This window comes from Actinacidiphila oryziradicis, assembly GCF_005047355.1.
Lineage (GTDB): Bacteria > Actinomycetota > Actinomycetes > Streptomycetales > Streptomycetaceae > Actinacidiphila > Actinacidiphila oryziradicis.
In genome coordinates, this window is record NZ_SUMC01000022.1 from 56,439 (window position 1) to 145,155 (window position 88,717).

Below are 88,717 nucleotides of genomic sequence, written 5' to 3' on the forward strand. Positions count from 1 at the left end.
TCGCCGGGGCTGGCGCTCGGCACCGAGCAGGGCGTCGTCAAACGCGTGGTGCCCGACTACCCGGCCAACAAGGACGACCTGGAGGTCATCGGCCTCAAGGACGGTGACCGCCTGGTGGGGGCGGTCGAGCTCCGTACCGGCGAGGAGGATTTGGTCTTCATCACCGACGACGCGCAGCTGCTGCGCTACCAGTCTTCGCAGGTTCGGCCCCAGGGCCGCCCGGCCGGCGGCATGGCCGGCATCAAGCTGACGGAGGGCGCCAAGGTCATCTCCTTCACGGCGGTCGACCCGGCGGTGGACGCGGTCGTCGTGACCATCACCAACACCGAGGACACCCTGGACGGTGCGGTCCAGGGCACAGCCAAGCTGACACCCTTCGACCAGTACCCTCGCAAGGGCCGGGCGACCGGCGGCGTCCGCTGCCAGCGCTTCCTGCGGGGCGAGACGGCGCTGGTGCTCGCCTGGGCCGGCCCGACTCCCGCGCGGGCGGCCACCGCGAGCGGCACGCCCGCCGACCTGCCGCCGAAGGACCCGCGCCGGGACGGCTCCGGCGTCGCCCTGCCGAAGGTGGTCACGGTGGTCGCGGGGCCGGTGTGACGTCTGGGACGGTTAGGCTCCCCTATGTGAACACCTGCACCACCCTCTCCTCGGCCCTCGCCGAGCCGGTGGCCGCCACCGCGGCCACCGCCCGGACCTGGCTGCTGCTGGAGCAGCCGGGGCCCTGGGGTGCGAAAGCGCTGACCGCGAGCCACCTCGCCCCCGAGACCGGTCACGCGCTGGAGCGCGCGGCCGAGGGCACCGGGGTGCGGGTGGCGCTGATCCGGCGGCCGGGACGCCATGCGGACTTCCGCCAGCCCCGGCAACGACGGGTGTTCCTGGCGCACACCCTGCCGGGGCGGTCATGGGTCCGGACCACGCGGCTCAACGATCCCGCGGATCTGCTCGGCCTGGACTTCACCGCACTGGGCCGGGGCGATCACCTGGGGTTCGGGCAGTCCTACGAGGAGGAGCCGCTGGCTCTCGTCTGCACCAACGGCAGGCGGGACCGGTGCTGTGCCGTGTACGGGCGGCCGCTCGCCGCCGAGCTGGCCGCCTGGGAGGTCACCCATCTGGGCGGCCACCGCTTCTCGCCGACGATGCTGGTGCTGCCGTACGGGTACGCCTACGGGCGGCTGGACGCGCACCGTGTGAAAGAGGTGCTCACCGCGGCCGCCGAAGGCCGGGTCGTCCAGGACGGCTGCCGGGGCCGTTCCGCCTGGGACCGGCCCGGGCAGGCAGCGGAACTGGCGGTGCGGTCCCTGACCGGCGAGGAGCGGGCCGAGGTCCTGACGGTGCGGGGCACGCGGGTGCTCCACGCGGACGGCCGGGCCTGGGACGTGGACGTCGTACCGGCCGCCTCGCAGCCGCCCCGGCCGGAAAGCTGCGGCGCGGCCCTCGGCACACCCGCCCGGATGGAGGTCACAGGGATCCGGACGGTCGCGGCCGAGAGCCGCTAGGAGGAGCGTCAGCTCGCGTTCTTGACGAACTCGGTGGTCTTGATCGACTCTGCGTAGAGCGCCTTGCCGCGCTGGCCGTCGGGTCCGTCGTCATGCCGCCTGGATGGAGCCCTGCTGGAGAGCGGAGATGAAGGTCCGGCCCGCGCCGACCGCTACCGGCGTGCACTCGCTCGTCCTCACCCCTGCGTTGACCGCCAGATACGTCGTCAGGAAGTCGGCGGACGACCCGAGACCCGTCACGCCGAGCTTCTTGCCCTTGAAGTCCTTCGCGGTCTCGATGTCGGCGGCCGCCTTGTTGGATACGACCTGGACCTCGCCGGGTGCCTGTGCCGGCTGCACGACGGACTCCACCTGCTTGGGACATCACCGGAGACGAGCGAGGCGGTGGCCTGGACACCCGCCGGCTCGGTGAGGAGCTGAACGTTGACGCCCTCCTGCTTGAAACAGCCGAGCTTCTGGGTGAGCACCCCGGCTGCGGCAGAGTCATCGCCACAGGCGGTGAGGGTGGTGCGGGCGAGTGCGCCCGCGATGGCCGCCGGGACTCTCGCGCTGCCGCGCAGGTTCGTCATGTCCTTGTGAAGAGATTTACGAGGAGGGTTCAGCGGCCGGGGCCGGGCTCGGCCGGCCTCCAGCGGAAGAGCCGGTTCTCCAGGAAGGTCAGAAGGTCAGCAGCCCCTCCGCGAGCAGGGCCACGACGGAGAGGATGACCGTGGCCGCGTACACACCGGCGGCGTTGAAGGTGCCCTGCGAGGCCGCGACCAGCAGCCCGAGGTCCTTGGTGGCGCCGATGTACTCGCCGACGATGGCGCCGGTCGCCGCCCGGGCCCACACCGCCGCCCAGGCGCTCGCCACCCCGGAGCGGATGCGGGCCGACCTCGTCCTGCTCGACCGCTATCCGCCGGACGTGACGGACCTGACGCTGGTGCGCCGCATGCGGCAGCTCGGCCATCACGCGGACGTGATCATGGTGACGGCAGTAGGTCAGGGCCGCCTGGCCAGCTCGTACGATAACGCCCGCGCGGCAGCGCAGACGACGGGCGCGATCCGGTCCAGCCGCAGTCCGCGGGTGGCGCCGGTCACGGATATCGCGGCGACGGGCAGAGCCCGGGTGCCTGTCCGGGGGCCATAGACCGGGGCGGCCACGGCGGAGACGCCGGCTTCGGCTTCCTCCCAGTTGACGGCGAAGCCGCGGGCGCGGGTGCGCACCAGGTCCTGCTGCAACAGGCCCGGCAGCACGATCGTGCGCGGGGTGTGGCGCTGCAGGCCTTTGCTGATGACGGCGGAGAGGCCGCGGCCGGCGCCGTAGGCGAGCAGGGCCTTTCCGGTGGCCGTGCAGTACGCGGGGAGCCGGCCCCCCGCGTGGGAGGAGATCCGCATGGAGCGGTGTCCGCTGAGCTTCTCCAGGAAGAGGGCGTCGGTGCCCTCGGCGACGGCCAGGTGCACGTTTTCGTGGGTCGCCTCGTACATCTCCTCCAGATACGGCAGGGCCGCCTCGCACAGCCGCCGGTACGGCACCCGTTGGCCCAGCTCGAAGAGGCCGAGGCCGAGCCGGTAGCCGCCTTCGCCACGCTCGACCAGACCGGCCTCGGTCAGTTCGGCGAGCAGCCGGTGGACGGTGGACTTGGGCAGCCCGGTGCGGGCGGCGAGGGCGCCGAGGCCGACCTCGTCCTCGCCCTCGTCGAAGGCGTGCAGCAGCGCCGCCCCGCGCGCCAGCATGGACTGGCCATCGCTCATGTGCGCATCGTCCGGCTTCATCGGTGGCCCCGCAAGGGGACTTCGACAAGCAGGGGTCCCTCCAGCGCGGCGACGGTGGCGACCGCCTCGCCCAGCTCTTCGGTGTCCCGCACCCGCCCGGCCGGTACGCCGAAGAACTGTGCCGCCAGCCGCCAGTCGAGTTCTCCCAAGTCCAGGCCCACATAGCGGCCCTGGCTTGCGGAGCGGCCGCCGCGCGCGTCCAGGGTGTCCTTGAGCGTGCGGTACTCACCGTTGGCGGCAACGACGAAGAGGACAGGCACCTGGTAGCGGGCGGCGGACCACAGGCCCTGCAGGCCGAACATCGCGGAACCGTCACCCAGGACCGCGACCACGGGCCGGTCGGGCGCGCCGAGCCGGTGGCCGACAGCGGCACCGATGCCCCATCCGAGCCCGCCACCGACGGTATGGACATACCCTCCCGGCCGGTCGCGGCGGAGCACCCGGCGTAACTGCACCCCCGTCGTGATCGCCTCCTCAACGAGCACCGCGTCGTCGGGCAGGGAGGTGGCCAGCGCGTGGGCGGCGGCCAGCGGGTCGAGCGGCGCCCTGCCGCGGGCTGCGAGGGCTTCGAGTTCCAGCTTGCTCCACTCGGCGGTGTGGCTCTCGGTGGCGGATTCGGTACGGCGCCGGGCGAGTCGCGCGGGCACTTGCTGCCCTATGTGCCCGGCGAGCGCGGCCAGTGACGGCTCCAGCGCCCCGGCCAGTCCGAGATCGACGGGAAAGTTTCGGCCCGGCTCGGCGGGGTCGGTGTCCAGCTGAACGACGGTCAGGTGCTCCGGCACCGGCGGGCCGGGGCTCTAGTGGTGCGGGGCGAAGGCGCGGCAGCCGGCGATGAGCAGGGCGTCGTGGCCCAGAAGGGCCTTGTGTATCCCCGCGTTGACGGGTGGCAGCGGTCCGGCGTAGAGGGGATGGCTGCCGGGGAAGTCCAGACAGTCGTTCATCGGCTGGTGGTACGTCACCGCGCCGAGCGCCTCCGCGACCCGCACCAGTGCGCCGACCGCGCCGTCCCGGCCCACTCCGTCCCCGGCGATGATCGCTGGACGGTCGGCCGCCGCGAGCAGCGCCGCCGCCCGGTCGAGGCCGGCCGCAGCGCCTGGCGGCACCATAGGAGACCGTGCGGGCACCTCCACGGGCGTGTCGTCGTCCAGGACGTCCATCGGTACGCAGACGAACACCGGGCCCTGTGGCGGGCGCTGGGCGAGCGCGAACGCCCGGCGCAGCACCACCGGCAGGTCCTGCGGGCGGTGGACCTCCTGGGCGTGCTTGGCCGCGCCCGAGGCGAGGGCGACCAGGTCGCCGGAGAGCATCGGGTCCTGCAGCAGGTGCCGTTGGTCCTGCTGCCCGGCGACGACCACCAGGGGCGTACGGGACCGGCGGGCGTTGAGCATGCCGATGAGGCCGTTGGCGGTGCCGGCGGCGACATGCAGGTTGACGAATGCCGGGCGGCCGGTGGCGCGGGCGTAGCCGTCTGCCATGGCGACGACGGCGGCCTCCTGCACCCCGAGGACATACTCGGGGGCCTCGCGGCCGGCGAGCGCTTCGGTGAAGGGGAGTTCGGTGGTGCCCGGATTGCCGAACACCCGGTCGACCCCTTCGTCGTCGAGGATGTCCAGCAGGGCCTGCAGTGCGGTCGTGGTCATGACCGGGCGCTTCCTCGTCTCGGTGAGTTCATACGCTCATGCCGCCGTCGACCGCTACGGCGGCTCCAGTGGTGAAACTGGCCTCGTCGCTTGCCAGATGCAGCACCGTGCGCGCGATCTCCTCGGGCGTGGCATGCCGCCCGAGCGGAATCATCGCGTTGAAGGCCTTGGCCGCGTACTCAGGGGCCTGGCCGGTCGCGGCCGTCTCCATACGGCGCATGAACGGCGTGTCGGTGGGGCCGGGATGGATGGTGTTGACCCGGATGCCACGGGCGGCGGCCTCACGCGCGGCCACCCGCATCAACCCGACCTGGGCGTGCTTGGCCGCGGCGTAGGCGCTGATACCCGGGTCGGCGGTGAGCCCCGCCACGCTGGAGTTGATGATCACCGACGCGCCTGGACCCGGGAAGGTGTGTTTCAGTACCAGGAAGGCGCCGGTCACATGGACGTCCAGGACCTCGCGGAAGAGATCCTCCGGGTAGTCCTCGATCGCGGCGACGGCCCCGGTGATCCCGGCGTTGCTGAAAACGATGTCGAGCCGCCCGAAACGGGCCAGTCCCTCCTCAACGGCCCGGGCCACCTGTTCCCCGGCCGTGACATCGGCGGCCGACCCATGGCAGCGCTCGGCACCGACCGACTCGACCACCGCACGCAGCGCCGCCTTGTCGAGCCCCACCAGGTGTACCTGGGCCCCCTCTGCCGCGAAGAGCCGTGCGGTGGCGAGCCCGATGCCGCTCTCCCCGCCCGTGATCAGAGCGACCTTCCGGTCGAGGCGTCCCATCAGGTGATCTCCCTTGGTGTCCCTCACGTGCCTGTGGTGCCGGCGAAGCCGGCGTTCATAGCGACGCTCAGGCCGCGCTCCGTCAACTCCGGGCCCGACAGCTCCCGTACGATCCGCCCCCGTTGGAAGACCAGCACCCGGTCGCACAGCTCCACCAGCTCGGCCAGGTCGGTCGAGGCCACCAGCACTGCCTTCCCGGCCTCCTTCAGCTCCCGCACGATTCCGTGCATTTCGGCCCGCGCGCCAATGTCCACACCCCGGGTCGGGTCATCGAGGACGACCACCTGTGGATCGATGTCGAGCCATTTCGCGAAGACGACCTTCTGTTGGTTGCCACCGGACAGCGACCGAACGGGCGTCAGCGCGTGGCCGTGCAGCCGCAGGCGTTCGGCGTGCGCGGTGGCGCGGGCGATGTGCCGACCGCGGTGCAGCCAGAGCGGGCCCTCGCCGCGGGCGAGCCAGGAGACGGCCGAGGTGTTCTCCCAGACCGTACGGTCCAGCATCAGCCCGTAGCGTTTGCGATCGCTGGGGACGAAGGCCACCCCGGCCCTGACCGCCCGGCGCACGTCGCGCGGCGGAGGGTCGCCGCCAGGCAGGACCACGAGACCGGAGGTGGGCCGGGCGCGCCCGCACACCACTTCCAGAGCGGCAAGGTGCCCGGCACCCTGGAGCCCGGCGAAGCCGGTGATCTCTCCGGGAGCCGCCTCGAAGCTCACATCGTGCAGCCGTCGCCCGACGCTGACCTTGGTGAAGGCCAGCCGCCGTGCCGTGGGCGGTCCCTGCCCCGCACCAGGATCCGGTTTTCGCAACTCCCCGGGCGTGTCGCCGAGCATGGCCTCGACCAGCACGTCCAGCGGCACCTGGGCGACCGGGGTGCCGTCCATGACGTTCCGGCCGTCCCGCAGGACACTGATCCGGTCCGCGAGCTGCCGAACCTCTTCCAGGAAGTGGGAGATGTAGAGCACTGCCAGGCCTTGGCCCACCAGCCTGCGGACGACGGCGAAGAGCCGTTCGACGGCGTCGACGGGAAGCGCCGAGGTGGGCTCGTCGAGGACCAGGACGCGCGGGTGCTCCAGCAGTGCCCGGCTGATCTCGACCAGTTGCTGGTCGGCGAGGTCCAGGCGGCCGAGCGGGGCGCGCCAGGAGATGCCCGACAGCCCCAGCTCGCCAAGGACCGTACGGGCCTTCTCCCGGGCTCGGGCCGGGCTGGTCAGCCCTGCCCGGCGCGGCGGGCCGTACGGGAACAGGTTCTCGAGCACGGACAGGTCCGGGAAGAGGCTGAGCTCCTGGGCGACGACGGCGATGCCTACCTCGGCGGCCTTGCGCGCCCCGGCGAAGGGGACCGGCACGCCCTCCAGCTCCACGACGCCCGCGTCCGGCCGTTCGATGCCGAGCAACACCTTGACCAGGGTTGACTTGCCGGCGCCGTTCTCCCCGGCCAGGGCATGCACTTCACCGGCGGCCAGCGCGATACCCGCCCCGTCGAGGGCCAGGACGCCGCCGTAGGCCTTGGTCAGGCCGCGGGCGGCGAGTACGGGCGCCATATCAGCGCTCGTCCTTCAGCGGCTGGAGATGGTCCGACTGGTTGGCCAGCAGTTCGTCGATCTGCTTCTTGGACCAGTGGTAGGCGGCATCGGTGCTCTTCTGCCGCGCGATCACCTCGTCGACATTGCTCTTGTCGACGACGAGGCTCGGCATCCTGAACCAGCCCGTGGGCAGCCTCTTCCCGTTTTTGACGGCGTCGATGAGGACGGCGGTGGCGATGTAGCCCTTGAGAAAGTGCTCGGGGTCGACGGTGCAGAAGTTGGCACCGCTCTTGACGTACTCAAGGGTCTTGACATCCACATCCGCGGCGGCCACCAGATATGTCCCTTTCTCCCTCTCCTTGATCTTGCCGAGGTTGTAGCTGTCGGCGTCGCCGGCACCGAGGAAGGCGAGTGCCTTGGGGTTGGCGTGCACCTGGGAGAGCCAGGCCCCGTAGTTCTGGGCCGGGTCGCTGTATGTCTGGAAGGGGCCGAGCACCTTGATGCCGGGGGCCTTGGCCGCGAAGGTCTCCTTGATGCCCTTGGCGCGGCTGTCGAGTACGGGAGTGCCGGGATTGGGCACGCCGACCACGACCGTGCCGATCGGATTGGCCGGCAGTCGCTTCAGGGCCTCCTGCGCGAGTTGGGCGCCCATCTCGTAGTTGTCGTTGCCGACATAGAAGGTGACCTCGCTGCCGTCGAGCGGCGCGGTGTCCAGCGCGACAACGGGGATGCCCTGGCCCACCGCGGTCGCGGCGGGGCGTACGAAGATCGGCGGATCGAGGTTCTCCAGGACGATGCCGTCCTTCGCCCTGGTCGTCAGGTTCTGGAACAGCTGCGCCTCGGCCGGGCCGTCGGTGTTGGGCGGACCGACCGCCTTGAAGTCCACCCCGCCCGCGTGCTCGGCGGCGGATTGGGCCCCGTTCACCATCTCCGAGGCGAAATTGAGGGTGATGTTCGCGACGGCGATTCCCATGTGCAGGGTGCCGCCCTTGCCGTTGCCCGATGAATTGCCGGAGCAGGCGGCGAGCAGCACGGCAGGAGCGGCGGCGCCGGCGACCAGGACGGAGCGGCGGGTGGGATTGGAGCGGTGAGGGTGCGCCATCGGAGCCCTCCGGGCAGGGGATTCGGGTTATCGGGAGTTCGGGTCGTGCTGGCCGCGGATGCGGCGCAGCGCGCTGTCGGCAGCGACGGCGGTCAGGATCACCGATCCGGTCGCGAACGTCGTCCAGTTGATGGGTACGTTGAAGAACACCAGGGCGGAGGCGACGGCCGAGAGGATCAGTGCGCCGATCACCGCCCCGGGGACCGAGCCGCGGCCGCCCGCCAGCGGGGTGCCGCCGATGATGGCTGCGGCGATGGCGCTCAGTTCATAGCCCTGACCGATGGTCGGGTCGCCGGAGATGAAGAAGGCCAGCGCGAGCACCGACGCCAGGCCGGCCATCGACGCGGAAAGCGCCATCGCCTTGATCCGCGTCCATACGATCGGCAGGCCGGTGAAGAGCGCAGCGTCGGGGTTGGAGCCGACGGCCCGGACCTGCGCGCCGAACCTGGTGCGGGTGAGCAGCACGGCCAGACCGGCGGTCGCGGCGAGCAGCACCCACACGGCAACCGGCAGGCTGCCGGCGTCTGCTCCGACGATCCGGAAGAAGGCGTGCTGCTGCGGCATGCCACTGATCTGTTTACCGTCGGCGAGGGCGAGGCCGATGCCGCGGAAGAGCATGGCGGTGGCGAGGGTGACGATGAAGGTGGGCAACCCGACATAGGTGGCGACAATGGCGTTGCCCGCGCCGAGCGCGGCCGACAGCGCGAGCACGGCGGCGGCGGCCGCCCACGGCGACCAGCCGTCCCGGATACACACCGCGCCCACGGTGACCCCGAGCGCGTACACCCCGCCGACCGACAGGTCCACCTCGCGCATGGCCAGGGCGAAGACCATGCCGGCGGCCATCAGGCCGACGTAGGCGGCGTTGTGCGCGGTGCTGGTGAGATTGGAACGGGTGAGAAAGTCGGGGTGCGCGATCCCTACCGCCAGCACCAGCAGCACCAGGACGGCGGCCACGCCGGTCTCGTCCCGCAGCAACTGCCCTGCGCTCCAGTGACGCACCCCTGACCCGTCGGCCCGGGGACGCGGGACGAGGAGGCGCAGCCGGTCCCAGGAAGGCACTGGCGAAGGCATGGTCGGCGGCTCCTGACGGCTCGTACGCGCAGCGGCGGCCCGCACTGCGCGCTCAGGCCGTTTGCCGCCCAGCCTGGGACCTGCGCCGGGCGGTGGCAACGCAGCCGTTCCGCCTCACGGAACGGCCGCCTCACACCGCCCCGGCGCCGGTCAGCGCCCGCACCTCCGCTTCGGCGTGCCGGCCCTCGTCGGCGGGTACGGGCGAGAGCACGGTGCCTAGCCAGCCGGCCAGGAAGCCCATCGGGATGGAGACCAGGCCTGGGTTCTGGAGGGGAAAGACCTGGAAGTCGACACCGGGGACGACCGACCCGGGGCTGCCGGAGACAACGGGTGACAGGACGACCAGGAGGACGGAAGGGACCAGCCCGCCGTAGACCGCCCAGAGCGCCCCTCGCGTGGTGAACCGCCGCCAGAACAGGGTGTAGAGCAGCGCCGGGAGGTTGGCGGACGCGGCGACCGCGAAGGCCAGCCCGACCAGGAAGGCGACATTCTGGCCCTGGGCGAACAGGCTCAGTGTGATCGACAGCGCCCCGATCCCAATTGCGGCGATGCGCGCCACCTTCACTTCCTCGTGCTCCTCGCGCTCGCCGGGCTCGTTGTGTGCCTCGCGCTTCGCGTGCCGGCTGTTCTTGCCGTTTCTGGTGTTCCTACGGCTCCGGCGCAGGGTGGCGTACAGGTCGTGCGCGACCGACGCCGACGAGGCGAGCGTGATCCCGGCGACCACCGCCAGGATCGTGGCGAACGCGACGGCACCCACTACGGCGAACAAAACCGTTCCTTCGGTGGAACCGGCGCCACCGCCCAGGTTCAGGGCGAGTAGCGGCACCGCCGTGTTCCCGGCCCTGTTCGACGCCCGTACCGCGTCCGAGCCCACCAGCGCCGCCGCACCGAAACCCAGGGTGATCGTCATCAGGTAGAACGAACCGATCAGCCCGATCGCCCACACGACCGACCGACGCGCCGAACGCGCCGTCGGCACCGTGTAGAAGCGGGACAGGATGTGCGGCAGTCCCGCCGTTCCCAGTACCAAAGCGAGCCCGAGGCTCATGAAGTCCAGCCGCGAGGTCCAGTCGACGCCGTATTGCAGGCCCGGCGCCAGAAACGCCTTCCCTTGTCCGCTGCCGTCCGCCGCCGAGCGCAGCAGCCCGCCCAGATCACCGTGGAACCGGACCACGAGCAGCACGACAAGCGCGATCGAACCACCCATCAGCAGCACGGCCTTCACGATCTGGATCCACGTCGTCGCCCGCATCCCGCCGAACACCACGTAGAAGACCATCAGGCCGCCCACGCCGATCACCGTCCAGGTGCGGGCCGCCGCGCTCTGCCCGCCGAGCAGCAACGACACCAGGCTCCCGGCGCCGACCATCTGCGCCACCAGATAGATCACCGACACCACCACCGAGGACGCGCCCGCGGCGATCCGTACCCGGCGCTCCCTCATACGGGCGGAGAGCACATCGGCGAGGGTGAAGCGGCCTACGTTGCGCACCAGCTCGGCAACGAGCATAAGGACGACCAGAAAACCCACCAGGAATCCGACGCAATACAGCATCCCGTCGTATCCGACCATTGCGATCAGGCCCGAAACACCAAGGAAGGAGCCCGCCGAGATGTAGTCCCCGGCGATCGCGAAACCGTTCTCCATGGGTGAGAAGAGCCTGCCGCCCGCGAAGAACTCGACAGACGAACTCCGCCGCCGCCCGGCCCAGGCCGTGATCCCCAGGGTGACCGACACGAAACTCGTGAACAGGACCAGCGCCAGTCCCTGGTGGTCCCCGCTCATCGGACACGCTCCTGGCCCGTGCGAGTGGCCAGGGACCAGCGCAGATCGAGCGCGGCCCGGTCCCTGCGCAACCGCGCGTGCCGCGCGTACGCCCAAGCCAGCAGAAACGTTGTGGCAAACTGCGCGAGCCCCGCCGTCATCGCCACATTCAGCTCGCCCGCCACCCGACGCGCCATCAGCCCCGGTGCTGTCATCGCCAGCACGACATAGAGCAGATACCAGAGAAGAAACCCGGCCGTCGCGGGAAAAGCGAATCCGCGGTACCGGCCCCGCACTTCCTGGAAGGCCGCGCTGCGCTGTACCTCCAGGTAAACCGCCGAGCGGCCGTCGCCGGTGCGCTCGGCCTGCTCCCCCGTGGGCGGTACCGGGGCCGGCTCCCACTGCGCCGCCGCCAGGACGTCATACCAGGGGTCGTCCATCCGGAGCGCTCCCGGCTCGCCGCCGCCGTGCTCTTTCACCCGTAACTCTCCTCGCTCCACGGCCTGGCTGGCCGTGTGCCCAGCATGGACAGAACGGGAAGATCCGGGACCATCAAGCAGAAACCTTCACTCCATCAGGTGACGACCTCCCGGAATACGCAGCGACGGAGCACCCAACAGACTTCACCTCGCGTCAGGCGTCGATCCGCGAACGGTCCAGGGTCGCCGCCGAGTTGCTGATGAACTCCTTGCGCGGTGCCACCTCGTTGCCCATCAGCAGGTCGAAGGCCTGCTCAGCGGCCTCCAACTGGCTGATGTTGATGCGGCGCAGTGTGCGGTGGCGCGGATCCATAGTGGTCTCAGCGAGCTGATCGGCGTCCATCTCGCCAAGGCCCTTATAGCGCTGGATGCTGTCCTTGTAACGCACATTTTTGCGTTGCAGATCCATCAGCGTCTGCCGCAGCTCGCCGTCCGAGTAGGTGTAGATGTACTTGTCCTGCCCCTTCCGGGGGTTGGACAATTCGATCCGGTGCAGCGGCGGTACTGCTGAGAAGACCCGTCCCTGCTCCACCATCGGACGCATATACCGCTGGAACAGGGTGAGCAGAAGGCATCGGATATGAGCGCCGTCCACATCAGCATCCGCAAGGAAGATGACCTTCCCGTACCGAGCCTGATCGATATCGAAAGTCCGGCCCGACCCTGCTCCTATGACCTGGATGATCGCGCCGCACTCGGCATTCTTCAGCATGTCGGACACTGACGACTTCTGGACATTCAGGATCTTGCCACGGATCGGCAGCAGCGCCTGGAACTCGGAATTCCGTGCGAGCTTCGCCGTGCCGAGCGCCGAGTCGCCCTCGACAATGAAGAGTTCGCTGCGGTCCACGTCATCACTGCGGCAGTCCGCGAGCTTCGCCGGCAGGGACGATGACTCCAGCGCGGTCTTCCGGCGTTGGGCGTCCTTGTGCTGACGCGCCGCGATGCGGGTGCGCGCCGCCGCGACGGCCTTCTCGAGGACCGCCCGGGCCTGCTGCTTGTCGTCGCGCTTGGTTGACGTCAGGAAGGCCTTGAGCTCCTTGGAGACGACATTGGCGACGATCCGGTTGGCAGCGGAGGTGCCGAGCACCTCCTTCGTCTGCCCCTCGAACTGCGGCTCGGCCAGGCGCACCGTCACAACCGCGGTGAGGCCCTCCAGAGCATCGTCCTTGACGATGTCGTCCTCCGCCACGCGCAGCAGCTTGGCGGCCCGCAGGGCCTCGTTGACGGTCTTGGCGATCGCACCCTCGAAGCCACGGACGTGGGTGCCGCCCTTGGGGGTGGCGATGATGTTGACGAACGACCGCAGGATGGTGTCATAGCCGGTGCCCCAGCGCAGGGCGATGTCGACGCCGAGTTCGCGGGTGACCTCGGTGGCGGTCATGTGGCCGCGGTCGTCGAGGACAGGGACGGTCTCTTTGAAGGTGCCGGTGCCCGTCAGCCGGAGGATGTCGCAGATCGGCTTGTCCTGGGCGAGGTAGTCGCAGAACTCGCTGATGCCGCCGTCGAAGTGGAAGGTCTCCTCGGACGGCCCCTCGCTCTCGATGCCGCGACTGTCCCGTACGACGATGGTGAGCCCGGGCACGAGGAAGGCGGTCTGGCGGGCGCGCTGGTAGAGCGTCTCCAGGGTGAGCTTGGCGTCCTTGAGGAAGATCTGGCGGTCGGCCCAGTACCGTACGCGGGTGCCGGTACGGGTCCTGGCAACCTTCTTGGTCTTGCGAAGGCCGCTGGCGGGCTCGAAAGCACCCTCGGGGCCGGGACCGGCGAAGGTTCCGGGGACGCCGCGGCGGAAACTGATGGCATGGGTGTGGCCGCTGCGGTCGACCTCGACGTCGAGACGGGCGGAGAGGGCGTTGACCACCGAGGCGCCGACGCCGTGGAGGCCGCCGGAAGCCGCGTAGGAGCCGCCGCCGAACTTGCCGCCGGCGTGGAGCTTGGTCATCACGACCTCGACGCCGGAGAGGCCGGTCTTGGGCTCGACATCCACCGGGATGCCGCGGCCGTTGTCGCGGACCTCGACCGAGCCGTCCTCGTGGAGGATGACCTCGATGTAGTTGCCGTGTCCGCCGAGGGCCTCGTCGACAGAGTTGTCGATGATCTCCCAGACGCAGTGCAAAAGGCCGCGGCTGTCGGTGGAGCCGATGTACATGCCAGGGCGCTTACGGACTGCTTCGAGGCCCTCGAGGACGAGCAGGTGCCGCGCAGTGTAGTTGGAGCCGTCGCGATCCGCACCGGTCAGCAGCGCAGTGGACGGCACAGATGTTTCGGCGGTCACGCGGACGTCTCCTCGATGAAGTTCTTCAGCCGTATCGGTGAGAGGGTACCGAGGCTCGGCGGGGCGGTTGCGCCGCGACCCGGTTTCGGGACTCCATTCTAGCCTCCACTCGATCAAGCGTTCGATCCCTCGTTCGAGTGATACACATGTCACGTTCCCAATCACGCATGAACCATTTAGGCTCCGGGCACGTCCTCTTCAACAACCGGCAAGCCAGCCGGAGGGGACCGAACCGGACAGAGCGACCCAAAAGCGACAAGCAACGACAACTAGAGCGCCAGAGGCTTATTCGCCGCCAATCGGTATCATTCGACCCTCTCGAAGTGAGTTTTCGAGAAAAAGCCACGAGCGGGAACGTTTTCGGCCTGGTTGGATGTTGACCCTGGTACGACAGCTCGTCGAGCTAGAGAAGAGGCGACGTGACTACTGTTCTGACCCCCGCGAGCCCGCTGACCGCTGCGGACCGCTGCGACCGTTGCGGCGCCCAGGCATATCTGCGCGTCGTCCTGATCAGCGGCGGCGAACTGCTCTTCTGCGCCCACCATGGGCGTAAGTTCGAGCCCGAACTGAAGAAGATCGCTGCGGAAATACAGGACGAGACCGGACGGCTGACCGATACCCCGACGATGGCGGTCGAGGACTAGCGCTGACGCATCGCATCTCCGACCAGCTCGGGTCGGCGGGCGGCACTCCCCCGTGGGAGGTGCCGCCCGTTGGCCTGTCCGGACGCCTCAAGGAGTGACGGTCAGGAGTGCTGGCCGATCAGTGCTGCCACCGCCGAGATCCGGGTGTAGACACCAGGGCGGCCTGCTTCGGCGCACCCGGCACCCCAGGAGACGATCCCGATCAGCCTTCCCCCCGCCACCAGCGGCCCACCGCTGTCCCCCTGGCAGGCATCGCGCCCACCGACGGTCTCGCCGGCGCAGAGCATGTCCGAGCGCTGGTATTTGCCGTCCGCACTGCCGGGGTAGGCGCTCTCGCAGACCTCGTCGGACAGAATGGTCACCGATGCGGACCGCAGAACGGACGAGTAGCTCCCGTATCCCGTGGTGTCCCCCCAGCCGTACACCCGGGCCACCGCACCCGGGCGATAGCCGTTCGTGTCACGGGGGCCCGCCATGACGATCCCCGCGCCCCGTGCGAGAGGCCTGTCAAGTGTGACAACCGCCACATCCCCGCCATTGGTCAGGGGGTTGTACGCCGGATTGGCCCAAACCGAACGAATCGGGATCTCCGCTCCCACCCCTCCGCGCAGGTCGGTACGGCCGGTAATCACCCGCAGGTCGGGCACGTCCCGCCAGTCAGCGCCCAGCGCCTGTCGGCCCAGGCAGTGCGCAGCGGTGACCACAGTGGTGGGGCTGATGGCCGTGCCACCGCAGAACTGCCCGGAACGCGCTTCGCCGAACCGGTCGCGGCTGGCCAGCGCGACCAGCCAGGGGACCTGTGCCACGTCGGCGGGAGTGCCTCCCACGACGACACGGTCGGCGGTGGCCGGGGCCGCGAACGGCACCGTCAACGCGGACAGCAGCAGCGCCAGCGCGACCGGCAGCGCGCGGAGTGAGGAAATCATGCACTCTCCCTCTCCTGACCCTCCGAAATCCCCTGGGTACCCAGCGTGATCCATCGCGGCCAGGTGCGCATCCCGAGAGCTCAGCAGAAGTGGACGGGCCCGCGACCACCGGTGGCGGTCACGGGCCCGTAGAGCACTCGGAGGGCTTGCTCAGTCCAGGCTCAGTCCAGGTAGTCCCGGAGGACCTGCGAGCGGGACGGGTGGCGCAGCTTGGACATGGTCTTGGACTCGATCTGCCGGATCCGCTCACGGGTGACCCCGTAGACCTTGCCGATCTCATCCAGTGTCTTCGGCTGGCCGTCGGTGAGACCGAAGCGCATGGAGACCACGCCCGCCTCACGCTCGGAGAGCGTGTCGAGCACAGAGTGCAGCTGTTCCTGCAGAAGGGTGAAGCTGACGGCGTCGGCGGGAACCACGGCCTCGGAGTCCTCGATGAGGTCACCGAACTCGCTGTCGCCGTCCTCGCCGAGGGGGGTGTGCAGGGAAATGGGCTCACGGCCGTACTTCTGGACCTCGATGACCTTCTCGGGGGTCATGTCGAGTTCCTTGGCCAGCTCCTCCGGGGTGGGCTCGCGGCCCAGGTCCTGGAGCATCTGACGCTGGACACGCGCGAGCTTGTTGATGACCTCGACCATATGCACCGGGATACGGATGGTGCGGGCCTGGTCGGCCATGGCTCGGGTGATCGCCTGGCGGATCCACCAGGTCGCGTACGTGGAGAACTTGAAGCCCTTGGTGTAGTCGAACTTCTCGACCGCACGGATGAGGCCCAAGTTGCCCTCCTGGATGAGGTCCAGGAAGAGCATCCCGCGGCCGGTGTAACGCTTGGCGAGGGAGACCACGAGGCGGAGGTTGGCCTCCAACAGGTGGTTCTTGGCCCAGCGGCCGTCCTCGGCGATGATCTCCAGCTCGCGCTTGAGCTTGGGCGCGAGCTTGTCGGCGGCGGCGAGCTTGTCCTCCGCGAAGAGGCCGGCCTCGATCCGCTTGGCGAGTTCGACCTCCTGCTCGGCGTTGAGGAGCGGGACCTTGCCGATCTGCTTGAGATAGTCCTTGACGGGGTCGGCGGTCGCACCTGCCGCGGCTACCTGCTGGGCAGGAGCGTCGTCCTCGTCATCGTCGGAGAGGACAAAGCTCTCCGCCTCGGGCTGGTCGGGGCCTTCCTCACCCTTCCCGGGTGCGGCGTCATCGGCAAGCTCTTCGCCCTCGACGACTTCGTCGTCCTTCTTCGCCTTGGCGGTGGTTTTCTTGGCGACCGCCTTCTTGGCGACGGTTTTCTTGGCGACCGCCTTCTTGGCGACGGTCTTCTCGGGTGCCGCGGCTTCGCCGGCCGCGCCTACCACCCCTTCGGCCGCGACAGCTGTCACGGGGGCCACGGCAGTCTTGGCCGCGACGGTCTTTTTGACCGGGGCAGCCTTCGTGGCAACGGTCTTGGTGGCAGTACGTTTCGCCGGGCTCTTGGCTGCGACGCTCTTACGGGTGCGCTTCGGCGCCTCAGCGGCACTAACCATCAGCGTCACACCCTCCTCGTCGAGGACCTGGTTGAGGCTGCGCAGAACGTTCTTCCACTGGGTTGCCGGAATCTGGTCCGCTTCGAAGGCGCGGCGCACATCGTCGCCGGCGATCTGCCCCTGAGCCTTACCCCGCTCGATGAGCGCCATCAGAGACTCGGACTCTGCGATCTCGGGCGGGAGCGTACGGGATGTGCTGGCCGACACGAACAACCTCTCGGAACGATGGGAACGACTCGGGTGGAACCGCACAGGAACACAGCGTCATGTGGGTCGCGGGTATTCCGTCTGCGGCTGCCACCTCTTACCTCATCGCGCTGCTCGGCAGAGCGTTACGCCCGATCCGCGTGGCCCGAGTCACACCCCGGATCATTGCCAACCGTCTGATAGCGGGGCAGGTACCCGCAAACACCCTGGGCGGTTCGTGGGCAGTTCCGCCGCCGGCCCGGGGCGGGGCCGGCGGCGGCCGTGCCGCACGGTCAGTGCTCGCGTGGGGCGGGCACCACATGGCCGGGATCTCCGGGGCTCCCGGCGTCGGGGTGGACGGCGAGCAGCTGACGCATGGCAGTCTCGGCGGCTGCGCCGTCTCCGGCCGCGAGGGCTTCGACAACGCGGCAGTGGAGAGCCACCGAGTGGTCGCCGGGGCGCTCACAGGCGGTGACGGGGCCACCGGAGACCTGGAGGGCGGCGGAGACGATGCCCGAAAGGTGCTCGAGCATGCGGTTGCCGGCGAGCTGCAGGAGCAGGGCGTGGAACTCCGCGTCCGCGCGGGCGAAGGTGAGGGAGTCTCCCTGGGTGGCGGCGTGGCTCATGATCTCGGTCATGTCGGCGAGGCGCTGCTGGATCTCCTCGCGGACGTGACCGGCGGCGAGACGTGCAGCGAGCGGCTCGATGGTCCAGCGGAGCTCGAACAGCTCGCGGCGCTGGTCGTCGCGCTGCGGGCCGAAGGCCCGCCACTCGATGATGTCGGGATCGAGCAGATTCCAGTCGCTGACCGGGCGGACCCGGGTGCCGACGTTGGGGCGAGCACTGACCAGGCCCTTGGCTTCGAGCACGCGGAGGGATTCCCGTACGACCGTGCGGGAGACCTCGAAGCGCTGGCCGATCTCCTCGGGGACGAGCGGGCGGTCGGCGCCGAGATCGCCGGACACGATCATCTGGCCGAGCTGCTGGACGAGTTGGCCGTGCAGTCCACGGCCCCGGCTGCCACCGGCACGGCGGCCGACGCGGGCCAGGTCGGATTCGACGCCGTCCCAGGAGGATCCGCCGGGACGGTCGGTGGCGGGGGCATCGGCGTAGGGGTAGCGGTCGAGCTCGCCCGGGCCGACGATGCCCGTGTCGGCGGAGCGAGCGGCGGTCATCATGGTGTGCGCAAGGGTACTCACGCATCCTTTGTCGGCGATGGCGCCCGACGCCTTGAGGGCTTTGCTGAAAAGCACACGAAAGGGTGAGCGCTCATCACCTGATAATTGACGCTTTATCGGAGGGAAATGGGACTTCTTGCAGGACCCACAAATGGTTCGGTTTATCTGACCGGTAGTTGACGGTCGTCAGCCGTCACGCCTGCGCAAAACCATTGCCAGATACGCGCACAGGAGGGCTGCGAGCGACAACGCCAGGGACTGGCGGACCGGTTCGTCCGCCGGATGCGCGGAACCGAGCGCCGGAGCCACCAGCAGGGGCACGGCGAGTACGGCCGCCATACCGAGGGCGGTGGTGCGGAACACGGCGGCGGCCAGCAGCCCGGCCCAGGCGCAGCCGACCGCCAGCGCGGCCCAACCAGCGGCCTGGGCGGCCGTGTCGGCGGCCGGGGGGAGAGGGTGGGGTCCCTGGGCGAAGAGGTAGATCGCGGCTCCGAGAGCGGCGGCTGTGGCCGCCAGCAGGAGGGCGGCTGCGGCGCTCACGGTGAGTTTGGCGGTGAGCAGGCGAAGTTGGCGGCGGGCCGGGGTGCGGGTGGGGGTGAGTGCGGGATAGCGGAATTCCTGTCCGTAGGCGAGTGCCCCGAGGAGTCCCGCTCCCAGTGCGGCGGGAGGCAGGGGCAGTAGGTGCGGCCAGCCGGTGACGAGTCGCAGCGGCGCGTGGTGCCCGGCATGGAGCAGCGCCAGGGTGCAGACGACGGAGGCGAGCAGCGATGCGGTGGCGATGAGCCAGGGGGTGCGTACGCCGCTGAATCTGCGGAGTTCGTAGCGGAACGGCCGGGCCGGACCGGCCGGGGGGACGGCGTCGCGGGCCGGGTGCTGGCGGCCGTCGGCCCGGGCCAGCGGGGCGGTGGGACCGGTGTCGGCGGTTTCCTCGGCCAGGCGGTGGAGCAGAATGCCGTTGCGGTAGGCGGTTTCGCCGATGCGGGCGGAGGTGGTGCCGTAGACGGCGATGCGGTTGCCGCTGCTGGTCGCGACCTCGGCGCCGTCGTCGGCGAGCAGGGCGGCGAGGCGCTGGGCGTGCGGGGACTGTACGGCGACGTACGGGCGGAGCCGGGTGCGGGCGAATTCGTCTGCGGGCTGGTCGGCGGTGATCCGGCCGTGGTCGAGGGTAACGATGCGGTCGGCGAGGCGGGTCATCGCCTGCGGGTCGGTGCCGGTGACGACGACGGTGCCGCCCCGCGCGGCGTAGGACTTGAGCAGTCCGTGCAGCCAGGCCGTGTCGCGCGGGGAGAGGTCGCGGGCGGGGTCGTCGAGCAGGAGAGCGCGTGGCTCGCCGAGGAGGGCGGTGGCAAGGCCGAGCCGGCGGTCCATGCCGAGCGAGAGGGCGCCGAGGCGGTGGTCGGCAACACCGGTGAGGCCGACGGCTTCGAGCGCCTGTTCAGCCCGGACGGCCGGAACTCCGGTGGCGGCGGCGAGCATACGGAGATGGCTGCGGGCGGTGCGGCCGGGATGGCCGGGTACGTCACCGAGGAGTGCGCCGGCCTGGCGGGCCGGGTGGGGGTGGCGGTGCAGGGGGCTACCGTCGAAGAGGGTGACGCCGCGGCCCGGTTCGAGTTCGAGCATGAGGCGCAAAAGCGTGGTGGTGGCCGGTGCACTGTCGCCGAGCAGGCCGGTGACCTGCCCGGGGCGGGCTTCGAAGGTGGCGTCGTCGACGAGGGGCGGTAGATCGCCGCGGGGCGTGCTGGTCAGTCCGATGGCCTGGATCACCCTCGCACGATAACGCCCAGAATGCCGTAAATAGGGCTTCTGGTTAGATTTCTGGCCGCAGCATGGGCGGATTGAGCAGTGCCGCGCCGCCGGCCCGGAACAGCTGGGCGGGGCGGCCGCCCTGACGGGTCGTGGTGCCGCCGGTGGGGACGAGGAAGCCGGGGGTGCCGGTCACCTTGCGGTGGAAGTTGCGGGGGTCCAGGGCGACGCCCCAGACGGCTTCGTAGACCCGGCGCAGCTCGCCGACGGTGAATTCGGGCGGACAGAAGGCGGTGGCGAGTGAGGAGTACTCGATCTTGGATCTGGCGCGTTCGACACCGTCGGCGAGGATGCGGTCGTGGTCGAAGGCGAGTGAGCTGCCGTCGCCGGGGCCGCGCTCGGGCCCGCCGTCGTGGAGGAGCTCACCGACCGGGGCCCAGCGGGCGCTGCGGGCGTCGCCGCCGGCCCGGGGGGCGGGCAGGTCGGGGGCGAGGACGAGGTGCGCGACGCTGACGACCCGCATCCGCGGATCGCGGTGCGGGTCGCCGTAGGTGGCCAGCTGTTCCAGATGGGCGCCGTTCTGGGCATGCAGCCCGGTCTCCTCGGCGAGTTCCCTGGCCGCCGCCTGGGTCAGATCCTCGTCAGCGCGGACAAAACCGCCGGGCAGCGCCCACCGGCCCTGATAGGGCGGCTCGCCGCGGCGCACGGCGAGCGCGCACAGGGCGTGGTGCCGCACCGTGAGCACAACCAGGTCGACGGTGACGGCGAAGGGCGGGAAGGCCGACGGGTCGTAGGGCGACATGACGCGATCTTAGAGGGCCCGGCGACAGGTGGGGTGGGTGAAATGTGGGGGCACCTACCAGCGGTAGCTGCGGGAGGAGCCGCGGCGACCGTCGACAGCCGGGGAGGCAGACCGGCCGTGCGGCGGCCGGACACGGCCCGGGGGTCACGCGCCGAGCTGCAGGCCGGGAGCTGCTTCCTCGATCATGGCCATCCCGAGTCTGGTGATGCGTACGGAGAACGGCTCCTCGGCGACGCGCAGCCCGGTGAACTGCACCGCCCCCATGGGCGCGCTGGTCATCGGACGGGCGACGACCATGCGTTCGGGGGCGTCCGGGCGCACTCCGGCGAGCGCTGCCAGCAGATGGACCGCGCCGGCGGCGGCCACAGCGGCCGGCCGGCCGGCGGTGGGGTGCGGGGCGGGGGTGCGGTCGGCGCCACGCTGCTCACCGGCGTACATCTCGGGAAGCCGGTAGCCGAAGGCCTCGGCGGCGTCCAGTACGCCGTGCATCAGTGCCGAGGCCACCTTCTCGTATCCGGCGGCGGCCAGGCCGGATACGGCGAGCGCGGTCTCGTGGACGCGCACGGTGCCGCCGCGGTGACCGAAGGGGTTGTGGCCGGGGGCCCTGGTGGAAAGGGTGCGCAGGCCCCAGCCGGAATCGAGGTCCGGGGCGCCCAGCAGCCGGGCGAGCTGCTCGGTCTGCGCCTTGTCGAGCAGCCCGGCGGCGAGATGGCCGCCGCCGAGCAGGCCGGTGTCCAGCAGGTGCGCGGCGGCGGAGCCGAGGTGCGGCAGGGGTCTGCGCCCGGGGCCGAGGGCAGCTGCGGGGCGGCCGCCCCAGCGGTCCTCGAGCCAGAAGTCCGCTGTGAAGCGCCGCCGCAGCTCCGCCGCGCGCTCCCGCCAGCCGTCGGCGCCCGGGCGGCCGTAGGCGTCGAGGAGCTCGGCACCGTGCAGCGCGGCACGATGGGCGTGGGCCTGTACTTCGCAGCGTGGGGGTCCGCCGGGGGCCGGATCAGGCAAATACCCGTCATCGGCAGCGATGACGGTCGCGTACAGCCAGTGCAGGCAGCGCTCGGCGGCGGGGAGCAGCGGCTCCGCTTCCCGCTCGGGCAGGCCCCACAGGCGGGCTTCGGCCAGCACAGTGACGAACAGCAGGGTGGCTTCAACCCCGGAGCAGGTGGGCGGGAGGTGGGGTCCCGCGTGCCGCAGGAGCCCTGGGATACGGCCGGTGCCCGGATCCTGGCGGCGGGCGAGCGTGCGAAGCGTGCCGGCGGCGAGCCGGGTGCCGAGCGGCAGCAGCATGCGGGCGGCCCACAGGGCGTCGGCGGGTGCGAGGCCGAGGCGCCACGGGACGCCCGCCGCGACGTGAACGTCCGACGGCCGGCCCGGGTCGCACAGCAGCAGTGAGCGCAGGTCGTCGAGACTGGTGCGCAGCAGGGTCCCGACCCTTGCGTCATCGCAGACGATCTCGGCAGTGGACCAGGGCACCGGGGCGTGCTCGGGACGCTGGCCCGGGATCCTGGTCACCGCCTTCTGCCCTGTGGCCTCCAGCCCGACGCTGAGTTCGATGGTGCGGCTGGCTCCGGGCGGTACCACCAGCTCCCACCGCAGCACGCCGGCTGAGGCGATGGCGCTGTCCGGCGCGGGGCTGGCGGTGACCCGCGCGCAGGCCTCGGCACCGGACCAGCGCAGCCCGGAGTCACAGACACCGGCCGGCAGATCGGGCCCGGGCCGTCCGGCGGCGACGGCGGTCAGCTCGGCGAGATCTGTGCCCAGGGCCAACTCGACCGGAATCCGCACCCCCCGGGGGCCGGTGTTGCGCAGCGTGATCCGTTCCGTGCCCACTGCGGAACGCAGCCGTTCAACGGTGACGGCCGGGTCGGGGCCGAGGTCGGCGGCGGTGCGCGCCACGGCGACAAAGCGAGCCCGGCCGGCGCTGAGGAGCCCACCCTGTACGGGGATGGGGGCGGCCCCCGCGAGTCTCAGTTGACAGCGGGCCAGCACCCGTCGGCCATCCTGGTAGAAACCGTCCAGGCCACGGCCGAGCAGCTGCCCGTGACTGTCCGAGACCGCTAGGGCCGGGGCCGCCACACAGATCACCGCTTCGTGCACCGGCTGCGGACCCGGGACGGGCCGGGGCGGCGGGGTGGTCGGCTGCGGACTCATGCCAGGTGAACGCCCACACGGGCGCCCGGGTCACGGGCCGGTCGGCGTCCCGCCGCCCGGCGCACTAGCGTTTGCCGGGGAATTCACCCGTATCAGGAGGACAGAAGTCACCATGGCCGTGTACCACCAGCCCGGGACCGTCATCACCGATCACTCCTTCCAGGTGCCGTTGGACCACGCAGATCCTGGCGGCGAGCAGATCGAGATCTATGCCCGGGAGGTGGTGGCGGCCGGGCGGGAGCGGGAGCCGCTGCCCTGGCTGCTGTTTCTGCAGGGCGGCCCTGGCAGCCCTTCGCCCCGGCCGCTGGGCCGCGACAGCTGGCTGACCCGGGCGCTGGACGACTACCGGGTGCTGCTGCTCGACCAGCGCGGCACCGGACGGTCCTCACCCGTGACCCGGCAGACCCTGCCGCTGCGCGGGGACGCCGCCGCGCAGGCGGAGTACCTGGCGCGTTTCCGGGCGGATTCGATCGTGCGGGACTGCGAGCTGATCCGCCGCGAGCGGCTCGGTGACGACATCCGGTGGAGCCTGCTCGGACAGAGCTACGGGGGTTTCTGCACTCTCACCTATCTGTCGTTCGCTCCCGAGGGGGTGCGGGAGGCGTTTGTCACCGGCGGGCTGCCCGGGTTGCGCAGCACCGCCGAGGATGTCTACCGGGCGGCGTACCCGCGGGTGGAGCGGAAGGTCGCCGAGCACTACGCGCGTTATCCCGGGGATGCCGCGACGGTCCGGGCGGTGGTCCGGCATCTGCGCGAGCACGAGGTGAGGCTGCCGGGCGGCGGTCTGCTCACCCCGGCGGCCTTCCAGTCGCTGGGCATGATGCTGGGCACGAGCACCGGTTCCCACACCCTGCACTACCTGCTGGAGGACGCCTTTCTGCCCGGAGTGGACGGTCCTTCGGGACCGGTGCTGTCGGACTCCTTTCTGACCGAGGCGCAGAGCCGGCTCTCCCTCGCCGGCAATCCGCTGTTCGCGGTGCTCCATGAGTCGATCTACAGCCAGCGCTCGGTTTCGCCCCGGTGCACCGGCTGGGCGGCGGAACGGGTGCGAGGTGAGTTCCCGCAGTTCGACGCGGACAAGGCCCTGGAGAGTGACGGGCCGGTGCTGTTCACAGGCGAGATGACCTACCCATGGATGTTCACGGCCGACCCCGCGCTTGCTCCGCTCTGGGAGGCCTCGCGGCTCCTGGCGCTGCGCGAGGACTGGCCCGATCTCTACGACCCCGAGCAGCTGGCCCACAACGAGGTGCCGGTGGCTGCCGCCATCTACCACGACGACATGTATGTCGACGCGGTTGGCTCCCTGACGACCGCACGGTCGGTGCGGTCCCTGCGCACCTGGGTCACCGACGAGTACGAGCACGACGGGCTCCGGGTGAGCGGCGGCCAGGTCCTCGACCGGCTGATCCGGCTGGTCCGCGGCGAGCTGTGACCGCCTTGGCGACCCGCTGCCTCCGTTCCTGGCGCAGGCAGTGGCGCAGCGGTTCGGGATCGAGCCCGTTGTTGACCGCGGCATGGAGCAACCGGGCGAAGGTGTAGTCCGGGTCGAGGTCCAGGGCACGGCCGAAGGCGACGCGGGCGGCCGTTTCGTCACCGGAGGACCAGGCGATCCAGCCGGCCAGCGTGAGCGGGGCGGCGGCATGGTCCTCGTAGGGCTTGACGCACCTCCGGGCCAGGGCCCGCCACAGCCGCAGCGCCGGCTCGGTGTGCGGGGGCTCCATCCATTCGGCGGCGCGGTCCCGGGTGATGCGGTCCTGCAGGCCCAGGACGATCGACGCGGCCTCCTCGTCGCCGAGCAGGGCGTCGTCGATACGGTCCGCACCGGCTCCGTCGTCGTCCGGCGGGGCCGCGCGGAACCTGCGCAGGGCTTCCTCGACGAGGGTCAGGGTGGTGCGCCGGACGCTCTCGCAGTCGGCTCCGTCGAGCATCCGGGGCACGAGTTCGGCGGCGGCAGTGTCCAGGGCGCGAACCTGGGCAGTGGCACCGGGACCGGTCGGCGGGGCCAGCCGGGCTTCCATCTCCCGCAGCGAGCCGCGCACCTGGATGCCCGCGTAGGCCGCCGCGGCGGCCATGACCGAGTCTCCCGAATCGGAGACCTCGGCCCCTTCCGGCGGGCAGCAGCCCGTGCCCGGGCAGCAGTACGACCACCAGCGGCCACCGGTGACACACAGCGCCTCCACGACGGGCACGTCCAGTGCACCGCACGCAGTACGCAGCGCCTGGGCCAGCGGTCGCACGCGTTCCATCGCCCGGGCGGGGCTCTCACCCTCGGCTCGTTCCGGGCAAAGGAATACGACGATGGAGTCGGGGCGGTCGCCGCGCTGCTCACTGCCTCGGATCAGGCAGTCGGCAAGCTGGGCAGCGGCCTCGGGCCACTCGGCGGGGTCGTCGGGAATACCGAGGCGCAGCCGCCCGCCGAAGCGGCTGTGCTCGCCGTGCAGTGCGACGAGGACAATCGAATGACTCGGATAAAAGCCCATCAAAAAGGGCAGAGCGTCGGCCAGTTCAGCCGGGCTGCGCAGGGTGACCTTGGGGTCGTCGGACGGGCGGGGCGGTTCGATGTGCTGTGTCATGCCCCGACGGTCCCGCAGCGAGTCGATCTCCGCCAGACCCCTCAGCCAGCCTGTGGATAAATTGCGCATACCATCATACAAGTTATGGGTAAGTTATCCACAGGGCCGCCGACGGCGTTCGCGCGATGTCGGTGCCATCGCGTTACATGGGGGCATGACTGACACGACCACCACCGAACTCCGCACCGCGGCCGATTCGGTCCTCGCCCGCCTCGTCGGTGACCCCACCGGCACCACGCGGCTGCGCGAGGACCAGTGGCGGGCGGTCGAGGCGCTGGTGGCCCACGGCCGCCGGGCGCTGGTCGTGCAGCGCACCGGCTGGGGGAAATCGGCGGTGTATTTCGTGGCCACCGCGCTGCTGCGGAAGCGCGGCAGCGGACCCACCGTGATCGTCTCCCCGCTTCTGGCCTTGATGCGCAACCAGATAGACGCCGCCGACCGGGCCGGCATCCGGGCCCGCACCATCAACTCCGCCAACACCGAGGAATGGGACACCGTCCAGGCCGAAGTCGCAGCCGGGGAGGTGGACGTACTGCTGGTGAGCCCGGAGCGGCTGAACAACCCGGACTTCCGGGACCAGGTACTGCCCAAGCTCGCCGCCACCACCGGACTGCTGGTCGTCGACGAGGCACACTGCATCTCGGACTGGGGCCATGACTTCCGGCCTGACTACCGCCGGCTGCGGACCATGCTCGCCGACCTGCCGCCGGGCGTGCCGGTGCTCGCCACCACCGCGACCGCGAACACGCGGGTGACCGCCGATGTCGCCGAGCAGTTGGGCACCGGGGACGGCGCCGACGCGCTGGTGCTGCGCGGGCCGCTGGAACGCGAGAGCCTGGCACTCGGGGTGCTGCGGCTGCCGGATGCCGCACACCGGCTGGCCTGGCTCGCCGACCATCTCGGGGAGCTGCCGGGCTCCGGCATCATCTACACCCTGACCGTGGCCGCGGCCGAGGAAGTCACAGCGTTCCTCCGACAGCGCGGATACCCGGTTGCCTCGTACTCGGGAAGGACCGAGGACGCGGACCGGCGGTCCGCGGAGGCAGACCTGCTGGCCAATCGGGTCAAAGCACTGGTCGCCACCTCCGCCCTCGGCATGGGCTTCGACAAGCCCGACCTGGGGTTCGTCATCCACCTCGGCTCTCCGTCGTCACCTATCGCCTATTACCAGCAAGTCGGGCGGGCCGGCCGCGGCGTGGACCACGCCGAGGTACTTCTGCTGCCGGGCCGCGAGGACGAGGCGATCTGGAAATACTTCGCCTCGCTCGCCTTCCCTCCAGAGGACCAGGTGCGGCGGACCCTGGAGGTGCTGGCCGCGTCCGACCGGCCCGTGTCGATCCCGGCTCTGGAGGCGCGAGTGGACCTGCGCCGCTCCCGGCTGGAGACCATGCTCAAAGTGCTGGATGTGGACGGCGCCGTGCACCGTGTGCGCGGCGGCTGGACCGCCACCGAGCAGCCGTGGAAGTACGACACCGAACGGTACGCCTGGGTCGCCCGCCAGCGTGAGGCGGAGCAGAAGGCGATGCGTGACTACGCGACGACGACGCTCTGCCGGATGGAGTTCCTGCGCCGCCAGCTGGACGACGACCAGGCCGCGCCCTGCGGCCGATGTGACAACTGCGCGGGGGCCCGTTTCACCGAGGCCCTCTCCCCCACCGCACTGGAGTCCGCACGTGTCGCGCTGGGCCGCCCCGGGGTCGAGGTGGATCCGCGCCGGATGTGGCCGTCGGGCATGGCGGCGGCCGGCGTCGGGCTCAAGGGCCGTATCCCGGCGGGGGAGCAGGCAGAGACCGGACGGGCGCTCGGCAGGATGTCGGACATCGGCTGGGGCAACCGGCTGCGGCCGCTGTTCGCGGACGGCGCCCCGGACACGCCGGTGCCGGCCGACGCCGCCGAAGCTGTGGTCCGGGTGCTCGCCGACTGGGCCAAGGGCCCAGGCGGTTGGGCGAGCGGAACACCGGAGGCACCGGCCCGGCCCGTCGGCGTCGTCACCATCGCTTCCCGCACCCGTCCGCGGCTCATCGACTCGCTGGGCTCCGGGATCGCCGAGGTGGGCCGGATGCCGCTGCTCGGTCAGCTCGTCTACGCCGACGGCGACGGGCCTGGCCGTATACCCCGCAGCAACAGTGCCCAGCGGCTCCGGGCGCTGCACGAGGCGTTCACCGTTTCGCCGGAGCTGGCCGCCGCACTGGCCGCCGCACCCGGGTCAGTGCTGCTGGTAGACGATTTCTCCGAGACCGGCTGGACCTTGGCAGTCGCCGCGCGGCTCCTGCGCCGATCCGGTGTTACGGCAGTGCTTCCGTTGGTACTGGGCTTGCAGGGCTGACGGGAGGTCAGAAAGTCACCGCCGCACAGAATCTATGCGGCAGACAGGTAAATAAGCAGTCGAGTCGACAAATTGACCGTTGCCGCTCGTCAGCACGAGAGGAAGAATTAAGCAGGATCCCCGACTGGCTCATTGAGCCCCTCTGACCGGCGTGCGCCCGCGTGCCCGGTGGCTGGGGGGCTCGCCCCCGGCCTCACCGGGGGACCCCGCCCGGCCACCGGCCGGGGAAAGTATCCACGAAGGGAGGACCGTGGCCATTGGCTTCGCTCCGGAGACCACCGCCGGCACCTCCTCCCGTCTGACCCGAACGCTGGAGCCTGCCGAGTGGAGCGCTGCGGGGATTCCGCTGCTCAGCAATCCTCGCGAGATCGTCAAGGACCTGCACGCCAGACATCTGCCCTCGCCCTCCACCGCCGTGGTCGCGGTGTTCAGCCCCGACGGGCGGCTGACCGCGAGCGCCTCGTTCACCCAGCGGCCCGGCCTCACCGACGGCTGGGAGCGCCGTAACGCGATCCTCGCCCACCTGCGCCGCGTCACCCCCCACGACCTGCGGCGGCGCACGCCGGTCCGTATCGCCGTGCTGCTCGTGTGCCGCGAAGGCGGACCGGGCTGGACAGAGGAGGACGGCGCCTGGATGTGGGGCCTACGTGACGCATGCGGCCTGCACGGGCTGCGCTGCGGCGCCTACATAACGCTGAACCGGGACGGCTGGCACATAGTCGGCGAGAACCGCGGCGGCCGGAGCCCGCACTCGGCGTCATGGGCACAGCAGCCCAACAGCGCAGTGACCCTGCGGCCCAACAGGGCACCGGAGGCACTGCGCCGCGCCACGGCCCGTTGATCCGGGATCCGGCCCTTCCCGTCGGTCAGGCGTTCGCGCCGAGCAGCCCGTTGAACCGCTGCGGGTCACCGCACACGATCAGCAGCGCGCCGGCCCGTGCCACCGCCGCTGACAGCGCCGACGCGGTGGGCTCCCCCGTATCACCGTTGACGGCGACGATCACGACCGGCCGCCCGCCGGCACGCTGGGCGTCAATACCGGAGTAGAAGACATCGTCACCGGCATCGTGTTGCGCCCAGTAGGATGCCTCGCCGAAGGACAGTTCATGTGCGGCCCACGGGTGCTGCTCGCCGGTGGTGAGCACCAGGATCTCACCAGGTGGGCGACCGGTTTCCAGCAAGAGGTCGACCGCCTCGTCCGCGGCGCCTATCGCACCCTCGGCAGAGGCCGGGACGAGCTGGATCTGCGTAGTCGCAGTGGCCACCGCCTCACCTTCATGGGGCGAGCGTTGCTGCGCAGCGGTGGCCGGCCCGCGAGCCGGCCCGGGACGGCCGGGCCGGACAGTCACGTGAGATGCTCCGCGCGGCGGCGCGGGGCGCGGCGGGCCAGGCCGGGGGCCGGGGCCGGGTACAGGACGGGGGGTCGACGCGGGGCGGCCAGCGGCCGGAGTGCGGGGACCCGGGACACTCTCGTGAATCTGAGGCTCCTCGGGGATGAGAGGCATGGGGTGATGTCTATCAAATGCACCTTGCGGGCGCAGCGGCGGGTAGGTCACAACTCGGGTCAGAATTCGAGGCCGAGCTGCTCCCCTCCGCCATCGGGGATCCGTACCTTCTTCAGATGCTGCCAGCGCGGCAGCGCATCGAGGTACGACCACGACAACCGGTGATGCGGGGTCGGTCCCAGCTCCTCCAGTGCCGCGCGGTGCACCGGCGAAGGGTACCCGGCGTTGTCGGCGAAACAGAACCGGGCGTGGCCGGCACCGATTTCCGCCATCATCCCGTCCCTGTGCACCTTGGCGATCACTGACGCCGCCGCCACAGCCACGCACGACTGGTCACCCTTGATGACCGTACGCACCCGCCACGGACCGCCGAGATAGTCGTGCTTGCCGTCGAGGATCACCGCGTCGGGCCGCACCGGCAGCGCCTCCAGTGCCCGCACCGCGGCGAGCCGAAGCGAAGCGGTCATCCCGAGCCGGTCGATCTCCTCCGGTGAGGCATGCCCGAGGGCATAGGAAGTTACCCAGCCGACCAGTACCCGGGCCAGCGCCGTACGGCGTTTGACGCTGATCAGCTTGGAGTCGGTAAGGCCCTCGGGCGGCCGACGCAGCCCGGTTACCGCGGCGCACACGGTGACCGGGCCGGCCCAGGCACCTCGCCCGACCTCGTCAACGCCTACGACGGTCCTGGCACCGAGGGTGGCCCTCAAAGAGCGCTCGACGCTGTGGGTGGGTGGCTCGTACGGCATGGCAGTGCCAAGCCTACGCTCCGCTGTTCAGGCACCGTTGACCAGGTCGGTGTACCGGCCCTCAGGTCCGCAGCAGCGGCAGCATCACCTGGTCCACCACTTCGATCAGATCCCGCTCGCCGATGTCGCGCCCGCCGAGCTTCGCCCGGTACATCATCAGCGCCGGGACCACATCGGCGACGATGTCGCCGGTCGCGTCGGCCCGCACCTCCCCGCGCGCGATGCCCCTCTGTACGACTTCGAGGATGAGCCGCTTGCCGGGCTCGATCACACCCCGCACGATCAGACCGATGAATGACTCGGCGGCCGAGTGGTCACATTCGTCCAGCACAGAACGGATGGCGAGGCCGCCCTGCGAGTACATCGCCTCACGCATCCGCTGGACCAGGAAGAGCAGGTCCTCGCGGAGGCTCCCGAGGTCGGGCACATCACCGACATCGGGCAGGACGCAGTAAAGCGCGTCAACGACCAGCGCATGCTTGGACGGCCAGCGGCGGTAGACCGCCGCCTTCCCCGTCTGAGCGCGCGCGGCGATGCCCTCCATGGTCAGCCCGCCCCAGCCGACCGTGCTCAGCTGATCCAGTGCCGCTTCGAGGATCGCCCGCTCCAGCACGGGGCCGCGACGGCGGGGCACAGTGGACTTGCCCGCTGCGACGGCTTCCTGCGAGCTGGCCATGGGCGTCCTCCCTTTGCTCCGGACGGCAGATGCCCCGGGCGGCAATCCTAGTGAACGCTTGCGTTCCGTACTTGCCACTCACTAATGTCATACAGAGGGAACGGGCTCGTTCACTAAGTCGCCCTTGGGGGGCCCTCCGTGACAACTTCTCAGTTAAGCACTCCACACGCACCGGGCGCCGCGCGGCGGGCCGGACGTCCTGGTATCGCGCTCGCGGTCATCGCCGCCTGCCAGCTCATGGTCGTACTCGACGCCACGATTGTGAACATCGCGCTCCCGCACATCCAGGACGCGCTCTCCTTCTCCACCACCGACCTGTCCTGGGTGCTCAACGCCTACACCCTCACCTTCGGCGGCCTGCTGCTGCTCGGCGGGCGGGCCGGGGACATCCTCGGCAGGCGGCGGGTCTTCGTCTTCGGCGTCCTGCTGTTCTCCCTCGCCTCACTGCTCGGCGGCTTCGCACAGGAGCCATGGCAGCTGCTGGCCGCCCGCTCCCTGCAGGGCGTCGGTGGTGCGATCTGCTCGCCCACCTCGCTGGCCCTGGTGACCAGCTCGTTCCCCGAGGGCCCGGAGCGCAACCGCGCCTTCGGCGTGTTCGCCGCCGTCTCGGCCGGCGGCGGCGCGATCGGGCTGGTTGCGGGCGGAATGCTCACCGAGTGGCTCAACTGGCGGTGGGTGTTCTTTGTCAACGTGCCCATCGGGCTGCTCATCGCCTTCCTCACGCCCGTGTTCATCAATGACTCCGAGCGCCATCCCGGACGCCTCGACATCGTCGGCGCGATCACCTCGACCGGCGGTATGGCCTCACTCGTGTACGGATTCATCCGGGCCGCCGACAAGGGCTGGCGGGACGGCCTCACGCTCGGCGCGTTCGGCGCGGCAGTTGTCCTGCTCACCGCGTTCGTGCTGGTCGAACGCCGGACCCGGGACCCGATCACACCATTGAAGATGTTCGCGGACCGCAATCGGTCGGGCACCTATGTGATCATGCTGAGCCTCGCCGCGGCAATGTTCGGGATGTTCTTCTTCATCGTGCTGTTCGTGCAGAATGTGCTCGGCTACAGCCCCATCCAAGCAGGCCTGGCATTCCTGCCGGTCACTGTGGCGATCGTGACCGGCGCGGGCCTGTCAACCCGCTTCCTGCCAGTGCTCGGCCCGAAACCGTTCCTAGTCACCGGCGCACTGCTGACCGGCACCGGCCTGACCTGGCAGACCCAGCTCGACCCGGGCAGCGGCTACGCGGACGGGGTGCTCGGCCCCATGCTGCTGTTCGGCTTCGGCATGGGCCTGAACTTCGTCACCCTCACCCTCACAGCGGTCTCCGGGATCGCGCAGAGTGAGGCGGGAGCCGCATCCGGCCTGCTCAACGCGACGCAGCAGGTTGGCGGTTCACTGGGCCTGTCGATCCTGGTCACTGTCTTCGGCACGGCCAGCCGTAATGAATTCTCCGACCAGCTCCCGGATTTCCTCGCCAAGGCGACCCCGGAGCAGAAGGCTGCCTTCGCCAAGACGCATGAACTGCCCGCGCGCTGGGGAAACCAGGTGCTTGCCCAGGGCATCTCCACCGCGTTCATCGCGGCGGTCGGACTGGTCGCACTGGCGCTGGTCACCGCGGTGTTCGTGATCCGGGTGCGCAAGAGTGATCTAGAGTCCCTCAACGGTACCGCAGGCACGCCTGCGGCCTGATCACACCGGCGCCGCCGCCCGGCCCGAGGGAAGGCCGGAACGGCGCGCCCGTACAACCAGTGGTCGCGGTCAGTACTTCACGGCATCCGCGGGAAGGTTCCGCAGATACGCCAGGTCGATCTTCGTGTTCTCGTGGGCGGGTCGCCTGCCGCCATGAGTCAGTACGATGACGAAGCCGAGCCACAGCTCCGCCCCGGCCACCAAGATCCGCAGCCGGGTCAGCCCGTATGCGTCCACATACAGCACCGTCCGGCGGAGCGCCGACCGGATGAGCAAGATCGCCTGGCGGCGTGGCCGACAACGTATGCCCTGGGGCTCGGGCCTGTCGGGCCGTGCCCTTTCCCGTGAATTCAGCCGGCCGGAACCCACTCCGGGAGCGACTCCGCCCGCTCCAGCCATTCCAGCGGCGGCGCACCGTCCGGCCGGGCCGCAACAATGCCGCCGACTATGGCGCATGTGGTGTCCACGTCACCGCCCGCCCGGGCCGTGTCCCAGAAGGCTTGCCGGTAGTCGCCCAGATTCCGGGCAGCCGCCCACAGCGGGAAGGGCACCGTGTCGTGCGCGCTGGTGCGCCGCCCGCAACCGAGCACGGCGGCGACGGTCGGCACATCGGCGTAACCAAGCATGTCGCGTACACGCCGCACCCCGGCCTGCACGGCGCTGCGCGGCAGAAGGCTGATGACAGCGCCCAGCAGGTCCGACGGAGTCCCGGGCCCGCCCTCCGGGTCAGCGACCAGCGCCGCCGCCGCGGCAACCCCCATGGCGCCGGCAACGGCCTCGCGGTGCTGGTGCGTGGTGTAAGCGGAGAACTCCGCCTGGTGCGCCGCCTGCTCGGCGTCTCCCGCGTACCACGCTCCGAGAGGGGCAACCCGCATCGCGGCGCCATTTCCCCACGACCCCTGCCCGTTGAAAACCTCGGCGGAGAGCGTGCGCCAGTCGCCGCCTTCCTGGCAGATCAATCGCAGCATCCGGTCGACGACGGGCCCGTAGGTCCCGGTCGCAGTCATGGTGCTCGGCGAAGGACCCGACGAGCGCGTCCTGGTCGACGCGGCCGTGTTCGGCGAGCACGGCCAGTACGGAGCAGGCCATCTCGGTGTCGTCCGTCCACCGCCAGGGCCCGGGCGGCAGTCCACCGTCCTGCAGGGCCGGATGGTTCACCGGCACGAAGAACTGGGAGCCGAGAGCATCGCCCAGGGCCAGGCCACGCAGGCTTGCGAGCGCACGGCGGTACCGGCGGGGGTCAAGAGAGTCAGCGGTCATCGCGTCAAAACTCTGACATCACGTATCGTCAGGGTCAATCACGGTGTGTGCAACCTCACCCGTGATATCTGGCGAGCCCGGATTCGGCCAGCCGCCAGCGCTCGAAAGGCCGGTCCAGCCGGTACCTGCCGCTGGGTCCTATCAGCAGCGTGCGGGTCTCCGCGTTGCCCGGGTTGGACAGGCACTCGAACTCATCGACCGTCCAGTGGAACCACCGCATGCAGAAGAGCCGCATTGTCAGTCCGTGCGTCACCAGCAGGACATTCGGTGGGAAATCCGGAGCATCGAACGCCCGGTAGAGCGTCTCCAGGAACGCCCCTACCCGGTCGTAGACGTCAGCCCCGGACTCGCCCTGGGCGAAGCGGTAGAAAAAGTGACCGTAGGCGTCGCGCGCCTTCCGCTGACGTTGCACGTCCTCGGCGTCCTGGTAATTCCCCCAGTCCTGCTCCCTGAGCCGCGGCTCCTCCTTGGCCCGGGTGCGGTCGGGGTCGAGGCCCAGCCCGTGGAACGTCTGATGCGTGCGACGGTACGGCGAAACGAATGCCTGCACCCGCTCGTTCCCGAACAACTCCCGTATCTGCTCCCCTGCCTCTCTGACCTGCCGCTGCCCGGTCGCGGTGAGCGCCAGAGCATGATCGGGGACCCGTTCATAGATCGCGTCGTCGACATTTCCCTGGGACTCTCCATGCCGGATGAGCACAATGCGGCGAGGTTTTGCCATGACCTCACCCTAATTGGGACGCTCACGCGCGTCCGCGCCGGTACCGGCGCGAACGCCGGCGACGGCCCCTGCGACGACGCAGGACAGGCGTCGCGACTCACACCGTCCAGGCCTGCACGACATCCACAACGTCGCCTGCCACGGACAGGACATCCGCCTCAAGCTCGGCGCGCTCGGACAGCCGCACCACCGAACCGTCCCGGTACTTGCCGCGCTCCGTCGTTGTATCCCACATGGACAGCACCAGGAAGTCCGCTTCCGGCCCCTCCGCGAACACCCCGCGCAGCATCCCCGGAGAACCGGCCATCGCCGGATTCCACACCTTCTCCTGCATCAAAGCGAAATGCTCCACCCGGTCCGGCCGCACCTTGCAGTGGGCCACCCGCAACAGATCGCTGTCCGAGAACTGCCCGCGGAAACCAACCTTCACATCCAACCGGCGCTCGAACAGCTTCACGCCGAGGTTCTCGTACGTGGCTGTCTGCGCCGACGCCAGCCGGTCGTGCACTCCCGACATAAAAGCGTTGTAGTACGACCTGCTCTCCCAGAACGCGAAGAGATGAGCCACCCCGGGCTGCCCCCGGCTCCATCCGCCGCCCTGCCCGCGGAACCCCGGCTCGCCCAACAGCCCCGCCCACTTCCGCTGTCCCCGCTCGAACCCCGCCCGGTCAACGACGCCACAGCGAATCCACTTCACCAGCACCGCGCCATCCTATGTCCGGTCGGCGCCCCTTTCCGCCCCGCCCAACTCCTGAACTCGTCCTACGGACACAGAAGTACGATCCGGCCCCCGGTCCAGCTCCCGCAAGCCCGGGACCCCGGCCGGCGGCAGCAGCAGCGTCCCGGCAGACGCGGTACTTCACCAGGTGGCACAGGGCGGCGAGCGTGGCAACATGGTTAACAAACGTGAAGCTCCCGGCAGTTACGGTCATGATCTTGTGGTGAGACCTGTTCCGCCAGGGGCTTGACGTCTGTCCGCGGTCTGGTTCCGACCGGGCAGCCCGCTGGCGGACTGGCAGAACATGGACGCATTCCACATCAGCCCTATTCCAAGGAAGGGAAGTCTGGTGAACAGTCCCAACAAGGGAATCGGAAAAGTCCAGGTGACGCTCAAGTGGGACCCCAGCCCCGTTGGCACGCCGGCCAATGATCTCGACATCATCGCCGCGACCTACCCCGCGGGCGACCCGTACGGGAAGCCCGCGTATCTCGTGCACTTCGACAGCCGATCGCCTGACGGCACCATCACCCTCAACAGGGACAGCCGGACCGGTCAAGGCCTCGGCTCCGACGAGGTAATGACGTTGGAGTTCGATCGGTTGGCGACCGCGTACACCCGCGTGATTGTGGGTGTAGCCATTCAGCAACGCGACGGGCGGAAGACGTTCGGTGAAATAGAGAACACCGGCGTCCGGATAGTTGAGGGGTACTCGGAGCTGGCGGAGGACGACTTCAGCGGCGTATCGGAATCCACAGCAGCCACTGTCGCCGAGTTCAGTCGGGATGATTCGGGTGAATGGGTATTCCGCAAGATGATCCGTGGATTCGATGCCGACCCGAGTTCTTTTGCCACGACAATGGGGAGAAAGCCCGCCTAGCGCGGGGCAAAACCACCGAGGGGCGGCAAGGCGAACAGCCTCACCGCCCCTCGTGACCGCGACTCCGCTCGGACTCAGCTGGACTTGACCATCCGGGGGGTGTCCCCCCACAGATCCTGACCCCAGCCGGATCGTGCGCGTCCCTCTCCCCCGCGTCTGCCAGCGGCACGACGACCACGCCAGCATGCCTGATCGCAACGAAGATGTCCCCTCGCGGCCCTCCCTGGCCGCGGTTGGATGTGCGCTGGCGTCCGATCCGACCGCTGGGGGCGCGGTGGCCGAGCCTGTCCGTGTACGCAGACTGACCGATCAGGAGGGGCTGAAGCTGCAGCAGATCGCGGTCAGCCAGAAGCTGTCTCCGTATCCCGACGGAACAGCGCCGTCCACAGGAATGCCTCACCGAACAGCCCCGACTCGGGCGGCTCGTCACGCATCCGGCGCAGCTCGACCTCTATCAGGTCCGAGAAGATCCAGCGCAGCGACTCCGGGGTGTAGGCGAGGCCGCCCTGCAACTGGAATTCTCGATAGAGATCCGCGTCGGAGAGTTCCGAGCCCATCGCGCCGACGGCGAAGCAGGTGAGCGCGAGGTGGCCGCCGGGGGCCAGGACGCGGTCGAGGAGGGCCAGATAGCTGACGCGGCGATGCGGGGGCAGGTGATGAAAGCATCCTGAGTCGACGACCAGGTCGTAGGGGCCGGTTAGCTCCGTGTCCGTGAGCTGGAATGCGTCGCCGCAGACGAAGCGGACATCGACCCCGGCCTCGCTCGCCCGGTCCTCGGCCCAGGCGAGAGCGACCGGGGCGAGGTCGACTGCGTCCACCTCGAACCCCTGCGACGCGAGAAACAGGGCGTTTCGTCCCGGACCAGAACCGAGATCCAGGGCCCGGCCCGGGGTGATCAACCCTCGGCCGAGGTAGGCGGCCAGGCTCTCGTCGGGCTTCGCCGCGAAGAACGGGACTTGCCTCGACCGGTCGGCGTAGAAGCGGTCCCAGTAGGCCGCACCGTCGCCAGTGGTCCACGGGCCGTCCCGACGGGCGAACAACCCATCCAAGAGCGTCAGAACATCTTCGACGGTGCGTATGGTCCGGTCCATCCGGCCCCCCTTCGACAGAGCGCGAGCCTAGTGTCGAAAGCAATGAAAGGCCAGGTCAGAGCCTATATCAAGATCAAACGGAAGCGTCGTTGGACACCCCGGAAGGGGGGGTAGATAGGGGGACGCCCCGCCTCCAGCCCCTGCAGACCTTCCCGCCCCCGCGAGGGGCCGTGAAAGAGGTCTTCACGGCCGGGCTGGGCTGACTTTTTCAGGGGATTTCTAAGGCGCATCGTCCAGGAGCGGATCCGTCATACCACCGGGCAGCGGACGCAGGTGGCGGACCTTCTCCGTCTTCTCCCTGATGATCGCGTCGTACTCGTCCCTGAGCTTCCAGTGCAGTTCCCGGGCGTATGAGGCAACGTGGTCCCGCTCCAGCTCAGCCTTCTGCCGGAGCTCACGCTCCTTCTGGATGATGCGGTTCGCCTCCTGAAGCTGGCGAGCCAGGTCGGTCACGGACGCCCCGCTGGCCGTGCGGTCGAGCTGCGCCTGAACCAACGTCGGCAAGAGGGTGGTCACATGCTCCAGCAGTTCTGCGTGGTCGCGGTAGGTTGCCGAGCGAGCGGCCGGCGCCGTAGCCGTGACCAACTTCTTGTTCACCGGCCTGTCAGAGGCTGTGAGGACGGCTGCGGCGAGCACGAGCCGAAGGGCGACTGGGACTCCTTCCTGGACGAGCAGTTCGCTGCTGAACGCCTCGCCGCCTTTGATGCGAGAGGCCGCCCGCATGAGGGCCTCGATGCCGTCGTCGCTCATGCGGCACCTTCCAGGGCCTCGCGGACGTAAGCGTTGACGTGCTCGATGACGATGTCGTAGACGTCGTCATCGCTCAGGTCCTTGAACTCTTCGCGGATGTGGGGATTGCCCTCGTCCATCTTCGCGGCTGCCCGTTGCGATGACTCGCTGCCGATGGCGAGTTGCTGGCGGCGCATGAGTTCGTAGCGTGCTCGATCCACCCTGGTCATGACGGAGTTTCGGCATCTCCCGGGGAAGCAGAGCCGGAAGTTCGGCTTCCCCTCGCCGTCACACATGGCACCCTCGGCCTGCCACATGCACAGGGTCAAGGGTCCCTGGGTGACGTTGCGGTTCTTCTTGCCGAGGGACTTCAGACGGGCCGGGGTCAAGGGGGCGGGGTTGCTCAGGGGGGCTCCTGCGGCCGCGACCGCGGCGTCGAACCTGGGCAGGCCGTTGCCAGTGAGCGTGTCACGCTGGGCCGCAACCCATCGCATGCGGCGACCGACGTCCTCCTGGACGACCTCGGCGACCTCCTCCGGTTCAAGCGGACTAATGATCTTGTAGATGTCGCCGATGTAGCCGCGGGTGACAGCTGCTGTGTCCCACTGTCCGAACGCGGCGGCCAGGGCCTGGCCATGTTCCCGCACCGCATAGGCCTGGCCTGCAGTGATGCGAACCTGGCGCATGTTGACCTTCAGGTCGGCGAGACTGTGCCGGATCACCGCGCGGTTGTGGAGTTCCGCACCGGCCCCCCTCATCAGCTTGACGAACCACTGATCGAGGTAGAGACCCTCGCGGGCGTCAATGCGGGCCTTCTTGCCCAGCGGGGTCGCCAGGCGCTGGTCGAACAGGTAGCGCAGGCCGGTGAGGCTGTGGATCTCGGGCTCGTAGCCCAGCGCTCGTTGGAGGCGCCCCATCAACGCGATGACGTGCTGAATCCGGCTGTTGACGACGACCGTTGTCGGCACGGGCATGTGCCGGTTCTTGGTCTTGTGGGCAGTGAGAGTGCGCTTGATGTAGCTGGTTCCGTCGGGTCGCTGGACCTCCTCGGCGGAGACGCAGTTCGGGGTGAGGATGGCGAGCTGGCTGTCGCGAAGCATCAAGGTGGCCGACAGGTAGTACATGCAGGCGTAGACGATGCGCCGCTGCCAGATGTCGAGTTCACTGCCGGCGGCAATCAGGCGGACCGTCCAGGGCTTCTCACCTCCGTCCAGGGTGGGAACGGCAGTGATCGGCAGCGGGCAGGGGCTGCAGGACTCGTCGAGGACGACTCGGCCTCGCAGCTGAGACTGGACCCAGCGGCCTGCGTCGAAGGCCTCGTCGGCGTCGTAGACGCCATGCAGGCGGGCGAGCGGAGCGTGGGCGAGTGTCAGCTCGCCGTTGAGGTTGCGCGAGCCGGGCACCCTGCCGCCGGTGTGGTGTGCGATCTCAAGAACCTGTCCGAGCATCCGCTGTCGCAACTCGGACTGAGACACAGGGGCTTCGGTCGCGGTGTTGGCCGCCCACCACTCCACGTGCGCGATCACGTCCTCGGCGACATGGTCGATCAGCCAGGCGGTGAAGCCGAGCAGGTGCCCGACGTGCTCGTGCGGGTGGACCTGGTTCCGCTTGCCGCGCCCGGTGAACAGCTCGTTGATCTCACGCCCGCCGAAGGGCAGGTCGTGTCCGAGCAGCCCGTTTCGCCCGGTGATCTGCGTGGCCTGCCACAGCGCTGCCAACTGCTGGGCCCTGCCTCGGCCGACCAGCGGCGAAAGCGTGGTGCCCGTCTGCTTGTCCTCGACGCTGGCAGGCTGGACGAGGAGGAACGGCAGGCGCTCCCAGTCGTCGGCGTCGAAACGCACCAGGCGGTGCGCGTCCACGGTCTGCAGAGCGTAGGTGAGGGCCTTGAGGTTCCCCTGAGCGGTGACCGGCTTGATGGGCTCTTGGATCTGCGGCCAGTTGTCGGCCATCGGGTTGCCGGGCGAGCGTTCGGCGGCCAGCGCGGGGTTCATCTGCAACAGGACCAGTTCCTTCGCCGCATCGCGCCACCGTTGGGAGAACTTCGCGAAGGGGAACCGGGTGGCCGTGCCGGCTTTGTCTTGCCAGTCCGGGTGACCGGCGAGGTCCCACGTGTCCTGGCCGACCCTGACGTCGTGCAGGAGGTATTCGCCACCCGGGATGAGGTCATTGACCCGCTCCGTGGCGGCGAACAGGGGCTGTGCCGGCTCGGGTACGTCGGGGCCCGGGAACGCGAGGATCTCAGCCATGCCTCAGCTCCATGTACAGGCCCGTCACGGTGAGGATGTGCGGGCGCAGATCGGTGGTACGGCGGACGTTCGCTACGACGCGGGAAGGAAACTCCTTGAGGCTTCCTTCAGCGTAGAAGCGCAGGTGGGAGGCCTCGCCGTCCTCCCACTCGGTGGGATCGTTGCGTTCGACGATCTTGGTGAACTCGACCGCGGCGAGCAGGCCGGGGATGTGGTCGGCGGTGCGGTAGCCGTTGGGGCAGGTGAAGCACGCGACGATTCCGAGGGCGCATCGGCGTTCCGGCGTCTGCGGATCGTTGCCCTTGCTCGTGCAGACGCTGACCTCGAGGTCCATGAGCTGCTCGGGGGCGACCGCGGCGAGCTCGGCGGCCGGTCCTTCGGTGGCGTCGGCCAGAGGTTTGAAGCGGGCGACGGCCTCGTCGTGGAAGTCGTTCTGCGCGGCAGCAGCGAGCTTGTTGAGCAGGTAGTCGGGCAGGACGTGGGATGTGTAGTGGACCTTCGTGCGCTCGGAGTGCCCGTGGACGTCTCCCTTGAGTCCCTCGCCCAGGGCACGGGCCTGGGCGACGAGTCTGAGCGCGCCGAACCGCAGGGGCACGTCCGCGCGGGGGCCGGCGGAATCGTCCCAGTGTGCGTCGAATTCGGGTGATCCTCGCCAGGCGCTCTGCGGACGCTGGCTGTCGAGGACCTTCGCGGCCGCGGGGTCGGCGGTGTGCTCGACGTAGAGCCGGCTGGCAACCGTGGCAGGTGTCCCGTCCGGGTTGGTGAGGTGCCGCCGGTGGTGGCGGGAGAAGCGGGTGAGTCCGGCGAGGGCCTCGGTGATCCCTCCGGGCGTGTAGATCGACGACAGGCGCGTGGCCCTGGTGTCCTGGCTGTGGTTCCTGTCCTTGACCGCGTGCTCCAGCGCCTCATCGCTGCCCACGCGGATCAGACTCTCGACGTTCTTCTCCAGGAGCACGGAGTAGTTGTAGCCGCTGTTCTCGCCCAGGCAGTGCAAGACGAGTGCGGCGGTGAGGGCAACGTTGTCGGGATACAGGGCTCGGCCGATCTCCTGCATGTCGTGGCCGACAACTCGCGAAGTCCGCGCGTGTTTGACGTAGCCGAACTTCTCCGGGTGGGTGACGGCCCAGGCCACTTGCTCCTCGTAGCTGGCACCGAAGAACGGCTCCCACGCGTCGGTGCCACACTGATCGGGGTGGGTGTTACGGGCCCAGGCGATGACCTCTTGTACAGGTATGCGCAGCCAGGCCCTGCCGTCGACGTCGAAGCCGATGGAATGGAAGAGCTCACGCTGGGCGGTGAACCGGGCCGTGTAGACAGCGCGGGCGGCCGCCTCGATCGCCGCTGCGGTCTCGTCTTCGTAGACGAATGGATCGGTTTCCTCTACTCGGAACCTGGTGTTCTTCAGCGCTGTCGCCAGGGCCTTGCCATTGGGATGGTTCTCGCGGACCACGCGCGCCAGCAGCCAGCATGCGGACCGCTTCGCGTTGCTCAAAAGCGGGTCGTACAGCGAGCGGAGCGTTGGCACGTCCAGCAGCGGGTCGTCGAAGGAGTCGTATCCCTGCCCGGCCAACTCCGACAGCATGATGCGACCGTAGGACACCGACTTCAGCAGCGTTGTCGCCGACTCCCAGCCGGAGTCACGGTCACCGTTGTCTCCGACTTTGACGGAGTTTGCCATTGCCCGCAGGAGTTGTCGCGCCGCCGCCATCGCTGGCGCGTTGAGCCGGAGTGTTTCCGGCTCGTATGCGCCGGCGTGGCGGAAGGTGATGGTCAGGTCGTCCTGGTCGATGCCGACGATTTCCTGGATTTCGTAGGTTCCGCTGCGGTGGCCTCGGGTGGGGTGGGCCATTCAGTTGCCTCCGAGGAACTGTTCGGCGGGGATCGCGAGGAACCGGTGTGCGGACTGGTTGTAGAGGCGGGTTGAGGATTCGCTGGCGTGGCCGAGGGAGAACTTGACGAGTTCCACGGCTGCGGCGATGTTGTCGGCGATCCAGTTCTCGCGCCGGTGCTCGGGAACGGAGTTCGCGATGACGCCTCTGTAGATGCAGACGGTGAGATGGACGGCGTAGGTGTGTCGGCAGTCGTGGAGCCGGAATCCGCCGGGGAAGTCGGCTGTGATGTGGGCGCGGACGAAGTCGCGGGCGCCTTCGATGATGTGCTGGAGGCTCCGGTAGGCGAGGGGCTCGCCGGTGAACTCGTTGAGGAAGACGATCGGACTGGAGCCGTCTGGTTCCACCAGTCGGCGCCGGATCTTGTGGTCGCAGTCGGCCCACAGGCGGGTCCGCACGCCGCCGAGGTGGTCCGGGTCCTCGTAGCGGACCCGTTTCTGGTCGGCCTCCAGGATGCGCAGAGGCCGTTCTGGCATGTAGGTGGTGCGTGCGGTGATCTCCGCGCGGGCGTTGTCGACGTAGTCCCAGACGGCCTGGAGACGGTGTGTGAACACCAGGGCGTCGCCTTTGGTGATCTGGTCGGCGACGCGCATGGTGCTGATCGGGAGGGGGCTGATCCGTGGCAGTTCGTGGGTGGTGATGTTCGCGAGGTTGTGCCGGCGCTGGCCCGTTGCCAGGGCCAGCGAGATGAGGGCGTGGTCCCGGTCAGCGCCGAGGTAGGGCTGCTGGTGGCCGCTGAGGTCGACGCGGAGGGCTCCCATGAGGAGGTAGTCGGCGTACTCCGGGGTCAAAGGGATCCCCGCGGAGCCGGTGTTGCGCCGGCGGGGCGTGTAGCCAGCGATGGTCGTGCCGCTCCACTGGCCGTCTTTGCTGACCTTGATGATCTCGAACGGCGGCGTGTGCTGGTAGCGGCGCTGTAGGTACTCATAGAGGCGCTTGATGGCGGAGGAGGCGTTGCGCCAGCCCTCACTGGTCAGCATGTGGGCGTCCTGGCCGTACTGGCGGCGGCGGTAGTAGGCGTTGAAGTCCTCTTCGGTGGCGGCCAGGACGGGGTCCCGGTGGTCTTCGAAGGGGTGGAGTCCGCGGTGGTTGACGAGGAAGTCCACCCATCCGACAAGGTCGGAGGCGATCCGGCTAGCGGTGCCGAGTTCAGGCTTGGCCAGGCAGTGGTGGCGCAGGAAGTTGCTCGTCAGTCCGTGAGTGCGGCCGTCGATCGTGATGAATGGTGCCAGTACGCGGTCGGCGTGACCGAGGGGCAGGGGCGGCTCTCCGAGCGCGTCGGCCACGACCTGGTCGTCGTAGGCGACGGGGCGCTGCACGCGCACGTCCACCCCCATGCCGTCCTCCCCAACGCAGCGTGTCCCCCCGGAGTCGATCACTCCGGGGGGACACGCTACTTGGTCACATGCGACTCATGCCACCTGTGTCACAACTTCCCTCGAAACCTCAGGCAGGGGACACATTGAGGATGGTCATTTTCAGCTGCAGCCGCTCGTGGAACCGCAGCCCTCGCAGATGTAGCAGCTGCCGGCCCGCTGCATCTTGGTACCACAGGAGAAGCAGAGCGGAGCATCAGCGTTGATACCGAGCTGGATCTCGATGAGTTCCGCCGATGTGTGCGCCTGCTTGGGCGCCGGGACCGCGGCCGGCGGCGCGGGGGCGACGGCCAGCGGCGGCTTCGGGGCCTCCGGCTGGCGAGGAGCGGACTGGGCGAGACCCTCGACATCCATCTCGACCTCCTCGACGGACTGCTCGTACGAGCCGGTGTCGAGATGACGCTGACGCTCCGGTGCGGAGTGGATACCGAGGGCGGAGCGAGTCTCGAACGGCAGAAAGTCGAGCGCCAGACGGCGGAAGATGTAGTCGACGATCGACTGGGCCATCCGCACATCCGGGTCGTCGGTCAGCCCGGCCGGCTCGAAGCGCATGTTGGTGAACTTCGAGACATAGGTCTCCAGCGGGACGCCGTACTGCATACCGACCGAGACGGCGATGGAGAAGGCGTCCATCATGCCCGCCAGGGTTGAGCCCTGCTTGGACATCTTGAGGAAGACCTCACCGAGGCCGTCGTCCGGGTAGGAATTGGCGGTCATATAACCCTCGGCGCCGCCGACCGTGAAGGAGGTGGTGATACCGGGGCGGCCCTTCGGGAGGCGCTTGCGGACGGGACGGTATTCGACAACCTTCTCGACAACCGCCGGGGCCACGGCCTCGGCAGGCTTCTCTTCCTTCTTCTTCGCGGAAAGCGGCTGGCCGACCTTGGAATTCTCGCGGTAAATGGCGAGCGCCTTTACCCCCATCTTCCAAGCCTCGAAGTAGATTTCCTCGACGTCCTCGACCACGGCGCTCGCGGGCATGTTCACGGTCTTGGAGAGCGCCCCGGACACCCACGGCTGGATGGCGGCCATCATACGGACGTGACCCATCGGGGAGATCGAACGCTCGCCCATCGCGCAGTCGAACACCTCATAGTGCTCGGCCTTCAGACCAGGGGCGTCGATCACATGGCCGTGGTCGGCGATGTGCGCGACGATCGCCTCGACCTGCTCCGGCTGGTAGCCAAGCCGCTTCAGCGCCTGCGGCACGGTGTTGTTGACGATCTGCATCGAGCCGCCGCCGACCAGCTTCTTGAATTTCACAAGAGCCAGGTCGGGCTCAAGGCCGGTGGTGTCGCACGACATCGCCAGGCCGATGGTCCCGGTGGGTGCGATGACACTCGCCTGTGCGTTCCGGAAGCCGTTCTTCTCGCCCAGGCGGACAACGTCCTGCCAGGCTTCCGTGGCAGCCGCCCACACCGGGGTGTCGAGGTCGTCCGTGCGCGGGGCGACCGCGTTGGCGTCGGCATGCTGCTTCATGACGCGCTTGTGGGCGTCCGCGTTGCGGGCGTAGCCGTCGTACGGGCCGACGATCGCTGCGAGCTCCGCCGAGCGCCGGTACGACGTGCTGGTCATCAGGGACGTGATGGCACCGGCCAGCGCACGGCCGCCGTCGGAGTCGTAGGCGTGGCCCGTGGCCATGAGCAGCGCACCGAGGTTGGCGTAGCCGATGCCCAGCTGACGGAAGGCCCGGGTGGTCTCGCCGATCTTCTGGGTGGGGAAGTCGGCGAAGCAGATGGAGATGTCCATCGCGGTGATGACGAGCTCGACGACCTTGGCGAAGCGCTCGGCGTCGAAACGCTGGTGGCCCTGGCCGTCGTCGTCGAGGAACTTCATCAGGTTGAGGGAGGCGAGGTTGCAGGACGAGTTGTCCAGGTGCATGTACTCGCTGCAGGGGTTGGACGCGTTGATGCGGCCGGACTCGGGGCAGGTGTGCCAGCGGTTGATCGTGTCGTCGTACTGGATGCCCGGGTCTGCGCAGGCCCAGGCTGCCTCGGCCATCTTGCGGAAGAGCTCCTTGGCCTCGACCTCCTCGATGACCTCGCCGGTCATCCGGGCCCTGAGCCCGAACTTCGAGCCGGACTCGACGGCCTTCATGAACTCGTCGTTCACGCGAACGCTGTTGTTGGCGTTCTGGTACTGGACGGAGGTGATGTCATCGCCGCCGAGGTCCATGTCGAAGCCCGCGTCGCGCAGGGCGCGGATCTTCTCCTCTTCCTTCACCTTGGTCTCGATGAAGGCCTCGATGTCCGGGTGGTCGACGTCGAGGACGACCATCTTGGCGGCGCGGCGGGTGGCGCCGCCCGACTTGATGGTGCCGGCGGAGGCGTCGGCGCCACGCATGAAGGAAACCGGACCGGAAGCGTTGCCACCGGAGGAGAGCAGCTCCTTGGAGGAACGGATACGGGAGAGGTTGAGGCCGGCACCGGAGCCGCCCTTGAAGATCATGCCCTCTTCCTTGTACCAGTCGAGGATGGACTCCATGGAGTCGTCGACGGAGAGGATGAAGCAGGCGGAGACCTGCTGGGGCTGGGCGGTGCCGACGTTGAACCAGACCGGGGAGTTGAAGCTGAAGATCTGGTGGAGCAGGGCGTAGGTGAGCTCGTGGTCAAAGATCTCGGCGTCGGCGGGAGAGGCGAAGTAGCCGTGCTTCTCGCCGGCGGCGCGGTAGCTCTGGACGACACGGTCGATCAGCTGCTTGAGGCCGGTCTCGCGCTGGGGAGTGTCGACGGCACCGCGGAAGTACTTGCTGGTGACGATGTTGACCGCGTTGACCGTCCAGAAGTCGGGGAACTCCACGCCGCGCTGCTCGAAGTTGATCGAGCCGTCGCGCCAGTTGGTCATGACGACGTCACGGCGTTCCCAGACCACCTCGTCGTAGGGGTGGACGCCTGGGGTGGTGTGAACGCGCTCGATGCGCAGGCCGCCGCCCTTGCCGGCTGCCGCCGCTGCCTTGCCGCCGCCCTTGGCGCGAGAGCTTCGTGCCGGGCCGCTCGTCGTCTCTGTCATGTGCCGCCTCCCATTACAGGCAAAACGCCCAGAAGTGCCACGGTTCTTCCCGCCGCACAGCGTTGTCTGGCGCCGGGGCGCTCGTGTCGCTCCGGCAAATCTGTGGTTGTGCTGCCGCTCAGTCGGCGGCGTGGGCGGGCGCGAGGACGTCACTGTCCCCGTCGGGCCCGCGGGTGTCGTTGGGTGGGCGCTGCTCCCGCAGCTCCACGATGGCGGCCTCGAAGTCCTCGAGCGAGTCAAAGGCCCGGTAGACCGAGGCGAAGCGCAGGTAGGCGACAAGGTCGAGATCCTGCAGAGGTCCGAGTATGGCCAGGCCCACGTCATGGGTGGAGAGCTCGGCGGCGCCGGTGGCGCGGACCGCTTCCTCGACGCGCTGCCCGAGCTGGGCGAGCGCGTCCTCGGTGACGGGCCGGCCCTGGCAGGCCTTGCGCACTCCGGCGATGACTTTGTTACGACTGAAGGGCTCGGTGACGCCACTGCGCTTGATCACCATCAGCGAGGCCGTTTCCACGGTCGTGAAGCGGCGGCCGCAGTCGGGACACTGACGGCGGCGGCGAATCGAAGTGCCGTCGTCGGTGGTGCGACTGTCGACCACGCGGCTGTCGGGGTGCCTGCAGAAGGGGCAGTGCATGTTCCCTCTCCCCTCTTTCCCGTTCCACCTGCGGATGACCGCACGACTGTGAGGCTCGAGGGGCCGCTGGGGCCCTCGAAGCAGACACCAGCATAGGGCATGTCCCCGGGTGTTCGCCTCCCGGGACCACTAGTTGTGGGCCACAGGATGCATCCAACCACTAGATGTGGTGGAACGCGGCCCACCTCATCCACCGCGTGTCGTGGCGTTCGAGCGGACGGGAGCCTACGCGACGCAGCGCATCGGCGCGCATCCGGGATGGGCCGCCACGGCGGTGCGACACTCCGTACGGAGCGGGTCGCCCAGCGCGATGCCGTCATTTCGGACAGCATTCAGATTCGAATGCATATTCGATCTATACACCCAATACCTTGATTACGTCAGCCAATCTGTGTAAATTCACTCGAACGTGTGTTTGGCGCAACCTTTCGAAAGCAACTACCGTTGTCCTACTAGGGAGAACATCTCGAGAGGGGCCGCCGACCGTGACCACCACCGCAGACAGCGCCACATTGACCGCCCAGGACCACTCCCAGGACCGGCTACGCCCGATGGATGCGATGAACGACGACATGCCCAAACCCGCCCGCGCCCTTCCCGGCCGACCTCCGGGGATCCGTGCGGACAGCTCCGGACTCACCGACCGCCAGCGGCGAGTCATTGAAGTGATCCGGGATTCCGTCCAGCGCCGGGGATACCCGCCGTCCATGCGGGAGATCGGCCAGGCCGTCGGCCTGTCCAGCACATCCTCGGTCGCCCACCAGCTGATGGCCCTGGAGCGCAAGGGGTTCCTGCGCCGTGATCCGCACCGGCCCCGGGCCTACGAGGTGCGTGGTTCGGACTCGGGGCAGTCGCAGCCGACCGACACCACAGGCAAGCCCTCGGCGTCCTATGTACCGCTCGTCGGCCGGATCGCGGCGGGCGGCCCGATTCTGGCCGAGGAGTCGGTCGAGGATGTGTTCCCGCTCCCACGGCAGCTGGTCGGCGACGGCGAGCTCTTCGTGCTGAAGGTGGTCGGCGACTCAATGACCGAGGCCGCCATCGTCGACGGCGACTGGGTCACCGTCCGGCGCCAGCCAGTCGCGGAGAACGGCGACATCGTCGCCGCGATGCTCGACGGAGAAGCCACGGTCAAGCGCTTCAAGCGGGAGGACGGCCATGTGTGGCTGCTCCCCCACAACTCCGCGTACCAGCCCATTCCCGGTGACGAGGCGACCATCCTCGGCAAGGTGGTGGCAGTGCTCCGCCGGATCTGACACACCGGATCTGACACACCGGGCCTGTGCCCGACCGGGCCCCGGTGCCTCCGCGCCACACGGTGAAGCGGAGGCACCGGGGCCTCGTTGCGTCCGGGCTAGACAGGCTCGGGCTCGGATCTGGCCGAGGCGTTGGTCTCTGCCTGAGCCTCTACCTCGGATCCGGAATCGGATCCGGGCCCGGACTCGGGGCCGGCCTTGGCCACCGCATCGATGGCGGCCAAGGAGCGGCGTACCTGATTGCGATCGGTGGTGTACCAGAGGTCCGGCATGGAGGACTTCAGGAAGCTGCCATAACGGGCCGTGGCGAGCCTCGGGTCGAGGACGGCCACCACGCCGCGGTCGCCGGTGGCTCGGATAAGGCGGCCTGCGCCCTGGGCCATCAGCAACGCGGCATGAGTGGCGGCCACAGCCATGAATCCGTTGCCGCCACGGGCCTCGACGTCCTTCTGGCGGGCTGTCACCAGCGGGTCGTCGGGACGCGGGAAAGGGATCCGGTCCATGACCACCAGCTGGCAGCTCGGCCCGGGCACATCGACGCCCTGCCAGAGCGAGAGGGTGCCGAAGAGGCAGGTGCCGGGATCATCGGCGAAGCGGCGGATCAGCTCGCCGAGGGTCTCCTCGCCCTGGAGCAGGATCGGGTGGTCCATTCTGCCGCGCAGCGCCTCGGCCGCGGCTTGGGCGCCCCGCATCGAGGAGAAGAGGCCGAGGGTGCGGCCACCGGCGGCCTCGATCAGCTCGGTGAGCTCGTCAAGCATGTCCTCGCGGCCACTGTCCCGGCCCGGCTGGGAGAGGTGTCTGGCGACATAGAGGATGCCCTGTTTGCGGTAGTCAAAGGGCGAGCCGACGTCGATGCCCTTCCAGACCGCGATGTCCTCACCCTCGGTGCCCTCCGGGGCCAGGCCGATCGAGGCGGCGACTCCGTTGAAGTCCCCGCCGAGTTTGAGGGTGGCCGATGTCAGGACGACGGAGCGCTCGGTGAAGAGCTTCTCCCGAAGCAGCCCGGAGACGCTGAGTGGTGCGACGCGCAGGGAGGCGCCGAAACGATCGTGGCGTTCGCACCAGACAACGTCGTACTCGGAGCCCTCGACGATGCGTTCGGCGACGGAGTGGATGCTCTCGACGGAGGCGAGGGCCTGCTTGCGTACGGCGTCCTCGTCCTGGACGGAGCGGTCCCGGGTCTCGCCGAGCGAGGTGATCACAAGGCGGCAGGCGTCGCGGAGCGCGGCCAGCGTATAGCCGAGGTCCTCGGGGATCTCCTCCAGGCGGCCGGGGAGGGCCAGCTCCATGAGCCGCTCGAAGCCCTCGGAAGCGCTCATCAGCGCGTCGGCGGCCTTCTCGTTGGCGAGCTTGGCGGCACGCTTGACGGCCCGGTTGACGCTGCCGGGGGTGAGTTCGCCGGTGGCGACGCCGGTGACCCGGGAGACCAGCTCATGGGCCTCGTCGACGATCAGCACCTCGTGGCTGGGGAGGACGGGGGCGCCCTCGATGGCGTCGATGGCGAGCAGTGCGTGGTTGGTGACGACGACGTCGGCGAGCTTGGCGCGCTCTCGGGAGGCCTCGGCGAAGCACTCGGCACCGTAGGCGCATTTCGTGGCGCCCAGACACTCCCGGGAGGTGACGGAGACCTGGGACCAAGCGCGGTCGGAGACGCCGGGGCTGAGTCCGTCGCGGTCGCCGGTCTCGGTCTCGTCGGCCCAGTCTCGCAGCCGGAGCAGGTCCTTGCCGAGCTTGCTCGTGGGGGCAGCGGCTTCGAAGGGGTCGAAGAGCCCGTCCTCCTCGTCCTGCGGGACGCCCTCATGGAGCCGGTGCAGGCAGAGGTAGTTCGAGCGGCCCTTGAGCATCGCGTACTGGGGCTCGCGGCGCAGTAGCGGGTGCAGCGCCGCGACAGTGCGCGGGAGATCGCGCTCGACGAGCTGGCGTTGGAGGGCGAGGGTCGCTGTGGCGACAACGACGCGCTCTCCATGGGCGAGCGCCGGCACCAGATAGCCGAGGGACTTTCCGGTGCCGGTGCCGGCCTGGACCAGCAGATGCGAGCCGTCGTCCACGGCGGCTTCGACGGCTGCGGCCATGGCGGCCTGGCCGGGGCGCTCCACACCGCCGACGGCGGTTACAGCGGCGTGGAGGAGGTCGGTGAGGCTAGGCGGCGAGGTGGCAGTCATAGGACCCCAAGCCTAAGGGGCGGCACTGACAGTGTGCTCACGAAGCGTGGAGGGGGTTCGCTACGGTGCCGTGTACGGCGGCGTGCGGACGCCGGGGGTGGTCGCGGTAGCCGTCGAGGTGGAGGCGGTTCCGGTTGAGGCAGAGGCGGGCGATCCGCGGGGTGAGCAGGTCGAAGGCGGCGAAGCGATCCTTGAGGCGGGGGAAGCGGCCGTGGTGCCGGAGGATCTCGCCTCGCAGGAGGGCCCAGAAGTCGTCTTCGGGGAGGCCGAGCTGCTCCTCGCAGAGCGGCGCCAGGTACCGGAAGACACCGATGAAGAGGCCGGAGTGGATGAACTGGGTGAGGAAGGCGGGGTCTTCGGTGAGCAGGACGGCCCGGACCTCGGCCGGCATGGTGTTGTGCTCGGGGAGTGGCACGGAGCTGGTGTTGACGTCATCGACGAAGTCCTTGATGGCGAGCCGGACAGGTACGTCGTGGTCGTCGAAGACGACGATGGCGTTCTCGCCGTGCGGGGAGAAAACAGTGCCGTACTGGTAGAGGAAGTGCAGCAACGGGGGGAGCAGGGCAGCGAAAAGGTGACGCAGCCAGACGCTGGGCGCGAGGCCGGACCGGTGGACCAGCTCGGCGGTGAAGGATCGTCCCTGCGGGTCGGTGTGGAGGAGGGCGGCAAGGGTGCGGGCGCGTTCGCCGGGGGCGAGCTGCGGGTCGAGGGGTTCGCGCCAGATGCAGCCGAGGAGTTCTTTGTACTGGTACGGGACGCCTGGCAGGCGGTCGTAGAGGGGGTGTTCGACAGTGACGGAGGCGACTTCGCCGAGCAGGATGACGCGGGTTTCGTCGCGGAGGAAGGGGTCGGTGTCTCTGAGGCCGTGCACCCATGCGGTGACGGCCGGCGCGGCGATGGTGCGTTCGGTGGGGAGCCCGCGCCAGACGAGGGTGTTGAGGATGGAGAGAGGCAGCTTGACGGTGTGACCAGTGGGCTTGGTGGTGTTGACGAAGGTGCGGATGGACTGCTGGGGCAGCCGTAGATCGTGGTCAGTGGGCAGGGGGATGATGGTCTGGTCGGCCAGCTGTGGGGCGAACAGGGGGGCAATGGTCTCGTCCCACTGCCAGGGATGGACGGGGAGCCAGAGGTAGTCCGCGGGGTCGCGTCCGTGGTCGCTGATGGTGCGGGCGAAGATTTCGCGGTCTTGGGGGGCGAGTTCTTCCGTATAGAGCCGGTCGGGGGTGTTTAACGCGGCGGTGCCCCGGTATTGGGCGAGATCGTGGTGGACGGCGATCCAGGGCAGGCGGGCGGGGGTACGGGCTTCGGGGGCCCAGCGGCCGGCGTCGGCGGCGGAGAAGCCCAGGCGGCCTTTGTTCGCGACGAGCCAGGGGTGGCCGGTCTGGTGGCCTTCGATGTCGGCGTAGTCGAGGTCGGCGAGCTCGGCGGCGCTGATCGCCGTGGCGTCGAGCCGGAGGTCTGCGGAGAGGGTGGCGAGGAGTTCGCGGATCAGGTGGCCGGTGGTGTCGCCGGTGAGGCCGAGGACGGTGTCATGGCCGTGGGCGAGGAAGTGGAGGGGGTCCCCGCCCGGGGTGATGGTGTCGGGGTCGATGCGCCAGCTGCCGTAGCTGCCGCGGCGGGCGCGGAAGCGGTAGGTAACCACGTCGGTGAGGGGGAGGCGATATGCGTCCGGGCCGGCCGCGGGGTCCGGCTGGGGTGCGATGACCTCTTCGTAGGCGTACTCGGCGATCATTTTGGCGAGCAGCCGGCGGGCAGCGTGCTGCCAGCGGTGGGACTGCGGCGTGGACAAGAACGGTGCTCCTTCTACGGGGCCTACAGGAGATGGCGCAGTGCGCGGTCGCGGATCATGAGGGCGGCTCGCTTGCCGGGGAGCTCGACTTCGGCGGCGAACCGGTAGCCGCCGGCCAGGAAGGCCGCGATGGAGGGGGTGTTGCGCAGGTCGGGTTCGGCGATGACGCGACCGCAGGCGGGGCGCTGGGACAGGACCTGGCCGGCGACGGCACGCAGGAGGATGCCGCCCAGGCCGCGGGCTCGGTCGGCGACACCGCCGATGAGGAGGTGGAGGCCGGTGTCATGGGGACGGGCGGGGTAGTAGCGGGCGACGGGGTCGAGGTCGGCCCGGTAGATCTCCCAGTAGCTCATCGGAACGGAGCCGAGGACGCCCAGGCAGGGGACGCTGCGGCCGTCACCGTCGAGCTGTTCGCGCAGATGGGCCTCGGTGACCGACGGGGCGCCCGCGAGATCCCAGAATTCGGCGACAGCCGGGTCGTTCATCCAGCGTGCGATGAGCGGGAGATCACGTTCGATCCGTACGGGTACGAGCGTGAAGACACCGGCCGGGGTGGCGGCCCGGCCCCAGCCGGCGATGCCGTCGAGCAGGTCGTCCACGGGCACCGGGCCGCTGCCTCCGGCGGCCGGCTCATCGACGACGAGGGGGAGCGCTTCGGGGGGAAGCTCCAGGTCGAGGGTGTCTTCGCTGCTGGAGTCGGTACTGGAGTCGCTGCTGGAGTCGGCAGTCGGCATGGCGGCTACCTCCTCTCCTGGAGTCACGCTGCGGTCACGGCGAGGGGGTTGGGGATGGTGACGTACTGGGACTGGGTGTCGACGGGTCCGATGAGTTCGTCCATGCCCTGGAGCCTGGTGAGGAGGTTGGCCTTGCAGCGCAGGACGGGGGTCTCCAGAAGCCGTGCGGGGAGGGCGGAGCGTGAAGTGATGGCGGCCCGGGCCAGGAATCGGCGGAAGGCGGCGAGCAGGACGCGTTCGTCGGCGAGTCGCTGAGAGCCGAAGGCGCCGATGAGCCCCAGGACGTTGTTGATGCCCACGTAGTACGCGAGGCGTTCGTCGACGACCGCGTCGGTGACAAAGGTGTCGCTTGCGACGCCGATGCCGGGCAGCCTGCGCTCCAGGGCGCCGCGGTGGGACTCGCGGAAGTAGTAGCCCTGGTTGTCGCGGTAGCGGCCGCCGGCCGGCCAGCCCTCGGCGTCCAGCAGGACGAGGGTGTTCTGCTGGTGTGCTTCGAGAGCGACACCGGCCTCGCCGTCGAGCCAGAGGATGGGCAGGATGACGGCATCGAGGTAGCGCAGGAACCACTCGGCGGCCACGGCTGCCGCAGGGCGCGCGGTGCGGGCGGCGAGGCGGGTGACGAGCCGGTCCAGCCGGGAGCGCAGCTCGGTGCCGGGCGCGCCGGGCCAGGGGCGCGGGGAGGTGAGTCCGGCGACGCAGTTGACGTCGTCCGAGGGCCCGAAGGGGTTGTGGCGCAGCACGACATCGAGGCCGGGTACGGAGCGGACCGCGAGCCACGCGGGATCGCGGACGATGTCGAAGACTGGAGTGCCCCCGGACCGGGGAAAGGCCGCTTGCCACTGCTCGGCGAGGCCGCTGCGCAGCAGCCGGTGGGCCTCGACGCCCCGGTGGAGCTCCTTGCGGAGGTTCTCACGGCGCGAATTGGTGATCCGCAACGCCAGCGAGAGCTTGAGCATCGCGGATGCACCCGGCCGGTAGACGGTGCGCACGGAGGACGTGGGGTGCCAGTCGTCGCCGGCGGGGCCGAGGTCCCGCAGGATGCCCACGTCCAGGAGAGCCGCCACCTGTGGGCGGAGCCGGACGTCATTCGCCTGCCAGGGGTGCAGTGGGAGAGCCGCGTGTCCCTCCGGGAGGCGGAGGCCCAGTCCGGGTCCTGCCAGCCGGGCGAGGAGCAGGTCGGCGGGGACGGTCCGGCCGCGTTCGGTCCAGGCCGAGTCCATGGCGAGTGCGGAGCGGTCGACGGCGAACCAGTGCAGCGGGAAAGCGCCGCGCAGCTCGGGCGAGTAGACGTCGGCCTCCGCCTCGGAGAGCCCTTCACGGCCCTTGGGAGTGGGGTGCAGCGGGTGGCCGAGGAGGAGCGACTGTTCGGCATCGAGGAAGGGGTGGGTGTGCGGCGGGGCCTCGGGCCTGGCACGGCGGTCGGCGATGAAGGTCGCGGTACGTCGTACGGAGTCGGCGACCCGCGCCACGAGGTCGGGTCCGTCCGGGCCGGGATGCCTGGCTTCGGGGGGGCCGTAGGCGGCACCCGGTGTGGTTGTCGCGCTCGCCGCCGCCTCCAGGGCGATCAGTGCGGCGACGGTGACCGCGTCCGCGGGGTGGCCCGAGGGCTCGAGCACAGCCGCGCCGAAGCGGTGGTGGCCGACGGCCGACCAGTGGCGTACGGGTACCCGCAGCGTGGTTCCGGCGGCCGGGAAGAGCACGTACAGCATGCCGTCCTCAGGTGGCCCGAGGCTTGTCTCGCGCACCCAGCACCGCAGCAGGCTCTCGACTCCCGCGGCATCGGCTGCCGCGTAGGCGTCGGAGTGCTCCAGCGGATCGTCGCTGCCGTACCGCTCGCCCGCGGGCCGCGGTTGCGGCAGCGCGGGAGCCACCCTGACGGTGGCTGCGACGAGGGTGGTGGCATCCACTACGCGGCTTGCGGTCATACCGTTGCTCCGTGAGGGCGTGGGGGCCAGTGCCCCGGTGGTCGGGGGGTCGGGACAGCGCGGGCCCGATCGCTGCGGCCCCGGTTGCGGCTGCCCCGGCGGGTACGCGGCGAAGTCATGCGGCGCCTCCGGCCGGAGCGACCGCGGTGCCCGGCGGCCCGGAACGCCCGGCCGCGGCGATGGAGTCGGCGAGGCGGTCGAGTACGGCTTCGACCTGCTGGTCGGTGACGGTGAGCGGGGGCAGCAACCGGACGGTGCTGCCGTGCCTGCCGCCGAGCTCGACGATGAGGCCGCGGCGGAGTGCTTCCCGCTGGACGGCGGCGGCCAGTCCCGGGGCGGCAGGCAGCGAGCCGTAGTCGTCGGGCTCGGCGGCGGGGTCGACGAGTTCGATGCCGATCATCAGGCCGCGGCCGCGTACGTCGCCGATGCAGGGGTGACGGCCCATGAGCCCGCACAGTCCGGCGAGGAGCCGGGCACCGAGGGTGGCGGCACGCCCGGCGAGATCGTTTTCGCGCACATATGTGAGCGTCGCGGTGCCCGCGGCCATGGCGAGCTGATTGCCGCGGAAGGTGCCGGCGTGTGCGCCGGGCTGCCAGCAGTCGAGTTCCTCGCGGTACACGATGACGGCGAGCGGAAGACTGCCGCCGATGGCCTTGGAGAGCACCATCACATCGGGGACGATGCCGCTGGACTCGATCGCCCAGAAGGTGCCGGTGCGGCCCACGCCGGTCTGCACCTCGTCGGCGATGAGCGGGATGCCGCGATCGGCGGTGATGCGGCGCATCCGGCACAGCCAGGCGTTGGGGGCCGGGATCACACCGCCCTCGCCCTGTACGGGTTCGAGGATCATGCCGGCGGGCGGCTGCACGCCGCCCTTGGGGTCGTCCAGCAGGTGCGCGGTGAGCCGGGCGGAGAGTTCCGCGCCGGCCGCGCCGCCGGTGCCGAAGGGGCAGCGGTAGTTGTACGGGTAGGGCAGCCGCACCACCCGGCCGTCCGTGACCCCGGCCGCGCCCTGTACCGAGGTGTCGCCGGTGGCGGCGAGGGCGGCGGCGGTCATGCCGTGATAGGCGCCGGAGAAGGCGAGAAGTCCGGAGCGCCCGGTGGCGGTCCGGACGAGTTTGATGGCCGCCTCGACCGCGTCGGTGCCGGCCGGCCCGCAGAACTGGATCCGTCCGCGGTCGGCGAGTTCGGGCGGCAGCGTCTCGAACAGGGCAGTGGTGAAGGCGTCCTTGACGGGGGTGGCGAGGTCGAGGACGTGCAACGGTGCCCCGGAGTCGAGGACCCGCCGGATGGCTTCCAGGACGACGGGGTGGTTGTGGCCGAGCGCCAACGTCCCAGCGCCGGACAGGCAGTCGAGGTAGCGTCGGCCGTCGGCGCCCTCGATCGTCATGCCCCGGGCCCTGACGGGGACGATGGGCAGCGAGCGGGCGTAGGTCCGGGCGGCGGACTCACGCTGCGACTGGCGCCGCAGGATGGCGTCTCCCTCGGTGAACCTCTCGGCGGCCGCATCCGTGAGTACTTCAGTGAACTCGTCTTCCGGTACGGCCAGTCGCTCCGGCACGCTCGATGTGGCGGCCACGTGCTCACTCCTCGGTGTCGGCGTCCCCCGTCCGTACCAACGACTCGGTTCGCGCCCGATCACGGTCCGGCCGAAGATCTTTCACAGCGGAACCACAGACCCACCCGAAGCCGTCCAACTATTCACCGGTGTAGTGGGATTTCGCCCATCAGCCGGGAATGAGCGGCATTAGACCTCCAGGGGGATTGACACCCATGCCATTCATAAGCCGGCCGGCCATCGCGGCGGCGGCGGTCGCGGCCATGATCGCGGTGACCGGTACCGCCTGCGCGCCGTCCGACAACACCGCCGGCGCCGGAGCAGCCGCGTCGGCCACCGTGTCGGGCGGTGCCAACCTGGCGCTGCCAACCTCGCTGCCCACCAGCCTCGCCGACCTCGACAAGTGGAAGAACGCGCTGAAGAACGGCGGTTGGAAGGACTGGGACAAGAGCAAATGGCTGCGTGACGCGGCCGACTTCATCAATCCGGTGATCGATGGGCTGTGGAACCCGAGCCGGATGCAGAGCGCGGACCAGAGCGACAAGCAGGTCGCCAGCGACGTCGCCAGCGACGCGGGGCAGACCGACCCGGAGCCGGCACCGGTCCAGGCGGCGGGCGCGAAGACCCCGTACAGCCAGAACGCCGCAGGAGTCGGCAAGATCTTCTTCGACACTCCGCAGGGCTCCGCGGTCTGCTCGGGCACTGTGGTGGAGGACCCGGCGCACCCCGGTAAGTCCAACCTGGTGTGGACGGCGGGCCATTGTGTGCACGCGGGCAAGAGCGGCGGCTGGTTCCGCAACATCGTCTTCGTACCGGCGTACAACGACAACGGCCTGCCAGCCGCGCAACTGCAGAACGCGACGCGGGATGTGGTCGCGCCCAAGGGCGTGTGGTGGGCCGACGGGGCGCAGACGTCCGCGCAGTGGATCGCCCAGGGCGCGGAGAGCGGCGGCAGCGGGTCCCCGTTCGACTTCGCGGTGATCCATGTGAAGCCGGAGTCAGGCACCAAGTCGCTGCAGGAGACTGTCGGCACCGCGTCGCCGGTCTGGTTCGACGCGCCCTCCGCGACACAGATCAATGCGATATCGGCCTTCGGCTACCCGGCCGCGTCGCCGTTCGACGGCCAGAGCATGTTCAGCTGCACGGACAAGCCGGGCCGCCTGTCGCTGGACGCGAGTGAGCCGACGGAGTACCGGATCGGCTGCACGATGACAGGGGGGTCGTCGGGCGGTGGGTGGTTCGCCACCATGCCGGACGGCAATCTGGGGCTGGTGAGCAATACCTCGATCGGGCCGGCCACCCCGACCTGGCTCGCGGGCCCGCATCTGGGCAGCGTGGCCAAGGGCGTCTATGACTCGGTGAGCCAGAACTTCAGCTGAGCCACGCTCAACAAAGGTAAGGACCCGCCTCCTTGAGGCGGGTCCTTACCTACGCAACCTGCGTACCCGGGGTCAGCGCTGTGCGACGAGCGCGTACGGTTCCAGTTCGGCCGCCAGCTCGTCGTGCACGCGCGCCTTGAGCAGCGTGCCCTCGGCGAGGTGCTCCTCGGAGAGCACTTCGCCGTCGGCGTGCGCCCGGGCGACGAGCTTGCCGAGTGTGTACGGCACGAGCGCCTCGATCTCGACGGCGGGCCTCGGCAGCTCGTCGTCGATCAGCGTGAGGAGCTCCTCGATGCCCAGGCCGCTGCGCGCGGACACCGCGATGGCGTGCTTCTCGTTCCGCAGCAGCCGCTGGAGTACCACCGGGTCGGCGGCGTCGGCCTTGTTGACCACGACGATCTCGGGCACGTCCACCGCGCCCACGTCACGGAACACTTCGCGTACGGCCGCCAGCTGCTCCTCCGGGACCGGATGCGAGCCGTCGACCACATGCAGGATGAGATCGGCGTCGGCGACCTCCTCCATGGTGGAACGGAAGGCCTCGACCAGGTGGTGGGGCAGGTGCCGGACGAATCCGACGGTGTCAGCGAGGGTGCAGAGCCGCCCGCTGGGGGTCTCGGCCCGGCGTACGGTCGGGTCGAGGGTGGCGAACAGGGAGTTCTCCACCAGGACGCCCGCACCGGTGAGCCGGTTGAGCAGCGAGGACTTCCCGGCGTTGGTGTATCCGGCGATCGCGACCGAGGGCACCTTGTGGCGCTTGCGCTCCTGGCGCTGAAGGTCGCGGCTGGTCTTCATCTCCGCGATCTCCCGGCGCATCTTCGCCATTTTCTCGCGAATACGCCGCCGGTCGGTCTCGATCTTGGTCTCACCGGGACCACGGGTGGCCATACCGCCGCCGGACGAGCCGGAACCGCCACCACCCATCTGCCGGGACAGGGACTGGCCCCAGCCTCGCAGCCGCGGCAGCATGTACTGCATCTGCGCGAGCGAGACCTGCGCCTTGCCCTCACGGCTCTTGGCGTGCTGGGCGAAGATGTCCAGGATCAGTGCGGTGCGGTCCACCACCTTGACCTTGACGACATCCTCGAGGTGGATCAGCTGGCCCGGGCTGAGCTCACCGTCGCAGACGACGGTGTCGGCGCCGGACTCCAGCACGATGTCGCGCAGCTCCCTGGCCTTGCCGGATCCGATGTACGTAGCCGGGTCGGGCTTGTCACGGCGCTGGATGACTCCGTCGAGGACAAGCGCCCCGGCGGTTTCGGCGAGGGCGGCGAGCTCCGCGAGGGAGTTCTCCGCGTCGTCCACGCTGCCGTCCGTCCAGACCCCGACAAGGACCACCCGCTCCAGCCGGAGCTGGCGGTACTCGACCTCGGTGACGTCCTCGAGCTCGGTGGACAGCCCCGCGACCCGGCGTAGGGACGCGCGCTCGGAGCGGTCGAACTGATCGCCGTCACGCTCCTCGTCGATCTCTTGGCTCCAGGCGACGTCCTCCTCCATCAGGGCGTCGGCCCGAAGGCTCTCGGGGAGGCGCTGGCGCTTGCTTGAAGAGGAGGAAGAGGAGGTCATTAGGTCCTTTCTGCAGCTTGATATATGGAACAACGCGAGACGGACCCGGAGAATTCCCCCGCCCGGTCGCGCCGCCGTAGGCACCAGGGTCGCACGCCCGTCGCAGGGCGTCACCTGTGTTTCGTCGCGGGCTTCGCCTTCGCCGCCACGCTCTTCCAGTCCGGGTGACCCGGCATCGGCGGAGTGGCGGCCCCGTACAGCCAGCCTCGCAGGAAGCCGGACAGGTCGCGTCCGGCGGTCTCGGAGGCGAGGGCGATGAAGTCCGCCGTGGAGGCGTTGCCGTCGCGGTAGCGGGCCACCCAGGCGCGTTCGAGGCGCTGGAAGGGCCCGGCGCCGATCTCCTGGCGGAGCGCGTAGAGAGCGAGCGCGCCGCCGGCGTAGACATTGCTGCGGAAGATCCCGAGCTTGGCATTGGCGGGGTCGGGCGGCAGCGGGTTCGCCGGCGGCCCGCCCTCCCGGCGGACCCGGTTGTCACCCTGATAGGCGCCGCGCATCAGGTTGGCCAGCTTGTCATCCACAGTGGCCCCGTCCAGCTTGGCGCCGTACTTCTCGACCGCGTAGAGAACCTGGTACCAGGTGGCATGGCCCTCATTGAGCCAGAGGTCGGACCAGGTGGCGGGGCTGACGCTGTCGCCGAACCACTGGTGGGCGAGTTCGTGGACCATCACCGGGGCGGCGGCGGGCTCGGGGGCGAGCAGGACCCGGCGTTCGAAGAGGGAGAGGGTCTGGGTCTCCAGCTCGAAGCCGGTGTTGGTGTTGGCGCTGAGGATGCCATACGTCTCGAAAGGATACGGGCCGACCTGCCGCTCCATCCACTCGATCTGGCCGGAAGTCATCGCGAGCCGTCTGTCCAGCAACGCGCGGTCGGCGGCGCCGACGACGTCGCGGAGCGGCAGGCCGTGCGGTCCGGTGCGGTGGATGACGGCGGAGCGGCCGATGGAGACCTGGGCAAGTTCGGTGGCCATGAGCTGGCTGGTGCGGTAGGTCCAGGTCGTCGTCGCGGCGTGCTCGTCCGTTCGGGCGGATTCGGGGAGGCCGTTGGCGACGACGGTGAGGTCCTTGGGCGCGGTGACGTGGAAGGTGAAGCGCGCCTTGTCGGAGGGGTGGTCATTGCAGGGGAAGACGCGGTGGGCGGCGTCCGCCTGGTTGGCCATGGCGAGGCCGTCGGGGGTACGGACCCAGCCTCCGTCGGTGCCGGCCGTCGGGTCACTGGTGTGGGCGACGGTGACCTTGAGGCGGCTGCCCTCGGGGACCGGCGCCTCGGGGGTGATGACGAGCTCTTCGTGCTCGGTGGCGTACCGGGCGGGGTGGCCGTTGACCTGCACGGACCGGACGTTGCCGCGTGCGAAGTCGAGGTCGAAACGCCGCAGTGTGTCGGTGGCGCGGGCGTCGATGCTGGTCACCGCATCGAGCGGCTTGTCGTTGCCGTGATAGTCGAAGGCGATGTCGTAGTTGAGGACGTCATAGCCGGGGTTCCCCAGTTGCGGGAAGAGCCGGTCGCCCACGCCGACCGGACTGCCGTCACCGGGGAGCCCGGCCGAGGTGAGGGTGAGTACGGCGGCGGCCGCCGCAATGGCTCCACGGCGAGGCGTAAGAGGCCGCCCGGAGCGGCGAGGGGGACCAGGTAGCCGGCCTAGGGCCGGGCTGATGACAACGCGGCCGGGTGAGCCCGCCGACGGGTCGGCTGATGTCACGGTTCGGCACGCGACGCCGCCCCATCTTTTCGCGCGGCCTCTGAGTCGGATCATGAGATACGGCTACCAGGCCGGGGCCCTTCGGCAGGTGCGCCACGGCACCGGGCCACCCGATCGGGTGGTTGCGCGGCCCCCCGCCGCGTACCTGTACGAAGGGCATTCCGAGCGGGCAGGTGGGAGAACCCGGTCGGCCTACGCCTGAACGGCAGCGACCCGCTGGGCCCGGTACACGTCGTACACGCCCGGGACTGCGCCCATCGCGCGCATAAGGGCGGGGAGAGCGTCGGCGGCGGGGAGCTCGACCGTGTAGGTGTGGCGGACGCGGTGCTCCTGCGGAGGTTCGACGGCGGCGGAGAGGATGCCGACCCCCTGGGCGGCGATGACCTCGGTGAGGTCGGCGAGAAGGCGGGGGCGACCCAGGGCCTCGGCCAAAAGAGTGGCGCGGTAGCCGGATCCGCTGCCGGTGCGCCACCGTACGGGGACGGAGGCGCGGCCGGAACCGGTCATGCGGGCGGCGGTCGGACACTCGGTGCGGTGGACGGCGACGGTGCCGCCACGGATGACGAAGCCGGTGATGTCGTCGGGTGGTACGGGGGTGCAACAGCGGGCGAGCCGTACGGCGGCACCGGGCGGGTCGGTCTCGGCGACGGGGTCGGCCGCCGGGGCCAGGACGGCCGCCGCGGTACGCAGGGCGGGGGTCGCGGGCTCGTCCTCGGCGGCGGAAGCGGGGTGCGCGTCGAGCCAGCGGGTGATGGCGATCCGCGCGCCGGGGGTGCGGGCATGCTCCAGCCACTCCGGGGAGGGACCCGATGTGTCCGTCTCGCTGCCGGCCATGAGGAGCTGCAGGGTGTCACCGTCGCGCAGCGCGGTGCCGAGCGGGGCGAGCCGGCCGTTCACCCGGGCGCCGACACAGGCGTGTGCGCCCTCGCCGTGCAGTGAGTACGCGGCGTCGACGCAGCTGCCGCCGTCCGGGAGGCCTACGACGCCGCCGTCGGCGGAAAAGACGGTGATCTCGCGGTCCTGGGCGAGCTCGTCCCGTAGAGCGCTCCAGAAGGTGTCCGGGTCGGGCGCGCCGCGCTGCCACTCCAGGAGGCGGGAGAGCCAGCCGGGCTGGGTGGGGTCGACGCGTTCGCCGTCCTCCGCGTCCGGGGTCTCGGCGACGGCGTAGGGGTTGCCGAGGGCGATGACACCGGCCTCGGCGCTGAGGTGCATCCGGCGGGTGCGGATGAGGACCTCGGCGATCCGGCCGCCGCGGTCGGCGACGGCGGTGTGCAGCGACTGGTACAGGTTGAATTTCGGTGCCGCGATGAAGTCCTTGAACTCGGCGATCACCGGTGTGAAGCAGGTGTGCAGCTCACCGAGGACGGCGTAGCAGTCGGCGTCCTCGCCGACCAGCACGAGCAGCCGTCCATAGTCGCAGCCGCCCAGCTCCGCGTCGCCGCGTTTGAGCCTGAACCGGTGCACGGAGACGACATGGCGGGGACGGATCTGAACCTCGGCGGCGATCCCGGCGTCGCGCAGCACAGTGCGTACGTCCTCGGCGACGGCGGCCAACGGGTCGGGGCCGGTGGCGTGTTCGAGGATCGCCTCGCGGCTCCTGTCGTACTCCTCGGGGTGCAGGATGGCGAAGACCAGGTCCTCCAGCTCGGTCTTGAGTGCCTGCACGCCAAGCCGTTCGGCGAGCGGAATCAGGACGTCGCGCGTGACCTTGGCGATCCGGGCCTGCTTCTCGGGGCGCATGACGCCGAGGGTGCGCATATTATGCAGCCGGTCGGCGAGCTTGATCGACATGACGCGTACGTCATTGCCGGTGGCGACGAGCATCTTGCGGAAGGTCTCGGGCTCGGCCGCGGCCCCGTAGTCGACCTTCTCCAGCTTGGTGACGCCGTCGACCAGATAGCGGACCTCCTCGCCGAACTCCGCGCCGACCTGCTCCAGCGTCACTTCGGTGTCCTCGACGGTGTCGTGGAGCAGCGACGCCGTCAACGTCGTCGTCTCCGCACCGAGTTCGGCGAGGATGAGGGTGACGGCGAGCGGATGTGTGATGTACGGCTCACCGCTCTTGCGCATCTGACCGCGGTGCGAGGACTCCGCCAGTACGTAGGCACGGCGCAGGGTATCGATGTCGGCGCCCGGATGGCGGGCGCGGTGCACCTTGGCCAGGTGCTCGATGGCGTCCGGGAAACGGCCTCGGCCGCTGGGCCCGAGGAGTGCGGCCCGACCCAGTCTGCGCAGGTCAGCGGCGCGCGGCAGGCGCTTGCGGCCGTCGGCGGCGCGTGTGGTTTCCACCGCATTGTCTGCGCTCATGGGGCACCTCCGGCAGCATCGACCGGCGGCGAACCATTACCTGCGCCGGTGCTTGATGCTACCGAGCCCACCACGTGCGGCTGTCCAGCTCTCGCCGAGCGTGATCGTCATCACCCGTTCGAGGGAACATATGCGTTGACCATCCCCTGCGGGGAGGGTGGATCGTGCGCTATTGGGTGGGGTTCTGGTCCTCCGGAGAAATCGCCGGAAAGGCTTGATCGAGTACCCGGAGATGGCTGGATTCACCCTGGCGCGGCGCCCGGGATCGCCCTATTCCTTGTCCAGCCAGGCCGGGTCGACCAGGCCCTCGGCCACGATCACCGCGGGGCCGGTCATCTCCACCGTCCCGTCGACGCGTTCGGTGATGACGAGCTGTCCGCCCGGCATGTCCACGGTGTACGTGGCCGGGCTGCCGGTCACGGCCGGGTCGATGCCATCACGACGGGCGGCGGCGACCATGACGGCACAGGCGCCGGTGCCGCAGGCGCGGGTCTCGCCGGAGCCGCGCTCATGGACGCGCACGGCCACGTGACGCGGGCCGCGGTCGACCACGAACTCGACGTTGACGCCATGCGGGTAGGCGCCTTCGGGCGCGGTGGCCGGGGCGGCGAGCAAGCTCCCGGCGTGCTCGAGATCGGCGACGAAGGCGACGGCGTGCGGGTTGCCCATGCTGACGTTGCGAGCCCGCCACGCCCGGGCGCCGACGGAAACCGTCACCTCCCCTCCGGGGAGGTGGGCGCGGCCCATGTCGACGGTGATGTCGCCGGGGGTGCCGTCCGCGGCGTCCTTGGCGATATGCACCCGGCGGATTCCGGCCCGGGTGGCGACGGCAAGGTCTCCGCTTCCGGCGAGCCCGGCGCGCAGCAGGTAGCGGGCGAAGACCCGGATGCCGTTGCCGCACATCTCGGCGATGCTGCCATCGCCATTGCGGTAGTCCATGAACCACTCGGCCTCGCCGGCCATCGCCGCCGCTTCCGGGTGCAACGCGGACCGTACGACGCGCAGCAAGCCGTCGCCACCGATACCGGCCCGCCGATCGCACAATCGCGCGACGGTGGCCGGAGGCAGCTCGACGCGTCCGTCCGGGTCAGGGACGATCACGAAGTCGTTCTCGGCGCCGTGACCCTTGAGGAAGGGCAGGCCGCGCTGCTCGGTGGGCGATGCGGTGGTCACACACCGATTCTACGGTCCCGCAGGCCCCGCTACCTGAGCCGCGCCACCCGCCAGAAGGCGAGCAGCGCCAGTAGCACGGTAACCGCGATGTAGAGGGCGACGAACCGCCAGTCGGGGCGCTGGCCGGAGCCCCGGGGGGGCAGTCCGGGCCAGGTGTAGCCGACCCGGCGGGCGGCCATGATGCCCCAGCCGGCTGAGCAGCAGCAGAGCAGCAGCCCCAGCATGGCGATGACCGGGCCGCCGTCGCCGAACTCGAAGGCCAGCGGGAAGGCGAACATCAGCGAGCCGACGGTGGCCAGGGCGACAATCGGTGCGATCTGCCAGATCCGCAGGCGGCGCTGCGGTCGCAGCTCGAGGAACGACTGCTCTTCCTCGGCGTCCTCATCCAGCGGCCCGTCGACAACCAGGCTGTCGGGCTGGTCATCGGCACGGCCGCGGCCATGGTCACGAGGGCCGGCTTCCATCGCCACGCGCCCTCCCAGACATCCGACACCATAGCTCGATGCTCGATGATGGCACGCCGTTGGCAGCGTCAAGCGCTGCTGAGACGTCCCGATGCCATCACGTGATCAGGCTGTGACCGCATCTTCGAGCAACCCCAGAGCCTGTTCGGTGAGTTCCCGGCCGCGCGCCGTGAGCCAGTGCACGCGCTGGTCGCGGCGGAACCACGAGTCCTGGCGGCGCGCGAAGCGTTTGGTGGCGCGTACGGTCTCAGCACGCGCCTCCGCCTCCCCGTACTCCCCCGCCAACGCGGCGAGCACCTGCTGGTAGCCCAGCGCCCGCGAAGCGGTGCGGCCGTCGCGCAGTCCGACCGCCTCCAGGGCACGTACCTCTCCGACCAGCCCCGCCTCCCACATACGGTCGACACGCAGCGCGATCCGCTCATCGAGCTCGGGGCGGGGGACGTCAACACCTATCTGCACGGTGTCATAGACCGCGCCCTTCGGCTGCGCGTCAGGCAGATTGGCGGTGAAGGGCCGCCCCGTGATCTCCACGACCTCCAGGGCACGGACGATCCGGCGGCCATTGCTCGGCAGGATCGCCCGGGCGGCCTCGGGGTCCACGGCGGCGAGCCGGGCGTGCAGCGGTCCCGACCCGTGCGAGTCGAGCTCCGTCTCCAGCCGGGCCCGTACGTCCGGGTCGGTGCCCGGGAAGTCCAGGGCGTCGATCGCGGCGCGCACGTAGAGCCCCGACCCCCCGACGAGTACCGGCGGGCGCCCTTCGGCATGCAGCCTGTCGATCTCCGCGCGGGCGAGCCGCTGGTACTCGGCGACACTGGCGGCCTCGGTGACATCCCAGATGTCGAGCAGGTGGTGCGGGACGCCCTGCCGCTCGCAGGACGACAATTTGGCGGTGCCGATGTCCATGCCCCGGTAGAGCTGCATGGAGTCGGCGTTGACCACCTCGCCGTTCAGGGCCTGGGCAAGCGCGACGCCCAGGTCGGACTTGCCGGCCGCAGTGGGGCCGACGACGGCGATGACAGTTTTTTTCACGTGCACAGTCTCCCAAACCCGGAGGTGCCCCTCGATCGGGCGACGTGGCATGGCCCGGACCGGATCGTTCGTCCGAATCGCCCGCAGCGGGTCCTCAGGACCAGGCCGCCACGAAGTAGCCGACCCCGTACGGAGCCTCCTCGTACAGCAGCCGACCACCGAGTCCCGCGCCCTCCGCCGCCCCCGCGAGGACCTGCCAGGGGGCGCGGCCCCCGGCCTGCAGTTCGGCGGCGAGCCGGTCGTCCAGCCCTGCCAGGGCCGCGGTGTCGGCGTCCGCCAGCGCCGCCGTGACGGCCGCGTCGAAGCTCTCCGCCCGCTCGTCGAGATAGCCGGGCGCCTTGACCGTGCGGCAGGCGCTGCCGTCGCCCATGACCAGCAGCACAACGCGGTCGGCGAGTTCGGCCAGACCGCGGCCGAGGCCGAGCATGCGGTCCGCGGGCGCGTCCGCCGGTACGGCGCACGCGTGGAGCGGCGCGGCCACCTGTGTGCGGCCCAGCAGCCAGGCCGCCACCGTAAGCGACGACACCAGCGGCGGCCCGGCCACGCCGCCCGTGCCCAGAAGTACGTCCAGCGGCACGCCGTACTCGCGCAGCGAACCCGCCCCGCCGCCCTCCCACATCCGGGCCTGCGCCCCGGCTCCCACGACGACCAGCAGGTCCGGCCGGGACGCCGCGAGTACGCCGATGGCATCGGCGCAGGCGGCTCGCAGCGGGTCCAGCTCCGGCGCGGCACCGACCGCCACCTCGGGAACGATAAGCGGGGGGCACGGGCAGACGGCAGCGGCGACCAGCATGATCGCAGCCTATCGCTGCGCCGAGCGGCGGCGGTGCCCAGCGGCCGGGGGCTACGAGGACGCGTATCCGGGCGGGACCTCGTCATACGGTCCGCCGGCCGACAACGGCGTGGCCTGCGCCGCCGCGCTCGGGTCCTTGCTGTCCCAAACGAGCTCGGCTGCGGTGAAGCGGCAGTGGTAGGTACTGGTCATACCCCTGTTGATCATCAGATAGCCGTCCCCGTCCCGGTACAGCCAGCTGCGCCGGACGCTGAGCGGATGCCTCGGCTTGTAGTACACGGCATGTCGGCGCAGCTCCTCCATGGCTTCCTCGTGCGTCCCCTCGAAATGCCCGAGCATCTCCGCTTCCCAGCGTCTATTGTCCCCGCTGCCTTCCGTCTCCTCGACGAACAGCCCCCACGTGGCCATGCTGATCCCTCTCCCCAACCTTCCTGAATGGTCAGTCGCAGCCACAGCCCGAGGCTGCCGCCGCCACCGGAGCCGGCGCGCCGATCGTCGGCAGGCCCAGCATCACGCCGGCAGGCTTCACCGCAGGCGCGGCGTTACGCGACTCCCAGGCGTCACCCGCACGGGTGCGCCGTACGGCGAGTGCGGGCTTCTCGGCGAGGAGGTGGTGCGGGGCAGCATAGGTGATCTCCACCGTCACCACGTCTCCCGGCCGGACCGGCTCCCCGGGCTTCTCGAAGTGCACCAGGCGGTTGTCGGGGGCGCGGCCGGACAGCCGGTGGGTCGCGTCATCCTTGCGGCCCTCCCCCTCGGCGACAAGCAGCTCCACGACACGCCCGACCTGCTTCTTGTTCTCCTCCCAGGAGATCTGCTCCTGGAGGGCGACCAGCCGCTCGTAACGCGCCTGTACGACCGCCTTGGGGATCTGCCCGCCCATGTCGGCGGCCGGGGTGCCCGGCCGCTTGGAGTACTGGAAGGTGAATGCCTGCGCGAAGCGGGCCTCGCGCACCACATGCATGGTCTGCTCGAAGTCGCTCTCGGTCTCCCCGGGGAAACCCACGATGATGTCGGTGGAAATGGCGGCGTCGGGCATGGCCGCGCGCACCTTCGCGATGATCCCGAGGTAGCGGTCCTGCCGGTAGGAGCGGCGCATCGCCTTCAGCACCGCGTCCGAGCCGGATTGCAACGGCATGTGCAGTTGCGGCATCGCATTGGGCGTCTCGGCCATCGCCGCGATCACATCGTCGGTGAAGTCGCGCGGATGCGGGGAGGTGAAGCGCACCCGCTCAAGGCCCTCGATCTTCCCGCAGGCCCGCAGCAGCTTGCTGAACGCCTCGCGGTCGCCGATGTCCGACCCGTACGCATTGACATTCTGCCCGAGCAGCGTGATCTCGCTGACGCCCTCGGCGACCAGCGCCTCGATCTCCGCCAGGATGTCGCCGGGCCGCCGGTCCTTCTCCTTGCCACGCAGCGCGGGCACGATGCAGAAAGTGCAGGTGTTGTTGCAGCCGACCGAGACCGACACCCATGCCGCGTACGCCGACTCGCGCCGGGTCGGCAGCGTTGAGGGGAACGCCTCCAGTGACTCGGCGATCTCGACCTGCGCCTCTTCCGCGATCCGGGCCCGCTCCAGCAGCACGGGCAGGCTGCCGATGTTGTGGGTGCCGAAGACGACATCCACCCAGGGAGCCCGCTTGACGATCGTGTCGCGGTCCTTCTGGGCCAGGCAGCCGCCGACGGCGATCTGCATGCCGGGCCGCTCCGCCTTCTTCGGGGCGAGCTGGCCCAGATTCCCGTAGAGCCGGTTGTCTGCGTTCTCCCGCACCGCACAGGTGTTGAAGACGACGACATCCGCCCCGTCGACCCCCTTGGGCGCGCGGACATAGCCGGCGTCCTCCAGGAGGCCGGACAGCCGCTCGGAGTCGTGGACATTCATCTGGCACCCGTAGGTGCGGATCTCGTAGCTTCGATTAAGGGCGTCCTGCGCGGTCATGCACCTAGGGTAGGCGGTAGCCTGGGTATCTCCCGACCCTGGAGCCTCTCCGGGCCCGGAGCCATCAGGATCTGGGTCTCGCCCTGGCTCGAGGCTCCGCCCTGACCCGACTTGGGACGATAGGCCACGACCGTGAACACGCCGTCTATGAGCAGTCGCCGACGTTCCGGCCAGTCGGACCGCTCCCAGAGTTGGGCGTAGGTCTCGCCAGTCCCGACCATGCGCCACTCGTCAGCACGCTGCGGAAGTGCCGCCAGCCGCCTCCTGCGTTCCCGCAACTTGGCCATGCGCGACAAGTAGGCCCGTTCGTCCTCGTCGTCCCAGTCGTCCGCGGCGTCCTTCTCGTTGGTGAGCCGCTGAACGGCATCTCGGACCTGGGCAAGCTCCGCCGTGTGATCTTCACCGGGGATGAGCACTTTCCGCTCCACCTCCAGCTCTCCAAGGATCGTCGGCCAACAGACGTAGGCCGACACCAGGGCTTCCAGGTAATCAGCCTTGATCGCCGCTGCGTCGCACTGCTTCTTGTTGGACCGCTCGCACCGGTAGTAGCGGTACCTCTTGGGTCCGGACTTCAGTTTCTGCGTGACCTGCCACAGGTGGTACTTGGCGCCGCAGTCGCACCAGGCGACATCCAGGAGCGGGGCCGCGCCCTCAGTGCGGGTACGAGTCTTCTTCTCCATGACCGACTGGAGCCGCGCCCACTCCGAGTCGTTGACCAGCGCGGGACCTACTCTGACCGGCATCCCGTCGTCGCCGTGGACGGTCTCTCCGTCGTGAGACATGTGACCCCGGACCGTGGGGGACGTGAGGATGTTCCGGATCGTCTCGGGACACCATTGTGCCCGCTTGTTCCGGGCCGGCTTCCCGCGTTGTGCCCTGCGGTAGTCCGAGGGCGCCAGGATGTCGCGCTTCTCGAAGTCGAGGCAGACGCTGTTCATCGAGTGATCCCGGAGAATCCGGGTCACGATCTCCCGAGCGTTCTCGTACGCAGGCTGCGCTCAACCAGCAGATACCGCCGGAAGTCCTCCAGCACCACCTCTGCTGGACCCGTCGGCGGCCACCGGCCGCCCCGGCATCTACGGCGATTACCTGGCCGACGCGCAGGGCGAGGACGTCGTCGCCGGCATCCGCAACACCGTCACCCTGCAGGAGCTGGAACAGCTCGACCCGCTCTCGTACACCCAACTGCGCGACTACCTGCGCATTCTGGAGAACCACTACCGCGACCTGTGCGACATCGAATTCACCATCGAGCGCGGCAAGCTGTGGATGCTGCAGACCCGGGTCGGTAAGCGCACCGCCGAGGCCGCCTTCGCGATCGCGTCCGAACTGGTCGACGAAGAGCTGATCACCCCGGCCGAGGCCCTGGGACGGGTGAGCGGCGACGGACTCGCCCGGCTGATGTTCCCCCGCTTCGACACCGCCGCGGTCGGCGCGGCGCTGGCCCACGGCATCCCCGCCTCACCCGGCGCCGCCGTCGGCGCGGCGGTCTTCGACTCCGCCGAAGCGGTGCGCCGGGCGGCCACCGGGGAGAAGGTGGTGCTGGTGCGGCAGGAAACCACCCCCGACGATCTGCCGGGCATGGTCGCCGCCCAGGCTGTCCTCACCAGCCGCGGCGGCAAGACCAGCCACGCCGCGGTGGTCGCCCGCGGGATGGGCAAGGTCTGCGTGTGCGGCGCCGAGGAACTCACCGTCGACACCCGGGCCCGGCGCTTCACCGCCGACGGCATGACGGTGACCGAGGGCACGGTGATCTCCGTCGACGGCTCGGCCGGCGCCGTCTATCTCGGCGCGGCCCCACTGATCGACTCCGTCGTGATGCGGTACTTCGAAACCGGCGGGCAGCCCTCCGGCGACCGCTCGCAGACGGTGGTCGGCGCGGTGCACCGGATCATGGAGCAGGCCGACACCGTACGGCGGCTGGGAGTGCGGGCGAACGCCGTCACCCCCGAGGACGCCGCCCGCGCCCGCCGCTTCGGAGCCGAGGGCATCGGCCTCTGCCGCACCGAGCACATGTTCCTCGGCGACCGGCGCCGGCTGGTCGAGGCGATGATCCTGGCCCGGACCGACGCCGACCGCGACCGGGCCCTGGACGCACTACTCCCCCTCCAGCGGCAGGACTTCGTCGGCATCCTGCAGGCAATGGACGGGCTGCCGGTCACCATCCGCCTGCTCGACCCGCCCCTGCACGAGTTCCTTCCGGACCGCACCGAACTGGCCGTACGCCTCGCGGCGGCCGAGGCAGGCGGTAGCACTCCTGACGCGCACGACGCCGAACTGCTGGAGGCCGTCAACCGCATGCACGAGGAAAACCCGATGCTCGGCCTGCGCGGCGTGCGCCTGGGCCTGGTGGTGCCGGGCCTGACCGCCATGCAGGTACGGGCCATCGCCGAGGCCGTCGTGGAGCGCAAGCGGGCCGGCGGCGACCCGAAGGCGGAGATCATGGTCCCGCTGATCGACACCGTGGAGGAACTGCGGATCGTACGCGCCGAGGTGGAGCAGGTGCTCGCCAACGTCTCCGCAGTTGCGGGCATCCCCGTCGAGTGCCCCGTCGGCACGATGATCGAGCTGCCCAGGGCCGCCCTCACGGCGGGCCGGATCGCGCAGGAGGCCGAGTTCTTCTCCTTCGGCACCAACGATCTGACCCAGACCACCTGGGGCTTCTCCCGCGACGACGTCGAGGCGGCGTTCTTCTCCGCCTACCTCGACAAAGGCATCTTCAAGGTGTCCCCGTTCGAGACAATCGACCGCGAAGGCGTGGGCCGGCTGGTGAAGATCGCCGTCGCCGAGGGCCGGGCCGCCAGGCCCGGCCTGAAGATCGGAGTCTGCGGAGAGCACGGCGGCGACCCCGCCTCGGTGCACTTCTTCCACGACGCCGGTCTCGACTACGTCTCCTGCTCGCCGTTCCGCGTGCCGGTCGCCCGCCTGGAAGCGGGCCGGGCCGCCCTCCCCCAGACCCAGGCCGACCAGAGCGAGAGAACATCCGGCGCTCATTGACGTTCTCACTTCAAGTGGCGCGTGCACGGAATTGCGGTGGGACTTCCTAGGCCCTCCATCGTGATCGACCTACGGCCGGTCACCTGCATCGACGCCAGCGGACCGGCCCTGTAGGCGCACCCGGCTCCCTGCTGCCCCGCTCCGAAGTCCCACGGGGTCACCGTTCGGCCCATGGTCGCGGGAAGGTCGGCCCCTGCCCCCTCGTCCGCGCCGACGGCAAGCTGGAGAGAGAAAAACGGGACAGGAGCGGCGAACCGGCTGCTCGGGCCCGTGAACTCAGGCGGAGGGGAAGGGTTTCCCGTGAAGACCCGCAAGATCGGTGATGTGATGACCCGCGAGGTCATCGAAGCGCACCGGGAGACGCCGTCCAAGGACGTAGCCCAGTTGCTGGACCGGTATCGCATCAGCGGCCTGCCGGTGGTGGACCCCGACGACAAGGTCCTGGGAGTCGTCTCCGAGACCGACCTGATGCGCCGACAGGCGGATCAGGCCGAGGGCTACCAAGGACGCAGATTCCGGCTGCCGGCGCTGAGCCGCTCGGCGCGCGCCAAGGCCGCCAAGGCCCGCGCCGTGACCGCAGGGCAGCTGATGTCGACCCCCGCGATCACCGTGCACCCGGAACAGCGTGTCGTGGATGCCGCGCGCATCATGGAGCGCCATCACATCGAACGGCTTCCCGTGGTAGACGAAGAGGACCGCCTGATCGGCATCGCCACCCGCCGCGACCTGCTGCGGGTCTTCCTTCGGACGGATGAGGAGATCCGCACGGAGGTGATCGACGAGGTGCTGACCCGCGCCATGTGCCTGCCGCCCGGCACCGTGATCGTCACGGTCCACGACGGTATGGCCACGCTGGAAGGGCAGGTGGAACGGAGCAGCGACATCCCGATCACCGTCACACTGGCCTGGCAGGTGGACGGGGTCATAGGGGTGGTGAGCCGCCTGACCTTCCGTACCGACGACTCGCACCCGCCGAAGGAGCCGACCCTGCACATGATCAACGGCGAATGGCTTCCCCGACTGTGACCTCCTGCTCCTCCCGGAGGCAGGGCTGATGGTCCCTGCTTCGGGGCTCATCGGCCCTGTCCGTGCGGCGGTGCGCGTCCCTAGCGTGAGCCGTGGACGCCGCCGTCGGTGTCAGCCACTGCCCGTGAAGAGAGCGCACTCAGATGACAGGGATGACGAAGGACACACCGACGCCCGTCGCGGACGGTGCGGGATCCGGCGCCGCGCCCGCCGTGCCCTGCGGGGCCGGTGCCCCGGTTCAGAGCCTCGCGCCGGGCGAGGTGTTCGGCGCGCTGGGCGGCTCCCCCCGGGGCCTGTCCGGGCAGGAGGCGCGCGCCGGGCAGGTGCACCACGGCCCGAACGAGCTGCCCGCCCCGAAGAAGAAGGGCTTGTGGCGGCGGTTCGCGGCGCAGTTCACGGACCTGTTCGCGGTCGTACTGCTCATCGCCTCCGGCCTCACTTTTCTGGCCTACGGCCTGCAGCACCCGCGCGAGACGGGCAATCTGCAGCTGGCGCTGGCGATCCTGGCCGTAGTGCTGATCAACGCGGTCATCGGCTTCGCCCAGGAGTACTCCGCTGAGCGCACCGCCGAATCGTTGCAGGCGATGGTGCCGCACACCTGTCGGGTGCTGCGGGACGGGGAGCGGCAGGAGCTGCCGTCCCGTGACCTCGTGCCCGGCGATCTCGTGGTGCTCGACGCCGGGGACGCGGTGCCGGCGGACTGCCGGCTCGTGGAGGCGCACGGCATTTCGGTGAACAACGCGGCGCTGACTGGGGAGAGTGCCGCCGTCGGCCGGATCGCCGACGCGACGTCGGCAGATACCCGGCTGGAGGCCCGCAATTGCGTGTTCATGGGCACCACGGTCCTCACCGGCACCGGGAAGGCCGTGGTGTTCGCCACCGGTGCGGATACCGAGTTCGGCCGGATCTTCCGGCTGGCGGACTCCGCGCCGCAGCAGAAGACCCCGTTGCAGCGCCAGGTCGCCTCGATGGCCCGGCGGGTGGCGGTGCTGGCCCTGGTGATCGGGGCCGTGGTGCTCGCGGTGCGGCTCCCTACCGGACAGCCGCTGATCACCTCGTTCGTCTTCGCCCTCGGTGTGATGGTCGCCATGGTCCCCGAAGGGCTTCCCGCGACGCTGTCGGTGTCACTGGCGATCGGCGTACGGCGTATGGCACGGCGGCACGCCCTGGTCAAGCGGCTGCTGGCGGTGGAAGCGCTCGGGTCCACCACCGTCATCTGCACCGACAAAACGGGGACGCTCACCCAGGCCGAGATGACCGTCACCCGGCTGTGGGCGGGTGGCGAACCGCACAGCGTCTCCGGGGTGGGGTACGCCCCCGTGGGCGAGGTCACCGAGGGCGGATCCGTAGCGGAGCTGCTACGGGTGGCGGGACTGTGCGGCAACGCCCGGCTGTTGCCCCCGTCGGAGCCGGACGGCTGGCGGGTGCTCGGCGACACCACCGAGGGCGCGATCATGGTCGCCGCCGCGAAGGCCGGGCTGGACCTCGCGGCGGAGGAGGCGGCCACGCCGCGTACGGCGGAGTTCCCCTTCGACCCGGTCCTGAAGCTGATGAGCACCGTGCACCGCCCGGCGACTGGCACGTCTACGCCAAGGGCGCTCCGCAGGAGCTGCTGGCCCGCTGCACCCATATCGAGTGGAACGGCGAGCGCCGCCCGCTGACCGATGAACTGCGGGCCTCGGTCACCGCCGCTAACGACGACATGGCCTCGCAGGGGCTGCGGGTCCTGGCCGCCGCCTGGCGCTGGGCGCCGGAGCGGCCGCGCTCGCGGGAGGAGGCCGAGGCCGGGCTCACCCTGCTGGGGCTGACCGGCATGCTCGACCCGCCCCGGCCGGAGGTCGCCGACGCGGTACGTACCTGCCGGCGGGCCGGGATCCGGATCGTCATGGTGACCGGCGACCACCCGCTGACCGCAGAAGCCATCGCCCGCCGGGTAGGCATCGTCCGGCAGCCACACCCCGTCGTGGTGACCGGGTCGCAACTCGACGGCATGGACGACGCCGCGCTGGACGCGGTACTGGCCGACCCGTCGGAGCTGCTGATGTGCCGGGTCAGCCCCGAGCACAAGATGCGGGTGGTGGCCGCCTTCCAGCGACGCGGCGAGGTCGTCGCGGTCACCGGCGACGGCGCCAACGACGCGCCCGCGCTGAAGCACGCCGACATCGGCGTGTCGATGGGCGCCACCGGCACCGATGTCGCCCGGGAGGCGTCGGTGATGGTGCTGCTCGACGACTCCTTCGCCTCCATCGCCGCCGCCGTGGAACTGGGCAGATCCGTCTACGCCAACATCCGCAAGTTCCTGGCGCCGCCACCCCCCTCATCTCCCTCATCGAGGAAGCCACCAGCACCACCGACACCGTCGCCCTGCTACGGCTGAGCAAAGCGGGCGTCAACGTCATCGAAACCACCATCACCGAGCAGTCCCATGCCGTCGGCCGCACGCTGGCCGACATCCCCGTCCCGGCCGGCACCGTCGTCGCCGCCGTCATCCGCGACGGCGAACCCGCCGCACCGACCCCCGGGCTCCGGCTCCAGCCCGGCGACGAACTCCTCCTTGTCTCCCACACCGCCACGGAGAAGGACGTGCAGACGGCCTTCCAATGACGTCGCCGGGACCGGCTCCGCTACGGGTGCGGCGCCGTCGGCCGGACGGTTCAGGGCCGACCGGCCCTGAGGTGGGGACTGTTGGACCGGTCCGTCGGCCGGGGCGGCGGCCGCATCATGGCGGGCGCAACGCCGTACCGCGTGCACCGTTCCCGGCGGTACGGCCGGCTGCGCGGCAGGCGTCAAGGGAGGAGTTCGTCATGACGGATACCGGATCATTACTGGCCAAGACGGTAGGCCCTGAGCATGTTCTGACGGGGAATCGCATTCCGGCGGAGTACGGCCACGATGAATCGCTGGCCGCCACCGCGCGGCCACCGGGGTATCTGGTGCGTCCGGCGACGGCCGCCGAGGTGTCGGGGGTACTGGGGGTCGCCGCCGCGCAGCGGATCCCGGTGACGGCCCGGGGCTCGGGGACCGGGCTGTCCGGGGCCTGCGTGCCCCGGACGGGTGGGATCGTCGTGTCGTTCGAACGGGATCCTCAACCCCGGCGTTCTCTTCGGCTGAGCCCCGACATCAGTGAAAGGCGGAACCACCGTGAACGGTGCCCGTGCCGTTGCCCGCACTCTCCTGGATGCCGGGGTCGAGGTGTGCTTCGCCAACCCCGGCACGTCCGAACTGCACTTCGTCGCCGCTCTCGACGACGAACCCGCCATGCGGGCCGTCCCCTGCCTCTTCGAAGGCGTGGCCACCGGCGCGGCCGACGGCTACGGCCGGATGACCGGCCGCCCCGCCGCCACCCTGCTGCACCTCGGCCCCGGGCTCGGCAACGGCCTGGCCAACCTCCACAACGCCCGCCGCGCCACCACCCCGTTGGTGAACCTGGTGGGCGACCACGCGACCTTCCACAAGCAGTACGACGCCCCGCTGGAGTCCGACATCGACGCCCTGGCCCGCACCGTGTCCGGCTGGGTTCGCCGCTGCACCGACGCCTCCACCGCCGCCACCGATACGGCGGAGGCGGTGGCCGCCGCTATCAGTGCCCCCGGGCAGGTGGCCACGGTGATCCTGCCCGCCGACGTGTCCTGGTCCGGCGGTGCCCGACCCGCGCCACCGGTGCCGCCCCGGCCGCCCGCGACCGTACCGGACACGACCGTGGGCGCGGTGGCCGAAGCCCTGCGGAGCGGCGAGCCGACCGCGATCCTGCTCGGCGGAGTCGCGACACGCGAACCGTCGCTGCGGGCGGTGGGGCGGATCGCCGCCGCCACCGGCGCCCGGCTGCTGTGCGAGACCTTCCCGGCCCGCCTGGAACGCGGGGCGGGCCTGCCGGCCGTGGAACGGCTGGGCTACCTCGCCGAGGGGGCGATGGCGCAGCTCGACGGCGTACGGCACCTGGTGCTGGCGGGCGCCCGCGCCCCGGTGTCGTTCTTCGCTCACCCCGGCCTGCCCAGCTTGCTCGTGCCCGACGGCTGCCAGGTCCACGTCCTCGCCACGACCGCCGACGACATTCCCGGGGCCCTCGGCCAGCTGGCCGATATGGTCGCCCCGCACGACCGGCCCGTCCTCCCGGCCGCCGCGCGCCCCGTACCGCCCACCGGCGCGTTGACCGCCGAGACAGCCGCCGCGGCCATCGGCGCGCTGCTGCCCGAGGGGGCGATCGTGGTGGACGAGGCCAACACCTCCGGCCTCTGGCTGCCCGGGGCCACCGCAGGCGGGCCGCGCCACGACTGGCTGACCCTCACCGGCGGCGCCATCGGCCAAGGCCTGCCGCTCGCCGCCGGGGCCGCGATCGCCTGCCCGAACCGCCCCGTGCTGTGCCTGGAAGCTGACGGGAGCGCGATGTACACCATCTCCGCGCTGTGGACCCACGCCCGCGAAGGACTGGACATCACCACCGTGGTCTTCGCCAACCGCTCGTACGCGATCCTGAACATGGAGTTCCAACGCCTCGGAGCACCGGCGGGCGGCCCGGCCCGGCGCGACCTGCTCGACCTGTCCCGGCCCGGCCTCGACTTCACCGCGATCGCCCGCGGCATGGGCGTACCGGCCTCCCGCGCCACCACCGCCGAGGACCTCACCACCCAGCTGGCGAAGGCCCTCGCCGAGCCAGGACCACATCTCATCGAAGCAGTTGTGCCCGCGCTCTTCTGAGGACACCGGCAGTGGCGTGGTCGTGCTGCCCGGTGAGCCCGGTGCCCGCCGCGCCGTTACTGCTGGACCTCGCGTTGCTGCCGGAGTTCCGCTTCACGCGGCTGGAGACCACCGTCGTCGCCGCAGGACACCGCATCCCCGCCGGGAGCCATGCCGCGACAGTGCGTACGGCCGGACGGCGCCTGCGACGAGAAGGTGTCCCCCCGTACCGTGACCCCACCCGCCGCAGGCGCCGTCCGGGTGCGGGACCGGGCCTCTATGAGCGGACCCTCGTCCACGGCATGGCGATCCCGTCCAGTACAGCTCCCCGCTCGATCGCTGTGCGCGGCCAAGCGGTAACGGTCGACCTGTCGGGCCGGGTGAGGTGACGGTGGCGGCAGCCTCTCCACGCAGCCTCGCCCAGGTCGTCTTCACCGCAACCGGTTCGTGGGCATTGACAGGGTGCAGTTCGAACTCCCGGCTCCCGTGCGCCGGCTGCCTGCTACGACTCACCCGAGGACGGCAGCGAAGTCGCCGTCGACACCGCTGTACATCACTGGGTGACTTCGGATGTGCTGTCGCTGTCGTCGTAGACGTACTCAAGCTCGTTGTGCACGGAGACGACGCCGTCGACCGAGCGGCACAACCGCACCGCGATGGGAACCAGGCTCTTCTGCCCGACCCTGCCGCGCAGCGTCACCACTCCGTCCCGCACGCCCGCTTGGACCGCGTCCGGGGTGATGGACAGGGTCCGGCCGAGCACCTCGTACTGGATCTCCTCGCGGATCGCCGTGTCGTGGCGAAGGAAGATCCGGAGCAGGTCGCAGCGGCTGGCGATGCCGACGAGCCGGCCGACCTCGTCGACCACGGGCAGCCTCTTCACCTTCTGGTGGTCCATCAGCCGGGCCGCCTCGATGACGTTCCACTCCGGCCGGGCGGTGATGACGGGGGACCTCATCAGTTCCCCCGCGGTCTCGGCCTCGGACCGGGCCCACTCCCGCGAGTGCATCGGCCGGGCCTGGCCGCGGCCCTCCGGATCGGGCAGACTCGCCGCCTTGTGGAGCAGATCCGCCTCGGAGACGATGCCAATGGGGCGGTTCTGCTCGTCGACGACCGGAACGGCGGTGATGTCGTTCCGGCTGAACAGCTTCGCGATCTCCTTCACGGGGGCGTCGGGGCGGACCTTGATCACGTCCCTGGTCATTACGTCGTGGATGCTGCGGTGCTGCATGGTCTCTACTCCTCCTCGGAAAACATGTCCGTCACCGCAACACTCTCCGTCGGCGGCGAGGTCCGGCGACAGGGCCGTTCGGCCCTGGGTCGGGGCTTGTCGGCCGTGTCGGCATGCCCCGGGCCGGGCGATCGTGGTGTGTACTCCAGCCATTCGGGGCAGGCCTGACCTGCTCTCAGGAGTGGGAGTCGTGGCCGGAGTGGACGTCGTGGTCGCGATAGACGCCGACAAAGGCGGCAAGTGCCAGGAACCCGACCGCCATCATGATCAGGCCGATGAGTTGGCGATTGGCTCCTTCCCACTGCCAGTCCACCGCGAAAGCGAGGATCGCGCCCAGGCCGATCGACGTGACGGCGCCGACTCCCAGCAAGCTTACGAACATGTCACCGCGCCCCAGGAGATTGCCACGGGCACTCGGCGCGCCCGTATCCACTCTCACCTTCGGTGAGTCGTCGCCCCTGCGGCCATGGGCTCTCAGGCCCTGAAGACAGTGCCGACCGGTCCAGTGGCGCGGCAGGCACGGGGGAACCGGCCAGCCCCGGTACGGGGACGGTCGGCCCTGGCCGCGGCAGCGTCCGACGGGCCACGGTGGAAGCACAACGATCCGGGAGGCCGACATGTCCGAATTCACCGACGCACGGCCGATCGTGGTGGGAGTGAACGGATCACTCGGGTCACTCACCGCGCTGCGGTGGGCCGCGTCCGAAGCACACCTGCTGCGGGTGCCGCTCGTCGTGGTCCATGCCTGGGAGCCGACGGCCGGCCTGCTCGCGCCGTACGCCCCCGCCGCGACGCGCCGGACCCCGGCGGAGGACCGGGACCGCGCGAAGCGGGTGCTGCACACGGCCCTGTCCGCCGTGCTGGGACCGCTTGCGCAGCCTGCGGTACGGGCCGTGCTGGCCGAGGGCCCGCCGGCGGCGGTGCTGCTGCGGCACGCCGACGATGCCCTGTTGCTGGCGCTGGGACGGCATGCTCCCGCGGACGGCGTGCCCCCAGCCTGGGCCCGGTGGCCCGCGACTGCGTGGGCCATGCCTTCTGCCCGGTGGTCACCGTGCCGGAGCCCGCCGTGACCGCGCGGCGAGAACTCCTGCCGCCGGCACACCTGGAGGTCACCGGCGCCGGCCGGGTGAGAACCGGAGGCCATTCGGCCCGGCTCAGCCCGTGATGCGCAGGTTGGATCCAGCAGGGGCCCTTCGACCAGTGGCGGCCCGATGGGGCCCATCGTGCCCGGGTTCGGCCGACCCGCCCGCGCCGGGCACGGAACAGGGCCCAAACGGGTCCGGTAGTCCCGGCGCGGGGGCTGACCGGCCCCTCCCTCCTGAGCGGTGCGCGTGCGACGGTCGTTGAGGACTACTGGTGCGCGGCAATCGGGAAAATCGGGAAGAGGAGTCAGCCATGGGTGCGAAGGCGAGGTTCTGGCGGTGGCGGCACAATCCGCTCAGGCGCCGCTCGGATGTCGCCGAAGCGTGGGTCGTTCTCACGACGGCCGTGTTGATGGCGGTGGGTGTACCCCTGGCCGGAGCGCTCAGCGCGGCCGGCGTCGGCCACGCCCTGCTCAGCCAGCGCCAGAACCGGCACCGTACCTCCGCCGTCCTGACCGAGGACGCCGAGCACGTGGTGTCCGGCGCCTACGTCCTCGCCCGGGCGACGGTGCGGTGGACGGCGTCCAACGGCACGGTCCGTACGGCAAAGACGCAGGTCACATCGGGCAGCAAGGCTGGGACCAAGACCGTGATCTGGACCGACGGTCAGGGCCGGCTCACCGACGAGCCGCCCACGTCCGGGCAGGCCTACGCACAGTCCGTACTGGCCGGGGCGCTCGCCGCGGGCAGCGTCACCGTACTGCTGCTGGGCGGCCGCGAGGTCCTACGGCTGCGACTGGACCGCGACCGCACGGCGGAGTGGGAGCGCGAGTGGGCCCAAATAGGGCCAGAATGGAGCAAAAGGCGCGCCTGAGCGGAATGTCCTGGGGCTCGGCCGGGGTGCTGTCGCCGCGCAGGCTGCTCATCAGCCGGGCGGTGGTGGCCGGGTCGAGCATCGACTGCCCGGCGGCCACGGTGCGTACGGCGGCGACCAGGTCGGAGCCCTTGATCTGCTTCAGTACGTAGCCTGCGGCCCCGGCCATGATCGCGTCCAGCAGCGCGTCGTCGTCGTCGAAGGACGTGAGCATCAGGCACGTCAGTTCGGGCATACGCGAGCGCAACTCACGGCAGACCGTGATCCCGTCCCCGTCCGGCAGCCGCACATCCAGCACCGCCACATCCGGCCGCAACGCCGGACCCCGTGCAAGGTGCCTGGTCGGCCGTCCCGGCCTCGCCGACCACCTCGATGTCGGGCTCGGCGTCGAGCAGGTCGTGCACCCCACGCCGGACCACCTCGTGGTCGTCGAGCAGGAACACCCTGATCGGTGCCCGCGGTGAGAATTCCCGTGCCTCGGTCATGTCCGTCCTTCGCGCTGTCGTGAACCCGGCCCTGGATTCGATCGTGGACCGCCCGGCCGGTGCAACACCAGGGCCGAACGGCCCCATACCCGGCTCCGGCCAGGGACGCCCTCCTTGGCGACGCGCGGTGGCTGCTACAGGCCTGGCGTCTCGCAGGCGGCGGCGCATTGGGAGGGCGGTCCCGGTGTCGACGAGGGAAGCGGCAGGGCCGGTGGGATCCCGCAGCTTGTGGACGTGTGCACCGGGCGGGGCCGGGACACGCACCAGGCGGAGCAGGAGTGTTCAGAATTGCGGGCCCACCACGGGCGGCCCGAAACGCATCGATGCCGGGCCGGTGAGCTCGCACTCGACATCCACGACGCCCTCGACCGCGCGGGCCAGCCGGGGTGCCACCGGGACCAGGGAGGTGTCGTGGATCCGGCCGGTCAGCGTGACCACGCCCTCCTTAACCCGGGCCAGGACGGGCGACGGGTCGCCGGGGAAGAGCCGGACGAGCACCTCGCCGCGTATCTCCTGCGCGATGTCCTCGTCCGGCCGCAGGAAGACCTTGGGCAGGTCGCTGCGGCTGACGACTCCGACGAGCATCCCCTCGGCATCGATGACGGGCAGCCGTTTGATGTGCTTGGTCGCCATGGCGCGGGCGGCCTGGGCGAGGGTGGCGTCGGCGCGGACGGAAAGGGCCGGGGTCGTCATCAGCTGCCCGGCGGTCAGCGCCCCCGCCTTGGCCAGGTCGTCCAGACGGCGTAGCTGCTCGAAGCGGCTGGGGTCGCTGTCGCGGAACTCCTCCTTGGGCAGCAGGTCGGCCTCGGAGACCACGCCGATGACACGGCCTTCACCTTCCAGGACCGGAAGCGCGCTGCCCCATGGTCTGAACGATCTCCTTGAACGGGGCGTCACGGCCGACGGAGACGACGGTGTGCGTCATCACATCGCTCACGATGTACGGGGTTCCATGCATGTTGCCTCCTCAGTCGCTCACAGCCGTGGACCGCTGCCGTACGGCCCGTACAGGTCCAGCAACCGGGTGCGGGCACTCTGGAGCCGGCTCGCGACGATCTCGCCGACGCTGCGGAACATTGCCCGCCCCAGTACCGGGTCGGCCTCGCACAGCGCCCGGACCAACGTGGCGTCGAACTCCATCGCGCGCACCTGGACGTGAGCCTCGGCCCCCAGATGCCAGGAGTACGGCGGGAACAGCCACGACCAGCCGAGCAGATCGCCGGGGCCGAGAGTTCCGACGGCGGCCGCGCGGCGGCCGGGAACGTGCAGGTCGAGGGTGACCGAGCCGCTCTGGATGATCCAGAACCGGTCAGCCCGGCTGCCCTCCTCGAAGACGCGGGTCCCGGCCGGGAAGGACACCTCGCGGGCGAGTTTCATCAGCCGCTCGCGGCTGTCGGGCGGTAGTGCACCGAGCGAGTTTGTCGTAGTGGTCATGGTGACGATCCTCGGTCGCGATCCGGAATGGAACTGTCACGACCATCGTTGCTCGGGCCGCCTGCCCCCGGCAGGGGCCGAGCGGCCCTCGTGGCGCACCCGATCGGCCCCGGCCGTCCTCACTCTCACTGCGGCGGCAGCCGCCGTACGTCACCACGAGGGTCCGTTGCGGCCAGTCGCAGAGTGAACCAGACCGCCTTGCCCTTGCCGGTGGGCCGGGTGCCCCAGCTGGCGGCAAAGGTCGTCCACGAGCTGCAGGCCGCGCCCGGACTCATCACCGTGGTCGGCGGCCCGGCGCTGCGGGATGTGTGTGCTGTGGTCGGTGACCTCGATGGTGATGTCCTGCACGGTGCGGTGCAGGCGAAGGCCGAGCGGCCCCTGGGCGTGCCGTACGGCTTACAGTCCCCATCTCCCTCGGCTTCCGGTTCCACGATCCGGCGGTGCGGGGGTGGCCCGCAGGGGCTGGCCGGGGCCGTGCAGGGGGGCCGTTCGGCCTTGATCGGTTCTCCGACCGGCATGGGAAGACCCCCAGCGGCAAAGGCCGTGAACGCTACCGCCAGGTTGCTTGGCACTGGGTTCGCCGCTCTTGAGCGGCACCCTTGAGGACGACCGCATTCATCAGTTCCGGGCCGCCGCCGTCAACCGGCGCTTTGGGCCACCGGGAAAGGTTGGGACAGTCCCTTCATCGTCATCGCGGAGGTGGCGGGAAGGCTGTCGCGCACCTCGAAGGCCCGGCTGAGGTGCGTGAGGCGCAGGATCCGCAGGACTCGGGGGTCGTCAACGACCAGGCGCAGCGAACCACCGCGGCTCAGGGCGCGGCGCCGGGCCCGGCACAGGGCCGCGAGGCCGCCGCAGTCGATGAAGGTCACGGACCGCAGGTCCACGACCAGCTGGGGTCGTCCGGCGCGTCTTCGGCACATACCGCAAGACCCACAACGACGGGGTCTTCGACGCCTACACCCCGGCCATGCGGGCCGCCCGCAAGGCGGGAATCATCACCGGCCTGCCCGACGCCTACGGCCGGGGCCGGATCATCGGCGACTACCGTCGCGTCGCGCTGTATGGCACCGCCCGACTCATCGAGGCCAAGCACGCCGAACGCGCACTGCTGGACGCACAGCCCTCCACCGCCGACGTGATCCGCGACCGCGAGGAACTGGCCGAACAAATACGCGCACTCGGCGAGTTGGAGCAGATGGCGTCCTCCTACGGCTGCGACGTCACCCGTCCCGCCGGCACCGCCCACGAGGCCGTCCAGTGGCTCTACCTCGGCTATCTGGCCGCGGTGAAGGAGCAGAACGGCGCCGCGATGTCGCTGGGCCGCACCTCCACCTTCCTGGACATCTACCTCGCTCGTGATCTGGCCGAGGGCCTGATCGATGAGACCCGGGCCCAGGAGCTGATCGACGACTTCGTGATCAAGTTGAGGATCGTACGGTTCCTGCGCACCCCCGAGTACGACGCGCTGTTCTCCGGCGACCCGACCTGGGTGACGGAGTCCATCGGCGGCCTCGGGGACGACGGGCGGCCGCTGGTCACCCGCACGTCCTTCCGCTTCCTCCAGACCCTCTACAACCTCGGCCCCGCCCCCGAGCCCAACCTCACCGTGCTCTGGTCTCCCCGGCTGCCCGACGGCTTCAAGCGGTTCTGCGCCCAACTCTCCATCGACACCAGCTCCATCCAGTACGAGTCCGACGAGCTGCTACGCCCCGTCACCGGCGACGACACCGCGATCGCCTGCTGCGTCTCGGCGATGGCGGTCGGCAAGCAGATGCAGTTCTTCGGCGCGCGGGTGAACCTCGCCAAGGCCCTGCTGTACGCCATCAACGGCGGCCGGGACGAGCAGACAGGCGACCAGATCGCCCCCGCGGCCCCGCCGCTCTCCGGCGACTACCTCGACTTCGCCGAGCTGTCGGCCGCGTACGACCGGATGCTGGACTGGCTCGCGGCGACGTACGTCAACGCTCTCAACGTCATCCACTACATGCACGACAAGTACGCCTACGAGCGCATCGAGATGGCCCTGCACGACCACCCCGTCCACCGCACGATGGCCTGCGGCATCGCCGGCCTGTCGGTGGCCGCCGACAGCCTGTCCGCAGTCAAGCACGCCCGGGTGAAGGTGATCCGGGACGCCACTGGCCTGGCCGTGGACTACGCCGTCGAGGGCGAGTACCCGGCCTACGGCAACAACGACGACCGCGCGGACGCCATCGCCGTCGACCTGGTCAGGTCCTTCATGGCCAAGGTGCGCCGCCACCCCACCTACCGGGACGCCGAGCACACCCAGTCGGTGCTCACCATCACCTCCAACGTGGTCTACGGCAAGCACACCGGCAACACCCCCGACGGCCGCCGCACCGGCACCCCCTTCGCCCCCGGTGCCAACCCGATGAACGGCCGCGATCGGCACGGCATGGCCGCCTCCGCGCTGTCGGTCGCCAAGATCCCCTACGACCAGGCCCGCGACGGCATCTCCCTGACCTCCACCGTCACCCCAGAGGGCCTGGGCCACGACCCTGCCGAGCGGGCGGGCAATCTCGTCGGCATCCTCGACGCCTACACCGCTTCCGGCGGCTTCCACATGAACGTCAACGTCCTGGACCGGACCACCCTGAAGGACGCCATGGAGCACCCCGAGAAGTACCCGGACCTGACCATCCGGGTCTCCGGATACGCCGTCAACTTCGTCCGCCTCACCCGCGAGCAGCAGCTCGACGTGATCAGCCGCACCTTCCACGGTGCGCTGTGAGCACCACCGGCCGCGTGCACTCCTGGGACCTGTCCACCGGAGTGGACGGTCCCGGGACCCGCTTCGTACTCTTCACCAGCGGCTGCCCACTGCGCTGCCTGTACTGCGCCAACCCCGACACCTGGCACATGCGCGACGGCAAGCAGCGCACCGTCGACGAGGTGATGGACGAGATCGGGAAATACCGCTCCTTCATCACCGCCGCCGGCGGCGGTGTGACCCTCACCGGCGGCGAACCACTGCTCCAACCCGCCTTCACCGCCGAGATCCTCCACCGCTGCAAGCAGCTAGGCCTGCACACCGCCCTGGACACCTCCGGCTTCCTCGGCGCCCGCGCCACCGACGCCCTGCTCGCCGACACCGACCTCGTCCTGCTGGACATCAAGTCCTTCGACATCGCCGCCTACCGCCGGCTCACCGGCGGTGAACTGGCCCCCACCCTCAGCTTTGCCACCCGCCTGGACCAGCTCGGCATCCCGGTATGGCTCCGCTACGTCCTGGTCCCCGGCTGGACCGACGACGAGGCCGCCATCGACGGCCTGGCCGCCTTCACCGCCGGGCTGGGCAACGTCGAGCGGGTGGACATCCTGCCCTTCCACAAGCTGGGCGCGGCCAAGTACGACGCCCTCGGCATCCCCTTCCCGCTGCACGACACCCCCTCGCCCAGCCCCGCGCTGGTGGAACGGGTGCGCGGGCAGTTCCGGGAACACGGCCTGCGGGCGCTCTGACACATCTCACCGACAGGAGCAACGGACATGACCGCTCAGCAGGCTCAGCGCGTAGTTGTCGGTGTGGACGGCTCGATCATCTCCGTACGAGCCCTGGACCGGGCCGCCGAGGAGGCGGCGCTTCGCGGCGCGACCCTGGAGATCGTCTACGCGGTGCCCGACCTCGACGAGGCCGAACCGGTACTGGCATCCGCCCTCTCGCGGGTACGGGACCGCTACCCCGGCCTGCCGGTCAGCACCGCACCCGTCGCCGCCGACCCGGCGCAGGCGCTGGCGTCCCGCAGCCGGAACGCCGCGCTCACCGTCGTCGGCACCCGCGGCCTCGGCGGCTTCGCCGGGCTGCTGCTCGGCTCGGTCAGCCTGCGGCTGGCCGCGCACACCCACGGCCCGCTGCTCGTCGTACGCGGCGAGCCCAACCCGAACCCCGGCGTGGTCCTCCTCGGCATCGAGAGCGACGCCGACACCGACGCGGCGGCCTACGCCTTCGAGGAAGCGGCACGCCGTGGCGCTCCGCTGCGGGTCCTGCACGCGTGGACCTACCGGCACCGCACGCCCGCCGGGCTGTCCCCGACGCCCCCCGACCGCGTGCAGGACGACATCGCGCGGCACGCCAAGGCCGAGGAGGCGCTGCCCGGCCAAGTCATGGCCCCGCTGCGGGAGAAGCACCCGCACGTCGCGGTGGAAACCCGCACCGTACGCTCCGGCCCGGCCCACGCGCTGCTGCAGGCCACCCTCGGGGCCGACGTAGTCGTGATCGCCGCCCACCGGCGACACGGCGGACCCAGCCCGCAACTGGGCCCGGTCGCCCACGCCCTGCTGCATCACGCCCACTGCCCAGTGGTCGTCGTACCGGGCCCGGCCGCATAGCGCCCAACCAGCGGATCCGCACGGCCCGTCGCCGGTCCATGGAGTGCGGCATCCTCCACCCTCGGCCGGGAGGTGCCCCATCATGCCGTCCCCCGAACAGTCCTCCCCGCCATGGCAGAGACAGGCAATCGGCTGTCTCGCCTGGCCGGGCCGATTACTCCCGCCGTCATGCCGAGAAATTGGTGCGGACTGCTGGTGCCCAACAGGCCCGAGCCCCGCAGCCCGGAGGTACGGCGAAGATCCACCGGGGCCCCCTGGGGTCCGACGAAGCTGGCAGGCAGAGGGCTCCCGGAGAATTGCCGAGCGAGGAGTTGACTGCCATGCGTACGACCCTGACCGCTGACTTCTGGACGCTGTTCGCCCTGCTGCTGACCGCCGGCGCGGTGATCACCGTCATCGCGACACTCGCCGCCGAGACGTTCATCGCTCGTCTGCGCGCCCACCGTACGCCGCATGCGCAGGCCCGTCCCGCACGGCCTGTGCCCCGGATCCGCCCGCGGCCGCTGCACCACACACGCTACTGACCCAGGACGAGGGGAGGGGCCCGGCGCGTTGCGCCGGGCCCCTCCCCTCGCGTCCGGTGCTCAGCTGGTAGCCGGGGCAGTGGGCTGGGCACCGTGGGCGACTGACTCGGCCTGGACCAGGGTGCCGGTGGTGCCGACAAGGGTTCCGGGGGCGTTGTCGAGCGGGCCTACGGCGGCGATGCTGCCGGTGCGTTCGACGAAGGCGGCGGCCGCCTCGGTCTTGGAGCGCATGGAACCCTCGGGGAGGTGCACGGCGCGGGTGGCGGTGGACAGCGGCCGTGCGTGACGTTTGCCGTAGTCGGCGAATACGTGGGTGACGTCGGTGAGGATCAGCAGGGCGTCGGCGTCGAGTTGCTCGGCGAGCAGGGCGGCTCTGCTGTCCTTGTCGATGACCGCCTCGACGCTGCGCAGCCGCTCCGTGACGCTGTCACGTACGACGGGGACGCCGCCGCCTCCGGCGCAGATCACCAGGGTGCCTGCGGCGAGCAACTGACGGATGACCGTCCGGCCCTGCCCCGACGCCCGAAGGTCCCGGCACTGCCTGCCGATCCGGGCTGCCCGGCCGTGGCACTGGCCCATTCGGCCCAAGAGACGGCGTGCGTTGGCGCGGCACGGTGGAACCTGTATGGCTCCGTACGCCCGTTAAGGGGCCTCCGTGACCCAGCTCGACCGCACACGCAACGTCCCGGCAGCGGCTCCCGCCGCCCTCGCCGACGAGGAGCTGCGCGCCCTGGACGCCCATTGGCGTGCCGCGAACTATCTGACCGTCGGCCAGATCTACCGCATGGGCAACGCCCTGCTGACCGAGCCACTCCGCCCCGAGCACATCAAGCCCCGGCTGCTTGGCCACTGGGGCACCTCACCCGGCCTGAACCTGGTCCACACCCACCTCAACCGGGTCATCAAAGCCCGTAGCCAGGACGCGCTGTGCATCTGGGGTCCCGGGCACGGCGGGCCGGCGGTGCTGGCCAATTCCTGGCTGGAGGGCACGTACTCCGAGACGTACCCCGACGTCAGCCGGGACGCGGCCGGCATGGCCCGGCTGTTCCGGCAGTTCTCCTTCCCCGGCGGCGTGCCCAGCCATGTGGCGCCCGAGACGCCCGGCTCGATCCATGAGGGCGGGGAGCTGGGCTACTCCCTCTCCCACGCCTACGGCGCCGCGCTGGACAACCCCGGTCTGCTGGTCGCCTG

The 88,717-nt window shown here is 70.1% G+C and carries 71 protein-coding genes and 10 pseudogenes (1 of these 81 running past the window's edge); 26 read left to right on the forward strand and 55 right to left on the reverse strand.

What is annotated here, in order from left to right; genetic code table 11:
* Together FCI23_RS22675 and FCI23_RS22680 are read left to right on the forward strand one after the other, a co-directional pair.
* A protein-coding gene (locus FCI23_RS22675; RefSeq protein ID WP_136725775.1) for a DNA gyrase/topoisomerase IV subunit A crosses the window boundary here: on the forward strand, positions 1-597 show its end. Its footprint begins 1,848 nt before the window's first position; only the last 597 of its 2,445 coding nucleotides appear in the window; its start codon lies beyond the left edge, outside the window; the stop codon is at positions 595-597.
* 26 nt (positions 598-623) lie between these two features.
* Complete coding sequence (locus FCI23_RS22680; protein WP_136725776.1) at positions 624-1,496, forward strand: sucrase ferredoxin; 873 nt, start codon at positions 624-626, stop codon at positions 1,494-1,496.
* Between the two features lie 70 nt (positions 1,497-1,566).
* Here FCI23_RS22680 and FCI23_RS22685 read toward each other — a convergent pair.
* Both FCI23_RS22685 and FCI23_RS22690 read right to left on the reverse strand, forming a co-directional pair.
* A pseudogene (locus FCI23_RS22685) lies at positions 1,567-2,056 on the reverse strand (ABC transporter substrate-binding protein); the annotation flags it as partial.
* 38 nt (positions 2,057-2,094) lie between these two features.
* A pseudogene (locus tag FCI23_RS22690) lies at positions 2,095-2,315 on the reverse strand (ABC transporter permease); the annotation flags it as partial.
* On the opposite strand from FCI23_RS22690, the pseudogene FCI23_RS59935 reads away from it, so the two are divergent.
* Positions 2,308-2,472, forward strand: a pseudogene (locus FCI23_RS59935) (two-component system response regulator); the annotation flags it as partial. The pseudogenes FCI23_RS22690 and FCI23_RS59935 sit on opposite strands and share 8 nt — an antisense overlap.
* A 5-nt stretch (positions 2,473-2,477) precedes the next feature.
* Here FCI23_RS59935 and FCI23_RS22700 read toward each other — a convergent pair.
* The 10 genes from FCI23_RS22700 to FCI23_RS22740 form a co-directional block, all read right to left on the reverse strand.
* Positions 2,478-3,230, reverse strand: coding sequence for an IclR family transcriptional regulator (locus FCI23_RS22700; RefSeq protein ID WP_136725777.1), 753 nt, complete (start codon positions 3,228-3,230; stop codon positions 2,478-2,480).
* A gap of 17 nt (positions 3,231-3,247) precedes the next feature.
* A complete protein-coding gene (locus FCI23_RS59940) occupies positions 3,248-4,033 on the reverse strand; it encodes a thiamine pyrophosphate-dependent enzyme (RefSeq protein WP_246143910.1) in 786 nt (261 codons plus the stop codon).
* Between the two features lie 15 nt (positions 4,034-4,048).
* Positions 4,049-4,891, reverse strand: a complete 843-nt coding sequence (locus FCI23_RS59945) for a thiamine pyrophosphate-binding protein (protein WP_246143911.1) — start codon at positions 4,889-4,891, stop codon at positions 4,049-4,051.
* A 28-nt stretch (positions 4,892-4,919) separates the two neighbouring features.
* Positions 4,920-5,699, reverse strand: coding sequence for an SDR family NAD(P)-dependent oxidoreductase (locus tag FCI23_RS22710; RefSeq protein WP_246143912.1), 780 nt, complete (start codon positions 5,697-5,699; stop codon positions 4,920-4,922).
* Positions 5,696-7,216: a sugar ABC transporter ATP-binding protein gene (locus FCI23_RS22715; protein ID WP_136725778.1), complete on the reverse strand. Its 1,521-nt coding sequence runs from the start codon at positions 7,214-7,216 to the stop codon at positions 5,696-5,698. The genes FCI23_RS22710 and FCI23_RS22715 overlap by 4 nt, the downstream gene beginning before the upstream one ends.
* Position 7,217: 1 nt before the next feature.
* Positions 7,218-8,300 carry a sugar ABC transporter substrate-binding protein gene (locus FCI23_RS22720; protein WP_136725779.1) on the reverse strand — a complete coding sequence of 361 codons (1,083 nt, stop codon included), beginning with the start codon at positions 8,298-8,300 and terminating at the stop codon, positions 7,218-7,220.
* Positions 8,301-8,327: 27 nt separating this feature from the next.
* The gene (locus tag FCI23_RS22725) at positions 8,328-9,374 is read right to left on the reverse strand and encodes an ABC transporter permease (RefSeq protein ID WP_136725780.1); all 1,047 of its coding nucleotides are present in this window, start codon (positions 9,372-9,374) and stop codon (positions 8,328-8,330) included.
* A gap of 130 nt (positions 9,375-9,504) precedes the next feature.
* Positions 9,505-11,160, reverse strand: coding sequence for a solute symporter family protein (locus FCI23_RS22730; RefSeq protein ID WP_136725781.1), 1,656 nt, complete (start codon positions 11,158-11,160; stop codon positions 9,505-9,507).
* Entirely contained in the window at positions 11,157-11,618 is a 462-nt protein-coding gene (locus FCI23_RS22735; RefSeq protein WP_277031272.1) for a DUF485 domain-containing protein, read from the reverse strand. The genes FCI23_RS22730 and FCI23_RS22735 overlap by 4 nt, the downstream gene beginning before the upstream one ends.
* Positions 11,619-11,772: 154 nt before the next feature.
* Positions 11,773-13,893 carry a DNA gyrase/topoisomerase IV subunit B gene (locus tag FCI23_RS22740; protein ID WP_136725782.1) on the reverse strand — a complete coding sequence of 707 codons (2,121 nt, stop codon included), beginning with the start codon at positions 13,891-13,893 and terminating at the stop codon, positions 11,773-11,775.
* 419 nt (positions 13,894-14,312) lie between these two features.
* Between FCI23_RS22740 and FCI23_RS22745 the strand changes: the two genes are divergently transcribed.
* Positions 14,313-14,537, forward strand: a complete 225-nt coding sequence (locus FCI23_RS22745) for a DUF7455 domain-containing protein (RefSeq protein ID WP_136725783.1) — start codon at positions 14,313-14,315, stop codon at positions 14,535-14,537.
* Between the two features lie 101 nt (positions 14,538-14,638).
* Here the strand turns inward: FCI23_RS22745 and FCI23_RS22750 are convergent, their stop codons facing one another.
* The 6 genes from FCI23_RS22750 to FCI23_RS22775 all read right to left on the reverse strand — a co-directional run bounded on the left by FCI23_RS22750 (position 14,639) and on the right by FCI23_RS22775 (position 23,022).
* Positions 14,639-15,463 carry a S1 family serine peptidase gene (locus FCI23_RS22750; RefSeq protein WP_136725784.1) on the reverse strand — a complete coding sequence of 275 codons (825 nt, stop codon included), beginning with the start codon at positions 15,461-15,463 and terminating at the stop codon, positions 14,639-14,641.
* A 161-nt stretch (positions 15,464-15,624) separates the two neighbouring features.
* Entirely contained in the window at positions 15,625-17,178 is a 1,554-nt protein-coding gene (locus tag FCI23_RS22755; RefSeq protein ID WP_265737763.1) for an RNA polymerase sigma factor, read from the reverse strand.
* 272 nt (positions 17,179-17,450) lie between these two features.
* Positions 17,451-18,356 (reverse strand): FadR/GntR family transcriptional regulator, encoded by a 906-nt coding sequence (locus FCI23_RS22760; protein WP_136725786.1) that lies wholly within the window; start codon positions 18,354-18,356, stop codon positions 17,451-17,453.
* Positions 18,357-18,521: 165 nt separating this feature from the next.
* A complete protein-coding gene (locus FCI23_RS22765) occupies positions 18,522-20,099 on the reverse strand; it encodes an ATP-binding cassette domain-containing protein (protein ID WP_136725787.1) in 1,578 nt (525 codons plus the stop codon).
* 43 nt (positions 20,100-20,142) lie between these two features.
* A complete protein-coding gene (locus tag FCI23_RS22770; RefSeq protein ID WP_136725788.1) occupies positions 20,143-20,880 on the reverse strand; it encodes an NUDIX hydrolase in 738 nt (245 codons plus the stop codon).
* A 144-nt stretch (positions 20,881-21,024) separates the two neighbouring features.
* A complete protein-coding gene (locus FCI23_RS22775; protein ID WP_136725789.1) occupies positions 21,025-23,022 on the reverse strand; it encodes an amylo-alpha-1,6-glucosidase in 1,998 nt (665 codons plus the stop codon).
* Positions 23,023-23,134: 112 nt separating this feature from the next.
* On the opposite strand from FCI23_RS22775, the gene FCI23_RS22780 reads away from it, so the two are divergent.
* The gene (locus FCI23_RS22780; protein ID WP_136725790.1) at positions 23,135-24,454 is read left to right on the forward strand and encodes an alpha/beta fold hydrolase; all 1,320 of its coding nucleotides are present in this window, start codon (positions 23,135-23,137) and stop codon (positions 24,452-24,454) included.
* Here FCI23_RS22780 and FCI23_RS22785 read toward each other — a convergent pair.
* Entirely contained in the window at positions 24,366-25,595 is a 1,230-nt protein-coding gene (locus FCI23_RS22785; protein WP_136725791.1) for a DUF4192 domain-containing protein, read from the reverse strand. The genes FCI23_RS22780 and FCI23_RS22785 overlap by 89 nt on opposite strands.
* 154 nt (positions 25,596-25,749) lie before the next feature.
* Between FCI23_RS22785 and FCI23_RS22790 the strand changes: the two genes are divergently transcribed.
* Both FCI23_RS22790 and FCI23_RS22795 read left to right on the forward strand, forming a co-directional pair.
* A complete protein-coding gene (locus tag FCI23_RS22790; RefSeq protein WP_136725792.1) occupies positions 25,750-27,921 on the forward strand; it encodes a RecQ family ATP-dependent DNA helicase in 2,172 nt (723 codons plus the stop codon).
* A 250-nt stretch (positions 27,922-28,171) separates the two neighbouring features.
* Positions 28,172-28,762 carry a hypothetical protein gene (locus tag FCI23_RS22795; RefSeq protein WP_136725793.1) on the forward strand — a complete coding sequence of 197 codons (591 nt, stop codon included), beginning with the start codon at positions 28,172-28,174 and terminating at the stop codon, positions 28,760-28,762.
* Positions 28,763-28,787: 25 nt separating this feature from the next.
* Here FCI23_RS22795 and FCI23_RS22800 read toward each other — a convergent pair whose 3' ends face one another.
* The 3 genes from FCI23_RS22800 to FCI23_RS22810 all read right to left on the reverse strand — a co-directional run bounded on the left by FCI23_RS22800 (position 28,788) and on the right by FCI23_RS22810 (position 30,848).
* The gene (locus FCI23_RS22800) at positions 28,788-29,426 is read right to left on the reverse strand and encodes a hypothetical protein (RefSeq protein ID WP_136725794.1); all 639 of its coding nucleotides are present in this window, start codon (positions 29,424-29,426) and stop codon (positions 28,788-28,790) included.
* 59 nt (positions 29,427-29,485) lie between these two features.
* Positions 29,486-30,172, reverse strand: coding sequence for a ribonuclease HII (locus FCI23_RS22805; protein ID WP_136725795.1), 687 nt, complete (start codon positions 30,170-30,172; stop codon positions 29,486-29,488).
* Positions 30,173-30,233: 61 nt separating this feature from the next.
* The gene (locus tag FCI23_RS22810) at positions 30,234-30,848 is read right to left on the reverse strand and encodes a TetR/AcrR family transcriptional regulator (protein WP_136725796.1); all 615 of its coding nucleotides are present in this window, start codon (positions 30,846-30,848) and stop codon (positions 30,234-30,236) included.
* A gap of 138 nt (positions 30,849-30,986) precedes the next feature.
* Between FCI23_RS22810 and FCI23_RS22815 the strand changes: the two genes are divergently transcribed.
* The gene (locus FCI23_RS22815; RefSeq protein ID WP_136725797.1) at positions 30,987-32,534 is read left to right on the forward strand and encodes an MFS transporter; all 1,548 of its coding nucleotides are present in this window, start codon (positions 30,987-30,989) and stop codon (positions 32,532-32,534) included.
* 159 nt (positions 32,535-32,693) lie between these two features.
* On the opposite strand, the pseudogene FCI23_RS63830 reads toward FCI23_RS22815, so the two are convergent.
* The 4 genes and pseudogenes from FCI23_RS63830 to FCI23_RS22835 form a co-directional block, all read right to left on the reverse strand.
* Positions 32,694-32,813, reverse strand: a pseudogene (locus FCI23_RS63830) (DUF4153 domain-containing protein); the annotation flags it as partial.
* Positions 32,814-33,016: 203 nt separating this feature from the next.
* A pseudogene (locus FCI23_RS22825) lies at positions 33,017-33,794 on the reverse strand (ADP-ribosylglycohydrolase family protein); the annotation flags it as partial.
* Between the two features lie 55 nt (positions 33,795-33,849).
* Positions 33,850-34,515, reverse strand: a complete 666-nt coding sequence (locus tag FCI23_RS22830; RefSeq protein WP_136725799.1) for a phosphoglycerate mutase family protein — start codon at positions 34,513-34,515, stop codon at positions 33,850-33,852.
* Between the two features lie 97 nt (positions 34,516-34,612).
* Positions 34,613-35,218: a YdbC family protein gene (locus tag FCI23_RS22835; protein ID WP_136725800.1), complete on the reverse strand. Its 606-nt coding sequence runs from the start codon at positions 35,216-35,218 to the stop codon at positions 34,613-34,615.
* A 364-nt stretch (positions 35,219-35,582) separates the two neighbouring features.
* Between FCI23_RS22835 and FCI23_RS22840 the strand changes: the two genes are divergently transcribed.
* The gene (locus tag FCI23_RS22840; RefSeq protein ID WP_136725801.1) at positions 35,583-36,113 is read left to right on the forward strand and encodes a TerD family protein; all 531 of its coding nucleotides are present in this window, start codon (positions 35,583-35,585) and stop codon (positions 36,111-36,113) included.
* A gap of 341 nt (positions 36,114-36,454) precedes the next feature.
* Here the strand turns inward: FCI23_RS22840 and FCI23_RS22845 are convergent, their stop codons facing one another.
* The 7 genes from FCI23_RS22845 to nrdR all read right to left on the reverse strand — a co-directional run bounded on the left by FCI23_RS22845 (position 36,455) and on the right by nrdR (position 47,084).
* Positions 36,455-37,204, reverse strand: coding sequence for a class I SAM-dependent methyltransferase (locus FCI23_RS22845; RefSeq protein WP_136725802.1), 750 nt, complete (start codon positions 37,202-37,204; stop codon positions 36,455-36,457).
* 219 nt (positions 37,205-37,423) lie between these two features.
* Positions 37,424-37,954, reverse strand: a complete 531-nt coding sequence (locus FCI23_RS22850) for a hypothetical protein (RefSeq protein ID WP_136725803.1) — start codon at positions 37,952-37,954, stop codon at positions 37,424-37,426.
* A complete protein-coding gene (locus FCI23_RS22855) occupies positions 37,951-40,179 on the reverse strand; it encodes a hypothetical protein (protein WP_136725804.1) in 2,229 nt (742 codons plus the stop codon). Before FCI23_RS22855 ends, FCI23_RS22850 begins: the two co-directional genes overlap by 4 nt.
* Positions 40,172-42,028 carry a hypothetical protein gene (locus FCI23_RS22860; protein ID WP_136725805.1) on the reverse strand — a complete coding sequence of 619 codons (1,857 nt, stop codon included), beginning with the start codon at positions 42,026-42,028 and terminating at the stop codon, positions 40,172-40,174. The genes FCI23_RS22855 and FCI23_RS22860 overlap by 8 nt, the downstream gene beginning before the upstream one ends.
* A complete protein-coding gene (locus tag FCI23_RS22865; protein ID WP_136725806.1) occupies positions 42,029-43,405 on the reverse strand; it encodes a site-specific integrase in 1,377 nt (458 codons plus the stop codon).
* A 141-nt stretch (positions 43,406-43,546) separates the two neighbouring features.
* A complete protein-coding gene (locus FCI23_RS22870) occupies positions 43,547-46,453 on the reverse strand; it encodes a vitamin B12-dependent ribonucleotide reductase (protein WP_136725807.1) in 2,907 nt (968 codons plus the stop codon).
* Between the two features lie 118 nt (positions 46,454-46,571).
* Positions 46,572-47,084 carry a transcriptional regulator NrdR gene (gene nrdR / locus FCI23_RS22875; RefSeq protein WP_136725808.1) on the reverse strand — a complete coding sequence of 171 codons (513 nt, stop codon included), beginning with the start codon at positions 47,082-47,084 and terminating at the stop codon, positions 46,572-46,574.
* Between the two features lie 485 nt (positions 47,085-47,569).
* Between nrdR and lexA the strand changes: the two genes are divergently transcribed.
* Positions 47,570-48,340 (forward strand): transcriptional repressor LexA, encoded by a 771-nt coding sequence (lexA, locus tag FCI23_RS22880; protein ID WP_136725809.1) that lies wholly within the window; start codon positions 47,570-47,572, stop codon positions 48,338-48,340.
* 98 nt (positions 48,341-48,438) lie between these two features.
* On the opposite strand, the gene FCI23_RS22885 is transcribed toward lexA, so the two are convergent.
* The 5 genes from FCI23_RS22885 to FCI23_RS22905 form a co-directional block, all read right to left on the reverse strand.
* Entirely contained in the window at positions 48,439-50,502 is a 2,064-nt protein-coding gene (locus FCI23_RS22885) for an ATP-dependent DNA helicase (RefSeq protein ID WP_136725810.1), read from the reverse strand.
* A gap of 37 nt (positions 50,503-50,539) precedes the next feature.
* Positions 50,540-52,234: an IucA/IucC family protein gene (locus FCI23_RS22890; RefSeq protein ID WP_136725840.1), complete on the reverse strand. Its 1,695-nt coding sequence runs from the start codon at positions 52,232-52,234 to the stop codon at positions 50,540-50,542.
* An 80-nt stretch (positions 52,235-52,314) separates the two neighbouring features.
* Complete coding sequence (locus FCI23_RS22895; RefSeq protein WP_136725811.1) at positions 52,315-53,025, reverse strand: GNAT family N-acetyltransferase; 711 nt, start codon at positions 53,023-53,025, stop codon at positions 52,315-52,317.
* A 23-nt stretch (positions 53,026-53,048) separates the two neighbouring features.
* Positions 53,049-54,950 (reverse strand): IucA/IucC family protein, encoded by a 1,902-nt coding sequence (locus tag FCI23_RS22900; protein WP_136725812.1) that lies wholly within the window; start codon positions 54,948-54,950, stop codon positions 53,049-53,051.
* Positions 54,951-55,065: 115 nt separating this feature from the next.
* Complete coding sequence (locus tag FCI23_RS22905) at positions 55,066-56,424, reverse strand: diaminobutyrate--2-oxoglutarate transaminase family protein (RefSeq protein WP_246143915.1); 1,359 nt, start codon at positions 56,422-56,424, stop codon at positions 55,066-55,068.
* Between the two features lie 299 nt (positions 56,425-56,723).
* Here FCI23_RS22905 and FCI23_RS22910 point away from each other — a divergent pair, with 299 nt between their 5' ends.
* A complete protein-coding gene (locus tag FCI23_RS22910) occupies positions 56,724-57,887 on the forward strand; it encodes a trypsin-like serine peptidase (protein ID WP_136725813.1) in 1,164 nt (387 codons plus the stop codon).
* A 72-nt stretch (positions 57,888-57,959) separates the two neighbouring features.
* Here the strand turns inward: FCI23_RS22910 and hflX are convergent, their stop codons facing one another.
* The 10 genes from hflX to FCI23_RS22960 form a co-directional block, all read right to left on the reverse strand.
* Positions 57,960-59,453, reverse strand: coding sequence for a GTPase HflX (gene hflX, locus FCI23_RS22915; RefSeq protein ID WP_136725814.1), 1,494 nt, complete (start codon positions 59,451-59,453; stop codon positions 57,960-57,962).
* Between the two features lie 110 nt (positions 59,454-59,563).
* On the reverse strand, positions 59,564-61,102 hold the full coding sequence (locus FCI23_RS22920) for a M1 family metallopeptidase (protein WP_407646012.1): 1,539 nt from the start codon (positions 61,100-61,102) through the stop codon (positions 59,564-59,566).
* 237 nt (positions 61,103-61,339) lie between these two features.
* Positions 61,340-63,454: a RelA/SpoT family protein gene (locus FCI23_RS22925; protein WP_136725816.1), complete on the reverse strand. Its 2,115-nt coding sequence runs from the start codon at positions 63,452-63,454 to the stop codon at positions 61,340-61,342.
* 270 nt (positions 63,455-63,724) lie between these two features.
* A complete protein-coding gene (gene dapF, locus FCI23_RS22930) occupies positions 63,725-64,627 on the reverse strand; it encodes a diaminopimelate epimerase (protein ID WP_169316898.1) in 903 nt (300 codons plus the stop codon).
* A 29-nt stretch (positions 64,628-64,656) separates the two neighbouring features.
* A complete protein-coding gene (locus FCI23_RS22935; RefSeq protein WP_136725843.1) occupies positions 64,657-65,091 on the reverse strand; it encodes a hypothetical protein in 435 nt (144 codons plus the stop codon).
* A 105-nt stretch (positions 65,092-65,196) separates the two neighbouring features.
* Positions 65,197-66,120, reverse strand: coding sequence for a tRNA (adenosine(37)-N6)-dimethylallyltransferase MiaA (gene miaA / locus FCI23_RS22940; RefSeq protein WP_246143913.1), 924 nt, complete (start codon positions 66,118-66,120; stop codon positions 65,197-65,199).
* A gap of 94 nt (positions 66,121-66,214) precedes the next feature.
* Positions 66,215-66,913: a class III extradiol ring-cleavage dioxygenase family protein gene (locus tag FCI23_RS22945; RefSeq protein ID WP_136725818.1), complete on the reverse strand. Its 699-nt coding sequence runs from the start codon at positions 66,911-66,913 to the stop codon at positions 66,215-66,217.
* A 51-nt stretch (positions 66,914-66,964) separates the two neighbouring features.
* A complete protein-coding gene (locus FCI23_RS22950) occupies positions 66,965-67,321 on the reverse strand; it encodes a hypothetical protein (protein ID WP_136725819.1) in 357 nt (118 codons plus the stop codon).
* Between the two features lie 31 nt (positions 67,322-67,352).
* Positions 67,353-68,852, reverse strand: a complete 1,500-nt coding sequence (gene miaB, locus FCI23_RS22955) for a tRNA (N6-isopentenyl adenosine(37)-C2)-methylthiotransferase MiaB (RefSeq protein WP_136725820.1) — start codon at positions 68,850-68,852, stop codon at positions 67,353-67,355.
* Positions 68,849-69,820 carry a recombinase zinc beta ribbon domain-containing protein gene (locus FCI23_RS22960; protein ID WP_265737765.1) on the reverse strand — a complete coding sequence of 324 codons (972 nt, stop codon included), beginning with the start codon at positions 69,818-69,820 and terminating at the stop codon, positions 68,849-68,851. The genes miaB and FCI23_RS22960 overlap by 4 nt, the downstream gene beginning before the upstream one ends.
* A gap of 88 nt (positions 69,821-69,908) precedes the next feature.
* Between FCI23_RS22960 and ppdK the strand changes: the two are divergent.
* The 8 genes and pseudogenes from ppdK to FCI23_RS22995 form a co-directional block, all read left to right on the forward strand.
* Positions 69,909-71,849: pseudogene (gene ppdK / locus FCI23_RS22965) on the forward strand (pyruvate, phosphate dikinase); the annotation flags it as partial.
* A 300-nt stretch (positions 71,850-72,149) separates the two neighbouring features.
* Entirely contained in the window at positions 72,150-72,875 is a 726-nt protein-coding gene (locus FCI23_RS22970) for a CBS domain-containing protein (protein ID WP_211265440.1), read from the forward strand.
* A 152-nt stretch (positions 72,876-73,027) separates the two neighbouring features.
* The gene (locus FCI23_RS22975) at positions 73,028-74,536 is read left to right on the forward strand and encodes a cation-translocating P-type ATPase (RefSeq protein WP_322973882.1); all 1,509 of its coding nucleotides are present in this window, start codon (positions 73,028-73,030) and stop codon (positions 74,534-74,536) included.
* Between the two features lie 41 nt (positions 74,537-74,577).
* Positions 74,578-75,252 carry an HAD-IC family P-type ATPase gene (locus FCI23_RS63100; RefSeq protein WP_322973883.1) on the forward strand — a complete coding sequence of 225 codons (675 nt, stop codon included), beginning with the start codon at positions 74,578-74,580 and terminating at the stop codon, positions 75,250-75,252.
* A 74-nt stretch (positions 75,253-75,326) separates the two neighbouring features.
* Positions 75,327-75,479 carry a TrkA C-terminal domain-containing protein gene (locus FCI23_RS59955; protein ID WP_246143917.1) on the forward strand — a complete coding sequence of 51 codons (153 nt, stop codon included), beginning with the start codon at positions 75,327-75,329 and terminating at the stop codon, positions 75,477-75,479.
* 200 nt (positions 75,480-75,679) lie between these two features.
* Positions 75,680-75,940 (forward strand): annotated as a pseudogene (locus FCI23_RS22985) (FAD-binding oxidoreductase); the annotation flags it as partial.
* Positions 75,941-76,016: 76 nt separating this feature from the next.
* Complete coding sequence (locus FCI23_RS22990) at positions 76,017-77,570, forward strand: acetolactate synthase large subunit (RefSeq protein ID WP_136725822.1); 1,554 nt, start codon at positions 76,017-76,019, stop codon at positions 77,568-77,570.
* Between the two features lie 41 nt (positions 77,571-77,611).
* The gene (locus FCI23_RS22995; RefSeq protein WP_136725823.1) at positions 77,612-77,938 is read left to right on the forward strand and encodes a hypothetical protein; all 327 of its coding nucleotides are present in this window, start codon (positions 77,612-77,614) and stop codon (positions 77,936-77,938) included.
* A 164-nt stretch (positions 77,939-78,102) separates the two neighbouring features.
* On the opposite strand, the gene FCI23_RS23000 is transcribed toward FCI23_RS22995, so the two are convergent.
* Together FCI23_RS23000 and FCI23_RS23005 are read right to left on the reverse strand one after the other, a co-directional pair.
* A complete protein-coding gene (locus tag FCI23_RS23000) occupies positions 78,103-78,780 on the reverse strand; it encodes a CBS domain-containing protein (protein WP_136725824.1) in 678 nt (225 codons plus the stop codon).
* Between the two features lie 175 nt (positions 78,781-78,955).
* A complete protein-coding gene (locus FCI23_RS23005) occupies positions 78,956-79,162 on the reverse strand; it encodes a hypothetical protein (protein WP_136725825.1) in 207 nt (68 codons plus the stop codon).
* 235 nt (positions 79,163-79,397) lie between these two features.
* On the opposite strand from FCI23_RS23005, the gene FCI23_RS23010 reads away from it, so the two are divergent.
* Both FCI23_RS23010 and FCI23_RS23015 read left to right on the forward strand, forming a co-directional pair.
* On the forward strand, positions 79,398-79,850 hold the full coding sequence (locus FCI23_RS23010; RefSeq protein ID WP_136725826.1) for a universal stress protein: 453 nt from the start codon (positions 79,398-79,400) through the stop codon (positions 79,848-79,850).
* 325 nt (positions 79,851-80,175) lie between these two features.
* Positions 80,176-80,736: an Rv1733c family protein gene (locus tag FCI23_RS23015; RefSeq protein WP_136725827.1), complete on the forward strand. Its 561-nt coding sequence runs from the start codon at positions 80,176-80,178 to the stop codon at positions 80,734-80,736.
* Positions 80,737-80,743: 7 nt separating this feature from the next.
* Here the strand turns inward: FCI23_RS23015 and FCI23_RS23020 are convergent.
* From FCI23_RS23020 to FCI23_RS23040, 4 genes and pseudogenes are all read right to left on the reverse strand, one after another.
* Positions 80,744-81,221 (reverse strand): annotated as a pseudogene (locus tag FCI23_RS23020) (response regulator); the annotation flags it as partial.
* 282 nt (positions 81,222-81,503) lie between these two features.
* Positions 81,504-82,179: pseudogene (locus tag FCI23_RS23025) on the reverse strand (CBS domain-containing protein).
* A gap of 17 nt (positions 82,180-82,196) precedes the next feature.
* Complete coding sequence (locus FCI23_RS23030) at positions 82,197-82,655, reverse strand: Crp/Fnr family transcriptional regulator (RefSeq protein WP_136725828.1); 459 nt, start codon at positions 82,653-82,655, stop codon at positions 82,197-82,199.
* 638 nt (positions 82,656-83,293) lie between these two features.
* A complete protein-coding gene (locus tag FCI23_RS23040; RefSeq protein WP_246143914.1) occupies positions 83,294-83,539 on the reverse strand; it encodes an STAS domain-containing protein in 246 nt (81 codons plus the stop codon).
* 14 nt (positions 83,540-83,553) lie between these two features.
* On the opposite strand from FCI23_RS23040, the pseudogene FCI23_RS23045 reads away from it, so the two are divergent.
* The 4 genes and pseudogenes from FCI23_RS23045 to FCI23_RS23060 all read left to right on the forward strand — a co-directional run.
* A pseudogene (locus FCI23_RS23045) lies at positions 83,554-85,407 on the forward strand (pyruvate formate lyase family protein); the annotation flags it as partial.
* Positions 85,404-86,135, forward strand: a complete 732-nt coding sequence (pflA, locus tag FCI23_RS23050) for a pyruvate formate-lyase-activating protein (protein WP_136725830.1) — start codon at positions 85,404-85,406, stop codon at positions 86,133-86,135. The pseudogene FCI23_RS23045 and the gene pflA, both read left to right, overlap by 4 nt.
* 27 nt (positions 86,136-86,162) lie before the next feature.
* A complete protein-coding gene (locus tag FCI23_RS23055) occupies positions 86,163-87,002 on the forward strand; it encodes a universal stress protein (protein WP_136725831.1) in 840 nt (279 codons plus the stop codon).
* A gap of 320 nt (positions 87,003-87,322) precedes the next feature.
* Complete coding sequence (locus tag FCI23_RS23060) at positions 87,323-87,526, forward strand: hypothetical protein (RefSeq protein ID WP_136725832.1); 204 nt, start codon at positions 87,323-87,325, stop codon at positions 87,524-87,526.
* 60 nt (positions 87,527-87,586) lie between these two features.
* On the opposite strand, the gene FCI23_RS23065 is transcribed toward FCI23_RS23060, so the two are convergent.
* Entirely contained in the window at positions 87,587-88,105 is a 519-nt protein-coding gene (locus tag FCI23_RS23065; RefSeq protein WP_136725833.1) for an amino acid kinase family protein, read from the reverse strand.
* Positions 88,106-88,181: 76 nt separating this feature from the next.
* Here FCI23_RS23065 and FCI23_RS23070 point away from each other — a divergent pair.
* Positions 88,182-88,717: phosphoketolase family protein (locus FCI23_RS23070; protein ID WP_456318833.1), on the forward strand; the 536-nt coding region annotated here is incomplete at its 3' end.

Coding starts and splice junctions, on each gene's coding strand:
- FCI23_RS22845 (WP_136725802.1), bottom strand. CDS start 37,204: ATGGACCGGACCATACGCACCGTCGAAGATGTTCTGACGCTCTTGGAT.
- FCI23_RS23000 (WP_136725824.1), bottom strand. CDS start 78,780: ATGCAGCACCGCAGCATCCACGACGTAATGACCAGGGACGTGATCAAG.
- FCI23_RS23030 (WP_136725828.1), bottom strand. CDS start 82,655: ATGACCACTACGACAAACTCGCTCGGTGCACTACCGCCCGACAGCCGC.
- FCI23_RS22895 (WP_136725811.1), bottom strand. CDS start 53,025: ATGCCGACTGCCGACTCCAGCAGCGACTCCAGTACCGACTCCAGCAGC.
- FCI23_RS23060 (WP_136725832.1), top strand. CDS start 87,323: ATGCGTACGACCCTGACCGCTGACTTCTGGACGCTGTTCGCCCTGCTG.
- FCI23_RS22750 (WP_136725784.1), bottom strand. CDS start 15,463: ATGATTTCCTCACTCCGCGCGCTGCCGGTCGCGCTGGCGCTGCTGCTG.
- FCI23_RS63100 (WP_322973883.1), top strand. CDS start 74,578: ATGGCCTCGCAGGGGCTGCGGGTCCTGGCCGCCGCCTGGCGCTGGGCG.
- FCI23_RS22935 (WP_136725843.1), bottom strand. CDS start 65,091: ATGGAAGCCGGCCCTCGTGACCATGGCCGCGGCCGTGCCGATGACCAG.
- FCI23_RS23015 (WP_136725827.1), top strand. CDS start 80,176: ATGGGTGCGAAGGCGAGGTTCTGGCGGTGGCGGCACAATCCGCTCAGG.
- miaB (WP_136725820.1), bottom strand. CDS start 68,852: ATGACCGCGCAGGACGCCCTTAATCGAAGCTACGAGATCCGCACCTAC.
- FCI23_RS22730 (WP_136725781.1), bottom strand. CDS start 11,160: ATGAGCGGGGACCACCAGGGACTGGCGCTGGTCCTGTTCACGAGTTTC.
- FCI23_RS22900 (WP_136725812.1), bottom strand. CDS start 54,950: ATGACCGCAAGCCGCGTAGTGGATGCCACCACCCTCGTCGCAGCCACC.
- FCI23_RS22770 (WP_136725788.1), bottom strand. CDS start 20,880: ATGTCGCCCTACGACCCGTCGGCCTTCCCGCCCTTCGCCGTCACCGTC.
- FCI23_RS22700 (WP_136725777.1), bottom strand. CDS start 3,230: ATGAGCGATGGCCAGTCCATGCTGGCGCGCGGGGCGGCGCTGCTGCAC.
- FCI23_RS22850 (WP_136725803.1), bottom strand. CDS start 37,954: ATGAGCGACGACGGCATCGAGGCCCTCATGCGGGCGGCCTCTCGCATC.
- FCI23_RS22775 (WP_136725789.1), bottom strand. CDS start 23,022: ATGAGTCCGCAGCCGACCACCCCGCCGCCCCGGCCCGTCCCGGGTCCG.
- FCI23_RS22865 (WP_136725806.1), bottom strand. CDS start 43,405: ATGGGGGTGGACGTGCGCGTGCAGCGCCCCGTCGCCTACGACGACCAG.
- FCI23_RS22720 (WP_136725779.1), bottom strand. CDS start 8,300: ATGGCGCACCCTCACCGCTCCAATCCCACCCGCCGCTCCGTCCTGGTC.
- FCI23_RS59945 (WP_246143911.1), bottom strand. CDS start 4,891: ATGACCACGACCGCACTGCAGGCCCTGCTGGACATCCTCGACGACGAA.
- FCI23_RS22800 (WP_136725794.1), bottom strand. CDS start 29,426: ATGCCTCTCATCCCCGAGGAGCCTCAGATTCACGAGAGTGTCCCGGGT.
- FCI23_RS23055 (WP_136725831.1), top strand. CDS start 86,163: ATGACCGCTCAGCAGGCTCAGCGCGTAGTTGTCGGTGTGGACGGCTCG.
- FCI23_RS22725 (WP_136725780.1), bottom strand. CDS start 9,374: ATGCCTTCGCCAGTGCCTTCCTGGGACCGGCTGCGCCTCCTCGTCCCG.
- nrdR (WP_136725808.1), bottom strand. CDS start 47,084: ATGCACTGCCCCTTCTGCAGGCACCCCGACAGCCGCGTGGTCGACAGT.
- FCI23_RS23065 (WP_136725833.1), bottom strand. CDS start 88,105: ATGGGCCAGTGCCACGGCCGGGCAGCCCGGATCGGCAGGCAGTGCCGG.
- FCI23_RS22785 (WP_136725791.1), bottom strand. CDS start 25,595: ATGACACAGCACATCGAACCGCCCCGCCCGTCCGACGACCCCAAGGTC.
- FCI23_RS22830 (WP_136725799.1), bottom strand. CDS start 34,515: ATGGCAAAACCTCGCCGCATTGTGCTCATCCGGCATGGAGAGTCCCAG.
- FCI23_RS22805 (WP_136725795.1), bottom strand. CDS start 30,172: ATGCCGTACGAGCCACCCACCCACAGCGTCGAGCGCTCTTTGAGGGCC.
- FCI23_RS23010 (WP_136725826.1), top strand. CDS start 79,398: ATGTCCGAATTCACCGACGCACGGCCGATCGTGGTGGGAGTGAACGGA.
- FCI23_RS22910 (WP_136725813.1), top strand. CDS start 56,724: ATGCCATTCATAAGCCGGCCGGCCATCGCGGCGGCGGCGGTCGCGGCC.
- FCI23_RS22945 (WP_136725818.1), bottom strand. CDS start 66,913: ATGCTGGTCGCCGCTGCCGTCTGCCCGTGCCCCCCGCTTATCGTTCCC.
- FCI23_RS22780 (WP_136725790.1), top strand. CDS start 23,135: ATGGCCGTGTACCACCAGCCCGGGACCGTCATCACCGATCACTCCTTC.
- FCI23_RS22885 (WP_136725810.1), bottom strand. CDS start 50,502: ATGACTGCCACCTCGCCGCCTAGCCTCACCGACCTCCTCCACGCCGCT.
- FCI23_RS23005 (WP_136725825.1), bottom strand. CDS start 79,162: ATGTTCGTAAGCTTGCTGGGAGTCGGCGCCGTCACGTCGATCGGCCTG.
- FCI23_RS22855 (WP_136725804.1), bottom strand. CDS start 40,179: ATGGCTGAGATCCTCGCGTTCCCGGGCCCCGACGTACCCGAGCCGGCA.
- FCI23_RS22925 (WP_136725816.1), bottom strand. CDS start 63,454: ATGAGCGCAGACAATGCGGTGGAAACCACACGCGCCGCCGACGGCCGC.
- FCI23_RS22715 (WP_136725778.1), bottom strand. CDS start 7,216: ATGGCGCCCGTACTCGCCGCCCGCGGCCTGACCAAGGCCTACGGCGGC.
- hflX (WP_136725814.1), bottom strand. CDS start 59,453: ATGACCTCCTCTTCCTCCTCTTCAAGCAAGCGCCAGCGCCTCCCCGAG.
- FCI23_RS22790 (WP_136725792.1), top strand. CDS start 25,750: ATGACTGACACGACCACCACCGAACTCCGCACCGCGGCCGATTCGGTC.
- FCI23_RS22975 (WP_322973882.1), top strand. CDS start 73,028: ATGACGAAGGACACACCGACGCCCGTCGCGGACGGTGCGGGATCCGGC.
- FCI23_RS22810 (WP_136725796.1), bottom strand. CDS start 30,848: ATGGCCAGCTCGCAGGAAGCCGTCGCAGCGGGCAAGTCCACTGTGCCC.
- FCI23_RS22950 (WP_136725819.1), bottom strand. CDS start 67,321: ATGGCCACGTGGGGGCTGTTCGTCGAGGAGACGGAAGGCAGCGGGGAC.
- FCI23_RS22870 (WP_136725807.1), bottom strand. CDS start 46,453: ATGACAGAGACGACGAGCGGCCCGGCACGAAGCTCTCGCGCCAAGGGC.
- FCI23_RS22890 (WP_136725840.1), bottom strand. CDS start 52,234: ATGATCGCCGAGTACGCCTACGAAGAGGTCATCGCACCCCAGCCGGAC.
- FCI23_RS22860 (WP_136725805.1), bottom strand. CDS start 42,028: ATGGCCCACCCCACCCGAGGCCACCGCAGCGGAACCTACGAAATCCAG.